Origin of the sequence: Solirubrobacter soli DSM 22325 (genome assembly GCF_000423665.1) — a bacterium.
Lineage (GTDB): Bacteria > Actinomycetota > Thermoleophilia > Solirubrobacterales > Solirubrobacteraceae > Solirubrobacter > Solirubrobacter soli.
Genome location: NZ_AUIK01000008.1, coordinates 284,196 through 396,743 on the forward strand (window position 1 = coordinate 284,196; position 112,548 = coordinate 396,743).

General features: G+C 72.0%; 104 protein-coding genes and 1 riboswitch (2 of these 105 running past the window's edge). Of the genes, 55 read left to right on the forward strand and 49 right to left on the reverse strand.

Translation table 11 applies throughout. The features are described from left to right. Positions 1–377, forward strand: partial view of a transposase gene (locus G569_RS45830; protein WP_084284269.1) — the 3' portion only. Its footprint begins 193 nt before the window's first position; 377 of the gene's 570 nt are visible here — the last part of the coding sequence; its start codon lies off the left edge, out of view; it ends in the stop codon at positions 375–377. A 46-nt stretch (positions 378–423) separates the two neighbouring features. On the opposite strand, the gene G569_RS45835 is transcribed toward G569_RS45830, so the two are convergent. Further along, complete coding sequence (locus tag G569_RS45835; protein WP_053225906.1) at positions 424–1,905, reverse strand: leucyl aminopeptidase family protein; 1,482 nt, start codon at positions 1,903–1,905, stop codon at positions 424–426. Between the two features lie 24 nt (positions 1,906–1,929). On the opposite strand from G569_RS45835, the gene G569_RS0105535 reads away from it, so the two are divergent. Genes G569_RS0105535 through G569_RS0105550 form a run of 4 tightly spaced genes read left to right on the forward strand, consistent with a single transcriptional unit; the run spans position 1,930 to position 6,116 of the window. Next, positions 1,930–3,102 carry an acetyl-CoA C-acetyltransferase gene (locus tag G569_RS0105535; protein WP_028062683.1) on the forward strand — a complete coding sequence of 391 codons (1,173 nt, stop codon included), beginning with the start codon at positions 1,930–1,932 and terminating at the stop codon, positions 3,100–3,102. A 6-nt stretch (positions 3,103–3,108) separates the two neighbouring features. After that, positions 3,109–3,915, forward strand: coding sequence for an HAD family hydrolase (locus tag G569_RS0105540; protein WP_028062684.1), 807 nt, complete (start codon positions 3,109–3,111; stop codon positions 3,913–3,915). Further along, a complete protein-coding gene (locus G569_RS0105545; RefSeq protein WP_028062685.1) occupies positions 3,912–5,036 on the forward strand; it encodes an acyl-CoA dehydrogenase family protein in 1,125 nt (374 codons plus the stop codon). The genes G569_RS0105540 and G569_RS0105545 overlap by 4 nt, the downstream gene beginning before the upstream one ends. Positions 5,037–5,096: 60 nt before the next feature. Continuing rightward, positions 5,097–6,116 (forward strand): Ig-like domain-containing protein, encoded by a 1,020-nt coding sequence (locus G569_RS0105550; protein WP_028062686.1) that lies wholly within the window; start codon positions 5,097–5,099, stop codon positions 6,114–6,116. On the opposite strand, the gene G569_RS0105555 is transcribed toward G569_RS0105550, so the two are convergent. Then, a complete protein-coding gene (locus G569_RS0105555; RefSeq protein WP_028062687.1) occupies positions 6,106–6,588 on the reverse strand; it encodes a hypothetical protein in 483 nt (160 codons plus the stop codon). The two genes, G569_RS0105550 and G569_RS0105555, sit on opposite strands and share 11 nt — an antisense overlap. Between G569_RS0105555 and G569_RS45840 the strand changes: the two genes are divergently transcribed. Continuing rightward, on the forward strand, positions 6,587–8,290 hold the full coding sequence (locus G569_RS45840; protein WP_157591839.1) for a sensor histidine kinase: 1,704 nt from the start codon (positions 6,587–6,589) through the stop codon (positions 8,288–8,290). The genes G569_RS0105555 and G569_RS45840 overlap by 2 nt on opposite strands. Here the strand turns inward: G569_RS45840 and G569_RS0105565 are convergent. From G569_RS0105565 to G569_RS57340, 3 genes are all read right to left on the reverse strand, one after another. After that, positions 8,259–8,921 carry a response regulator gene (locus G569_RS0105565; protein ID WP_028062688.1) on the reverse strand — a complete coding sequence of 221 codons (663 nt, stop codon included), beginning with the start codon at positions 8,919–8,921 and terminating at the stop codon, positions 8,259–8,261. The genes G569_RS45840 and G569_RS0105565 overlap by 32 nt on opposite strands. Positions 8,922–8,959: 38 nt before the next feature. After that, positions 8,960–9,307 carry a response regulator gene (locus G569_RS0105570; RefSeq protein ID WP_028062689.1) on the reverse strand — a complete coding sequence of 116 codons (348 nt, stop codon included), beginning with the start codon at positions 9,305–9,307 and terminating at the stop codon, positions 8,960–8,962. A gap of 188 nt (positions 9,308–9,495) precedes the next feature. Continuing rightward, positions 9,496–11,301, reverse strand: a complete 1,806-nt coding sequence (locus G569_RS57340; protein ID WP_053225908.1) for a methyl-accepting chemotaxis protein — start codon at positions 11,299–11,301, stop codon at positions 9,496–9,498. Between the two features lie 102 nt (positions 11,302–11,403). On the opposite strand from G569_RS57340, the gene G569_RS62255 reads away from it, so the two are divergent. Together G569_RS62255 and G569_RS62260 are read left to right on the forward strand one after the other, a co-directional pair. Further along, positions 11,404–12,801, forward strand: a complete 1,398-nt coding sequence (locus G569_RS62255) for a hypothetical protein (RefSeq protein ID WP_157591840.1) — start codon at positions 11,404–11,406, stop codon at positions 12,799–12,801. Beyond that, entirely contained in the window at positions 12,798–14,186 is a 1,389-nt protein-coding gene (locus G569_RS62260) for a pyridoxal phosphate-dependent decarboxylase family protein (protein ID WP_169542077.1), read from the forward strand. Before G569_RS62255 ends, G569_RS62260 begins: the two co-directional genes overlap by 4 nt. Here G569_RS62260 and G569_RS0105590 read toward each other — a convergent pair. Both G569_RS0105590 and meaB read right to left on the reverse strand, forming a co-directional pair. After that, complete coding sequence (locus G569_RS0105590; RefSeq protein ID WP_157591841.1) at positions 14,170–15,585, reverse strand: Ig-like domain-containing protein; 1,416 nt, start codon at positions 15,583–15,585, stop codon at positions 14,170–14,172. The genes G569_RS62260 and G569_RS0105590 overlap by 17 nt on opposite strands. A gap of 53 nt (positions 15,586–15,638) precedes the next feature. Then, on the reverse strand, positions 15,639–16,613 hold the full coding sequence (gene meaB, locus G569_RS0105595; RefSeq protein WP_028062692.1) for a methylmalonyl Co-A mutase-associated GTPase MeaB: 975 nt from the start codon (positions 16,611–16,613) through the stop codon (positions 15,639–15,641). Positions 16,614–16,667: 54 nt separating this feature from the next. Between meaB and G569_RS0105600 the strand changes: the two genes are divergently transcribed. Continuing rightward, a complete protein-coding gene (locus G569_RS0105600; RefSeq protein ID WP_245602416.1) occupies positions 16,668–17,309 on the forward strand; it encodes an acyltransferase in 642 nt (213 codons plus the stop codon). Position 17,310: 1 nt separating this feature from the next. Here the strand turns inward: G569_RS0105600 and G569_RS65885 are convergent, their stop codons facing one another. The 5 genes from G569_RS65885 to G569_RS45860 all read right to left on the reverse strand — a co-directional run bounded on the left by G569_RS65885 (position 17,311) and on the right by G569_RS45860 (position 22,313). After that, positions 17,311–17,877 carry a transglycosylase family protein gene (locus G569_RS65885; RefSeq protein ID WP_028062694.1) on the reverse strand — a complete coding sequence of 189 codons (567 nt, stop codon included), beginning with the start codon at positions 17,875–17,877 and terminating at the stop codon, positions 17,311–17,313. A gap of 84 nt (positions 17,878–17,961) precedes the next feature. After that, a riboswitch (cyclic di-AMP (ydaO/yuaA leader) is annotated at positions 17,962–18,123 on the reverse strand. A 57-nt stretch (positions 18,124–18,180) separates the two neighbouring features. Beyond that, positions 18,181–19,449 carry a 1,4-alpha-glucan branching protein domain-containing protein gene (locus G569_RS0105610; RefSeq protein ID WP_028062695.1) on the reverse strand — a complete coding sequence of 423 codons (1,269 nt, stop codon included), beginning with the start codon at positions 19,447–19,449 and terminating at the stop codon, positions 18,181–18,183. Beyond that, entirely contained in the window at positions 19,446–20,207 is a 762-nt protein-coding gene (locus G569_RS0105615; RefSeq protein ID WP_028062696.1) for a class I SAM-dependent methyltransferase, read from the reverse strand. The genes G569_RS0105610 and G569_RS0105615 overlap by 4 nt, the downstream gene beginning before the upstream one ends. Continuing rightward, entirely contained in the window at positions 20,204–21,004 is an 801-nt protein-coding gene (locus tag G569_RS0105620) for a DNA glycosylase family protein (protein WP_053225910.1), read from the reverse strand. The genes G569_RS0105615 and G569_RS0105620 overlap by 4 nt, the downstream gene beginning before the upstream one ends. After that, on the reverse strand, positions 20,997–22,313 hold the full coding sequence (locus G569_RS45860) for a cryptochrome/photolyase family protein (RefSeq protein ID WP_053225911.1): 1,317 nt from the start codon (positions 22,311–22,313) through the stop codon (positions 20,997–20,999). Before G569_RS45860 ends, G569_RS0105620 begins: the two co-directional genes overlap by 8 nt. 37 nt (positions 22,314–22,350) lie before the next feature. Between G569_RS45860 and G569_RS0105630 the strand changes: the two genes are divergently transcribed. Continuing rightward, positions 22,351–22,974: an LON peptidase substrate-binding domain-containing protein gene (locus G569_RS0105630; RefSeq protein ID WP_028062698.1), complete on the forward strand. Its 624-nt coding sequence runs from the start codon at positions 22,351–22,353 to the stop codon at positions 22,972–22,974. Here G569_RS0105630 and G569_RS45865 read toward each other — a convergent pair. Then, positions 22,964–23,497 carry an ankyrin repeat domain-containing protein gene (locus G569_RS45865; protein ID WP_053225912.1) on the reverse strand — a complete coding sequence of 178 codons (534 nt, stop codon included), beginning with the start codon at positions 23,495–23,497 and terminating at the stop codon, positions 22,964–22,966. The two genes, G569_RS0105630 and G569_RS45865, sit on opposite strands and share 11 nt — an antisense overlap. 15 nt (positions 23,498–23,512) lie before the next feature. Between G569_RS45865 and G569_RS0105645 the strand changes: the two genes are divergently transcribed. Then, positions 23,513–23,950 (forward strand): MarR family winged helix-turn-helix transcriptional regulator, encoded by a 438-nt coding sequence (locus tag G569_RS0105645; protein ID WP_028062890.1) that lies wholly within the window; start codon positions 23,513–23,515, stop codon positions 23,948–23,950. Here the strand turns inward: G569_RS0105645 and G569_RS0105650 are convergent. From G569_RS0105650 to G569_RS0105665, 4 genes are read right to left on the reverse strand one after another with little or no spacing between them, the layout of a single operon-like run. Then, the gene (locus tag G569_RS0105650; protein WP_028062700.1) at positions 23,922–24,686 is read right to left on the reverse strand and encodes a hypothetical protein; all 765 of its coding nucleotides are present in this window, start codon (positions 24,684–24,686) and stop codon (positions 23,922–23,924) included. The two genes, G569_RS0105645 and G569_RS0105650, sit on opposite strands and share 29 nt — an antisense overlap. A gap of 58 nt (positions 24,687–24,744) precedes the next feature. Then, positions 24,745–25,143, reverse strand: coding sequence for a hypothetical protein (locus G569_RS0105655; protein ID WP_028062701.1), 399 nt, complete (start codon positions 25,141–25,143; stop codon positions 24,745–24,747). Further along, entirely contained in the window at positions 25,140–25,493 is a 354-nt protein-coding gene (locus G569_RS0105660; protein WP_157591842.1) for a hypothetical protein, read from the reverse strand. Before G569_RS0105660 ends, G569_RS0105655 begins: the two co-directional genes overlap by 4 nt. A gap of 13 nt (positions 25,494–25,506) precedes the next feature. Next, complete coding sequence (locus G569_RS0105665) at positions 25,507–27,030, reverse strand: Na+/H+ antiporter (protein ID WP_053225913.1); 1,524 nt, start codon at positions 27,028–27,030, stop codon at positions 25,507–25,509. Between the two features lie 20 nt (positions 27,031–27,050). Between G569_RS0105665 and G569_RS60865 the strand changes: the two genes are divergently transcribed. Together G569_RS60865 and G569_RS0105675 are read left to right on the forward strand one after the other, a co-directional pair. Beyond that, positions 27,051–27,278 carry a sulfurtransferase TusA family protein gene (locus G569_RS60865; protein ID WP_084284281.1) on the forward strand — a complete coding sequence of 76 codons (228 nt, stop codon included), beginning with the start codon at positions 27,051–27,053 and terminating at the stop codon, positions 27,276–27,278. Positions 27,279–27,302: 24 nt separating this feature from the next. Continuing rightward, entirely contained in the window at positions 27,303–27,731 is a 429-nt protein-coding gene (locus tag G569_RS0105675) for a hypothetical protein (RefSeq protein ID WP_028062704.1), read from the forward strand. Positions 27,732–27,870: 139 nt separating this feature from the next. Here the strand turns inward: G569_RS0105675 and G569_RS0105680 are convergent, their stop codons facing one another. Beyond that, positions 27,871–32,367: a calcium-binding protein gene (locus tag G569_RS0105680; protein ID WP_028062705.1), complete on the reverse strand. Its 4,497-nt coding sequence runs from the start codon at positions 32,365–32,367 to the stop codon at positions 27,871–27,873. Between the two features lie 99 nt (positions 32,368–32,466). Here G569_RS0105680 and G569_RS0105685 point away from each other — a divergent pair, with 99 nt between their 5' ends. After that, on the forward strand, positions 32,467–34,035 hold the full coding sequence (locus G569_RS0105685; RefSeq protein ID WP_028062706.1) for an acyl-CoA carboxylase subunit beta: 1,569 nt from the start codon (positions 32,467–32,469) through the stop codon (positions 34,033–34,035). On the opposite strand, the gene G569_RS0105690 is transcribed toward G569_RS0105685, so the two are convergent. Continuing rightward, positions 34,032–35,324, reverse strand: coding sequence for a hypothetical protein (locus G569_RS0105690; RefSeq protein WP_028062707.1), 1,293 nt, complete (start codon positions 35,322–35,324; stop codon positions 34,032–34,034). The genes G569_RS0105685 and G569_RS0105690 overlap by 4 nt on opposite strands. Positions 35,325–35,405: 81 nt before the next feature. Here G569_RS0105690 and G569_RS0105695 point away from each other — a divergent pair, with 81 nt between their 5' ends. From G569_RS0105695 to G569_RS45880, 5 genes are all read left to right on the forward strand, one after another. Continuing rightward, positions 35,406–36,401 (forward strand): LacI family DNA-binding transcriptional regulator, encoded by a 996-nt coding sequence (locus G569_RS0105695; protein ID WP_028062708.1) that lies wholly within the window; start codon positions 35,406–35,408, stop codon positions 36,399–36,401. Between the two features lie 72 nt (positions 36,402–36,473). After that, complete coding sequence (locus tag G569_RS0105700) at positions 36,474–36,944, forward strand: hypothetical protein (RefSeq protein WP_028062709.1); 471 nt, start codon at positions 36,474–36,476, stop codon at positions 36,942–36,944. Continuing rightward, on the forward strand, positions 36,944–38,260 hold the full coding sequence (locus G569_RS57350; protein WP_053225914.1) for a hypothetical protein: 1,317 nt from the start codon (positions 36,944–36,946) through the stop codon (positions 38,258–38,260). Before G569_RS0105700 ends, G569_RS57350 begins: the two co-directional genes overlap by 1 nt. Before the next feature lie 5 nt (positions 38,261–38,265). Continuing rightward, positions 38,266–40,053, forward strand: coding sequence for a pentapeptide repeat-containing protein (locus G569_RS45875; RefSeq protein WP_037494807.1), 1,788 nt, complete (start codon positions 38,266–38,268; stop codon positions 40,051–40,053). 45 nt (positions 40,054–40,098) lie between these two features. Further along, on the forward strand, positions 40,099–41,700 hold the full coding sequence (locus tag G569_RS45880) for an alkaline phosphatase D family protein (RefSeq protein ID WP_053225915.1): 1,602 nt from the start codon (positions 40,099–40,101) through the stop codon (positions 41,698–41,700). On the opposite strand, the gene G569_RS0105720 is transcribed toward G569_RS45880, so the two are convergent. Continuing rightward, positions 41,693–43,297, reverse strand: a complete 1,605-nt coding sequence (locus tag G569_RS0105720; protein WP_028062710.1) for a Vgb family protein — start codon at positions 43,295–43,297, stop codon at positions 41,693–41,695. The genes G569_RS45880 and G569_RS0105720 overlap by 8 nt on opposite strands. Positions 43,298–43,335: 38 nt before the next feature. On the opposite strand from G569_RS0105720, the gene G569_RS0105725 reads away from it, so the two are divergent. Then, entirely contained in the window at positions 43,336–43,539 is a 204-nt protein-coding gene (locus G569_RS0105725; RefSeq protein ID WP_028062711.1) for a hypothetical protein, read from the forward strand. Positions 43,540–43,683: 144 nt separating this feature from the next. On the opposite strand, the gene G569_RS0105730 is transcribed toward G569_RS0105725, so the two are convergent. Further along, positions 43,684–44,262, reverse strand: coding sequence for a histidine phosphatase family protein (locus G569_RS0105730; RefSeq protein WP_028062712.1), 579 nt, complete (start codon positions 44,260–44,262; stop codon positions 43,684–43,686). Between the two features lie 23 nt (positions 44,263–44,285). Here G569_RS0105730 and G569_RS0105735 point away from each other — a divergent pair, with 23 nt between their 5' ends. The 4 genes from G569_RS0105735 (at position 44,286) to G569_RS57355 (ending at position 51,070) form a co-directional block, all read left to right on the forward strand. Further along, positions 44,286–46,028 carry an acetyl/propionyl/methylcrotonyl-CoA carboxylase subunit alpha gene (locus G569_RS0105735; protein WP_245602422.1) on the forward strand — a complete coding sequence of 581 codons (1,743 nt, stop codon included), beginning with the start codon at positions 44,286–44,288 and terminating at the stop codon, positions 46,026–46,028. After that, positions 46,025–47,338, forward strand: a complete 1,314-nt coding sequence (locus G569_RS0105740) for a M20/M25/M40 family metallo-hydrolase (RefSeq protein ID WP_028062714.1) — start codon at positions 46,025–46,027, stop codon at positions 47,336–47,338. Before G569_RS0105735 ends, G569_RS0105740 begins: the two co-directional genes overlap by 4 nt. A 66-nt stretch (positions 47,339–47,404) precedes the next feature. After that, positions 47,405–50,398 (forward strand): AAA family ATPase, encoded by a 2,994-nt coding sequence (locus G569_RS45885; RefSeq protein WP_053225916.1) that lies wholly within the window; start codon positions 47,405–47,407, stop codon positions 50,396–50,398. 156 nt (positions 50,399–50,554) lie between these two features. Further along, positions 50,555–51,070: an RNA polymerase sigma factor gene (locus G569_RS57355; protein ID WP_028062715.1), complete on the forward strand. Its 516-nt coding sequence runs from the start codon at positions 50,555–50,557 to the stop codon at positions 51,068–51,070. 13 nt (positions 51,071–51,083) lie between these two features. Here the strand turns inward: G569_RS57355 and G569_RS0105755 are convergent, their stop codons facing one another. Genes G569_RS0105755 through pdxR form a run of 5 tightly spaced genes read right to left on the reverse strand, consistent with a single transcriptional unit; the run spans position 51,084 to position 57,967 of the window. After that, positions 51,084–52,229 (reverse strand): MFS transporter, encoded by a 1,146-nt coding sequence (locus G569_RS0105755; RefSeq protein WP_169542078.1) that lies wholly within the window; start codon positions 52,227–52,229, stop codon positions 51,084–51,086. Between the two features lie 31 nt (positions 52,230–52,260). Further along, positions 52,261–52,482, reverse strand: coding sequence for a hypothetical protein (locus G569_RS0105760; RefSeq protein ID WP_028062717.1), 222 nt, complete (start codon positions 52,480–52,482; stop codon positions 52,261–52,263). A gap of 7 nt (positions 52,483–52,489) precedes the next feature. Next, positions 52,490–53,485, reverse strand: a complete 996-nt coding sequence (locus tag G569_RS0105765) for a LacI family DNA-binding transcriptional regulator (protein WP_053225917.1) — start codon at positions 53,483–53,485, stop codon at positions 52,490–52,492. Between the two features lie 11 nt (positions 53,486–53,496). Continuing rightward, the gene (locus G569_RS0105770; protein WP_028062718.1) at positions 53,497–56,463 is read right to left on the reverse strand and encodes a helix-turn-helix transcriptional regulator; all 2,967 of its coding nucleotides are present in this window, start codon (positions 56,461–56,463) and stop codon (positions 53,497–53,499) included. A gap of 43 nt (positions 56,464–56,506) precedes the next feature. Beyond that, complete coding sequence (gene pdxR / locus G569_RS45895; protein ID WP_037494811.1) at positions 56,507–57,967, reverse strand: MocR-like pyridoxine biosynthesis transcription factor PdxR; 1,461 nt, start codon at positions 57,965–57,967, stop codon at positions 56,507–56,509. Between the two features lie 54 nt (positions 57,968–58,021). Here pdxR and G569_RS0105780 point away from each other — a divergent pair, with 54 nt between their 5' ends. Genes G569_RS0105780 through G569_RS57360 form a run of 3 tightly spaced genes read left to right on the forward strand, consistent with a single transcriptional unit; the run spans position 58,022 to position 60,220 of the window. Then, a complete protein-coding gene (locus G569_RS0105780) occupies positions 58,022–58,987 on the forward strand; it encodes an SIS domain-containing protein (protein ID WP_028062719.1) in 966 nt (321 codons plus the stop codon). Then, positions 58,984–59,796, forward strand: coding sequence for a DMT family transporter (locus tag G569_RS0105785; RefSeq protein ID WP_028062720.1), 813 nt, complete (start codon positions 58,984–58,986; stop codon positions 59,794–59,796). The genes G569_RS0105780 and G569_RS0105785 overlap by 4 nt, the downstream gene beginning before the upstream one ends. Positions 59,797–59,851: 55 nt before the next feature. Beyond that, entirely contained in the window at positions 59,852–60,220 is a 369-nt protein-coding gene (locus G569_RS57360) for an FHA domain-containing protein (RefSeq protein ID WP_053225919.1), read from the forward strand. Here G569_RS57360 and G569_RS0105795 read toward each other — a convergent pair. After that, on the reverse strand, positions 60,207–60,977 hold the full coding sequence (locus G569_RS0105795; protein WP_028062721.1) for an MBL fold metallo-hydrolase: 771 nt from the start codon (positions 60,975–60,977) through the stop codon (positions 60,207–60,209). The genes G569_RS57360 and G569_RS0105795 overlap by 14 nt on opposite strands. A 3-nt stretch (positions 60,978–60,980) precedes the next feature. Next, entirely contained in the window at positions 60,981–61,661 is a 681-nt protein-coding gene (locus G569_RS0105800; RefSeq protein WP_028062722.1) for an HAD family hydrolase, read from the reverse strand. Between the two features lie 67 nt (positions 61,662–61,728). Here G569_RS0105800 and G569_RS0105805 point away from each other — a divergent pair, with 67 nt between their 5' ends. From G569_RS0105805 to G569_RS0105825, 5 genes are all read left to right on the forward strand, one after another. Continuing rightward, complete coding sequence (locus tag G569_RS0105805) at positions 61,729–62,172, forward strand: NfeD family protein (RefSeq protein WP_028062723.1); 444 nt, start codon at positions 61,729–61,731, stop codon at positions 62,170–62,172. A gap of 3 nt (positions 62,173–62,175) precedes the next feature. Continuing rightward, positions 62,176–63,027 (forward strand): slipin family protein, encoded by an 852-nt coding sequence (locus G569_RS0105810; protein ID WP_028062724.1) that lies wholly within the window; start codon positions 62,176–62,178, stop codon positions 63,025–63,027. A 16-nt stretch (positions 63,028–63,043) separates the two neighbouring features. Continuing rightward, entirely contained in the window at positions 63,044–64,183 is a 1,140-nt protein-coding gene (gene sucC, locus G569_RS0105815) for an ADP-forming succinate--CoA ligase subunit beta (protein ID WP_028062725.1), read from the forward strand. After that, a complete protein-coding gene (sucD, locus tag G569_RS0105820; protein ID WP_028062726.1) occupies positions 64,183–65,073 on the forward strand; it encodes a succinate--CoA ligase subunit alpha in 891 nt (296 codons plus the stop codon). The genes sucC and sucD overlap by 1 nt, the downstream gene beginning before the upstream one ends. A gap of 82 nt (positions 65,074–65,155) precedes the next feature. Further along, complete coding sequence (locus tag G569_RS0105825; protein ID WP_028062727.1) at positions 65,156–66,466, forward strand: delta-60 repeat domain-containing protein; 1,311 nt, start codon at positions 65,156–65,158, stop codon at positions 66,464–66,466. Positions 66,467–66,527: 61 nt separating this feature from the next. Here G569_RS0105825 and G569_RS0105830 read toward each other — a convergent pair whose 3' ends face one another. Continuing rightward, the gene (locus G569_RS0105830) at positions 66,528–67,826 is read right to left on the reverse strand and encodes a pyridoxal phosphate-dependent decarboxylase family protein (RefSeq protein WP_028062728.1); all 1,299 of its coding nucleotides are present in this window, start codon (positions 67,824–67,826) and stop codon (positions 66,528–66,530) included. 60 nt (positions 67,827–67,886) lie between these two features. On the opposite strand from G569_RS0105830, the gene G569_RS57365 reads away from it, so the two are divergent. From G569_RS57365 to G569_RS57370, 5 genes are read left to right on the forward strand one after another with little or no spacing between them, the layout of a single operon-like run. Then, positions 67,887–69,101 carry an RNA polymerase sigma factor gene (locus tag G569_RS57365; RefSeq protein WP_053225920.1) on the forward strand — a complete coding sequence of 405 codons (1,215 nt, stop codon included), beginning with the start codon at positions 67,887–67,889 and terminating at the stop codon, positions 69,099–69,101. Positions 69,102–69,112: 11 nt separating this feature from the next. Further along, positions 69,113–70,201, forward strand: coding sequence for an aminotransferase-like domain-containing protein (locus G569_RS0105845; RefSeq protein WP_037494813.1), 1,089 nt, complete (start codon positions 69,113–69,115; stop codon positions 70,199–70,201). 28 nt (positions 70,202–70,229) lie between these two features. Then, a complete protein-coding gene (locus G569_RS45910; RefSeq protein WP_211232915.1) occupies positions 70,230–70,850 on the forward strand; it encodes an alpha/beta hydrolase family protein in 621 nt (206 codons plus the stop codon). Then, on the forward strand, positions 70,841–72,031 hold the full coding sequence (locus G569_RS45915) for a kynureninase (RefSeq protein WP_037495071.1): 1,191 nt from the start codon (positions 70,841–70,843) through the stop codon (positions 72,029–72,031). Before G569_RS45910 ends, G569_RS45915 begins: the two co-directional genes overlap by 10 nt. A gap of 3 nt (positions 72,032–72,034) precedes the next feature. Beyond that, positions 72,035–73,540 carry a glycosyltransferase family protein gene (locus G569_RS57370; RefSeq protein ID WP_028062731.1) on the forward strand — a complete coding sequence of 502 codons (1,506 nt, stop codon included), beginning with the start codon at positions 72,035–72,037 and terminating at the stop codon, positions 73,538–73,540. Here the strand turns inward: G569_RS57370 and G569_RS0105865 are convergent. The 4 genes from G569_RS0105865 to G569_RS0105880 all read right to left on the reverse strand — a co-directional run bounded on the left by G569_RS0105865 (position 73,506) and on the right by G569_RS0105880 (position 77,663). Beyond that, a complete protein-coding gene (locus tag G569_RS0105865; protein ID WP_037494817.1) occupies positions 73,506–75,053 on the reverse strand; it encodes a hypothetical protein in 1,548 nt (515 codons plus the stop codon). The genes G569_RS57370 and G569_RS0105865 overlap by 35 nt on opposite strands. Next, complete coding sequence (locus G569_RS0105870; RefSeq protein ID WP_157591843.1) at positions 75,050–76,663, reverse strand: hypothetical protein; 1,614 nt, start codon at positions 76,661–76,663, stop codon at positions 75,050–75,052. Before G569_RS0105870 ends, G569_RS0105865 begins: the two co-directional genes overlap by 4 nt. Before the next feature lie 94 nt (positions 76,664–76,757). Continuing rightward, positions 76,758–77,222, reverse strand: coding sequence for a VOC family protein (locus G569_RS0105875; protein ID WP_028062734.1), 465 nt, complete (start codon positions 77,220–77,222; stop codon positions 76,758–76,760). A gap of 21 nt (positions 77,223–77,243) precedes the next feature. Then, on the reverse strand, positions 77,244–77,663 hold the full coding sequence (locus G569_RS0105880) for a MarR family winged helix-turn-helix transcriptional regulator (RefSeq protein ID WP_053225921.1): 420 nt from the start codon (positions 77,661–77,663) through the stop codon (positions 77,244–77,246). A gap of 88 nt (positions 77,664–77,751) precedes the next feature. Here G569_RS0105880 and G569_RS45925 point away from each other — a divergent pair, with 88 nt between their 5' ends. After that, positions 77,752–79,182, forward strand: coding sequence for an MFS transporter (locus tag G569_RS45925; RefSeq protein ID WP_037494819.1), 1,431 nt, complete (start codon positions 77,752–77,754; stop codon positions 79,180–79,182). A gap of 13 nt (positions 79,183–79,195) precedes the next feature. Further along, positions 79,196–79,966: a helix-turn-helix domain-containing protein gene (locus G569_RS0105890; protein ID WP_028062736.1), complete on the forward strand. Its 771-nt coding sequence runs from the start codon at positions 79,196–79,198 to the stop codon at positions 79,964–79,966. Here the strand turns inward: G569_RS0105890 and G569_RS0105895 are convergent. Continuing rightward, a complete protein-coding gene (locus tag G569_RS0105895; protein ID WP_028062737.1) occupies positions 79,939–81,015 on the reverse strand; it encodes a calcium:cation antiporter in 1,077 nt (358 codons plus the stop codon). The two genes, G569_RS0105890 and G569_RS0105895, sit on opposite strands and share 28 nt — an antisense overlap. Further along, positions 81,012–81,656: a haloacid dehalogenase type II gene (locus tag G569_RS0105900; protein ID WP_084284286.1), complete on the reverse strand. Its 645-nt coding sequence runs from the start codon at positions 81,654–81,656 to the stop codon at positions 81,012–81,014. Before G569_RS0105900 ends, G569_RS0105895 begins: the two co-directional genes overlap by 4 nt. 22 nt (positions 81,657–81,678) lie before the next feature. Between G569_RS0105900 and G569_RS45930 the strand changes: the two genes are divergently transcribed. Both G569_RS45930 and G569_RS0105910 read left to right on the forward strand, forming a co-directional pair. Further along, on the forward strand, positions 81,679–84,192 hold the full coding sequence (locus G569_RS45930) for a beta-glucosidase (protein ID WP_037494821.1): 2,514 nt from the start codon (positions 81,679–81,681) through the stop codon (positions 84,190–84,192). Continuing rightward, positions 84,183–85,043, forward strand: coding sequence for a LysR family transcriptional regulator (locus G569_RS0105910; RefSeq protein WP_028062739.1), 861 nt, complete (start codon positions 84,183–84,185; stop codon positions 85,041–85,043). The genes G569_RS45930 and G569_RS0105910 overlap by 10 nt, the downstream gene beginning before the upstream one ends. Here the strand turns inward: G569_RS0105910 and trxA are convergent. The 3 genes from trxA to G569_RS0105925 all read right to left on the reverse strand — a co-directional run bounded on the left by trxA (position 84,999) and on the right by G569_RS0105925 (position 87,080). Beyond that, the gene (trxA, locus tag G569_RS0105915) at positions 84,999–85,337 is read right to left on the reverse strand and encodes a thioredoxin (protein ID WP_028062740.1); all 339 of its coding nucleotides are present in this window, start codon (positions 85,335–85,337) and stop codon (positions 84,999–85,001) included. The genes G569_RS0105910 and trxA overlap by 45 nt on opposite strands. A gap of 126 nt (positions 85,338–85,463) precedes the next feature. Continuing rightward, a complete protein-coding gene (locus G569_RS0105920) occupies positions 85,464–86,171 on the reverse strand; it encodes a metal-dependent transcriptional regulator (protein WP_028062741.1) in 708 nt (235 codons plus the stop codon). An 18-nt stretch (positions 86,172–86,189) separates the two neighbouring features. Next, positions 86,190–87,080 carry a LysR family transcriptional regulator gene (locus G569_RS0105925; RefSeq protein ID WP_211232916.1) on the reverse strand — a complete coding sequence of 297 codons (891 nt, stop codon included), beginning with the start codon at positions 87,078–87,080 and terminating at the stop codon, positions 86,190–86,192. 193 nt (positions 87,081–87,273) lie between these two features. Between G569_RS0105925 and G569_RS0105935 the strand changes: the two genes are divergently transcribed. Beyond that, the gene (locus G569_RS0105935) at positions 87,274–88,218 is read left to right on the forward strand and encodes an ATP-dependent DNA ligase (RefSeq protein ID WP_028062743.1); all 945 of its coding nucleotides are present in this window, start codon (positions 87,274–87,276) and stop codon (positions 88,216–88,218) included. Between the two features lie 35 nt (positions 88,219–88,253). Here the strand turns inward: G569_RS0105935 and G569_RS45935 are convergent, their stop codons facing one another. Then, entirely contained in the window at positions 88,254–89,357 is a 1,104-nt protein-coding gene (locus G569_RS45935; RefSeq protein ID WP_084284288.1) for an NAD(P)H-dependent glycerol-3-phosphate dehydrogenase, read from the reverse strand. A gap of 32 nt (positions 89,358–89,389) precedes the next feature. Further along, a complete protein-coding gene (locus G569_RS0105945) occupies positions 89,390–90,397 on the reverse strand; it encodes a hypothetical protein (RefSeq protein WP_028062744.1) in 1,008 nt (335 codons plus the stop codon). 38 nt (positions 90,398–90,435) lie between these two features. On the opposite strand from G569_RS0105945, the gene G569_RS45940 reads away from it, so the two are divergent. Continuing rightward, a complete protein-coding gene (locus G569_RS45940) occupies positions 90,436–91,293 on the forward strand; it encodes a polysaccharide deacetylase family protein (RefSeq protein WP_053225922.1) in 858 nt (285 codons plus the stop codon). Here the strand turns inward: G569_RS45940 and G569_RS45945 are convergent. Beyond that, positions 91,265–91,702, reverse strand: coding sequence for a MarR family winged helix-turn-helix transcriptional regulator (locus G569_RS45945; protein WP_064750265.1), 438 nt, complete (start codon positions 91,700–91,702; stop codon positions 91,265–91,267). The genes G569_RS45940 and G569_RS45945 overlap by 29 nt on opposite strands. Positions 91,703–91,764: 62 nt before the next feature. Here G569_RS45945 and G569_RS45950 point away from each other — a divergent pair, with 62 nt between their 5' ends. Genes G569_RS45950 through G569_RS0105970 form a run of 3 tightly spaced genes read left to right on the forward strand, consistent with a single transcriptional unit; the run spans position 91,765 to position 94,282 of the window. Continuing rightward, positions 91,765–92,742 (forward strand): daunorubicin resistance protein DrrA family ABC transporter ATP-binding protein, encoded by a 978-nt coding sequence (locus G569_RS45950; protein WP_037494823.1) that lies wholly within the window; start codon positions 91,765–91,767, stop codon positions 92,740–92,742. After that, a complete protein-coding gene (locus tag G569_RS0105965) occupies positions 92,742–93,515 on the forward strand; it encodes an ABC transporter permease (protein ID WP_028062745.1) in 774 nt (257 codons plus the stop codon). The genes G569_RS45950 and G569_RS0105965 overlap by 1 nt, the downstream gene beginning before the upstream one ends. Beyond that, positions 93,512–94,282, forward strand: coding sequence for an ABC transporter permease (locus G569_RS0105970; protein WP_028062746.1), 771 nt, complete (start codon positions 93,512–93,514; stop codon positions 94,280–94,282). The genes G569_RS0105965 and G569_RS0105970 overlap by 4 nt, the downstream gene beginning before the upstream one ends. On the opposite strand, the gene G569_RS0105975 is transcribed toward G569_RS0105970, so the two are convergent. From G569_RS0105975 to G569_RS45955, 3 genes are all read right to left on the reverse strand, one after another. After that, positions 94,279–96,015: a hypothetical protein gene (locus G569_RS0105975; protein ID WP_157591845.1), complete on the reverse strand. Its 1,737-nt coding sequence runs from the start codon at positions 96,013–96,015 to the stop codon at positions 94,279–94,281. The genes G569_RS0105970 and G569_RS0105975 overlap by 4 nt on opposite strands. Beyond that, positions 96,012–97,532, reverse strand: coding sequence for an SGNH/GDSL hydrolase family protein (locus G569_RS0105980; RefSeq protein WP_084284292.1), 1,521 nt, complete (start codon positions 97,530–97,532; stop codon positions 96,012–96,014). The genes G569_RS0105975 and G569_RS0105980 overlap by 4 nt, the downstream gene beginning before the upstream one ends. A gap of 90 nt (positions 97,533–97,622) precedes the next feature. Next, on the reverse strand, positions 97,623–99,662 hold the full coding sequence (locus G569_RS45955; protein ID WP_053225924.1) for an MMPL family transporter: 2,040 nt from the start codon (positions 99,660–99,662) through the stop codon (positions 97,623–97,625). Positions 99,663–99,743: 81 nt separating this feature from the next. Here G569_RS45955 and G569_RS45960 point away from each other — a divergent pair, with 81 nt between their 5' ends. Further along, positions 99,744–100,346 (forward strand): TetR family transcriptional regulator, encoded by a 603-nt coding sequence (locus G569_RS45960; protein WP_053225925.1) that lies wholly within the window; start codon positions 99,744–99,746, stop codon positions 100,344–100,346. Here G569_RS45960 and G569_RS0105995 read toward each other — a convergent pair. Next, on the reverse strand, positions 100,327–101,328 hold the full coding sequence (locus G569_RS0105995; RefSeq protein WP_028062749.1) for a glycerate kinase family protein: 1,002 nt from the start codon (positions 101,326–101,328) through the stop codon (positions 100,327–100,329). The two genes, G569_RS45960 and G569_RS0105995, sit on opposite strands and share 20 nt — an antisense overlap. Before the next feature lie 29 nt (positions 101,329–101,357). On the opposite strand from G569_RS0105995, the gene G569_RS45965 reads away from it, so the two are divergent. Further along, positions 101,358–101,693, forward strand: a complete 336-nt coding sequence (locus G569_RS45965; RefSeq protein WP_211232917.1) for a winged helix-turn-helix transcriptional regulator — start codon at positions 101,358–101,360, stop codon at positions 101,691–101,693. Positions 101,694–101,780: 87 nt separating this feature from the next. On the opposite strand, the gene G569_RS62265 is transcribed toward G569_RS45965, so the two are convergent. Both G569_RS62265 and G569_RS45970 read right to left on the reverse strand, forming a co-directional pair. Further along, positions 101,781–101,957, reverse strand: coding sequence for a hypothetical protein (locus G569_RS62265; RefSeq protein ID WP_157591846.1), 177 nt, complete (start codon positions 101,955–101,957; stop codon positions 101,781–101,783). 87 nt (positions 101,958–102,044) lie between these two features. Further along, on the reverse strand, positions 102,045–102,587 hold the full coding sequence (locus G569_RS45970) for a transposase (protein ID WP_053225927.1): 543 nt from the start codon (positions 102,585–102,587) through the stop codon (positions 102,045–102,047). A 165-nt stretch (positions 102,588–102,752) separates the two neighbouring features. On the opposite strand from G569_RS45970, the gene G569_RS0106015 reads away from it, so the two are divergent. Then, positions 102,753–104,960 (forward strand): polysaccharide deacetylase family protein, encoded by a 2,208-nt coding sequence (locus G569_RS0106015; RefSeq protein WP_028062750.1) that lies wholly within the window; start codon positions 102,753–102,755, stop codon positions 104,958–104,960. Here the strand turns inward: G569_RS0106015 and G569_RS0106020 are convergent. Both G569_RS0106020 and G569_RS0106025 read right to left on the reverse strand, forming a co-directional pair. Then, positions 104,935–106,332, reverse strand: a complete 1,398-nt coding sequence (locus G569_RS0106020; RefSeq protein ID WP_169542079.1) for a sensor histidine kinase — start codon at positions 106,330–106,332, stop codon at positions 104,935–104,937. The two genes, G569_RS0106015 and G569_RS0106020, sit on opposite strands and share 26 nt — an antisense overlap. A gap of 8 nt (positions 106,333–106,340) precedes the next feature. After that, positions 106,341–107,021 (reverse strand): response regulator transcription factor, encoded by a 681-nt coding sequence (locus tag G569_RS0106025; protein ID WP_028062752.1) that lies wholly within the window; start codon positions 107,019–107,021, stop codon positions 106,341–106,343. Between the two features lie 95 nt (positions 107,022–107,116). On the opposite strand from G569_RS0106025, the gene G569_RS0106030 reads away from it, so the two are divergent. From G569_RS0106030 to G569_RS45985, 6 genes are all read left to right on the forward strand, one after another. Next, positions 107,117–108,181 carry a S1C family serine protease gene (locus G569_RS0106030; protein WP_028062753.1) on the forward strand — a complete coding sequence of 355 codons (1,065 nt, stop codon included), beginning with the start codon at positions 107,117–107,119 and terminating at the stop codon, positions 108,179–108,181. Between the two features lie 32 nt (positions 108,182–108,213). Beyond that, positions 108,214–109,242 (forward strand): AAA family ATPase, encoded by a 1,029-nt coding sequence (locus tag G569_RS45975; protein WP_245602423.1) that lies wholly within the window; start codon positions 108,214–108,216, stop codon positions 109,240–109,242. Next, the gene (locus G569_RS0106040) at positions 109,239–110,204 is read left to right on the forward strand and encodes a VWA domain-containing protein (RefSeq protein ID WP_028062754.1); all 966 of its coding nucleotides are present in this window, start codon (positions 109,239–109,241) and stop codon (positions 110,202–110,204) included. The genes G569_RS45975 and G569_RS0106040 overlap by 4 nt, the downstream gene beginning before the upstream one ends. 58 nt (positions 110,205–110,262) lie before the next feature. Beyond that, positions 110,263–111,255: a DUF58 domain-containing protein gene (locus G569_RS45980; RefSeq protein WP_157591847.1), complete on the forward strand. Its 993-nt coding sequence runs from the start codon at positions 110,263–110,265 to the stop codon at positions 111,253–111,255. A gap of 109 nt (positions 111,256–111,364) precedes the next feature. Beyond that, entirely contained in the window at positions 111,365–112,339 is a 975-nt protein-coding gene (locus G569_RS0106055; RefSeq protein WP_028062755.1) for a VWA domain-containing protein, read from the forward strand. A gap of 71 nt (positions 112,340–112,410) precedes the next feature. Next, a protein-coding gene (locus G569_RS45985; protein ID WP_064750267.1) for an alkaline phosphatase family protein crosses the window boundary here: on the forward strand, positions 112,411–112,548 show its start. It continues 1,716 nt past the right edge of the window; only the first 138 of its 1,854 coding nucleotides appear in the window; the start codon lies at positions 112,411–112,413; its stop codon lies off the right edge, out of view.

Sequence of the window (112,548 nt, forward strand, 5' to 3'; positions counted from 1 at the left end):
ACATGCACTTGCTAATCGAGACGCCAAAGCCGAACCTAGGACAAGGCATGCAGCGCCTGCACGGCCCCTACGCGCGTAAGTTCAACCTCCGCCACGCGGGTTCTGGGCACGTGTACGGCGCTCGGTTCAAGTCGAAGCTGATCCACAGCGACATGCAGTTCTGGGCGACCGCGAACTACATCGCCCAGAACCCCGTCGAGGCCGGTCTCTGCCGCGCACCCGAGGCCTGGCCCTGGTCGAGCCACGCTCAAATCGTGGCCGGTCGCGCGCCGGCCTGGCTCGCGACGAATCGGCTGTTCTCGTTCTTCGACTCGTTCGGCGGCGACCCGCGCGAGCGCTACCTGGAGTACGTCGCTTCTGCGACCGCGCTTCCTTAAACCCCACCTAAAGGGTCAGGCACCTTAGGTGGGGTTTAAGAAGGCGTCAGTGGAGGTCGGGGGCCGCGGGTTCGCCCTTGGCGAGTTCGACGAGCATGCGGACGCCCCAGCCTGCGCCTCCCTTGGACGTGTAGGGCTTGCCGTTGTCGTACGCGCCGCCCGCGATGTCGACGTGGGCCCAGGGGACGTCTCCCGCGAAGCGGTGCAGGAACTCGGCTGCCGACGAGGCGCCGCCGCCGCGGTCGGTCGGGGAGTTGACGATGTCGGCGTAGCGGCCCTCGATCAGCTTCACGTAGTGCTCGTGGAGCGGCATTCGCCAGACGAGTTCGCCGGTGCGCTCGCCCGCGCGGGTGATCTCGCCCGCCCAGGCGTCGTCGTTGGCGAACAGGCCCGCGTAGGGCGAGCCGAGGGCGACGACGATCGCGCCGGTCAGGGTCGCGAGGTCGATGAGGCGCTCGGCGCCGAGGTCGATCGCGTGGGCGATGCAGTCGGCAAGGACGAGTCGGCCCTCGGCGTCGGTGTTGTTGACCTCGATCGTCACACCCGCCTTGGAGCGCACGATGTCGCCCGGCTTGACCGAGTGGCCGGACGGGAGGTTCTCGGTCGCCCCGATCACGCCCGCCACGCGCACGGGCAGGCCGAGCCGGGCGATCGCGCCGACGGCCTCCAGGACCGCCGCCCCGCCCGACATGTCGAACTTCATCTCGTGCATCTTCGCCGCCGGCTTGATCGAGATCCCGCCCGAGTCGAACGTCACCGCCTTGCCCACGAAGCCCAGCAGCGGCCCCGCCACGTCCGGCGGGTCGTAGCGGACGGTGATGAGCCGCGGCTCGGCGTGCGACCCGCGCGCCACACACGCGAACGCGCCCATCCCCGCCGCCTCGATCGCCGCGCGGTCCATCACGTCCACGCTCACACCCGACAGTTCCCCCGCCCGCGCCGCCAATGCCTCCGGCGTGAGGTCGTTCGCCGGCCGGTTCTGCAGATCCCGCGCGAAGTTGGTCGCCTCGGCCAACGACGCCGCGTACGCGGCCGCCGCGCCCACGTCATGGTGCGCGGACAGGATCAGCGAACCGATGCCGCCCGACGAGCGGCCGCCGTCGCCGTCGCCGTCACCGTCATCGCCGTCGTCGGACCCGCCGCTCTTGTACTCACGGAACGTGTACGCCGCGAGCAGCGTCCCTTCGACGAGCCCGCCCACAACGGCGTCGGAGACGTGATGCGGCACCTCCCAGCACAGGACCCGGGTGCCGACCTCGCCCGCCCGCCTCAACACGCCCGCCGCGGCCACCCGCGCCCGCTCGGGATCGAAGTCCGACCGCGCACCCAGCCCCGCGACGATGAACCGCCGCCCGCCGCCGTGCGTCACCGCGAGCTTGCGCAACCCGCGCCGAGCCTCCCCCGAGTCGACGAGCGCCTGCAGCACGCCCTCGTGGTCATGCGCGATGCCCTCGTCCTCGAAGACCCCGACGACGATCGTGTCGGCGCTCGTCGAAAGCGGAGCGTCCGTAGTGGCAATGACGTCCATCCGCCGCACAATAGACTCGCTTGCATGCCTCGAACCGTGATCCTGAGCAGCGCCCGCACGCCGATCGGCAAGCTGGGCGGGGGCCTGTCGACGCTCCCGGCCACGCACCTGGGCGGTGTAGCGATCCGCGAGGCGCTCAACCGCGCCGACGTCGATCCCGCCCAGGTCCAGCACGTCGTCATGGGCACGGTGCTGCAGGCCGGCCAGGGCCAGATCCCGAGCCGTCAGGCCCAGATCAACGCGGGCATCCCGATCGAGGTCACTTCGGAGACGATCAACAAGGTCTGCGCGTCGAGCGTCCGCGCCGTCGGGATGCTCGACCAGGCCGTGCGCGCGGGTGACGTCGAGATCGCCGTCGGCGGCGGGATGGAGTCGATGTCACAGGCGCCGTACCTGCTCCCCGGCGCCCGCCAGGGCTTCCGCATGGGCGACGTCAAGGCGCTCGACGCGATGATCGAGGACGGCCTGCGCAACGCCTTCACCGGCAAGCAGATGTTCGAAGAGGCGGACGAGATCGGCAACGAGCTCGAGATGACCCGAGCGGACCTGGACAAATGGGCGCTGCGCAGCCACGAGCGCGCGGTCGCTGCGACGGACGAGGGCCGCCTCGCGGACGAGATCGTCAGCGTCACCGTCAAAGGACGCAAGGGCGACACGATCGTCGAGGTCGACGAGGCGCCCCGCCGCGACAGCACCCTCGAGTCCCTCGCCAAGCTCCCCGGCTTGGTCAAGGGCGGGACGCACACCGCGGGCAACTCCCCCGGCGTCAACGACGGCGCCGGCGCGCTCGTCCTCGCCAGCGAGGAGTGGGCGGAGCGCAACGGCAAGGAGGCCCTCGCCACGATCGTCGCCCAGGCGGCGGTCGCCGACGAGTTCGCGTGGCTCGCCCGCACGCCCGCCAACGCGGCCAAGAAGGCGCTCGACAAAGCGGGCCTGCAGCCGGGTGACATCGACCTGTGGGAGATCAACGAGGCCTTCAGCTCGGTCGCGCTGAACTCGACCCGCATGCTCGGCATCGACGAGGAGCGCGTCAACGTCAACGGCGGCGCGGTCGCGCTCGGCCACCCGATCGGCGCGTCCGGCGCGCGCATCATCGGCTCGCTCGTGCTCGAACTGCGCCGGCGCGGCGGCGGCTACGGCTGCGTCGCGATCTGCTCCGGCGGCGGTCAGGGCGACGCGGTCATCGTCCACGTCTAGGAGCCCTTGACCGAGCGCCCGCACATCCTCCCGCCGCCTCCGGGCGGCGGGGCGATCAAGCGAGAGGGCGAGCACGGCGCCGCCTTCTTCGACCTCGACCGCACGCTGATCGCGGGCAGTTCGTCCTTCCAGTTCGGCCGCGCCGCGTACAAGGCGGGGATGCTCAGCCGCCGTGACATCGCCCGCGACGCCTACGAGAACCTCGTCTTCCGCCTCCGCGGCAGCACGGACGCGGGAACAGACGCGATCCGCGAACGCGTCGGCAAGATGCTCGAGGGCGCTCGCGTCCGCGACCTGCAGCGCCTCTCCGGCCCGGTCCTGGGCGGCGTGTTGCCCCGCCTGTACCCGCGCATGCTCGAGACCGCCTACGCCCACCAGGACGCCGGCCGCCCGATCTTCATCTGCACCGCGGCCGCACAGGAGATGGCGGAGCTGCTGGCGATCGTCCTCACCTTCGACGGCGCGGTCGGCAGCGTGGCCGAGGTCATCGACGGCGTCTACACCGGGCGCGAGGGCGGACCGTTCAACTACCGCGAGGGCAAGGCGCAGGCGATCCGCGAGCTCGCCGCCCGCGAGGACATCGACCTCGCCGCGAGTTACGCGTACAGCGACAGCGAATCCGACCTGCCGATGCTGCGGCTCGTCGGCCATCCTGTCGCCGTCAATCCGGACAAGGAACTGGCGCGCGTGGCACGCGCGGAGGGGTGGGAGATCATGCGGTTCGAGCGATTGGGACGCAAGCTGCGCGTCACGGCAGCGGCGGCCCTGTTAGGCGGCGGCGTCGCGGTGGGACGAGCGGTGGCGAAGCCATGAGTCTCTACGAGCTGACCGACGACCAGCGCGAGATCCGCGAGCTCACGCGCCGGTTCGCGGACGAGAAGATCGCTCCGTTCGCCGCCCAGTGGGATCGCGAGCACCACTTCCCCCGCGAGCTGTTCGCCGAGCTCGGCGAGCTCGGCCTGATGGGCGTGTGCGTGCCGGAGGAGCACGGCGGCGCCGGCGCGGATTGCCTCGCCTACATGCTCGTCCTCGAAGAGCTGTCGCGGGCCGACGCGGGCGTCGGCGTGACCGTCGCCGTCCACACCAGCGCGGGAACGCTCCCGATCCTCAATCACGGCTCGGCGGAGCAGATCGCCACACTCGTCCCGAAGCTCGCCGCCGGGGAGGAGCTCGCGGCGTTCGCGCTGACCGAGTCGGGCAGCGGGTCCGACGCGGGCGCGATGCGCACCCGCGTCACCGACGACCGCATCACCGGCGCCAAGCAGTGGATCACCAACGGGTCGTTCGCCGACACGTTCATCGTCTTCGCCAAGGAGGGCGACAAGCCGTCCGCGTTCCTGGTCCGCAAGGGCGCCGCGGGCTTCGCCGTCACCCGCGAGGAGGAGAAGATGGGGCTCAACTCGAGCTCCACCGCCGACCTCGCGTTCGAGGACACCCCCGCCGAGCGTCTGGGTGAGCCGGGCAACGGCATGCGGGTCGCGCTCAGGACCCTCGACGGCGGTAGGATCGGGATCGCCGCGCAGGCGGTCGGCATCGCGCAGGCCGCGTTCGAGCTCGCGACGAGCTACGCGAAGGAGCGCAACGCGTTCGGCGGCCCGATCGCCCGCTTCCAGGCGATCCAGCACAAGCTCGCCGACATGCACACCGAGATCGATGCCGCCCGCGCGCTCGTCTGGCGCGCCGCCCGCCTGAAGGAGCACGGCCGCCCGCACAGCATCGAAGGCGCGCAGGCGAAGCTGTTCGCCAGCGCCGTCGCCCGTCGCCAGACCGGTGAGGCGATCCAGATCCTCGGCGGCTACGGCTACACCAAGGAGTTCCCCGCCGAGCGCTACTACCGCGACGCGAAGGTGACCGAGATCTACGAGGGCACGAGCGAGATCCAGAAGCTCGTGATCGCTCGCGCGCTGCTGGGCGAGGCCATGCGCGCCGACTGAGTTGCGTTGCGGCGCGCGGCAGGCGTAGGGTCGGCGTAGCGTCTACGGAAGGAGCCCGTCATGGCCCATCGCGTCCGCGTCGCGTCCTGCCTGTGCCTCGTCGGGACAGTCCTGATCCTGCCCAGTCCGGCGGCGGCCGCCCCGCCGACCTGCCTCAGCGCGACCGTGCACACCGCGGTCAACACCCGAGCCGATCTCGCGGCCGCGGGCAACCCGTGCACCGACCCCGACGGCGATACCTACACCTTGACGCTGTCGAGCCCGCCCGCCCACGGCACGCTCGGCCCCGGCGGTTCCTATTACGACCCGAACCCCGACTTCCACGGCATCGACTCGTTCAGCTACACCGCCACCGACACGCACGCTGAGACCTCGCAGCCCGCGACGATCACGCTCGTCGTCAACAGCGCGCCGGTGTGCACCGACGGCTCGGTCGTGACGACGGTCGGTCACGCGGTCGTCATCCCGGACTTCCCGTGCAGCGATGTCGACGATCCCGACACGTTCGTCGTGATCGTCGACGACGGAGCCCACGGGACCGTCGACGTCGCCGACGACGGAACGGTCACCTACTTCCCCTCGCCCGGATTCGCCGGCACCGACACGTTCCCGTTCTGGGCCGAGGACGACTTCGGCGGCGTCGCCGGCAAGCGCACGATGACCGTCACCGTCAACAACCCACCGCCGGCGGCCACGCCGGTGCCGACTCCGGCTCCGCTTCCCCCGGCCGTTCCCGCGTCGACGCCGCCGCCCGACAAGACCGCCCCGACGGTCACGCTCAAGAACGCGAGCAAGAAGCAGTCCGTCGCGATCACGCTGACGACGAGCGAGAACGGGTCGGCGACGCTGACGGTGACGCTCGACAAGGCGACGGCGCGCAAGCTCAAGCTGGGGCGCACCGTCGGTACGCTCAAGGCAGCGGTCAAGCCCGGCACGTCGACGCTCAAGGTCAAGCTGTCCGCGAAGGCCGCCAAGGCGTTCAAGAAGCTCAAGGCGGTCAAGCTGACGGTGACGGCGGTCGTCCTCGACGGCGCCGGCAATCAGACGACGAAGACCGTGCAGGTGACGATCAGGAGGTAGGTGTCGCCGTCCAGGTCACGCGTTTGAGCTCGCACACGTCCAGGCGCTTGCCGCCCTTGGTCAGCACCGCGCGGGTCTTGAACGTGCCGCTCCATGACTCAGCGCCCGCCGCGTCGACGACGCGGCGGGCGGTGACAGTCGCCGTCTGGCGGCTTCGCCCACCGCCACGCAGGCGTTCGCGCAAGGTCACGGTCTCGCTCACTTCGTCCGGCGACTCGGTCTTGAACGGCGGCTCGAAGCGGAGCACGTTCGGGAAGCGGTAGCGCGGGTCCGAGCAGGGCGCGCTGTAGCTGATCCGGATGCGCGTGACCTTCCCGCTCTTGTCGGTGATCAACGAGGACATCCGCTTCTGCGAGGTCTCCCCGCGGAAGCCCTTGGCCTCGGCGACGCCGCTGAAGCCCGCAAGCAGCGCGACGGCGGTGGCGATGACGATCCGCATGCCGCGCTTGTGCCCCGTAGGCTCGGCGCTCATGCGCTGGACGGTAGCCGCCCTCTGCGTCGTCACCTTCGCCCTCGGTGTGGTGATCCTCGTGGCGGCGCCCGATATCGCGCGGCTGCCGCGTGGCGGTCGGGCGATCCCGTACCTCGGTGTGGCGCTCGCGTGGGGCTTCGTCGGGGTCGGGTCGTTCGCGTGGCTCCGGCGCCCCGACAACCGCACCGGTCTGCTGATGGCGATCGTCGGGTGCGGGTTCGCGATCTCCGGCCTGCAACTGCTCGACGAGCCGTGGCCGTGGGTGATCGGGGCGCTGTGCGACACCGCGATCATCTCCGTGCTGTTCCACCTGCTGCTGGCGTTCCCCAGCGGGCGCCTCGAGGGGCGCGCGGAGCGATGGATCGTCGCGATCGGGTACACCGCGGGCGCGCTGCAGGTCCCGCTCGTGCTGTTCAGCCAATGCGACGACGGGCCCGACTGCCCGAGCAACCCGCTGCTGATCGCGGACAACGAGTCCGTGTACGCGATCGCGAACGGGGTGCAGATCGTGCTCGCCGTGATCGCGATCTTCGGCACGATCACGCTGCTGGTCCGGCGCTGGCGCGCGGCGACGACCGCGGAGCGCAACGGGCTCGAGCCGGTGCTCGGCTGGGGCGGCGCGATCTGCGTGCTCGGGCTCGCGATGATCGTGACCCAGTCGATGCACACGGTCGGGCGGGTGACGCAGATCGTGTTCATCTCCGCTCTGACGCTGCTGCCGGCGGCGTTCCTGCTCGGCCTGGTCCGGACGCGGTTCTTCCGTACGTCGACGATCGCGCGGCTGATCGAGCAGCTGAGCGCCGGTGACCGGGACCTGGAGAGCGCGTTGGCGGAGGCGCTGCACGACCCCTCGCTCCAGGTCGTGTACTGGCTGCCGGAGCGTGGCTACGTGGACCGTCAGGGGCACCCGGTCGACGCCGCGGCGGCGCCTGGACTCACCGAGATCGAGCACGAAGGGCGGCGGGTCGGCGCGTTGCTGCACCGGACGGCGATGCCCGAACTGGCCGCGGAGGCTGCCGCGGCGGCCGGGCTCGCGCTGGAGAACGCGCGGCTGGAGGTGGAGCTTCGGGCGCGGCTCGAGGCGCTGCGGGCGTCGCGGGCGCGGCTGGTCGAGGCGGGTGACGCGGAGCGCCGGCGGCTCGGGCGCGACCTGCACGATGGCGCGCAGCAGCGGCTCGTGGCGCTGATGATCGAGCTGCAGCTGGCGCGTGAACGGCTGCCGGAGGACGGGGCGGGGGCGCTCGAGCTGGTCGAGAGCGCGTTCGGCAACGCGCAGGCGGCGGTGGAGGAGTTGCGCGATCTCGCGTCCGGCATCCATCCGGCGGTCCTGTCGCAGCGGGGGCTCGATGCGGCGCTCGAGTCGCTGGCGAGCCGTGCGCCGGTTCCCGTCGAGCTGGGTTCGCGGCTGTCCGAGCGGCTGCCGATCGCGGTCGAGACCGCGGCGTACTTCGTCGTCGCCGAGGCGCTGACGAACGTCGCCAAGTATGCGCAGGCCTCGTTTGCGGCGGTGGACGTGGAGCGGGTCGACGGGTACGCGGTCGTCTCGGTGCGCGACGACGGCGTGGGTGGGGCGGACGTGGGTGGCGGGAGCGGGCTGCGCGGGCTCCAGGACCGCGTGGGTGCGCTCGACGGAACGCTCGAGGTCTCCTCGCCGGCGGGCGAGGGGACGCTCATCCGCGCGCGGATTCCCCTCCACGGATGAACCGCAGTACGGCGAGGACGCGGCGGTGATCCTCGACGCCGGTCGCGACGCCGAGCTTGGTGAAGATGCTCGTCACGTGCTTCTCGACCGCGTGCGGGGTGACGACGAGCACTTCGGCGATGCCCTTGTTCGAGCGGCCCTCGGCCATCAGTTCGAGGACCTCGCGCTCGCGGGGGGTGAGCTCGGCGAGCGGGTCGTCGCGGCGGCGCCGGCCGAGGATGTGGGAGACGACGGTCGGGTCGAGCACGGACCCGCCGGCTGCCACCCGCTCCACCGCGTCGGCGAAGAGCGTGAAGTCGGTGACGCGGTCCTTGAGCAGGTAGCCGACGCCTGCCGCATCGTTGCCGATCAGGTCGACCGCGTAGCGCTCCTCGGCGAACTGGCTGAGCACGAGCACGCCGACGTCGGGCTGCTGCGCGCGGATCTCCATCGCCGCGCGGAGGCCGTCGTCCGTGTTCGTCGGCGGCATCTGCACGTCGACGATCGCGACGTCGGGCTTGTGGGCGCCGACCTTGCGCAGGAGGTCGGGCGCGTCGCCGGCCTCCGCGACGACCTCGAACCCCGCATCGCCGAGCAGGCGGACGATCCCCTGGCGCAGGAGTGCCTGATCCTCGCCGATGACGATGCGGATGCGGGTGCGGTCGCGATTGCCCTTGGGGTCGGCGGCGGTCACGGGGGTCCGAGCAATTCCACCAGACGCGGCGAGGCGAGCTCGGATTTCGGCACGAAGCCGCGCGCCCCGCTGGCCCGCACGTCCCCGATCGCCGACTCGTCGAGCGTCGAGACGAGCACCACGACGGTGTCGCCGTCGATCCGGGCCGCCGCGCTCACCCCGTCCCCGTCGGGCAGGTTGACGTCCATCAGCACGCAATCGGGCTTGAGCTCCGCGGCCTTGGCCAGCCCGGACGCCACATCCTCGGCCACCCCGACCACCTCATAGCCCCGCGCCTGCAACAACATCCGCGCGGTCGTGCGAAACGCGGCCGAATCGTCGACGACGAGAACCGTGCGGGCCATGCCGCCAAACATAAGCCACCACGCCGCCCCTTTTCGCGGGGGATTCCCGGAGTCTCCCAACCTAAACCCCACCTTAAGTGCCTGACCCTTTAGGTTGGGTTTAGGATGGACGAGACCCCCGCACGGCCAACCCGGGGGCCAAACGCTAGATAAAGGCCACCTTAAGTGCCAGGCACTTAAGGTGGGGTTTAGAAGCGGAAGGAGCCGACGAGGGTGTCGAGGCGGGTGGCCGTGGCGGCGAGCTCTTGGGCCGAGGCGGCGATCTCTTGGGTGGAGGCGGAGGTCTCCTCGGTCGTGGCCGTGACCTGTTCGGCGGAGGCGGAGGACTGTTCGGCCACGGCGGCGACCTCGCCCACGTCGTTCTGGATGCGGCCGGTGCCGGCGGAGATGCGTTCGACGGCGGTGGCGATGTCCTCGACGCGGGTGGTGACGTCGACGACGGCCTCCTCGATGTTCGCGAAGGCGTCGCGGGCCTGGGCGACCGTGCGGGCGCCCGCTTCGGTGCGGGAGGCGCCGCCTTCGACGACGTCGACGACGCGGGCGGTCTCCGTCTGGATCTGGCCGATCAGCTCGGCGATCGAGCCCGCGGCGGCCTGGGAGCCTTCGGCGAGCTTGCGGACCTCTTCGGCGACGACGGCGAATCCACGGCCCTGCTCGCCGGCGCGAGCGGCCTCGATCGCCGCGTTCAGAGCGAGCAGATTGGTCTGTGCCGCCAGCGCCGCGATCGTCTCGACGATCGACTCGATCTCACTCGACCGCAGAGCCAGGTCCTGGATCGCCGCACCCACCTCGCGCGAGGAGTGCTGGACGCCCGACATGGCCTCGAACGCCTCCTGCGCGGTCAGCGCACCCGCGCGGGCGACCGAGCGGGCGGCATCGGCGGCGGCAGCGGCCTCGCGGGCACGCAGCACGCTCTCGCGGGCGACCTCGGCGGCCTCCAGGGCCACATGCTGCACGGCTTCGACACTGCGCGCCTGGCGCTCGGCGCCCGTCGCGACCTCACCCACCGCGTTCGCGATCTCACCCACCGCCGCACCCGCCTCCTGCGACGTCGTGGCCATCTGGCGCGACGCGGCGGCAACGGAGTTCGACGACCCCGCGACCTCGCCGATCAGCCCGGCGAGCCGGTCCCGCATCGCGTTGTAGGAATCCACGGAGCCGTGCAGTCGGGAACGGATGCCGTTGGTCGCGCGGGCGATGTCGCCGATCTCGTCGGCGCCCGGCGACTCGATCGCGGGCGTGTCGGCGACGACGGACTGCGTGAGATCGCCGCCGGCGACCGCGTCCAGGGCCCGCTGCAGCTCAGCCGCGTCCGAGCGCTCGAGCGTGTTCAGGCGGTCCAGCACCTGCGCGGCGGAGCGGCGGATGCCACGTGAGACCAGGAAGACGATCCCGGCGGCGAGCAGGGTGGCGAGCAGCCCGGCGAGGATGCCGGCCGTGCGCGCCGCGGAGGCCGCCGACTTGGCGGCGGCGACATCCGCGTCCTGCCGCTTGACGACGTACGCCCCGATCTTCTCCTGCGCCCCCAGCGGCACCCGCACGTACTTGTCGGCCAGGAGCAGCGCGGCGTGTGCCGCAACGCTGTCGCCGCGCGCCATCGCCGGGAAGAGCTTCGTGTTGACGGCCGCGTCGTGGTGCTCGTCCGCGGACGTCGCGCCCGCCGAAAGCTTGGTCACGACCGGATCGTGCAGCGCCTCGACGGACTTGCCGGCCTTCTCGGCCGCGTCGACGCCGGCCTGCCACTCACGCTTGTAGCGCTCCTCGCCCGTGGCGACGTACAGCGCCTGCGCGGCCTGCTGCTGCCGCGTGCCGTCAGCCTGCGCAGCCGCGCCCTCGACCGCCGACTTCCACGCGATCGCGCCCTCGTACGCGCGAGAAGCCTCGGACGACTTCTGCAAGACAACGACCAACGAAGCCAGCATCACGACGAGAACACCGGTGAAGGCCAACCCGAGCTTGGCGCCGAGCCTGAGGCGGAGGGAGGGGGTGCGCATGGTGAGCGCGTCATCGGCCGGACAGCGTCGAAGGTTGAGCCGTGTGAGGTTGACCCGGATTTCCGGCAACTTCGGAGGGCGACGCCGCCATCATGGGTGGGCGTGAGGCTCGCCGGACTCTGGATCCTCCTCGTCGCCGTCTACGCCACGACGCTGAGCATCCCCGCAACAACGGGGCTGGACTACGCGGGCGCGGAGCCGCATCACCTGCTCGCCGCGGAGTCGATCGTCTCCGACCGCGACGTCAACCTGACGGACGAGTACGCCGAACGCGCTTACGCCAGCTGGTACCCACGCGACCTGCACACCGACGGCCAGGTCGTCGGCGGACGCCTGGTGGAGCCGCACGGCGTCGGCTTCGCCCTCCTGATCGCCCCCGCCTACGCGATCGGCGGCGCTCGCGCCGTCCAGGGCGAGATGCTGGTCATGCTCGCCCTCGCGTTCGTGCTCGCCGCGGCGCTGGCGAGACGCATGGTCCCCGAGCCCTACGCCACGCTCGGCGCCGGCCTCGTCGGCCTCTCCCCACCCGCCCTCGCCGCCAGCACGGTCGTCACCCCCGGCGTCCCCGCCGCGATCCTGCTCGCCGGCGCCGCGCTCTGCGCGCTCGCCGTCCGCGAGCGCCCCCGCCTCAGATACGTCTTCGGCGGCGCGCTCCTGCTCGCGTTCCTCCCCTGGTTGGGCTGGACCTTCGTCGCCCCCGGCGTCGTGGTGGCCTGGGCGCTCGTCACGTGGACCCTGAGAGAGCGCCGGAAGCTCGCCGCCATCGTCGCGGGCGAGGCGCTCGCGGCGTCGCTCGTCTTCTACGCGACGATCAACGACCGCTTCTACGGCGGCCTCACGCCCCGCTCGGCGGGAATCGCGGGCCTGCCCGAGTTCCCCGTCGGCTACGTCGAGCGACTCCCCCGCATCGCCGGCCTGTGGCTGGACCGGGACGTCGGCCTGCTGCGCTGGGCGCCGCTGTTGGCGCTCGTGTTCTTCGCCGGCTGGCTGCTGTACCGGAGCCGCCGCGACCAGCTCGCCCGCGTCGCCCCCGCCCGCCGCGAGGCGGAGGCGTGCGCCGGGCTGATGCTCGGCATCGTGGCCGCGCAGGTCGCGGTCGTCGCCCTGCTGAGCACAGGCGGTCTGAGAGGTCAGAGCTTCCCCGGCGTGCCGCTCGTCGCCGCGCTGCCCGCGATCGCCGCGCTGACCGCCTGGAGCCTGCGCCACATCCCCCGCGTGCTCGCCGCCGTGCTCGCCCTGGTCACGCTCGGGGCGAGCACCTACCTCGTGCTCGCCGAGCGCTCGGGCAGCCTCAAGGGCTGGCTCGAGGTCGACACGAAGCTCCCCTGGGGCCCGCCCGTCAACGTCTTCCCGAACTTCACGGGCAAGCCCTTCTGGCCTGCCGTACTGTGCGCCCTGATCGCCGCCGGCGCCGCGTTCCTCGCCTGGCGGGAACGCCGTGCGGCGGGAGAATGGCGTCGCGCCGCCGCCGCGTCCCGAACCTCCAAGGCCCTCCATTGACCGAGTTCGTCACCGCCGACCCCCGCACCCACCAGGCGTTCAAAGAAGCGATCGAAGCGACGGTGCAAGCGCTTACGGAAACGCTCGCCAACCCCGGCCCGCGCACCCCGCTGACGACACAAGAACTCCAGGACGCCGCCCACGCCCTCGACCCCTGCCCGCCCGACGGCCTACCACTGCCGCAGGTCCTAAGCGACCTCCGGACCATCCTGGACGGGAGCCTCCGCCTCGGCGACCCGAACACGGTCGCCCACCTGCACCCGGCGCCGCTGATCGCCGCCGTCGCGGGTGAGCTCGCGGTCGGCCTGACCAACCAGTCGATGGACGCCTTCGACGCCTCGCCCGCCGCCACGTTCGTGGAGGACCACCTGGTCGGCTGGCTCGCCCGCGAGCACGGACTGGGACCGAACGGCTCCGGCGTGATGACGATGGGCGGCACCGCCTCGAACCTGCTCGGCCTTCTGCTGGCCCGCGACAAGGCGGGCGAGAACGTCCGCCAGAGCGGCCTCCCGCCCAACGACTGGCGGATCGTCGCCTCCGAGGCCAGTCACGACAGCATCCGCCGCTCCGCGGCGCTCCTGGGCCTCGGCACCGAGGCCGTGATCGGCGTCGAGACCGACCGCACCGGCGCGATGGACATCGCCGCCTTCGACACCGCGACCCAGAACCAGCACATCATCGCGATCGTCGGCACCGCTGGCACCACCGACCTCGGCGCGATCGACCCGCTCGACCAACTCGCCGACCGGGCGCAACGGCACAACGCCTGGTTCCACGTCGACGCCGCGGTCGGCTCTGGCCTCGTCCTGAGCGAGCACCAAAGACCTCGCCTGAACGGCATCGAGCGGGCGAACAGCGTCACCGCCGACCTGCACAAGCTGTGGTGGCAGCCGTTCAGCGCCTCCGCCCTGCTCGTCCCGGACGTCGACGTCCTCAAGGCCGTCCACCACGCCAGCGTCTACCTCAACCGTCCCGAGGACGAGGCCGAGGGCCAGCTCAACCTCGTCGGCCGCAGCCTCGACACGTCACGCCGCTTCGACGCCCTCAAGGTCCTGATGGCCCTCAGAGCCACCGGCCGCACCCGCCTGGGCGAGATGATCGATCAGATCCTGGACCTCGCCCAGTACGCCGCCGACGCGATCGAGCGCCACCCGGACCTCGAGCTGCTCACCCGCCCCACGACGGTCATGGTCGCGTTCCGCCACAAGGGCGACGACGACACCAACATCCGCATCCACCGCGACCTGTTCAACCAGGGCCGCGCGGTCATCGGCCGCACCCGCGTCAAGGGCGCCGTCAGCCTCAAGCTGACGCTGCTGAACCCGCACACCACGCGGCAGGACGTCGACGCGCTCCTAGGAGAGATCGTCAGCGCGGCAACCTGACGGGCAGCCGGACGCTGCGGACGTCGCCCGCCGCGTTGCGCACCGTGCCGGTCACCCACACCGTCTTGAGCGTCCCGCGCGGCTTGGACGGCAGCCGCAGCCGCAGCCGCACCACCTGCTTGGCCTGCAGCGAGCGCATGAGCTGCGGGCCGGCGAACGACTTGCGCGTCCGCAGCTTGGCCGACAGCCGCACCGTCAGCGAGCAATCCTGATCGCAGGAGGCCAGGACCAGCGTCGTGCGCTTCCGGTCCAGCCGCGGGGTCGCCGTCGCGCTCAGGAACGGCGCCCCCTGCACGAGCACCGGCGGCCGTGTGGTCGGCGCCGGCGTCGCGGCCGGGCGTGGCACGACGAAGATCGTCACCCGGAACGTCTCGGAGTCCAGGACGCCGTTGTTGACCCGGAACGAGACCGCGTCCTGGCCCGTGTAGCCCGGCGCCGGCGTGTATCGCAGTCCGGCGACGGTCCCGTGCTCGGGCGCCTTGGAGACGACCAACGCGAGCGGCCGTGCCGCCGGGTCCGCGCACGGAGGCGCGGGAAGGTCGATCGCGGCATCAGCCTGCGTCGTCGCGTTCGCCGTCAGCGCGCTGCAGCGCGGCGGGGAGACCGACACGCAGCTGACCGTGACGTCCGGAACGCACGGCTGCCAGTCGACCGGGCCGACCCGCTCGACGCCCGCCAGCGGCGTCGCGGTCTCGCCGCCGTCGACCTGCAGCGTGCGCACCTCCGCGCCCGCCGCGAAGACCACCGCGCTCGAGTCCGCCGACCATCGCGGCGACCCCGCCGTGCCGTCGAACAGCGCGCGAACCTCACCGCGGGGCGTGACGGCCGACAGACCGCCGACCCGCGCGTACGCGACCGCGTGCTCGTCCGGCGCCCACGCGGGAATGCCGGTGACCGCGGGCGGCACGTCGAGGCCGAGCAGCGCCAGCAACCCGCCGATGACCGGCGTGAACTCCTTCGCTCCCAGCCGCCACGCGCCGTCGGTCGTGCCCGGGAGCACGTCGCCGACATCCACGATGTCGCCCCCCGTCGCGGCGGAGACGCGCAGGAGGTCCCCTCCGCGGCGGAACACGACATTGAGCCCGTCGAGCGTCCATCCGGGGTTGGCGGCATCCGTCGCCACCGTCAGGAACCGCCCGGACGCGAGCTCGAGCACCGACAGCTCGCCCGCCTTGACGAACGCGAGCCGGTTACCGCCCGGCGAGAACGCCAGCTCGGTGATCTGGCCCGCGTCGGCCACGGAGTAGGTGCGCAGCCCGCTCCCGTCGGGGTTGACCGTGACCAAGCGGCCGTCGACGACCGCGGCGAGCTGCCCGTTCGTCGTCGCCGCGGCGGCAGGGGCGCACAGCGCCGTCAACAGGATCACGGCGCAGAAAAGCGCACGGCACGCCCTCCGCATGGCCCGACTCTAGGGCCCGCCTCGCGGTTTGCAACGCGAACTGGACGAACGGTTCATCCGGGATCGGGACGCGCAGCCTCGGCCGGGTCGATCGCACCCCGGGCGAGAATGGCGCTCGCCGCGCTCGCCGGGTCCAGCCGGCGGGCGACGACCTCGTCCAACAACGCCTGCACCTCCGGATCGTCGCGCAGCGTCGCCTCCAGCGCGCGCCGCAGCCGCACGGTGGCGATGCCCAGCACCTCGTTGAGCAGGTTGCGACGCCGCCGCTCGGAGAGCGTCCCCTCGGACTCGACGAACGCGCGATGCTCGAGCAGCTTCTCCGCCAGCGTCGCGACCCCCTCGCCGCGCGTCGCCTCGGTCTTGATGATCGGCACCCGCCAGCCGTGCTGCGGCGCCAGCGACAGCACGCCCCGGATCTCGCGGACCATCGTGTCCGTCAGCGGGTGGTCGGCCTTGTTGACGACGATGATGTCCGGGATCTCCATCACGCCGGCCTTCAGCGCCTGGATCGAGTCGCCGGAGCCCGGGATCAGCACGAGCACGACCGAGTCCGCGTGGTCGATCACGTCGACCTCCGCCTGCCCCACGCCGACGGTCTCCAGGAACACGTCGTCCTTGCCCGCGGCGTCCATCAGCAGCGCGGTCTGCAGCGCCGCCTCCGCCAAGCCGCCGAGCGCGCCGCGGGTCGCCATCGAGCGGATGAACACGCCGGGGTCGAGGAAGTGCTCGGAGAGCCGGATCCGGTCGCCCAGCAGCGCGCCGCCGCGGAACGGCGACGACGGATCGATCGACAGCACCGCGACCTGCCGGTCGAGCGCCCGCTGGTGCTTGACCAGCGCGCCGATCAGCGTCGACTTGCCCGCGCCCGGAGGGCCGGTGAAGCCCACGATCGACGCCTTCCCGGTGTGCGGGTAGGCGGCCTTGACCAGCTCCCACCCATCGGGATCGTCGTCCTCCACGAGCGAGATCCCGCGGGCGAGTGCGCGCTTGTCGCCGCGCAGGAGACGTTCGGCCAAAGAGTCCGGCATCGGGGCGGCGGAGGATAGTCTCCAAGCCCGATGGCAACGGTTTCGTCCAGGTCCGTGCCACCCGTCTACGGCATGCCCGAGCCGCTGCACGGTGGCCCGCTCGCGCTCGCGCGCTTCATGCGCAGCCACGGGATGCTCAACGGCAACTACGCGCGGCTGATCGCCCGCTGGGCGTGGCTGAAGCTGCGGTTCCGCGGGCGTCTGCAGACCGACGGCCTGTGCTTCATCGCCCCGGGCGTCAAGCTCGAGATCGGCCGCGACGCCGTCCTCAAGCTCGGCCGCTGGTCCTGGCTCGGGCACGGCTGCAAGCTGCGCGTCCACGAGGGCGTCTGCGAGATCGGCGCCAAGACGGTGCTCGGCCAGGAGTGCACGATCTCGGCCTTCCAGCACGTCTCGATCGGGCGTGAGTGCGTGATCGCCGACCGCGTGATGCTGATCGACTTCGATCACGGCGTCGTGGAGGTCGAGCGGCCGATCCGCCTGCAGGGGATCTACAAGCGCGACGTGCGCGTCGGGTCCAACTGCTGGATCGGGTACGGCGCGTGCATCCTGCGCGGCGTCACCGTCGGCGACAACGCCGTGATCGGCACCAACACGGTCGTGACCAAGGACCTGCCCGCGAACGCCGTGGCCGGAGGGACCCCGGCGCGCGTCCTGCGGATGCGAGACGCGCCGGAGACCCTCCGTTGGAGCTGAGCTAAGAAGCCGGCGCCGAGGCGTCGAGCTGGGCCTGGACCTGCTGCGAGCAGGCCGGCCACGGCGCGAGGCCGCGCTGCTGGTAGAGCCCGGCGGCGTACATGTCCTGCACGTTCTCGTCGGCCTCGGCGGGATCGCCGGTGCCGCCCAGGGACTCCCAGGTCGCCTGCGAGAACTGGTACTTGCCGCGGTACTCGCCGCTCGGGGAGACGGCGGTCGGGTCGCCGCCGGACTCGCACTCGGCGATCTTCGCCAGCACGGCCGCGACGTCGTCCGGATTGACCGGCTTGGTGGACTCGAGCGAGCCGTTCTTCGGCGTGGACCCCAGCCCGAGCGCCTCGAGCGTGGCCGGGCCGGCGATGCCGTCGGCCTTGAGGCCGTGCGCCTTCTGGAAGCGCTTGATCGCGCGGCGGGTCTTCGGGCCCATGACGCCGTCGGCCTTGATGCCGAGCGCCTTCTGGATCTGCTTGGTGGTGACCTTCTTGGCCTTCGGAGCCGGCTGGCTCTCAGCCGTGGCACCACCGGAGCTGCCGCCGGCGGCGAACGCGGTCGAAGCGACGGCCAGCAAGGCCGTGATCGCGATGACCAGCGCCGCTAGGCGGCGTACGCGAGGTAACAACAGAACATCGGCTGCTTGCACGTCAGGTGGCTCCCTTGGTCTCACTGCGCCTACGGGGTTAGCTGACGGGCTCGCGCGTAGACCTGCGCTACGCCGTCGTCATGACGGCGATTCGCCCCGGGAGCCTGACCATGGCTCCATCGGTTCCCCCGTTCCCCTCCGGACAGACCAGAGGGAATTCGGCTTATGACGGGCGACAATTTACACATCGCCCGCCCCAAACATCGTCCCGGTGCGGACCGGGCTTGAATGTCAGGGCTGGACGAACGCCCAATTCGCCAGCACAGGAGCCAAATTCCGCAGTTCGTCGGAACTTTCTCCTCCAAGTGCCGAAATGAAACTCTGGTAATGCGCTTCAGCTCGCTCGCGCGGGTAGGAGCCGGCGGTCGCGCGGTCGATCAGGAAGGCCCAGTCGGAGCTCTGGAGCGCGAGCAGCTCTCTCAGCGCCCGAGCCGACGGATCGGCGCCCAGGGCCGCCAATTCCGCGCTGCGCTGGGTCCAGGCGAGCTCGCCGCGGCTCCAGGTCCGCAGGTCGCGCCCGAGCCCCCAGCTCGTCACCGGCGGGTCGTGGCGAGGCTCGGAGGCGTGACCGATCGCGACCGGCACCACGTCGGCGAGCTCGAGCACGCGTTGCAGGAAGGTGACGCCCTCGTGCCAATGGTGGCCGAAGAGCTCGGTGTCGAACGCGACGACGGCGCCGTCCGGGAGGGTCGCGACCCACTCCTCGGCGTGGGTGCGGGCGCGAGCGGCCGCGCGCGCCGGGTCGTAGGGCGTCCCGTCGTTGGCGTAGTACGCGTGTGCGCGGGCGCTGAGCCGGTGCGAGTCGCGGTACTCGCCGTGGCTCGGGTAGCCCGTCTCGTGCCAGACGCGGTCGACCCCCGCGCGGTCGATCCCCACCAGGAAGATGCCCGCCTCCGTGGCGTGGGTGCCGGCCGCGTTCCAGTCCACGCACGTCATGTGGACGCCCGCTTCCTCCAGCAGCGCGTCGAGCCACGGCGCGTGCGCGCACTCAGGCAGCCAGAAGCCGCCGTCCCACGTGCCGAAGCGGCGCCGGTGCGACTCGATCCCCGTCTCGAGCTGCAGGCGCACGCCCGCGTCGGTCGCGAGCAGCGGCAGCACCGCGTGCGTGGCGGCGCTCGTCCACGTGACGTGCGGGGCGAACGCGGCGAGCACGTCGCCGCGGCGCTCCAGCGACTCCACCGCCGACTCGTAGCGCGCGGACGAGTACGCGATCTGCGCGGCGAGCTCCGGGTGGTCGACCGCGTCGAGCCCATGGCTCGCGGGACGGATGTTCGTCAGGAACGCCAGGCAGCGCTCCAGCGCGCCCGGCGCCTCGAGCTGGTCGGCGAGGACGGGCGTGACGCTCAGCGTGACCTTGTCCGGATGGGCGTCCAGGACGTCCAGCAGCGGCAGGTAGCTGGTCGCGATCGCCTCCCACAGCCATTCCTCGCCGAACGGCCACGTCCCGAAGCCCTCCACGTAGGGCATGTGGGTGTGCAGGACGATGCTGAACCGGGTCATGCCCGAAGCACGGCGATCAGGTCGAGGCAGCGGTCGAGATCCGACCGCTTGAGCGTGAAGTCGCGGGCGCTGATCGCGGGCGTGAAGCGGTCGTAGAACGGCTTGGTGAAGCGCAGGCCCTTGTGGACGCGGTCCCAGCCGAGGTGCTCGATCGCGACCTGGTGGGCGCGCAGCTTGCGTGCGTGGAAGAGGCCGAGCAGGTCGACGTTGTCGAAGTGGCGCTCGCACAGCTCGCGGTACTCGGCCGGCTTGTACTCGCGTACGTGCCAGGGGTTGCCGGAGCGCTCGGCGCCCTTCGGCGCGAGCGTGAGCACGTTCGGCGTGGAGACGTAGGCGACGCCGCCGGGCTCGATCAGGTCCCGGATGTGGGAGAGCATCGCGTCCGGGTCCTGGATGTGCTCGATCGTCTGCAGGAAGACGACGCAGTCGACCTCTCCCTGCCAGAGCTCGATCATGTTGCGCTCGAACCGCGCCTGCTTGTACTTCGCGCGGGCGTGCTCGAAGGCCTCCGGGTTGGCATCGACGCCGACGACCGACGCCGCCGTCCGCGCCAGCACCGCGCTCCCGTACCCCTCACCGCACGCGAGGTCGACGACCTTGCGGCCGTGGACGCGCTGCGCGATCCACTCGTACACCACCAGGTGGCGGCGATACCAGTAGTTCTCTTCGGGGACGTCGGGGAGCGTGCGCTCGCCGGTCAGGTGCAGGGGCGGGACGCCGGGCGGCTGGTCGCGTTGGACGTAGAGCTGATCGGTCATGCGTTCGCCCTCATCAGTACCGAAAACCACGTCCGGAAGGGCCGCCAGGCGTCGGCGACGTCAGCGAGCGGCTGCCCGTAGCGCGCCTGCACGGCGTCCTTGAGCTTCGGCTCGTTCTCGGCCAGGACGTCGGTGGTCCCGACCGCGCGCAGGAGGATCAGGTTGGCGTAGAACGGCCCGATGCCTGACAGCTCGAGCAGTTGCGCCCGCGCGGCGTCCGGCGGCATCGCCAGCAGCGGCTCGCGATCGAGCTTGCCCTCGATCGCCGCCTGGGCGATCCCGTGCAGCCGCGGGATCTTGTTCTGAGGCAGACCTTCGAGCTCCTGCAGCTCGAGGAGCTGTCGCGGTGCCGGGAAGGTGGACCCGAGCGCGTCGCGCAGCCGGTTGCCCGTCGCGCGGCTGGTGCGGGCGGAGATGATCGAGAGCGCGGCCGCCTCGTAGGGCGAGTGGAAGAGGACGGGGCGCAGGTAGTCGCTGTCGCGCAGGACCTGCCGGGCGATCGGATCATCGACCTCGGGGTAGGCCGTGCCGTCGTGGTCGAGGCTGACGATCCGGGCCGCCTGGGCGAGCGCGCGCTCGACGTTCTCGGCCTCGACGGTCGCCGTGACGGCGTCGCCGTCCTGGCGCAGCGTGACCGTCGCGGCGCCGCTCCAGTCGTCGACCAGGAAGTGCAGGCCGACCTCGCCGTCACCGATCCGGGCCTGGCCGGGTGGCCAGCCCGCGATGAAGCGGGCCGCGGCGGCCAGCGAGAACGGTCCCTTCGGCTCGATCGTGTGGATACGCGGGACGTTAGCCACGCGCGGCCGCGTATGCCTCGAGCGTGCGGCGGCGCTCGACCGCGTGGTCGACGATCGGCTCGTCGTGGCCCGCCTCCCACGGCGTCGCGAGCTTGTCCAGCGGCACGCCCTCGAGCTCCGGGCACCAGCGGAGGACGTACTCGCCCTTGGGGTCGTGGCGCTGCTGCTGGAGCATCGGGTTGTAGAGACGGCGGCTGACGGGCGCGGGGTCGACCCCGACCGAGGAGATCCACTGCCAGTTGCCGTTGTTGTTGGCCTCGTCGCCGTCGAGCAGGTAGCGCATGAAGTGACGCTCCCCGCGGCGCCAGTCGACGTGCAGGTCCTTGACGAGGAAGCACGCGGTGATCAGGCGGGCGCGGTTGTGCATCCACCCGGTCCGCGCCAGCTCGCGCATGCCGGCGTCGACGATCGGATAGCCGGTCCGGCCTTCCCGCCAGGCGTCGAAGTGTTCGTCGGTGCCGTCCCACTCGAGGCCGTCGAGCTCCTTGCGGTGGGCGTGGTGGGCGTTGGCGGGGTGGTGGAGGAGGACGTGGGCGTAGAAGTCGCGCCACGCGAGCTGGCGGGTGTACGCGTCATGACGTCCCGCCTTCTCTTCGAGCTCGCGGGCGGAGATGCAGCCGAAGTGCAGATACGGGCTGAGGCGTGAGGTGCCGCCGGCGACGCGGTCGTGATGTTCGGCGTAGGTGTCGATGCCGTCGCGCAGCCAGGCGTGCATGCGCTTGCGGCCTTCGGTCTCGCCGCCCGGCATCGGCTCCGCGACCGTGCTCGGCAGCGTCGGAATGTCGCCGACCGTGAGGTTCGACGGTGTCGGGACGGTGCGCGGCGCGCCATGGATCTCGCGGCGGGGCAACTGTTGCCACGCGCGGTGGAAGGGCGTGAAGACCGTGTACGGCTTGGGCTTGCCGATGTCGGCGACGAAGTTGCCCGCGGTCCGGCGTGGCTCGACGGATGCTTCGCGCAGGGCCTCTTCGACGCGCTTGTCGCGGGTCATCGCGAACGGCGAGGCGTCGGAGGCGAAGTAGACCGCCCTCGCCCCGTGCTCCTTGGCGAGCCGAGGGAGCTCGCGCTCGGGCGTGCCGCGGGCGATGACGAGGTTCCCGTGGCGCTGTCGGAGGGACTCGCGCAGGTCTTCGAGCGATTCGAGCAGGAACCGCGTGCGGCTGTCGGAGGCGTGCCGGCCGTCGAGCAGGCGGTCGTCGAGCACGAAGACGGGGACGACCCGCTCGAAGGCGTCGAGGGCGGCCCTGAGCGGCGGGTGGTCATGCACGCGCAGGTCGCGGCGGAACCAGACGAGAGCGGTCGACGACATTCTCCCGTTACGGGAGCGCGCTTAGACTGGGTTCACCGTGCAGCTGGTCGAGAACTTCCCGCTGTTCCCGCTGGGCCTGGTCGCGCTCCCCAGCGAACTGGTCCCCTTGCACATCTTCGAGGAGCGCTACAAGGCGATGATCGGGCGCTGCCTCGAGGAGGGGTCGGAGTTCGGGATCGTCTGGATGGCCGACGACGGGCTGCGGCCGATCGGCTGCGCGTGCGAGATCGCCGAGATCCTCGAGCGGATGCCGGACGGGCGGATCAACCTCGTCGCGCGCGGGACGCGGGTCTTCCGGATCGAGGAGCGCCAGGATGACCTGCCGTACCCGGCAGCGACCGTGGAGTTCCTCGACGACCGTGACGACTACCCCGACGAACAGGCCGCGACGGGCGCGCACATCGCGTACGCGGACCTCGTCGAGCAGGCGACCGACCGGACGCCGGAGCCGGGCGAGATCGAGGCGATGAGCGCCTACGAGATGGCGGCCACCGTCGAGTTCGGGCTCGACGCCAAGCAGGGCCTGCTCGACCTGCGCTCGGAGACGGCGCGGATGAAGCTCGTCACGCGCCTGTGCCGCGCCGCGATCAAGCGGCTGGACTTCATCGACCGCGCGCAGGCTCGCGCGCGGTCCAACGGCAAGGTCCACTTCACCGGCTGACGGCGCCGTGGGCGCGCAGCAGCGCCTCCATCTCCGTGTCGTCATGCTGCAGGGCGGCGTCGAGCGGCGTGTATCCGCCTTGCTGCTGGACGTTGGGGTCCGCGCCCGCCTCCAGCAGCGCGCGCGCCGACTCGTGGTCGCGAACGGCGACCGCCGAGTGGATCGGCCGCACCTTGAAGGTGTTCTCGGCGTCGGCGTCCGGGTCCGCGCCGGTCGCGAGGATCGCCCGCACCGCCTCCGCCCCACCGAAGAACGCGGCCAGGTGCAGCGGCGTGAAGCCGTCACCGCCGCGGACGCTCAGGTCCGCGCCCGCGAGCTTGCCCACGTCGCCGAGCGCCGCGGCCTCCAGCGGCCCGACCGGCGCGCCCGCGGCCAGCAGCGCGTCACGCGCCTCCGGGCGCCGGTGATAGAGCGTGAGCAACAGCGCCGAGACGCCGTGCTCGTCGGTCGCCGCGACCAGCTCGGGATGCTCGCGCAGGAGCGCCGGGAAGTCGTCGGAGGTGATGGCCGCGGTCAGGTCCATCTACGATCGGTAGCAATGCTACAGGATTTCGAGCTGGCGGACCGGTTGCATTCGGCCGCGATCCACCTCCTCCGTGGCGTGCGCCGGGAGGACGCCGCGGCAGGTGTCGGACCGTCGCAGCTCTCCGCGTTGTCGGTGCTCGTGTTCGGCGGACCGCTCACCGTCGGCCGCCTGGCCGAGATCGAGCAGGTCCGCTCGCCGACGATGACACGGATCGTCACTTCACTCGAAACCGCCCATTTGGTGACACGCGAGTCACATCCCGAGGACGCGCGCGCGACGCTCATCACCGCCACCGACGCCGGGCGCGCCCTGCTCATCGAGGGCCGCCGGCGGCGGGTGGGGGTGCTCCAACAGCGGATAAGTGACTTGAGCGCGACGGAACGTGACGTGCTCGAACGCGCGCTCGACGCGCTCGAGCTCATCAGTCGAGGAACACGACGTGACGCATAGCGCTCGCCTTGTTCTCGGTGTTCATCACCACGCGGTGCCAGCCTCCCAGCTCGATCGTCGCGTGATCCGGGTGACGGACCGTGCCGCGGGCGAACAGCTCCGGATCGCGGACCATCAACCGGTAGCGGCGCTGGACCGCCGGGTCGAGCTTCGCGTACGCGGACGCGTCGATGATCTTGCCGCCGTTGACGTAGACCGAGCGGCCGCCGCGACGGAACGCCTCGCGCAGGATGTGCGGGGTGCCACCCGGGCGGGCCAGCGGCTCGTCGCGCAGGATCATCGACGGATTCGCCACCACCTTCGGCTCAGGCAGGAAGAACCACTCGCCCTGGCGCAGGAACACGGGGTTGCGGCGGTCGAAGCGGCGCTTGCGCGGCAGACGCTCGGCGCGGCGGGCGACGATCGCCGGCTGCAGCGCGGCCTTGGCCGTCTCGACGCCGGTGACACCGCGAGCGGCCTCCGGGATCGCGGCGACGAACCAATGGCGCTCGTCATGGCCGCAGAGGAACTTGCTCTTCTCACCGTCGGAGCGCACGAGCAGCAGCAGGTGGCGATCCGCGGGGTCGATCGCGACCACCTCCGCCTCGGACGCCGGCCCACCGCCGGCGAACGCGAGCTCGAACCCGGTCTCGTCGTCGACGTCGATGCGCGGCGCGCCACGCCACGGGCCGTCGGAGACCTGCAGGCGCGCGCCGATCGCGGCGAAGCGCCGCTGAAGCAGTTGTGTATCAGTCATCTAATTTCACCTCCTTGTTGGAAGTGAATGTACACAGCGCCCCAAGTGAGCGCAACTGTTAACTTCGCGTTATGCCGCAGACTCGCTCGGCGACGTCCTTGGTGTAGACGGTGAGCTCCGTAAATGACTTGGGCAGCGGGCGTGAGGTGTCGGCGAAGGCGATCGTGCCCGCGGCCATCCGCGCCGTATAAGTGAGCACGGTTCCGGGCCTGGCCGGCAACGTCAGGTTGAGCTCTGCCTGCGGAGACATGTCGCGGGCCAGCTGGCGGCCGCGCAACAACAGGTCCGCCGGCAGCGTCTTCTTGACCCCGTTGCAGGTGACGAAGCCATCCTCGGAGACCACGAGCGTCACGTTGGCGGCCTTGTCCGCGCCGGAGCGCTTGACCTCGAACAGGTCGCCCGCGGGCCCGCCGCAGCCGGCGAGAAGCAGCGGGACGAGCAGCAGCCAGCGCTTCACACGAACACCAACCGCGCGTCGCCCGCGTCGCGCAGGAACGCCGGCATCGACGTGATCTCCGGATAGGCCACGCCGGTCGCCTGCACCGCCGCCCCGCACGCCCACACCCGGCAGTTCGGGAACGACGTCACGGCGCTGCGCAGCTCGTCGAGCGTGCGCGCGAACGGCTCGCGCTCGTCGGCGACGACGAGCGTCGCCCGCGCGGCCAGGTCGGGGTCGGCGAACGCGCGCAGCGCGCCGAAGCCCAGCAGCGCGCGCACCTCCTCCCCCGCCGACGCGGCGGAGACGAGCAGCGACAGCCCGGAGTACAGGCGCTCCGGTTCTCCGGTCTCGAGGATCGCGGCGAGCACGCCCTCCATCGTGTCAGAGCCGGATCCGGGCCCGCAGCCGGCTCTCATCGAGGTCGAGCTCGTGCTCGATCTGGCGCAGCGTCTCGGCGTCGAACGCGCGCTCGGTGCGCATGCGCTTGAGCACGTCGCGCTCGGCGTCGATCATCTCGGCCATCAGCCGCCCGGACTGGGCGACGTCCATCCGCCCGTGCTCGTCGTGGTCGCCTTCGACGCGCGCCTCCAGACGCTCCACCCGGGACCCGTAGCGGTCGCGCAGGCGCTCGACGACGTGCGGCGGGGCGTCGTCGGCCAGCGCGTCGAGTCGCTCGAGCGCGGCGTGGGTGATCCGCAGGCGCGCCTCGGCGTCCTGGCGCCGGTGCTCCTCGCTCTCGACGAGCCGGAGCCGCCTGACCAGCGGCGCCAGCGTGAGGCCCGGCAGCACGAGCGTGAGCACGATCACGGCGTAGGCGACGAAGATCACGAGGTCGCGGTCCGGGAAGCCCTGGTGCGTGATCGCCAGCGCCGCCGCCAGCGACACGCCGCCGCGCATCCCGCTCCAGGCGATGACGATCCGCTCGGCGCGCGTCGCCTCCGACGGGAGCAGCATCCACAGAGCCCGCGCGCCCATGACCACGGCGAAGATCGCCAGCGCGTAGCCCGTCAGCGTCGCGGCGTCGACCGTGTCGATGCGGTCGAGGATCGTCGGGACCTGCACGCCGATCAGCACGAACAGCAGGCCGTCGAGCAGGAACGCGGTCGACTCCCAGAACGCGAGCGTGCGCAGGCGGGTGCCGGGCTCGATGATGTCGAGCGAGCGGGTGCCGATGTACAGGCCCGCCGCCACGGTCGCCAGCACGCCGGACACGCCGATCTGCTCGGCGGGCACGTAGGCGACGAACGGCGTGAGCACCGACAGGGTCACGTCCAGCGACGGGTCGGTGACCAGCCGCCGCAGGTGGGCGAAGACCCAGCCGGCGGCGATCCCGATCGCGATCCCTCCGGCCGCCACGACGACGAACTTCACGCCGATGCCCGCCGCCGAGCCCGCGCTCCCGCCGACCGCCGCGATCGCGATCTTGTACGCGGTCAGAGCGGTGCCGTCGTTGACCAGCGACTCGCCCTCGAGGATCGTCTTCGTGCGGCCCTTGACCCCCAGGCGGTCGAGCACGGCCGCGGCCGAGACCGGGTCGGTCGGGCCGAGCACCGCTCCGAGCACGAACGCCGCCGCCCATGGGACGCCGAGCAGGGCGTTGGCGACCACCGCGACCGCGCAGATCGTCACCAGCACGAGCCCGACGGCCAGCAGCGTGATCGGCGCCCAGTTCGCTCTGAGCTCGTGGGCGGAGACGGCGATCGCCGCCGCGTAGAGCAGCGGCGGGAGGAAGACGAAGAACACGACGTCGGGGTCCAGCTCCGGGGACGGGAGCCCGGGCACGAGGCCGATCACGAGCCCGCCGAGCACGAGCGCGACCGGATACGGGACACCGCTGCGCAGGCCGAGCCCGGCGAGCACCGCGACGGCGAGGAGCAGGAAGACGAACAACTCGATGTCGGCCACAGGCATCATCTATCCCGCTCGTGCCGTGTTTAGTCGACGCCCGAGGACTGCGCTGCCCACTTCCGCTCGTCAGAGCGCGCTCCGCGTTGGCCGGGCTGGCGGCGTGCGACACGCTGGTGGTGCTGGCGACGGACCCCGAGGCGCCGATCGATCTCGCCGCTCTCGCGAGCGACGTCGGGCGGCCGTTCGCGTCCTCGTGCTCGGACGGCGAGTGGCGGTTCGAGCTCGGACCCGTCCAGAACCTCTGAGCGCCGCCGGACGTATTCCCCGGCATGCAGAGCGTCCTGGTCGTCGCCAATCGCACGTCCGCTTCGCCGACGCTGCTCGAAGCCATCTCGCGCCGCGCCAAGGAAGGGCCGTGCTCGTTCACCCTGCTCGTGCCGCGCTCGCCGCACGGGCTGCACCGGGTCGTCGATCCTGAGGATCACGGCCACGATGAGGCCGCCGCGGCGATCGCGCATGCGCGGCCGCTGCTGGAGGAGGCCTCCGGCGGGGAGGTCGCCGCGCTGGTCGGCTCCCACGACCCGCTCGCCGCGGTCGAGGACGCGTTGAACGCGGGCCGCTACGACGAGGTGATCATCTCCACGCTGCCGCGCCGGTTGTCCAAGTGGCTGCGGGTGGACATCGTCAGCAAGGTCGCCGGGCTCGGGCTGCCCGTGACGCATGTCGAGGCGCGGGAGCTCGTGCTGGGAGCCTATTGACGACTACCGGTGCGACCGCTGCGGCACATCCGCAGCGCCTCGCGCCACCCACGCTGCTCACGGCCCAGAGGGCCGCATCGCGAGCGCGGCCGGCCCGAGCCACTGGCGGCTGCACCACATCGGTCGGACCGACCATTCTTCAGCGAACTCTGAGCGTCGCGCCCTCGCTCGGCATGTAGAACTCGCAGCCGACGATCAGGTCGTTGTCGGCGTCGGCGCGGTAGCTGTCGAAGCCGTTGCCGCAGAAGACGCGCTCGTGCGCGCTCCAGCCGGCGAAGACGGTGTCGTCGCCGTCGCCCGAGTCGGCGAGGTTCGCGCCGCCCTGCGGGTCGAGGAGGTCGGCGCCGGCGCCGCCGTAGAGCTCGTCGTCGTTCTCGGAGCCGACCAGATGGTCGGCGCCGCGCCCGCCACGGACGATCTCGACGTCCGCGTCGACGTCGTCGTGCTCGAGCAGTTGCCAGGGATCGTCGTCGTCGATGTCGCCGTCGTCGTCGGAGTCCACGTGGGCGTAGGTGCCGTCGTCGGCCACGGTGTGGTCGAAGTCCTTGTCGACGTTGCCGTCGTCGCCGAGCGTGACCCGCACCGGCGTGGTGCGGGACGCGTAGTTGACGGTGTCCAGGCCGCCGCCGCCGCGCATCACGTCGGCGCCCGGGCCGGCGAGCAGGATGTCGTCGCCGTCGCCGCCGAGCAGGAGGTCGTCGCCGCCCTTGCCGTCGAGCCGGTCGTCACCGCCGAGACCGCAGATCACGTCGTTGCCGTCGGTGCCGACCAGCACGTCGTTCCCGGGCGTGCCGAGCACCGTGCAGGTGCTGGTGTCCAGCGGCGGCGCGACCGAGACGATCGCGCCGGAATCCGAGGAGATCCAGACGTTGTAGCCGGGCGTCTGCCCGCCCGCGGAGGCGAAGTAGTGGCCGGGCGTGTCGCTGACCTTGACCGTGACGTCGATCGCGATCGAGCCGTTGGCCTCGATCGAGAGCCCGTTGCGCCAGCGCAGGAACCCGGTGGTGCCGTCGGGATCGGCGGTCGTCGCGCCCTTCGTGCTCCCCGTGACGTACTTGAAGCCGTCAGGCAGGCTGAGGTAGACGTACTGGAGCCCGACGCTGATCGGGTTCGGGTTGGTCAGCGTCACCCGATAGCCGTTCTCGGCACCGGGAACGACCGAGTCGTCGAGCTGGGTCAGCGACGTCTCGACCGGCGGCCAGCTGCCGTACGTGCTGTAGCTCTCGACCGGCCAGTCGCCCTCCGCGGTGACGATGCAGCGCAGTTCGGCGTTGACGTCGTTCGCACCCACCACGTAGGTCGTGCCGTCGGCGCCGGGAATCGGCCTCCACGGGCTGTCGTTGCGGCGTTCCCAGCGATAGGTGTACGAGTACGGCAGCGCCTCGCTGTCGTTCCAGTCGCCCTTCTCGCAGGTCAGCGCGCGGCCGACGTTGCCCGAGCCGTCGATCGACGGCCAGTTGCGGACCGGGGTCGGCGGGAGCACCTCGACGGCGTCGCCGCGCACCGTCGTCAGCGCTTCGGCGGTGACCTCGCACCTGTACTCCGCGTCGAGGTCGGCGCGCCCGAACGGGCCGAGCCGCGCCGACGTCGCACCGGCGATCGCCACGTCGTCCTTGAGCCACTGGTAGGTCACCGCGTAGGGAGCAGCGGCGGTGTCGTCCCAGAGCCCGCGCGAGCACTCGAGCGTCCCGCGCAGCTGCGGCGCGCCGGTGACCTTCGGCGCGGAGAGCGACTGCGGCGGGTCCACGACCGTCACGTCCGACGCCGCCGCGGTCAGGCCGTCGGCCGTGACCTCGCAGACGAACTCGGCGCCGACGTCGGCCTTGCCGACCGCGAGCGTCGTGCCGGTGCCGGCCGGCGCGCCGTCGCGCAGCCAGCGGTAGGTCAGCGCGTACGTGCCGTCCCAGTCGCCGGGGGTGCAGGAGAGCGTCGTGCCGATCCGCCGGTCGCCCTCGATCTGCGGGCGGTGGACGGCGATCGGCGCGGTCGGCTCGACGGCGTCGGAGGTCGCGGCGGTCAGCCCCGCCGCGGTCGCCTCGCACGTCAGCGCCTTGCCGACGTCGGCCTTGACGACGGTGTATGTCGCGCCGGTCGCGATCGGCGCCCCGGCGCGCAGCCAGCGCTTGGTGATCGCGTAGGTGTCGTTCCAGGTGCCGTCGCCGCAGGTCAGCGTCCCACCGATCCGCGGTGTGCCGGAGATCGCGGGCGCCGTCAGGTTCGAGGGCGCGTTTGCCGTCACCGGCGCGGACACGGCCGTCGAGAGGCCTTCGGCGCGCACCTCGCACGTCAGCGCCTTCGCCACGTCGGCCGCGACGACGGTGTGGGTCGCGACGGTCTCGAGCGCGGTCCCGTCACGCGTCCAGCGGTAGCTGAGCGCGTAGTCGGTCGCGTCCCAGCGGCCCGGGTCGCAGGTGAGGACGCGCCCGAGGTGCGGATCGCCCTCGACGCTCGGCGGCGACACGTTGCGCGGCGGCTGGACGGTGATCGCCGCCGAGGTGGACGTCACGCCGGTCCCGTTGGCCTCGACGCGGCAGGTGAACTGGTGGCCGATGTCGGCCGCGGTCAGCGCGCGGTCGAAGGTGTTGCCGGCCGCGACACCGTCGCGGAACCACTGGACGACGAACGCGTACGGCGCGTCCCAGGAGCCGGTCGAGCAGCGGAGCGTCGCGCGGGCGCGCGGTTCCCCGGCGATCGCGGGCGGAGCGAGCGCGACCGGCGCGGCGACCGTGACCGCCTGGCTGAGCGCCGCAACCGCGCCCACGGAGACCTCGCAGCGCAGCGCGTGGCCGAGGTCGGGGAAGTCGAGCGAGTACTGGTTCTGGGTCGCGCCGGCGATCGGCGCGCCGTCGCGCAGCCAGCGGTAGGCATAGTTGTAGCTGCCGTTCCAGGTGCCGGGGCTGCACGAGACGGTGCTGTACAGCAGCGCGGTCCCGGTCACGGCGGGCGGCGTGCGATTCTCGGGCGTGCTGCCCGCCGGCGTCGTCACGGTGACGGTGGCCGACTGCGCGGTGGTCAGGCCCGCGGCGGTGACGCGGCAGAAGAGCGCGGTCTCGCCGGCGGCGACGGTATGCCCGGCGCCGGTGTCGAGCGCCGTGCCGTCGCCCCGGAACCAGGCGTACGTGTAGGCGTAGTCGGCGTCCCAGCCGCCGTTGCCGCACGCCAGCACCTGGCCGGCGACGGGGTCGCCGGAGATCGCCGGGGCGGAGAGCGAGCGCGGCGTGGGAACCGCAACCGGCCGTGAGTCGACGGTCGACACGCCGGATGCCACGACGCGGCAGCGCAGTTCGTGCGCGAGGTCGGCGGCGAGGACGGTCCGCGTCGCGCCGGTGCCGACGACCGCGCCGTCGCGCACCCATGAGAACGCGTAGGCGTACGTGTCGTCCCAGGTTCCCGCGGAGCACGTGAGGTCGCGCCCGAGGCGCGGGACGCCGTCCACGGCCGGCAGCGAGAGGCTCGCCGGGGCGGTCGGGACGACGGCGACGCTCGTCGCCGAGCTGCGCCCGTGGGCAGTCGCGCGGCAGGTCAGCGGCGCGCCGACGTCGGCCGCCGCGACCACGTACGTGGCGCCGCTCGCAACCTGCGTGCCGGAGCGCTGCCAGGCGTAGTCGAACGAGTAGTCCGGCCCGTCCCAGGTCCCCGGCAGGCACGTGACCGTTCGCCCGACGTGGGGATCGCCGCTCACGCGCGGCACGTTGCGGTTGACCGGGTCGGTCACGGCGACGCTCGCGCTCGCGGCCTCGGTCAGCCCGGCGGCGGTGACGCCGCAGGAGAGCGCGTGGCCCGCGTCGCCGAGCGACACCGTGTAGGTGGCCGACGTGGCGAGCGCGATCGGGTCGCCGTCGCGCAGCCAGCGGTACTCGACCGAGTACGCCGTCACGCCCTCGTCGTCCCACGTGCCGCGCGAGCAGCTGAGCACGCCGCCGATCCGCGGTGCTCCCGACACGGACGGCGGCGTCAACGCGATCGGCGCGGTCGGCACGGTGACTGGGCTGTACGACACCGATCCGCCCGCCCCGCCGACCTCGCACGCGATCTCGTGCCCGACGTCGGCGGCGGTGACCGTGTAGCGGTCGGTCTCGGCGCCGTCGATGACCTCGTCGTCGCGCAGCCAGGCGAAGCGGGTGGCGTAGGCCGGCAGGTCGCGGTCATCCCACACGCCGCGCGTACAGCGCAGCTGCCCGCCGAGCCGCGACGGCCCGGTCAGCACGGGCGCGCTGCGCGGCTCCGGGAGGCGCCCCACGACGACGTCGGACTCCTGGTAGGAGTCGAGCTGCCCGTTGAGCGCGTGCACGACGCACAGCAACTCGACATCGGCGTCGTCGCCCGTGACGACGTACGTCGCGGACTCGGCGCCGTCGATCGGATCGCCGAAGCCGCGGACCCAGAAGTACTGGTACTCGTACGGCGCGTCGGGGGTGTCGTCCCAGCGGCCGCGGTCGCAGGTCAGGGTCCCGCCGACGCGCGGATCGCCCGAGACCGACGGCGGCACGAGGTTCTCGGGCCGGTTGACGTCGGCGGAGCCCAGCGCCCCGGAAGCGGTCGGGATGACCACGAGCAGCGCCAGCAGGGCCAGCAACACGGCGAGCAGTCGCGCGTGCGCGCGGCGATCACCGGCATCCGTCCATGCGTGGCCCATCCCTGACATCCCTCCGTCGCCCTCCGTGCGCGCACCCTATGCGGGAGGCGACACTACGTTCGGACAGTCTTTCGGGCAACCGATATCGTCGTGCCGCCTATGCGCCAGAAGGCTCCCGAGACGTTCGCGGAGCGGCTGGCGCAGCTCGAGGAGCTGCGCGCCGCGGTCGTGGACCATGCCTCAGAAAAAGCGGTCGAGAAGCAGCACGCGAAGGGCAAGTACACGGCCCGCGAGCGGATCGAGAAGCTGCTGGATCCCGGCTCCTTCCAAGAGCTCGACACGTATGTCCGGCATCGGACAAGCGATTTCGACATGCAGAAGAACCGGCCCTGGGGCGACGCGGTCGTCACCGGGCACGGGACGATCGACGGGCGCCGCGTCTGCGTCTTCAGCCAGGACTTCACGGTCTTCGGCGGCTCGCTGGGCGAGGTCATGGCCGAGAAGATGTGCAAGATCATGGATCTGGCGGCCAAGATCGGCTGCCCCGTGATCGGCATCAACGACTCCGGCGGCGCCCGGATCCAGGAGGGCGTCGTCTCGCTCGGGGCCTACGGGGACGTCTTCCTGCGCAACGTCCGCAGCTCGGGCGTGATCCCGCAGATCTCACTGATCATGGGCCCGTGCGCGGGCGGGGCGGTCTACTCCCCCGCGATCACGGACTTCGTGTTCATGGTCAAGGAGACCTCGCACATGTTCATCACCGGCCCCGAGGTGATCAAGACGGTCACCGGCGAGGAGGTCGGCTTCGAGGAGCTCGGCGGGGCGATGAGCCACGCCACCAAGTCCGGCGTCGCGCACTTCGTCGCCGACGACGAGGACGCGTGCCTCGAGGACGCCCGCTACCTGTTCAGCTTCCTGCCGTCCAACAACCTCGAGACGGCGCCGCGGGTCCAGCCCACCGACGACCCGCTGCGGATGGACGAGGCGCTCGACTCAGTCGTCCCGGACGCCGCCAACAAGCCGTACGACATCCGCGACGTCGTCCGCTACGTGGTCGACGACGGCGAGTTCCTCGAGGTCCACGAGCACTACGCGCAGAACATCGTCGTCGGGTTCAGCCGCCTCAACGGCTACAGCGTCGGCGTCGTGGGCAACCAGCCGAAGGCCATGGCCGGGGTGCTCGACATCGACGCGTCCGCCAAGGCCGCCCGCTTCGTCCGCTACTGCGACGCGTTCAACATCCCGATCCTCACGCTCGTCGACGTGCCCGGCTTCCTCCCGGGCACCTCACAGGAGTGGGGCGGGATCATCCGCCACGGCGCGAAGCTGCTCTACGCCTACGCCGAGGCCACCGTGCCGAAGATCACCGTGATCACCCGCAAGGCCTACGGCGGCGCCTACGACGTCATGAGCTCCAAGCACCTGATGTCGGACTTCAACTTCGCGTGGCCGACCGCCGAGATCGCGGTGATGGGCCCCGAGGGCGCGGTCAACATCATCCACCGCCGCGACATCGCCGCGTCCCCGACGCCCGACGAGCGCCGGTCGAAGCTGATCGACGACTACAAGGCGCGTTTCGCCAACCCGTACACCGCCGCCGAGCGCGGCTACGTGGACGACGTGATCATCCCCCACGAGACGCGCCCGAAGGTGATCGCCGCGCTCGAGGCCCTGCTCACCAAACGCGAGCCCGGACCTCGGCGCAAGCACGGGAACATCCCCCTTTAGTGGTTGATCGCCGCGGTGGGGATGCCGTCACCGCCGCCGCTGGTGTTGGTGACCCAGACGGCCACCGCGTCGCCGGCGGGCGTCATGGCGACGCTCGGCCAGAGCGCGTTGCTGCCGGCCGCCGAGAGCGTCTCGGCGGCGCCGAACGCGCCGCCGGTCTGCGCGCGCGTCACGGCCTCGACGATCGGGCGCCTGCCCACGTACCGCATCCACGCGAGCACCGCCGAGTCGTCCGGCCCGCCGGCCAGCGCGACGCCCTCCGCGCCTTCGGCGACGGTCTGCGCCGCGCCGAACGCGCCGCCCGCCGCGCGGGTGAAGACCTCGAGCGTGCCGCCCGCCTCATAGGAGTTGCCCGGCTTGGCCCAGGCGACCGTCGCGGTCCCATCGGCCGAGAACGTGGCCTCGACCTGATCGCCCGAGCTGATCCCCTTGCCGCCGCTCGACAGGACCGCGGGCGCCGCCAGCGGCGAGCCCGCCGTGCCCTGGGCGACGTTCAGGCTCGAGGCGTGGCCGTTGAAGTGCGCGTCGAGCCAGGCGAGCTGCACGGCGCCGTCGGTGCCGACCGCGAGCCCGACGTCCGCATAGCCGCTCGTGCCGGGGAGCGCCTGGTCGGTGCCGAACGTCCGGTCCACCGCGGTCAGGACATGCAGCGGCGTCTCCTGCCCGGCGCTGAACTGCCAGGTCACCGCGGCCCGGCCGCCGTCACCGGCGGCGACGTTGAGGACCGGCCGGGTCGCGTACCTGCCCTGGAGGGGCGCGGGCGGCGAGACCGTCTGCGGCTTGCCGAAGGCCGCCTGACCGGGCTTGCGGACGGCGACCTGGGCCCGCCAGCCGGCCGGGTCGTGCCAGACCCACGCGGCGGCCGCGGTCCCGTCGGGCGCGACGGACAGCAGCGGCTGCGCGGAGGAGTGCGGGTCGGTGGAGATCGTGCGGGTCGCGCTGCGGGTGCCGTCGGCGGCGACGAACGTCGCCCGGATCCGCTGGAAGGGCGCATGCTTGCGCACGGTCAGGACGACCGCGTTGCCGTCGCGGTCGAGGCCGGCCGCCCACGCCTTCTCGAACGGGTCCGCGGCGGTGATCGCCGCCGGCGCGCCGAGGTTCTTGGAGAGCGCGACCGTGGGTTTCAGCCAGCCGGTGAGGACGCTGCCGCCGAACGCCCCTTGGGCGATCGGGTTGGCTTCGGTCGCGGTCGAGAGCGGGGTGGGCGCCGTCCAGGCCGCGGAAGCGGTCGCGGGCGCCAGGGCGGCGATCGCGAGGGTCGCGGCCGTGAGACGGAAAGGCTTGGACATCACATCCCAGCCTGCACGGCGCGCATGAATGTTCGGCTCCACCTAGGGTGGAGCCGACTCACACCTCTGTAGAGTCGCTTCATGAGTCGTCGCCCCACCATTCGAGATGTCGCAAGCGCTGTCGGAGTGTCGGTGACGACGGTCTCGCACGCGCTCAACGACAAGGGACGGGTGGACGCGGCTACCCGCGAACGCGTTCGCTATACCGCCGATCGCCTCGGCTACCGCCCGGACCGTACCGCGTTGCGGCTGCGCTCGGGACGCAGCGGCACTCTCGCGCTGTTGCTGCCGTCCGTCGAGCCCGGCGTCGGCGAGGACGAGCTGGGCGCGCTCGACTACTACCTGCACCTCGCCGGCGCGGCCACCCGCGCGGCGTTCGCCGCCGGTCATCCCGTCCTGCTCACGCCGCCGCTGGAGACCGCGGACGACCTGCACGACCTCGGCGTCGACGGCGGGATCGTCTGCGACCCGCTGCCCGAGGACCAGCGGGTCGAGTTCTTCGACGCGCTCGGCCTCCCGGTCGTCACGATCGAGCGCGACCCCGGCCACCCTGAGCGCCCGTGGGTGGTGCGGGCCGACAACGAGGGCAACATGCGCGCGCTGCTCGACCACCTGGCCGCCACCGGTGCCGAACGCATCGCGCTGCTGGCCGCGAGCGGCGGGTGGGGCTGGGCGGACGAGACGACCGCGGCCTACGCCGGCTGGTGCGCCGAGCACGGGCGCGAGCCGCTGATCGAGGAGGCGAGCATGCGCACCGACGAGCGCAGCGGCTACGAGGCCGCGCTGCGCCTGCTCGACCGCGCCCGCCCGGACGCGATCGTCTCGCTCGCCGAGCGCCACACGAACGGCGTCCTGCGCGCCGCCACCGAACGCGGGCTGCGCTTCCCCGACGACCTGCGCCTGGCAGCGGCCGTCGACAGCCACCAGGCACGCGACGCCGACGTCACCGCGATCGACCTGCGCCCCGGAGCCCAGGGCGAGGCCGCGATCGCGCTGCTGTTGGAACGGCTCGCGGGCGAACGCCGCGACGCGCCGCTGATCACCCCCTCCGCGCTCCGCGTACGCGGCTCCAGCTAGGGACCGGTCCCGGCCGCAAGATGGGTCTCGGGACCCTGGGAGCGCGCGCAGGAACTCCTTAGCGTTGGTCGTGTGCCCCGGCTCGCGCTCGTCGCCCTCCTCCTGCTCCTCGCCGGCTGCGGCGCCGAGGCCGTTTCGGCGCCGCCGAAGGCCAAGCCGGGCCGCGCCGCGGGCGACCACGCCGCGATCCAGGCGCGCGTCGCCGCCTACATGAAGCACATGCTCGCGGGCGAAGGCGAGCAGGCGTGCGCGCAGTTCACCCCCGAGTACCGCCGGGACATGGACACCCGCGCCGCCGACGCGGGCTACATCGACTGCGCCGCGGTGCTGGCGGGCTTCGGGACGATCGCGTCGGCCGGCGAGTCCGAGGCGTACCTGCGCGAGGCGGCGAAGCCCGAGCGCGTCATCGTCCTGCTCCAGGGCGACCGGGCACAGGCGTCGGTCATGTCGCCGCGGGGCACGCTGAGCGGGTCGCGCACCGCGCTGCGCCGGGTCGGCACGCGCTGGCTGATCGACGAGCTGGGCGTCTCGCGCACGGGCTGATGCGCCGCGATCAGCGCGGGCAGACGGCGGCCGAGCTCCTCGGCGTCCTGCTGGTGATCGCCGCGATCGTCGGGGCGGTCGTCGCCACCGGGGTCGGCGGCCGGATCGCGGGCGAGATCCACACCGCGGTCTGCCAGATCGCGGGGAAGGACTGCCACGTCGCCGCCGGCGGTGCGAAGCCCGGCGACCTCGACGGGGACGGGCTCTCCGACGCCGATGAGCGCCGGGCGGGCCTCGACCCCGCCAACGACGACAGCGACGCCGACGGCATCCCCGACGGCAAGGAGATCGAGCTCGGCACCGACCCCGCGAGCGCCGACAGCGACGGCGACGGCGTGTCCGATCGGCGCGAGGCGACCTCAGGCGGGAAGCTCGACCCGAACAGCGCCGACAGCGACGGCGACGGCCTGACCGACGGCGAAGAGCTCGCGCTCGGGACGAACCCGTCCTCGAAGGACTCCGACGGCTTCGACACGCCCGGCGACGGCCTCACCGACGCGCAGGAGATCGAGCTCGGGACCGATCCGAACAGCTTCGACTCCGACGGCGACGGCAACCCCGACGGCTACGAGGTCGAGCGCGGCGACGACCCCACCAAGGACGGGCGAAGCATCCTCAGCAAGGGCTTGGACGCGCTCGTCCTCGACGACCCCGTCAGCCTGCTCCTCCCCAGCGGCCCGCTCGCGAAGGCGCTCGGGAAGGGCTTCGAGCGCTTCGCGGTCGCCGCCAAGGGCGCGATCAAGGCGCTGCGCGAGGCCAAGACGCTCGAGGAGGCCGCCGCCGCCCGGCGCCGGCTGCTCGCGCTCTGGCGAAGCCGCGGCCGCGAGGTGCCCGACGGGACGCCGCGCCCCGCGGCCACGCCGCCGCCGTCGGTGAACCCGGAGCGCCAGGAGTTGCTCGAGCAGCTGGCCCGCAAGCTCGAGCGCAAGCGGATCGCGGAGGAATACAAGGACCGGATCGACGAGCTCCTGATCGACCCCGCCACGAACCTGCCGCGGCCGCTGGAGGCGACGGACGCCGTGATCCTCGAGTCACAGGGCAGGTTGCGAGGCCTCCGCCGCCCGGATCCGGACGTCGCCCGCGAGAACGGCGCGGACTTCGTGGAGGCCAACGGCAAGCTGTGGGACCACAAGCAGGCGATCTCCAGCGGCAAGTGGAACCAGACCAAGTTCCTCGATCGCCTCGAGAAGTACGACCTCGCGAACGGAGAGGACATCATCCTCAACGTCTCGCAGCTGTCAGCCGCCGATCTCGCGCCGTTGCAGAAGGAGATCCACGACCGCGGCTGGACGCGCCGCTTCATCCTCATACGCTGACGGGCATGGGCGTCGACTACAGCGGACAGGAGATGGTCGATGCCGACCTGACCGATGCCGACCTGCGCGACGCCCGCCTGGTCGGTACGCGGCTGCCGTACGCGGACCTGCGCGGTGCCGACCTCACCGGCGCCGACCTCACCGGCGCCGCGCTGGTGAAGGCGCAACTCGACGACGCCGTCCTGCACGGCGCGATCCTGCGCCGCGCCGACCTGCGGCGGTCGTCGTTCCACACCGCCGACCTCTCCGGCGCCGACTGCACCGGCGCCGATCTCCGCTTCACGTCGCTGTTCGACACCGACCTGAGCGGCGCGCGCCTCGACGGGGTCCGGCTGTACGGGGCCGGCCTCCACGGTGTGCGCCTGCACGGCTCGTCGCTGGACGGCCTCGTCGATCTCGAGCACGCGCATGTCCACTCGATCGACGTCGGCCCGCCCGGCGCGCCGGAGCTCCTCGAGGCTGAAGCGGCGCGCGACTGGCTCGCCGCCCACTCCACGCCGGCACCGCCGGCACCGGAACCGGACCGTCGCGACCTGCGCGGTGCGAGCTTCGCCGGCGCGGAGGCGGACCGGCAGCACTTCAACCACGCGGATCTCACGGGCGCGGACTTCTCGAATGCCTACCTGAAGAAGACCGCGTTCGACCATGCCGTGCTGCGCGGCGCGCTGCTGCGCGACGCCCATGCCGAGAGCGCCACCTTCTACGGAGCCGATCTCCGTGACGCGGACCTCCGCGGCGCCGACCTCGCCGCCGCGGCGCTGCTGCACACCGACCTGCGCGGCGCCCGGCTCGACGGCGCCTACGTCCTCAAGGCCGCGATCGAGGATGTGCAGCTCGACGGAGCGTCGTTGCAGGGCCTCGCCGGCCTTGACGACGCGCTCGTCCACTCGATCGTCGTCGACGGCCGCACGCTCGATGGAGATGCGGCTCGGGCGTGGCTTCGCGAGGCCGCGGGCGATCGGCTCCCGCGTGAGGAGCTCGAGCGCCGGATCGCCCGCCCGCTGCCGCCGGCCGCCGTCTGGATCGCCCGGCGCATCCAGCTCACCGGCGCGCGCATCCGCGCCGCCGACCTGAGCGGGCGCGACCTCTCCGAGGCCCGCCTCTCCGACGCCGACCTCCGCGAGGCCGACCTGACCGCGACCGACCTCACCCGCGCCCAGCTGCTCCGCGCCGATCTCGACGGCGCGCTGTTGGACCGGACCCGCCTGGCCGGAGCGCGGCTGCAGGGCGTCAGAGGCGCACCCCGGGTGGTCTCGATCGACACCGGGGACGAGGTGCTCACCGGCGATGCGGCGGCGGCCTGGCTCGACGAGCGCGTCCACCCGCGCGACCTGGACCACGCGAAGCTCGCGAACGCCGACCTGACCGGCGAGCGGCTCGTCGCGGCGCAGCTCACCCATGCCGACCTGCGTCGTGCGACGCTCGAACGCGCGGATCTGACCGGCGCCGACCTCAGCGCCGCGGCGCTCGACTACGCCAACCTGCGCGCGGCCGTGCTGCGGGATGCCGAGTGCGCCGGCACGTGGTTCGGGTTCGTCGACGCGTCGCATGCCGACTTCAGGCGGGCCGACCTCCGCGGTGCGAAGCTGGGGAACACCGACCTCACCCACGCGCGGCTCGACGGGGCGGGGTTCCATGCCGCCGAGCTGCGCCGGGTCCGCCTGCACGGGGCGAGCGTGCGCGGGCTCCGAGACCTCGAGTACGCCAATATCGAGTCGATCGACATCGGCCCGCCCGGCGCTCCCGAGATCCTCGAGGGCGACGCCGCCCGCGCGTGGTTAACAAGCGCGTAACCGGACCGGTGTCCCGCCGGCGCCCGCAGATGTAGGCTCGCGCGCATGCTGAACCGTCGAGCGCTGCTGCGCAATTCCGCGGCGGGTGCCGCCGTCCTGTTGTTGCCCCAGGCCACGGCCCGCGCCGCGGCCCTGCGCGACGGGAAGTTCCGCCAGGGCGTCCTCTCCGGCGATCCGACGCCCGACGGCATCACGCTGCTGACCGTCCTCGACGACGTCGAGGGCAGGGGCAGCGTCGCGCTCGAGGTCGCCACGGATTCCGCGTTCCGCAAGGTCGTGGCGCGCAAGTCGATCACGACCAGCGCGAAGGACGGCTGGTCGGTCAAGGCGCGGGTGAGCAAGCTCAAGCCGCACGAGCGCTACTACTACCGCTTCGAGACCAAGGGCTCGCACTCGCCGGTCGGCCGCTTCCAGACCGCGCTCCCCGAGGACTCCAATGAGACGGTCCGCTTCGCGTTCTTCTCCTGCGCGGACTACACGCACGGCTACTACAACGCCTACGAGCTGATGGGGCGCGAGGACATCGACTTCGTCGTCTGCCTCGGGGACTACATCTACGCCGAGAGCTACCACGCCAAGGGCAAGACCGGCGTGCGCGACGACAAGAACGGCAAGCCCAACCCCGACAACCCGGGCATCGTGCGCGAGGCCGTCACGCTCGCCGACTACCGCGGCAAGTACGCGCTGTACCGCTCCGACAAGTCGCTGCGCGACCTGCACGCGAAGTTCCCGATGGTCACCACCTGGGACGACCACGAGGTGCAGGACAACTACGCGGGCGCCGCGCCCGGCGGCGGCCTCGATCCCTCCAAGCACTACACGGCGGCCCGCAAGGCCGCGGGCTACAAGGCGTTCTTCGAGGCGATGCCCGTCATGCGCGTCGGCAAGAGCCGGATCTACCGCGCCCTGCGCTTCGGCAAGAACGTCGACCTGCTGATGCTCGATCAGCGCCAGTACCGCGACGACCAGCCCTGCGGCGACGCGACCGCCCCGCCGTGCGCCGAGCTCGACGCGCCGCGCAACTACCTCGGCCGTACGCAGATGGACTTCACCAAGCAGCGCCTGGCCGGCTCAGGCGCGGCCTGGAAGGTGATCGGCAACGAGCTGATGATGATGAACGCCGAGCTGCCGGGCGGGAACTACTACGGCTTCGACAACTGGCAGGGCTACACGGTCGAGCGTGAGGAGCTGCTGGGCCACATCAAGGCCAACGGCATCAAGGACGTCGTCTTCATCACCGGCGACATCCACACGTTCATCGCCGGCGACGTCCGCACCGCCAAGAGCCGCGGCGAGTCGGTCGCGCTCGAGTTCGTCGGCGGCTCGATCACCTCACAGTCCTTCGGCGAGACCGACCTCCCGATCGGCGGCGGCCAGGTGCTCAAGGGCAACGACGCCAACCCGAACACGGCGCCGGCGATCATCGACGCGCTGCGCGCGGTCAACCCGTGGGTCGACCAGGCCGACTTCGACCACCACGGCTACGGCCTGGTGACCGCCGACGACAAGACCTTCGACGTGACCCTCGAGCGGGTGCCGACGATCAAGAAGAAGTCGACGGCCAAGCTGCCGACCACGGGCTTCCGCTACACGGTCGCCCGCGGCCAGACGTCGATCAAGGGCGTGAACGGCCCGCCCGCTACGTAGGACAGCGCGAGGTCTTCTTCGCGCCCGGCTGCAGGCAGGACCGCGTGATCTTCGGGTCCTGCTTGCGGCCGCGGACGGTCAACAGCGCGTTCGTGCCGATCGCGCCCGGCTTGGTCACCAGGATCGTGACCTTCGTGCCCTTGGCGAGCTTGCGCTTGAGGCCGAAGCGCGAGCTCAGCGACTTCTTGCCCTTCTTGAGGTTCTTGTAGGTCTTGCTCTTGAACGGGCAGCCCTTGCCCTTGCAGGTGACCTTGGCCGTCTCGCCGCCGGCGAGGCCGGTGATCTCGACCTTGCGCAGCGCCGTCCGCGCGCCGACGAAAGCCCAGCCGAACGTGGCGCGCGCGGTCAGCACCTTGAGCGGGACGGGCGGCGTGGCGAAACTCGTGTCGGCCCCGGCGACGCTTCCCTCCTCGTTGGTGGCGCGCACGCGCACGTGGTACGTCGTTCCCGCCGCCAGCCCACTGAGGACGACCGTGACCGGCGCGCCGCCGTCGGCCGCGGGCAGCGTGACCGGCGCCGTCGTGGCGCCGTAGGTCGAGGTCGGGCCATAGTCGAAGACGACCTGGGTGGCGTTGCCGCGGGTGTCGACGGTCGCGCTGGCGCTCGCGGCGCTGGCCGCCACCGCGGTCGCGACTCCGGTGCTCGCGCGCGGCGGGCCGCTGAGGAAGCGCAGGATCCGCGTGCTCGACTGGTCGGTGAAGAACAGGTCGCCGTCGGGCCCGTTGACGATCTGCCACGGCTGGCCGCCGGTCGGGAAGAACTGCCAGTTGCCGCTCGCGTCGACGCGGGCGACGTTCGCGGAGTCCTTGCCGGTGACGTAGATGCGTCCGTCGTTGCCGGCGACGATCCCGAATGCACCGCTGAGCGTCCCGCCCGTCGGCGTGAGCTCGGTGGCGGGGGTCCCGTTGCCGAAGCCCGGCGCCAGCTTCGCGACGCGGCCCGAGCCGTAGAGCGTGATCCACAGCGTGCCGTCGCTGCTCGCGGCGATGCCGTCCGGGCTGTCCATCGTCGAGGCGACCGCTTCGACCGGGAGCGTCGCGCTGAGCGGCATCCGGCGGATGAGGTTGTTGTCGAAGTCCGGCGCGAACAGCTTGCCGCTGCTCACCGCCAGGTCGTAGACGGTGCCGCGCCCCGCGACCGGTGCCGCCAGGTCGGTGCCGTCGGCCTTGACGGACCCGATCCGCCCGCAGGCGGGCATCGAGAAGTAGATCCGGCCGTCACCGCCGTCCACGACCGCGACCGGCCCACAGGCGAGACCCGTCGGGCCGTCGTGGGCCGTCGGCGTGCCTGCGGTCGCGTCGAACCAGACCAGCTTGTTCGCGCCAGGGATCGACACCCACACGCTTCCGCCCGCGCCCGCTGTGACCGATGTCGGATTGTTCCCCACGCTGTAGCGGTTCAGCACTGTGCCGCCCGGGGTCATCCGCACGACGGAGCCGTTGAACTCCTCGGTCACCCACAGGTTCCCGTCCGGGCCGAGCGCGATCCCGTTCGTGGCCGAGAGCAGCGGCCCTCGCTCCTGGATCAGTGCGGCGCGAGCCGTGGCGGGCAACAGGGCGAGGACCGCGCCGAGCGCGATGAGAGTTCGTCCGAGCATCGTCTCGCAACGTACCGCTCGCCCGCTACGCTCGCGCCATGAATCGCCGGCCGCGCCTGGAACTGCATGGCTCGAGCGCCTCGCCTGAGGAGGCAGCGGCGGTGATGGCCGCGATCGAGCAGTTCCTGCGCGACACGGCTCCCGCACCGGCGCCGGCCTCGGAGGGTCCGAGCCCGTGGGTCAGCGCGGCGCGACTGGAGGGCGTGGAGCGCGCTCCGGCGCGCGAGCCTTGGGCGGGGTAACCGGCCGGCACGGCGGCCCCATTTGCCGGCCGACCGGTTCCCACCTTTGCGCCGCCCCCTGCAAAAGGCCCCAGGATGCGAGGGGGCGACGTTGCTGGCTCCAACGCCGCCCTCGCGCAGAACTTGCGGTCGATTCTCCGAACGTCAGTGCGCTGACAGAACCGGCGCCCAGCCGTAGGTCTCGAGCTGCGGGCGCTCGTTCGCGCGCACGATCGTGACGGTGGCGTTGCCGGGTCCGGCGACGTGCGTCGGGTCCGCACCGGTGACGTGGGAGAGCGCGGCGCGGACGACGCCGCCGTGGCAGACCACGAGCCACGTCCCGCCCTGCGCGATCAGCTCGTCGAGCGCGTTCCCGACCCGCGTTTGCAGGTCGCTCCACGACTCGCCGTCGGGGGCTCTGAGCGCGCCGCCGCGCCAAGCCGTCTCGGGCCCGGCGGGGAAGTCCGACAGCGGCCGGCCCTCCCACTCGCCCACGTTGATCTCGCGGAAGCGCGGATCGCGGCGGGCGCCGGGATAGCCGAGCAGGGCGGCGGTCTGCGCCGCTCGCTGGAGGTCGCTCGTGACGACGCGGTGGTCCTCGAAGGCCGGCAGAGCGGGCTTGAGGAGCTCCGCCTCGGCGCGTCCGGCGTCCGAGAGCGGTGGGTCGGCCTGGCCCTGGAGGCGGGCTTGGGCGTTGTGGGTCGACTGTCCGTGGCGGACGAGGAGGATTCGGGCGGATAGCATGGCGCGCCCTGATGTTTACAAGGGTGCTGGTCGCCAACCGCGGCGAGATCGCCGTCCGGGTCATTCGCGCGCTCGACGAGCTCGGGATCGAGTCCGTCGCCGTCTATTCCGAGGCCGACCGCGACGCGCAGCACGTCAAGCGCGCGAGTGAGGCCTACCTCCTGGGCCCCGGCCCGGCGAGCGAGTCGTACTTGAACGTGGACAAGATCCTCGAGGTGATCGAGCGCTCCGGCGCCGAGGCCGTACACCCCGGGTACGGCTTCTTGGCCGAGAACGCGGCGTTCGCGCGGCGCCTGGAGGAGGCGGGCGTGACGTTCATCGGTCCGCCGGCCTCGGCGATCGACGCGATGGGCTCCAAGACCAAGGCGCGCGAGCTGATGCAGGGCGCCGGGGTGCCGATCGTGCCGGGGACGACCGATCCGGTGGAGTCGGTCGAGGCCGCCGAGAAGATCGCCGAGGAGATCGGGTACCCGATCGCGGTCAAGGCCGCGGGCGGCGGCGGCGGCAAGGGCTTCCGGGTGGCGCTCGAGCCCGGGAAGCTGCGCGACGCCTTCGATGGCGCGGCGCGCGAGGGCGAGAAGTTCTTCTCCGACGCGACCGTCTACCTGGAGCGCTATCTACCGGACCCGCGCCACGTCGAGGTCCAGGTGCTGGCCGACGGGCACGGCAACGTCGTGCATCTGGGCGAGCGCGACTGCTCGATCCAGCGGCGCCATCAGAAGCTGATCGAGGAGTCGCCGGCGCCGCTGGTCGACGCCGAGTTGCGCGAGCGGATCGGCAAGATCGCTGTTGATGCCGCGCGGGCCGTGGACTACCGCGGCGCGGGGACGATCGAAGGGCTGCTGTCCCCGGAGGGCGAGTACTTCTTCTTGGAGATGAACACCCGCGTGCAGGTCGAGCACTGCGTCACGGAGGCCGTGACCGGGGTCGACATTGTGCGCGAGCAGATCCTGATCGCGGCGGGCGAGCCGCTGTCGTTCGGGCAGGACGACATCCGCTGGCACGGGCACGCGATCGAGTGCCGGATCAACGCCGAGGACGCGTCGAAGAACTTCGCGCCCGCGCCCGGCACGATCGCCGCGTATCGCGAGCCGTCCGGCCCGGGCATCCGCGTGGACTCCGGTGTGCTGGCGGGCTCGGAGATCTCGCCGCTGTATGACCCGATGGTCGCCAAGCTGATCGTCTGGGACGCCGACCGCGAGAAGGCCACGCGGCGGATGGCCCGCGCTCTGCGCGAGTTCGAGATCGATGGCGTCAAGACCCTGATCCCGTTCCATACGGCGATCATGGCCTCGCAGCAGTGGGCGAACGCCGAGACCTGCCGCGACCTGATCGAGGACAAGGACTGGCTCAAGGGCCTCGCCACGCCCGCGCCCGAAGCGGTGGAGGCCGAGGGTGAGATCGTCGCCCGCGACTACGTCGTCGAGGTCTCCGGCAGACGTTTCAGCGTCACCGTCCACGGCGAGGCGATGAACGGCACCGCGCCCGTTGCGCCGGCCGCGAAGAAGGCCGCGCCCAAGCGCGAGCGCAAGTCCTCCGGTGGCGGTGGCGGCGGCGACACGCTCGCCTCGCCGATGCAGGGAAATGTGTTCAAGGTGTTGGTGAAGCAGGGCGCGGAGGTCGAGGAGGGCGCGCTCGTGTGCATCATCGAGGCCATGAAGATGGAGAACGAGATCACCGCCCACAAGGCGGGGACGATCGCCGAGCTGCCGATCTCCGAGGGCGACGCCGTCACCGCCGGCGACACCCTGGCGGTCATCAAATGACCAAGCTGTTCGATGAAGTCGTCTCCTGGCTGACGATCCCGTCCGTCTCCGCGGGCGAGCGCGACGAGCCGGCCCTGCGGGCGGCGGCCGAGTGGGCCGCCTGGCGCGTGCGGGACGCGGGCGGGACGTGCGAGCTGGTCGAGACCAAGGGCGGGGCGCCGCATGTCGTCGGCGAGCTGCGCGCTTCGTCGCGCGAGGACGCTCCGACGATCCTGATCTACGGGCACTACGACGTGCAGGACCCGGGCGCGCCGGAGGATTGGACGTCGCCCGCGTTCGAGCCGACGGTCCGCGACGGCCGGCTGTACGCCCGCGGCGCCACCGACGACAAGGGGAACTTCCTCCCGCTCCTGCACGTCGCGTGCGAGCTGGCCCGCGCGGGTGAGCTGCCCGTGCACGTGCGGGTGCTGATCGAAGGCGCGGAGGAGACCGGGTCCGACGACGTCGGCGAGTGGGTGCGCGCGGACGCGCGCGGCGCCGACGCGGTGATCGTCTTCGACAGCGGGATGGTCGACGCCGACACGCCCGCGCTGACGCTCGCGACGCGCGGGATGGTGTTCGCGCACGTCGAGATCCGCACCGGCACGCAGCCGGCGCACTCCGGCATGTACGGCGGCGCGGCGCTGAACGCGTTCCACGCGCTGCACACGGTGCTGGCCGCCGTGCTCCCGCGGCCGGACGGACGTCTGCCCGAGCCGCTGCGGGCCGGGATCATCCCGCCGTCGGCGGCCGAGCTCGAGAGCTGGAAGTCGCTCCCGGACGGCGCCGCGGAGCTGGCCCAGGTGGGGGCGATCCCGTCGGACGCACGCGCGGTCGAGGAGTTCTACATCCGCACCACGGCCGAGCCGTCGCTGGACATCCACCGGATCATGGGCGGGCAGGCGCGGACGATCGTCGTGCCGGTGGCGAGCGCCGACCTGTCCGTGCGGATCGTCGGCGGACAGCGCTCCGAGGAGATCTCCGCGAACCTCGAACAGCTGCTGCGGGACGCGCTCCCCGAGGGCGCCGAGCTGAGCTTCATCGCCGACCGCGCCGAGGCCTCCGCCTTCGACCCGGAGACGCCGGCGCTGCAGGCCGCCCGCCGGGCGCTGGCACGGTCGACCGGCACCGAGCCCGCGCTGGTCCGGACCGGTGGGACGCTGCCGATCCTCGCCGCGTTCGCCGAGCGCGGCATCCCGGCGATCGTGTCCGGGTTCTCGCTCCCCGACGACGCGCTGCACGCGCCGAACGAGTCCTACCGGCTCGTCGCGCTCGAGCAGGGCGCCGCGGCGGCGCGGGCGCTCTACGAGGAGCTCGCCTCGCTCCGCTGATGACGAGCCTGGCACCCGGCTGCGAGGACCCACCCGCGAGTTTCAGGCATCTCGGGTGCGGCCGCGATGGCTGAGACGCTCGAGCAGCTGCTCGACGTGCTGCGGGCGCTGCCGAAGGCGGAGCGCCGAGCCGCTGCCATGCTCGACGACGCGCGCTTCGAGCGCGCGGTCGTGCTGCTCGACCGGGCCGCCGACGATGACGCCCTGCTGGCGCGCGCCGGCGGCAAGGACGGGGTCTACGCGGCGGTGGCGCTGGAGGCGCTGAGCCGCCGCGAGCCCTCGCAGGAGATCGCCCGCACGCTGTTCGAGCACCTGGCGCGGATGCGCGGGCAGCGCGCGGTGTTCCTGCTGCGCGCGCTCGACCGCCACTCCGGCCCGGAGTTCCTGACGCTGGTCTTCTCGCGCGTCGGCGAGCCGTGGCGCGGGGCGGCGCTGGAGACGCTGCGGGAGATCGCCGCGCGCCGCGGTGACGAGTCGGTCGCCGTCGCCGCCGTCCCGGACGACAAGGTGCAGGCGGCGCTCGAGCTCGCCCAGGCCCTGGACGACAACGCCGTCACCACGGTCCTGCGGCGGCGCGCCAGGCAGGAGGACATCGTCGTCGCGCTGCGGGCCATTGGGCGAGTGCGCCGCTCGAGCGAGGCGGAGACCGCGGGGGAGGAGGTCCTGCGCGACGAGCCCCTCGAAACCGAGATCGCCGCGTTGGTCGCCGCGATCCGCGGCGAGAAGCCGATCCTCGTCGTCGGCGAGCGCGGCAGCGGGCGGCTCTCCCGGCTACGCGCGGCAGCGGGCGTGCTCGCCGCCGAGCAGTGGATGACCTTCGAGGCGGGCGCCGCGGAGGTCAACGCGGGGATGACCTACGTGGGTGAGCTCGAGGGGCGCATGCGCCACATCGTGCAGACCCTCAAGGACGAGAGCGCGCTCTGGATCGTCCCCCAGTTCGAGACGCTGCTCTACGCCGGCACCTACCGCTCCAACCCGCGCGGAGCGCTCGACCTGTTGCTGGCCGGGCTCGCGGACGGCGGCGTGCATGTCGCCGGCATCCTCGACCCGGGCGCGTATGAGCGGCTGTGCCGCGCGCGGCCCGAGGTGCGCGACGCGTTCGACGTCGTGCGCGTGGCGCCGATGGACGAGCCGCGCACGCTCGCTCTCGCGGCGCACCTTTCGCCGGGAACCGACCTGACGTTGCTGCGCGAGGCGCTCGCGCTCGCCCGGCACTTCCTCGGCGACGCGGCGCTGCCGGGCGCCTTGCTGGCGCTGCTGGAGACCGCGCGGCGGCGCGGCACGGACCCGCTGGCGCTGAGCGACGTGCTGGCGACGATCACCGAGCGCTCCGGCCTTCCCGCCTCGCTGCTGGACGAGCGCGAGCGGCTGGACGTGGACAAGCTGCGCGCGTTCTTCTCCTCGAAGGTGATCGGGCAGCCCGAGGCCGTCGAGTGCATGATCGAGCGGGTCGCGCTGATCAAGGCGGGGCTCACCGACCCGACCCGCCCGCAGGCCGTGCTGCTGTTCGTCGGCCCGACCGGGACGGGCAAGACCGAGATCGCCAAGGCGCTGGCCGAGTACCTGTTCGGCTCGGGCGACCGGATGATCCGGCTCGACATGAGCGAGTACCAGAACCCGGGCTCCGCGCGGCGGATGCTCGGGGACGGCGAGCTCGACGACGCGTCGCTGGTCGCGCGCATCCGCCGCCAGCCGTTCAGCGTCGTGCTGCTGGACGAGTTCGAGAAGGCCGAGCCCGGCGTCTTCGACCTCTTCCTGCAGGTGTTCGACGACGGCCGTCTGAGCGACCCGCGCGGCGAGGCCGCGGACTTCCGCCACGCCGTGATCATCATGACCTCGAACCTGGGCGCGAAGGTCGTCACGGGCGGCCTCGGGTTCTCGCCGGTCACGGGCTTCGCCGAGGCGAGCGTCGCGGCGGCGGTCGGGCGCGCGTTCCGGCCGGAGTTCCTGAACCGGATCGATCGCACCGTCGTCTTCCGCCCACTGTCGCGACCCGTCATGCGCGAGATCCTGGCGAGCGAGCTCGAGGCGGTGCTCGCGCGGCGCGGGTTGCGGGGGCGCCAGTGGGCGGTCGAGTTCGACGACTCGGCGCTCGAGTTCCTGTTGGCCGAGGGGTTCACGCCGGACCTCGGCGCGCGGCCTTTGAAGCGGGCGGTCGAGCGGCACTTCCTCACGCCGCTGGCGCTGGCGATCGCCGGCCACGACTACCCGGGCGGCGACCAGTTCCTGTTCGTGCGGGCGGGGGGCGCCGGTCTGAAGGTCACCTTCGTCGACCCCGACCCGCCGGTCGCGGCGGCCGGCACCACCGCCGAGCCGGCCACGTTGCGCTCGCTCGCGCGCGAGGGCAAGGGCTCGCTGGAGCTGCTCGAGACCGGGTTCGCGGAGGTGTCCGAGCGCGTCGAGGACGTCGGCTGGCAGGACGCGAAGGCGGCGCTGCTGGACCGGATGACCGAGCCCGGCTTCTGGGACGACGACGGCCGCGTCGCGGTGCTGGCGGGGATCGAGCTGCGCGACCGGATCGAGTCGGGGCTGCGCAGCGCCCGGTCGTTGATGAACCGGATCCGCAACGCCCGGCGCCCGCCGGCCGAGCTCGTCCGCCGCGCCGCGCAGCGGGTCATCCTGCTCGACGAGGCGCTCGGCGCGCTCGAGGCGGGCGAGCCGGCGGACGCGACCCTGCGCGTGGAGGGCGACCCGGAGTTCGCGCCCCGGATCGTGGCCATGTACAGCGCCTGGGCACGCGAGCGCGGCATGCGCCTGGAGGGCGAGGACCTCCCGCCGGCCAACCGCCGCTACCGCTGGCACGCCACCGTGACCGGCTTCGGCGCCCTGCGCACGCTGCGCCCCGAGTCCGGCCTGCACGTGCTCGAGATCCCCGACGGCCGCGGCGGCTTCGACCGCCGCCGCGTGCGCGTCACGGTCTCGCCCGACGGCGCCGCCGGCAACCAGATCGTCCGCCGCTACCGCGAGCACCCCACGCCGCTCGTGCGCGACTCCGTCCGCAACTGGCGCACCGGCCGCCTCGACGCCGTCCTCGCCGGAGCCTTCGACCTCATCGAATAAACCCCACCTAAAGGGTCTGACCCCTTAGGTGGGCTTTAGGTTCGGGAAGCCGTACCCGGACGGGGTGCGGGAGGCCGCACCGTACAAACATCCGGGATCGGGATCAGGGGTCGTTCCCGACGCGAAAGCAGTGGTGCCGGCGGGACGCTCTGCACCATGCCCACCACCGAGACGGAACTCGTCCGCGCCGCCGCCGCCCGTTGCCCCGACGCGATGGCGGCGCTCTACCGGGCCCACTTCGGACCGCTCCAGCGGCGGGCGCTGGCGATCACCGGCTGCCCGCAGGATGCCGCCGACGCGGCGCAGGACGCGCTGCTGGCGACGTTCGAGCGGCTGCCGGACCTCGACCCCGAGGCGCTGCACTTCGGCGCCTACGCGACGATGGCGGCACGCAACCAGGCGCTCAAGCGCCGGCGGGTGGTCGCCGAGCCGGTCGAGGAGCCCGTCGAGGACGACGTCCTCGCCCACCTCGAGCGCGAGGAGCTGCGCCGCCGCGTCCGCGACGCGATCCGCGAGCTGCCCGAGCGGCAGCGCCGCGTGATCTTCCGCGCCGACTTCGAGCAGCTCCCCCGCGACGAGATCGCCCGCGAGTTCGGCCTCAACGAGAACGCGATCGGCCAGCTCCTGTTCCGCGCCCGCCGCAACCTCGAGTCGAACCTAAAGACAACTTAAGGGGTCTGACCCTTTAGGTGGGGTTTAGGTTGCGCGCGCGGGTGACGAGGGTCAGACACGTGGCGGCCAGCGCGAGCGCGACCGGCACGACGGCGAGGGCGGCGCTCAAGGACGTCGCGTCGGCGAGTGCGCCGACGGTCAGGGGTGCGAGCAGAACCGCGAACGACGTCATGAAGACCGCGCGGCCGCTGGCGAGGAGCGCGCGTTCGGGTGCGAGCGACACCGTGACCGTGAGGCCCAGGGGGAACAGGTTCCCGATCCCCACGCCGAGCAGCGCGAGGCCCAGCAGCGACTGGAGCGGCGTCGCCGCGGGCCAGAGGATCGCGAAGCCGACGGCGGTGATCACGAGCGCGATCGCGAGCAGGCGGTGCGGGCTGTGCCGGCGGGCGAGCGCGCTGCCGACGGTGCGACCGACCACGACGCCGCCGAAGTAGCCGATCATGAGCGACACCGACAGGTCGGCGGACACGTCCGCGGCGTCCTCGACGAAGCTGGCGCCCCAGGCGGCGATGCACCACTCGACCGCGGTGGTGCAGAAGAGCATCGTGGCCGCGACCCAGAACGCGACCGGCAGGCGCCCGCCGGCGACGTGGGTCGCGGGTGGAGTGGCGATCGCGACGTCGCGGTTCGACCACCAGGCGGCGAGCGGAACGAGCAGCGACGCGAGCAACGCCACACGCCACCCCGCGCCGGTCGCGGCCGCCAGCGACAGCGCGCCGATCAGCACCACGTAGGCGATGCTCGCGGCCACGTTGGCCTCGGTCAACGCGACCGCGCGCCGCTCACCGTGGTGGTCGGAGAGCAGCGCCTGGATCGTGACCAGCAGCAGCCCGCCCGCGATGCCCATGACCAGGCAGGACCCGATCGTCGCCACCGGCCCGCGCCCCGCGGCCAGCCCGACGGCACCCGCCGCCATCACGCCCGCCGACGCCCAGAACAGCGCCCGCCGCCCGATCGCCCGCTCGACCGGACCGGACACCAACCCGGCGACGACCGCACCCGCCGCGAACGCGGCGACGTGCAGCCCGCCGGCCGTGTGGCTCAGCCCGAACTCGTCCCGGAGGTGGGTGACGATGAGCCCTGGCGCGGCCTGGAGATAGGCGAACCAGGCGAGGAGCCCGTAGGCGACCCAGGTGAGCCGATCGCGGGAAAACTCCATCGGCATGGTATATCGATAAACCACATGCGGTTCAACCTCGCTTGAAGCGGCCTAAGGACGCGTCGGCGTCCAGGGCATATTCCGGCACGGAGACGCAACGGCCGTCGTCGAAGCGCACGCGCCAGCGCCGCTGGATCCACCCCGCCGCACCCACGACCGTCCCACGCGCGCCGGCCGCGACCCCCTCGGGGAGCGGCTGGGTCGTGACCACGCGGGAGCCGACGTCGATGTCGGCCGATGCCGGAGTGCCCATGTCTGCCTTAACGCTCCGGAACGGAAAAGCCTTCGGTCGTCTCCCTTACCACGAGCTCCCAGGGCTGCGGCTCGACGACGCCGGTCGCCGCGCTCGCGACGAGCTGCGCGCATCGCCGCCCCTGCGCGCGCAGCGACTGGCGGACCGTCGTGAGCCCGGCGCGCTCGCCCTCGCGGGTGTCGTCCCACCCGACCACGGACAGGTCCGCCGGGACGGAGAGTCCACGCGCGGCCGCCGCCCGCAGCGCACCGATCGCCAGCTCGTCGCTCATGCACAGCAGCCCCGTGGGCGGGTCGGGACCGTCGAGCAGGACGCCCGCCGCGACCTCGCCGTGCGCGCGGTCGTTGAGCTCCACTTCGCGCCCCGCGCTGACGCCGTAGCCGTCGAGCCGCTCACGGGTGACGCGGTGCAGCGGCTTCTCGGCCCGCAGCGGGCGGTCGGCGCGATCGGCGAGTGAGAACGGCAGGCTCAGCACCGCCAGCCGCACGTGCCCGAGCGCGCGCAGATGGTCGGCGGCGGCCGCCGCGGCCGCGCGTTCGTCGATCGCCACGAAGGGGTGGCCGTCGAGTTGCGGCCCGCTCTGCACCACCACCGGGATGCGCCGGCGCAGGGCCGCCTCGACGAGCGGGTGACCGTCGGGCAGCGAATAGAGCAGGAACGCGTCGACCGCGGCGTCGCGCACCAGGTCGGCGTCGCCCTCACCGCCTGTCGCGGGGACGAGATGCAACGGGATGCCGGCGCCGGCGAGCCCGCGCAACCACTCGACGGACGCCGGGTCCTCGAACGCGTAGGACAGGGCCTCGCCCAGCACGACGCCGAGCACGCCCGTCTTCCCGCGCCGCAGCGAGCGGGCGAGCGCGTTCGGGCCCGCGTAGCCGAGCTCGTCGGCCTTGGCCAGGATCCGCTCGCGCAACTCGGGCGAGAGCTTCTCCGGCCGGTTGTACGCATTGGACACGGTCATCGCCGAGACGCCGAGCGCCTCCGCGACCGTGGCCAGCGTCACCCGCCCGGGCGTCAGACCACCTCGGCGGTCTCGCGGTCCAGCGCCTGCGCGAGCTGCTTGCGCGAGCGCACTCCGAGCTTCATGAACGCCCGGCCGAGGTGCGTCTCGACCGTCTTCTCGGTCACGAACAACGCCTGCGCGATCTCGCGGTTGGTCTGCCCCGCCGCGGCCATCTCGGTGACCCGCAGCTCGCTCGGCGTGAGGCCGTCGCGCCCCGCGGTCGCGGTCCGCCGGGGGCGGGCGCCGGTGGCGAGGAGCTCCCGGTGCGCTCGCTCGACCAGCGGCGTGGCCCCGCAGACCGCGGCGCCTTCCTGCCCGTCGCGCAGCAGCCCGCGCGCCTCGTCGCGCTGCCCCGCGCGCACCAGCGCCGCGCCGAGGTCGACCCGCGCTCGTGCGAGCTCCAGCGCGCCCTGGGAGGCTTTGAGCGACGTCACGGCTTCGCGCAGCAGCTCGATCCGCCGCGCGCCCGACTCGGCCAGCCCCGCCGCCCGCAGCGCGACGCCGATCGCCCGCGGAGCGCCGATCGACCGCGCCAGCAGCAGCTCCTCCGCCGCCAGGCCGCGCGCCTGCTCGAGCCGCCCGAGCCGCAGACAGACCTCCGCCGCGGAGGAGCGCCAGGCGATGATCTGCGGCGTTCCGACGCCCCACTCCAGCTCGCGCGCCCCGCACGCCAGCAACTCGGCCAGGCCGCCCTCGCGGTCGCCGAGGTCCGCCCGCAACCACCCGCGGGCGTGCATCGCCTGGCTGTAGGGGAGGTCCTCCGACGGCTGCGTGGCGAAGAAGTCGTCGGCCAGGGCGAGCAGGTCGGGGCCGGCCGTGCCGCGGTCCAGCGAGGCGAAGACGACGGAGTTCAGCGCGCAGGCGAGGTAGCCCTGCGCGCCGTGGACGTCGTTGCGCAGGTCGAGCGCCGCGGTGGCGTCGGCGAGGGCGCCGGAGAGCGATCCGAGACGGTACAGGAGCAGCGAACGCAGGCTCGAGATCGCCGCGAAGCCGACGCTCGAGCCGCGCCTGCGCGTCTCGTCGAGCGCCCGCGAGTACTGCTGCTGGGCGTCGTCGTAGGCCTCGCTGAACATCAGCGCGGTCACGGCGTTGAGGAAGGTGTGGCCGCCGGCCGCGAGGTCCATTGGCAGCTGGTCGTCCGCGAGCGCGCGGCGGGCGAGCTCCGCGGAGCGCTCGGCGGGGCGCGCGGCGATGATCGTCTCGAAGGCCGACGCCGCCAGGTGCACGCGATCCAGCGCCGTGCGCGCGACGTCCGGGATCGTGATCGCCGCGATCTCGGCCTTCAGGAGCGGGCGCGCGGCGAGCGAGATGTACGCCGATGCGGTCAGTTCGACCTGCAGCTGCTCGGCCAGCGCCGGGTCCGCGTCGCCGAGGTCGGCCAGCGCGGTGCGCAGCACGTCGAGCGCGACCGGCGACTCCCCGCCGAACTTCAGGCAGCGGGCCAGCCCGAGCGCCATCCGCCCGCGCTCGCGCGGGTCCTTGGCGAGCCGCATGGCGGTGCGGAAGTGCTCGACGGCGCGGGGGGCGCCGGCCGACGCCTCCGCCCAGGCCAGCTCGGCGGTGACGGTCGCGACGTCGGCGGGCGGCTCGCCCGGCGCGTGCTCGGCGCCCCCCGGCGCGACATCGTCCGGCGCGTCCTCGGCGCCCCCCGCCGCGACGTCGGCGGGCGGCTCGCCCGGCGCGTGTTCGGCGCCCCCCGGCGCGACATCGCGGGGCGGCTCCGCCAAGGCGCGTTCGAGGTGCGCCGCGGCAGCCGCCGGGTCGCCGAGCGAGAGCGCGCGCGCCGCGGCCGCCCGCAGCGCCGCAACCACCCACTCGTCCCCGCGCGGCGCGGTCAAGGCGAGCTGCGACGCCACCTCCTCGGGCGCCGCCCCGCGCGCGTGCAGGAGCCGAGCGGCGCGGCCGTGGCCTTCGCTGCGCGCCCGCACCGGCAGGTCGTGGTAGATCGCCGAGAGCACGATCGGGTGCACGAACGCCAGCACGTCGCCGTCGCGGGTCAGCACGTCGCCTCGGGTCAGCGCCTCCAGCGCCTCCTCGGCCGTCGGCTCGTCGAAGCCGGCCAGCTCGGCGGCGAGGGCTGCGTTCGCCCCCTCGCCGAGCAGCGCGACCGCCCGCGCCATCGCGGGCGCGGTCGGGGGAAGTCGGTGCAGGCGCTGCAGCACGACGGTGGAGATCGCCTCCGGGCCGAGCTCGCGGACCGTCGCCGCCTCGGCGTCGGTCGCCCGCAGCTGCTTGTCGAGCACCTCGTGCAGCAGCTCGCGGACGAGGAACGGGTTGCCGCCCGTGGTCTCGTGGCAGGCGGCGCAGAACTTCGCGCCCGCGCCGGGATCGACGGCCGAGCGCACCCACTGGCCGACCGCCGCTCCGGTCAGCGCGGGCGGCCGGAGCAGCCGCGTGCCGGGGTCGGTGACCAGCCCGCGCAGGACCTCGGAATCCTGCTCCGGGCGCGGGCGGGTGCCGAGGACGAGCGCGACCGGGAGGTCCTCGATGCGGCGGGCGAGGAAGCCGAGGAAGCTGAGGCTCGGCTCGTCCGCCCACTGCGCGTCGTCGACGCACACGAGCAGCGGGTCGTCCGCGGCGAGGTTCGCGCACAGCCAGTAGAGGCCGTGCAGGCGCGCGTAGGAGGACTCGTCCTGGCCGCCGCCGGCGTCCTCGAACATCGAGCGGGTGAGGCCGGCGGCGCCGGACATCCAGCGGTCGCGCTCGGCGGGCTGAGCCGTGAACAGCGCGGGTTCGAACAGCTGCCGCACGACGCCGAACGTGAAGGAGCGTTCGAGCTCCGACGCGCGGGCGTGCAGGACGCGCATCCCGGCGTCGCGCCCCGTGCTGCGCGCGGCGGCCAGCAGGCGGGTCTTGCCGATCCCGCCCGGCCCTTCGACCGCGACGACCTGACCCTGCCCGGCGCGGGCACGGCCGAGCGCGGCGTCGAGCGCCGACAGCTCCTCCTCGCGCTCGAGCAGATCGAGAGTCCCGTGCACGACCGGCCTCATCCTACGGTCACCCGAACCCCGAGGGGTACGGCTAGCCCACCAGGGATTCGAGCGCCGCGACGAACGCGTCGATCGACGCGAGCGGCAGCCGGCCGTAGCCGATCACGAGCGCGGGATCGTCGTCGCGCGGGCGGAGTCGATATCCGGCCAGGCCGCGGATCCGGATGCGCCGTTCGCCCAGCTGTTGCACCACCGCGGCCTCGTCGGTTCCGGGCGGGAGGCGTAGGAGGAGGTGCAGGCCGGCGGCGACGCCGGTGACGCGGCACCTCGGCAGCCGTTCCTCCAGCGCGGCGACCAGCGCGTCGCGACGCTCCCGGTACTCGCGGCGGGTGCGGCGCAGGTGACGGTCGACCTCGCCGGTGACGAGCATGCGGGCGTACGCGCGGGCGTCGATCGCGGGGCCGCCGGAGTCGACCGACCAGCGCTCGCGGGCGATCTCCTCCGCGAGCGCCGGCGGGGCGACGAGCCAGCCGAGCCGCAGCGCCGGCGCGAGCGTCTTCGACGTCGTGCCCAGGTAGACGACGCGGTCGGGCGCGAGCCGCTGCAGCGTTCCCACCGGCGCGCGGTCGTAGCGGTACTCGGAGTCGTAGTCGTCCTCGATCACGATCCCGCCCCAGGCCAGCAACTCCCGCCGCCGCTCGGGAGCGAGCACGGCGCCGGTGGGGAACTGGTGGGCGGGCGTGACCAGCACCGCGTCCGCGTCGAGCCCGTCGAGCCGGATGCCGTGCTCGTCCACCGGCAGCCCGACCACCTCGAGCCCGGCGGACCGGATCGTCGCCCACGAGTCGTCGAGCGACGGATCCTCGACCGCGACCCGGCTCGCCCCGCGCGCCTTCAACGCGCGACACGTCAGCCACAGCCCCTGCGTGTACCCGCCGGTCACCACCAGATGCTCCGGCGCCGCGACGACCCCACGCACCCGCACCAGGTACGCCGCCAACTCGGCCCGCAACTCGTCGTCCCCGCGCGGGTCCCCGTAGTCCAGCGCGGAGTCGGGCATCTCCGCCACCACCCGCCGCAGCGCCGCCGCCCACACCCGCCGAGGGAACGCCGACAGATCAGGCGCGGTCGCGGTCAAATCTAAAGCAGGCCTGGGCCTCTTTATATTCGGCGGCGTCGTGGGTGATGGCGGGCCGCCGTTCTCGGCGCTCGAATCTAAAGACGGCCTGCTCCCCTTTAGGTTGGAGGTGCACGCGGGGAGGGGGCCGCCGTGGGGGCCGACGCCGGCGGCTGGGACGGCGCGGACGATCGGGGCGGCGCCGCGGCGGAGTTCGATCCAGCCTTCGGCGGCGATCTGGGCGTAGGCCTCGGAGACGACGCCGCGGGAGACGTGGAGGGCCTCGGCGAGGGTGCGAGAGGCGGGCAATCGCGTGCCGGGGGGCGCTCCGCCGCCGGTGATCGCGTCGCAGATCGCGTCCTCGAGTTGGGCGCGCAAGGGCGCGGCCGCGGTGCGGTCGAGTGGGGCGAACAGCTCCAAAGTGGCTCGGTTCATCGGCCTCGAAGTGGCTCTGTTGGACGGTCCACACAGACGGTACCGTCATCCGCCATGAGCGACATGCCCGAGCTGCGCCCTGGCCCCCCGTGGGCGATGGAGGAGATGATCCTGTCCGAGCCGGGGCTCGTCGCCCCGATCCTCACCTCACCGGAGGCCGACCTCGCTGCCGCGATGCTGCGCGAGACCGACACGGTCGTCGTCACCGGTTGCGGCACGAGCGAGCACGCCGCGATGGCCGGCGCCGCGCTGCTCAACGCACGCGCCCGCGACGCCTTCGAGGCGAGCCTGGACCCGCAGGCCGACGGCGTGCTGATCGCGGTCAGCCACGAGGCCGGAACCGCCGCGACCCTCGCCGCGATGAACGCGACCGACGCGCGCACGATCCTGATCACGGCCAAGCCGGACGAACCGACCGGCGCGGACCTCACCATCGCCACGCCGCTGGTCGACACGAGCTGGTGCCACACCGTCGGCTACGTCTCCCCGCTGCTGGCCTTCACCGCGATCTCCGGCGCCGCCGACGAGACGACCTGCCGCACCGTCATCGAGGGCACGCTGGCACGACGCGACCGCTTCAAGCAAGCCGCGCAGACCCTCGTCGGCTGCGAGCGCCTGATCGTCACCGGCTCGGGCGTCGACGAGATCACCGCCCGCGAGCTCGCGCTCAAGATCGAGGAGGGCCTGCACAAGCCGGTCACGCCGCTCGGCATGGAGAAGGTCCTGCACGGCCACCTCCCGGCAGCGGACGAGACCACCGGCATCGTCGTCATCCGCATCGACCCGACGAACGCGCCGCAGAGGGACAAGCGGGCGAACGACGTCAAGGCCGCGGTCAAGGAGCTGCACATGCCGACGGTGACGATCGACGACCTCCCGCAAGGCCACTCGCTCCTCGCCGGCGCGATCGCGCTGCAACTGTTGACGTATGAGCTCGTGCTCGCCGCCGGTACCAACCCCGACCTGATCCGCCGCGAGCAGCCCGCCTACAAGGCCGCCGCCGCGGCCGCCAACACGTGATCGGCGCGGCCCTCATCGCCTCGCTGCTGTGGGGGACCGCGGACTTCCTCGGCGGCCAGGCCAGCCGCAGGCATCCCGCCGCCATGGTCGCCTTCATCGGCCAGGCGGTGGGGTTCGTCGCGCTCGCGCTGATCCTGGTCTTCCACGGCGTCGACGCCAAGGCCATCGCGCCCGGGATCGTCACCGGCCTCTTGGGCGCGGTCGCCGTGCTGGCGTTCTACAAGGCACTCGCGGTCGGGACGATGAGCATCATCGCGCCGATCGTCGCCACCAGCGCGGTCGTGCCCGTCCTCTACGGCGTCTTCGACGGCGAGCGACCCGGCGCGCTCCAGTGGCTCGGGATCGTCGCCGCGCTGGTCGGCGTGATCCTGGCCTCGAGCGAGCCGGGCGGCGGGAAGGCGATCGACCAGAAGCTCGCGCTCAAGCTCGCGGTCGTGGCCGCGATCGGCATCGGGTTCTCGCTCGTCTCCCTGGACCGGGCGGCCGAGCACGACGCGCTGACCGGCGTCGCCGCCGCCCGCGCGGTCGCCGCGCCGATCCTGTTCGGCGTCGTGCTGTACCAGCGCGCCAAGGCCCCGGTGAGCGCATGGCCGAGCTTCGCCCTCGTCGGCCTGCTCGACACCGCCGCCAACAGCGCGTTCGCGATCGCCACCACGAGCGGCCTGCTGAGCCTCGTGGCCGTGCTCGGCGGCCTGTTCCCGGTGGTCACGGTCGCGCTCGCGTACGTGCTGCTGCACGAGCGCCTGATCGGGATCCAGCGCGCGGGCGTGATCCTCGCGCTCGCCGGCATCCCGCTGATCTCTTCCTAGGGAACTCTAAGTATCCGCGCAGCCGTGGCTCAGGCTCCGGAGCGATCTTGGAGCCATGAGACTCAGCCCACGGACCACACGTCACTCGGTCGACGGCGGAGCCCCCGCCGCCGGCCGCTACCTCACCGCGGACGACACGCTGCTGCCCGTCATGGGCACGGTGACCCGCCTCGGGCGCAGCCTGAGCGCGGACATCGAGATCGACGAACCCTCGGTCTCACGCCGACACGCCCTGATCGTCCGCCAGGACGGCCAGACGTACCTGCTCGACGACGGCAGCCGCAACGGCACGTGGCACAACGGCGTCCGCGTCGACCGCGCCGTCCTGCAGGACGGCGACACCATCGACCTCGGGACCGCGCGCCTGAGCTACGTCGAGGTGGCCGAGACGGCCACCGAGGACCTGCAGCTCATCGCCGCGTGAGGTTCTTGGCGTGGATCGCCCGCTGGGCCTTGGACCGGCGGGCGATCGGCAGCGCGGGGTCCTCCCCCGCCGCCAGCGCCTCCAGGTAGGCCCGGTCCTCGCGCAGGATCGCCAGCGCCTGCGCGCCGTCGATCGGCCCGCCATGGCCGGGAACCACATGAGCGGCCTCGGAGACCAGCGGCTCCAGCCGGTTCAACGTCGCGATGTAGGCCGCGATCGAGCCACCGTCCGAGATCATCGGGATCTCGACCGGCGAGAGGTAGTCACCGGCGACCAGCACGCCCGCCCACGCTGCCCAGAACGCGGTCCCGTCCGCGGTGTGCCCGTCCGCCGGATGCAGCTCCAAGGTCTCCGAGCCGATGTCGACGAAGCCCGGCACGTCGAGCTTCTGCGCGCCCGGCAGTGAGAGCGGCTTCGGCCGCTGCACGTAGAACTCGTCGTCGAACTCGCGCAGCTCGCGCTGCGCCGCACCCGGCTCGTTGACCAGCCGGCCGGCCGTGTTCTCGCCCGCGCCCAGCGGAGCGCCCGGGAACGCGTAGCCGCCCAGCAGGTGATCCCAGTCGGCGTGGGTGGCGAGCACGCCGACAACCGTGAACCCGGCCTGCTCGGCGATCGCCGGCAGGATCTCGAGCTCGTCCGGGAAGATCGGCGAGTCGATGCAGAAGGCCTCGTTGCCGTTGCGCACCAGCACGCACCCCGTCGCGTAGGCGCGCGAGGTGACGGCGATGACGTCCGCGTGGAGGCCGACCGCGCGCAATGCCTAAGCGACGCCGAGCAGCTTCGCCGCTTCAAGGAGTGTCTTGACCTCGGCGGTCGGCTTCTTCTGCGACGCGTCGAGGGTCTCCTTGTTGCGGTTGACCCAGATCACGGGGATCTTGGCCTTGATGCACGGTTCGACGTCGTAGTAGTAGCTCGACGCCACGTGCACCCACCCCTTCTTGGAGCCGATGCGACGCTCGGCCTCCTTGAAGTGCGCCGGGTCCGGCTTGTAGGAGCGCACCTGCTGGGCCGTGACGACCAGGTCGAAGTCGGTCTTGAACCAGCGACGCGTCTCGCCCAACAGCTTGTCGTCGATGTTCGAGACCAGGCCGAGCTCGAACTTCTTGCGGAAGCGCTCGAGCTGCGTGTTGGTCTCCTTGAACGCGGGCCAGCGACCGACCGAGTTCGGGAGAAAGCCGGAACGGGAGGGCTCGAGCGGCCAGCCGAGCTGGCGCGAGATCTGGACGGCGGTGCGGCGAAGGACCTCGGCGTACAGCTCGTATGAGCCGCCCTTGATCTCCTGCTGGGTCTCGAGGAAGAGCGGGACGAGCTCCTCCTTCGACAAGGTGTAGCCGTCCTTCTCGGCTTCCTTGGAGAAGGCTTCGTACGCGCCGGTCTCCCAGTCGATCAGGGTGCCGTAGACGTCGAAGGTGACGTAGGTGACTTCTTTAGGGAGCGGCATTGCGGCCGTGCATGATGACATTTCCGCGCGCGCATACCTGGAGTAGCCTTAAACACAGGACAAATCCATGTTCGCGCTCGGCCTACTGCTGGTACTTCTGGGCGCCATCCTCGTGGCGCTGGAAGCCCACGTGTCGAGCCACGGTGTCCTCGGCTCCGGCGCCATCGCCGCACTCGCCGTCGGCATCGCCCTGTTGCTCACCGCCGGCGGCAGCACCGTCCTGGTCGCGGTCTTCGGCGGGCTGACCGTCGCGCTCACGGGTGGGGCGTGGGTGTCGGTGGTCGCGCGCAAGGCGCTCGGGACCCGGCGCCTGCGGGAGCGCAACTCGCTCGTCGGGCGCATGGGCGTCGCCCGCAGCGCGGACAGCGTGTTCGTGGACGGCGCGCTCTGGCACGCCCGTCAGTGGGACCTCGAGGGGGAGGCCCCGTTCGCCCCCGGCGATCACGTCGTGGTCGAGCACGTCAACGGGCTGACGCTGACCGTCCGCCCGGCCGAAGAATGGGAGGTGTGAACCATGGTCGAGGCACTCCTCGTCGTGGTCATCGTGATCCTGGCGGCGATCGTGGCGCTGGCCGCGTCGTCGGTCCGGGTGCTGCGCGAGTACGAGCGCGCGGTGGTGTTCCGGCTCGGCCGGATGGTCGACACGAAAGGGCCCGGGCTCGTGCTGCTGGTCCCCGCGATCGATCGGATGGTCCGGGTCTCCTTGCGGACCGTCACGCTGAACGTCCCGCCGCAGGACGTCATCACCCGCGACAACGTCACCGCCCGCGTCGACGCCGTCGTCTACTTCCGCGTGATCGACCCCAACGCGGCCGTCGTCCAGGTCGAGAGCTTCCTCAAGGCGACGACGCAGATCGCCCAGACGACCCTGCGCAGCGTGCTCGGCAAGGCCGACCTCGACACGCTGCTCTCCGAGCGCGAGGAGCTCAACGAGGAGCTCCAGAAGATCATCGACGAGCAGACCGAGCCGTGGGGCATCAAGGTCTCGACGGTCGAGATCAAGGACGTCGGCATCCCGGCGGCCATGCAGCACGCGATGGCCCGCCAGGCCCAGGCCGAGCGCGAACGGCGCGCGAAGGTGATCAACGCCGAGGGCGAGTTCCAGGCCGCGGCGCGGCTGTCGGAGGCCGCGGACGTGATCTCCCAGAACCCGACCACGCTCCAGCTGCGCTACCTGCAGACGCTGTCGGAGATCGGCGTCAACCAGAACTCGACGATCGTGTTCCCGCTCGACATCGTCAAGCCGATCATGGACGCCGTCAGGGCGACGCCGGAGGCACCCGCGCAAGCGGAGCTGCCGCGCGGCAACGGGACGACCCCGCTGATCAACGGACCGGTCGCATCGCGGGGCGAGGCGCAGCGATAAAGTCGCTCGCCTCGCAATGGATCTACTCGAATATCAGGGCAAGCAACTCTTCGCCCGGCATGGGGTGCCAGTGCCCAGCGGCGCCCCGGCAACCACCGTCGAGGAGGCCGTCGCGGCGGCCGACGAGATCGGGTACCCCTGCGTCGTCAAGGCGCAGGTGCAGGTCGGCGGCCGAGGTAAGGCCGGCGGCATCAAGGTCGCGCAGAACCGGCAGGAAGCCGAGGAGCACGCGAACGCGATCCTCGGCATGGACATCAAGGGCCACACGGTCCACGAGGTCTGGATCGAGGCGGCGTCGGACATCGCGTCCGAGTACTACGCGTCGATCGTGTTCGACCGTTCCGCGAAGCGCCCCCTGATCATGCTCTCCACGCAGGGCGGCATGGACATCGAGGAGGTGGCCGACACCAACCCGGACGCGATCGCGCGGCTGCACGTCGACCCGCTGCTCGGCTTCCAGGACTTCCACGCCCGCCGGCTCGCCTTCGAGGCGGGCGTCGACGCCGACATCGTCCGGCCGCTCGGCTCCCTGCTGGCGAAGCTCTATGACGCGTTCGTCGCCGAAGAGGCGATGCTCGTCGAGGTCAACCCGCTGATCGTCACGCCCGACCGCAAGGTCGCCGCGCTCGACGCGAAGGTGACGCTCGACGACAACTCGCTCTTCCGCCACCCGGACAACGCCGCGCTGCGCAACACCGCGGCCGAGGACGCGCAGGAGCAGATGGCCCGCGAGCGCGGCCTGACGTTCGTCAAGCTCGACGGCAACGTCGGCATCCTCGGCAACGGCGCCGGGCTCGTGATGTCGACGCTGGACGTCGTCGCCCAGGCGGGCGGCAAGCCGGCGAACTTCCTCGACGCGGGCGGCGGCTCGCGCGCGGAGGCGATCACGCAGGCGGTCGAGGTGATCCTCTCCAACGAGAACGTCACCGCGGTGCTCTTCAACATCTTCGGCGGCATCACGCGCTGCGACGAGGTGGCCAAGGGCCTGATCGAGGCGTTCAACCAGATCAACCCGACCGTGCCGTTCGTCGTCCGCCTGGACGGCACCAACGACGTCGAGGGGCGCAAGCTGCTCGCCGACGCGAACCTTCCGAATGTCCATACGGAGTCGACGATGCTCGGCGCCGCGAAGAAGGTCGTGGAGCTGGCCGGCTGATGGCGATCCTGGTTACCAATGAAACGAAGCTCTGCGTCTCCGGCATCACCGGCCGTGAGGGCACCTTCCACGCGATGAACAACCGCCGCTACGGCACGAACGTGGTGAGCGGCGTGACGCCCGGCAAGGGCGGCCAGGACGTCGAGGGCGTCCCGGTGTTCAACACGTTCCACTCGGCGGTCGCCGAGACGGGCGCGAACACGGCGATGATCTTCGTCCCGCCGCGCTTCGCCGCGGACTCGATCCTCGAGGCCGAGGACGCGGGGATCTCGCTGATCATCTGCATCACCGAGGGCATCCCCGCGCACGACGAGCTGCGGGTCTACAACCACCTCGCGCAGAACGACAACGTGCGCCTGGTCGGCCCGAACTGCCCGGGCATCCTCTCGCCGGGCAAGGCCAACGTCGGCATCATCCCCGCCTCGTTCTTCAGCGAGGGCAACGTGGGCGTCGTGTCGCGCTCCGGCACGCTGACCTACCAGATCGGCAACGAGCTGGCCCAGCGCGGGTTCGGCAACTCGAGCATCGTCGGCATCGGCGGCGACCCGGTCCCGGGCTCGTCGTTCATCGACATCATCGCCGAGTTCGAGGCCGACCCGGAGACCGAGCTGATCGTGATGGCGGGCGAGATCGGCGGGTCGGCCGAGGAGGAAGCGGCCGAGTTCATCGCCGAGAACGTGTCCAAGCCGGTCGTCGCCTACATCGCGGGCTTCACCGCACCGCCCGGTAAGACGATGGGCCACGCGGGCGCGATCGTCTCCGGCAGCGCCGGCACGGCCAAGGCCAAGCAGGAGGCCTTGGAGGCCAAGGGCGTGCGCGTCGGGCGCACCCCGACCGAGGTCGCCGAGATCGCGGCCGAGATCGCCGGCTCTTTGAACCGCACGGCGTGAATGGACGCGGGAGCGTGCCCCTGGCATGCTCCCGCCCTTCCATGCCGCACCGATCGCCCCTGTCGCGGGTTGGAGGAGTCCGATGACCCGCATCCTCAGCGCCCTGGCCCTCCTCCTGCTCGTCCCCTCCGTCGCCTCGGCACGGGCGGGCGACCCGGATCGCAGCTTCGGGCGCCAGGGGACGGTCACGCTGAAGGCCACGGCCGCCGACGCGGTGGGCGGCGCGGTCAAGGTCATCTCCGGCAACCGCATCCTCGCGGGCGGCGCCGCCGCCGGGCAATTCGTCGTCGTGCGGCTGCGACCGACCGGCACGCTGGACTCGCGCTTCGGCACCGGCGGCCAGGTCGTCCCGGCGCTGCCGGGCACGACGCTCGACGGCGTGCGGGCGCTCGCGGTCTTCCGCGACGGCCGGATCGTCGCCGCCGGCACGTTGCGCGGCGCCGACGGCACGACCCGCATGGTCGCCTTCCGGCTGTTGCCCACGGGGGAGATCGACCCGAGCTTCGGGGGCGGCTTCGGCTACGTGCTGGCCGGGCCGTCGGGCTCCGAGCTCGGCGCGATGGTGATGGACGCCAACGGCAACATCACGCTCGGCGGCTCGCGCGCCGGAAACGTCCCGATCATGGTGCGGCTGCTGGCCGACGGCAGCCCGGACCTGACGTTCGGCGCCAACGCGACCGTCGACGGCGCCGTGCTCGGCATCGGCGGGCGCGTCACGGGCCTGCTGGTCAAGGCCGACGGCACGACCACGTTCACGGTCGGCGGCTCCGCGACGCAGTCGTTCCCCGCGGCCTTCAGCGTCCTGCGCGTCACGGCGACCGGCGTCCCGGATCCGACCTGGGGCGGCGGCGACGGCATCGTCTACGTCCAGCTCGGCCCCGGCACCGCGCCCGGGATCGGCGCGAGCGCGGTCCGCCAGGGCCCGAAGGGCACCACGCTCGTCGCCGGCACCGACCTGACCGCGTCCGGCACGCCGCGCGGCGCGGTCATCCGACTGCTCGCCGACGGCAACCTCGACACCCGCTTCGGCGGCCACGGCGTCGCCCGCGTCGCCCGTGCGGGCCGCGAGATCCGGATCAAGGCGATGGTCCGCGACAGCGCCGGGCGGATCCTCCTGGCCGGCTCCGGCCAGCCGCCCGAGGGCCTGGTGATGCGCCTGCGCGCCAGCGGACGCCGCGACTCCACCTTCGGCAACAACGGCATCACGTACCCGCTGCTCGGCCGGCCGCCGGGCGGCGACCCGATCTACACGACGCTCGACGCGATCGACGCCAACGGCCCGCGGGCGATCATCGCCGGCTCGGCCGCCGGCCCGGGCCAGCTGCTCCGCGGCGGCGCGGCCGGCACGATCTACACCGGCCGCTTCGCGCTCACCGTGTCGAAATTGAGGTAGGCGCACCCGCCCGGGGCCACGACGCATTCCGGCGGGCCCCGCCCGCCGCTGGTCTGGCCGGCTATGCGCCGCGGCCCCGCGCGAGCACGCTGACTCGATCGTGGAGCCAGGGCACGAACGGTTCGTGCTCGGGCTTCATCAGCACGGAGCGCAGGATGCGCACGCCGTCGGCGTCCATCTCGACGTCGGGGTGCAGTGACGCGAAGGTCTCGCCGTCGATCCGCAGTGTCGAGAGGAAGACCGGGTCCGGCGCGGTCATTCCCTCGTTGAGGATCCGCTCGGACTCGGCGTCGATCTCCGAGGCGCGGGGGCGGTTCGGGAAGTAGGAGACGATGTCGAGCTGCGGCTCGACGTGCAGGCGCAGCTCGCTCGAGACCCGCAGCAGGTCGGCCCAGGAGCGGGCGGCGCGGACGCCGGCGCGCAGGACCGGGGCGAGGTCGAGCGAGCGCAGGGTGAGCCACAGCGCGGCGGCCGCCGCGCCGGCGCGCGAGCACTCGAGCGAGATCTCGCCCAGGTGCAGGTCGCCGCTCGTGAAGTACGTGTACGGGGAGTCATGCTTGTACAGACGTCCGACGCCGGGGTCGCGGAACAGGACGGCGCCGCAACCGTAGGGCTGCAGGCCGTGCTTGTGCGGGTCCACGACGACGCTGTCGGCGTCCGCGATCGCGCGGAAGGACTGCACCGGGACGAGCTCGTCGAGCAGCGTGAAGAACCCGCCGTACGCGGCGTCGACGTGCACGCGCACGCCGTGGCGCTCGCGCCACGTGACGGCCTCCTCGACCGCGTCGACGGTGCCGAGCCCCGTCGTGCCCGCGGTCACCACGACGGTGCCGACGCGACCGCTCGCCGCCGCCGCTTCGAGGTCGTCGGTGGCGATCCCCTCCACGCCGAGCACGGCGCACATGCGCGAGTGGGTGTAGTGGGCGTCGGTGGCGAACGCGATCGCCTTGCCGGGGTGCAGCTCGCGCGCGACCCACAGGGCCTCGAGGTTCGCGATCGTGCCCGAGCTCGTCAGGTGGCCGAGCGCATCCTCCGGGAACCCGAACATGCGCCCGAGGTCGCCCATGACCTCGACCTCGAGCTCACTCGTCGCCGGCCCGCCGTCGAGCGCGTGGTTGTTCGCGTTGACGTGCATCGCGGCCGTGTAGGCCGCGATCGCCACCGGGTGCGGCGGCTTGAGCATCTGCCCCGCGTACCGCGGGTGGTGGAACGGATACGACCGCGCCATGCGCGTGCTGAACTCGGCGAACGCCGCCTCGAAGCGCTCCGGGTCCGGCGCGAGCGCCGGGTGGGAGGGCGCGGGGCCGGCGGCGGAGCGCCAGTCCGCGACGGCGTCGAGAGCGCGCGCGATGTAGTCCATGGGCAGGTTGTAACCAAAGTGCGTCACGGCCGCGCGCCACGGCCCGTTTACCCTCGCACCATGGCGCCCGCGACCCTCAGACTCCGCTCCGACGAGCGCCTCGTCGCCCTCTTCCGCGCCGGACGCGAGGACGCGTTCGACGTCCTCCACGAGCGCCATCACCGGCGCCTGCACGCGACCGCGGCCCGCGCGCTGCGGGGCTCGGGGGTCGACGCCGAAGGCGTGGTGCAGGAGGCGTTCCTGCGCGCCCACCGGCAGCTGCGCGACGACCGCCGCCCGATCGAGCTCAAGCCGTGGCTGCACCGGGTGGTGCGCAACCTCTGCATCGACGAGCTGCGGCGCGAGCGCCCGACGTCCGAGCTCGTCGAGTCCGACCGCGCGGGCGAGGACGTCTACAGCACGCTCAGCCGCCGGCACGAGCTGCGCCGCTTGATCGAGGACCTCGCCGACCTGCCGGAACAGCAGCGCGCGGCGCTGCTGATGCGCGAGCTGGACGGGATGTCGCACGAGGAGGTCGCGAGCGCGCTGGACGTCTCCCCCGCCGCGTCGCGCCAGTTGGTCAAGCGCGCTCGCAGCGGCCTGGCCGCCGCGGCCGAGGCGCGCGACGCCGAGTGCGCGGACATCCGCGAGCTGCTCCTCACCGCCCACGACGAGCGCCGCCGCCCGAGCGAGCACGCGATGCGCCACGTGCGCGGATGCGCCGCCTGCCGCGAGTTCCGCGACGGGCTGAAGGCGACGCGGGCGAAGCTGCGTGTCCTGGTCCCGCCGATCGGGATGGGGCCGCTGGCGGGACTGTTGAGCGGGGTGACCGGGGGCGGAGGGGTCGCGGCCAAGGTCGCCGCCGGCGCGGCGACGGTCGTCGTCGCCGCCGGCGGCGTCGCCGTCTGGCAGGCGGGCGAGCACCATGTGGTGCGAGGTTCGAGTCCGGGCGTGGAGGCCGGTGGCAAGCAGCTGATCGGCAAGCCGATCCGCCCGGGGACGAAGCTGCCGGCGAACGTCGCGATCGCGAGCCTGACCGTCCAGCTCGCGGACGGCGAACGTCATCAGGCGACGGTCACGTGCCCGGTGGGCATGATCGCCTCGGGCCTCGCCGAGCCGCGCACGCAGGACGGCAAGTCCGCCCTCCGGCAGCTGCGCATGTACCAGTACTCCGACCGCGACATGGATCTCCTCCAGGAGAAGTCCGGCCGCCGCACGCCCGTGATCCGGTACCGCGCGAAGACCCCCGCGCCCGGGACGGTGATCAGCGTGGGGACGTTGTGCAAGAGAAGCTAGGCTCAAGCGCCATGGCCACGATCTCCTTCGCCCGTGGGGCGCCCTCTCTCGACATCGTCGACGTCGAAGGCCTCAAGAAGGCCGCGCAGCTCGCGTTCGAGAAGGATCCGGCGGGGACGACGGCCTACGGCACGTCCGTCGGGTACGTGCCGTTGCGCAAGTGGATCGCGTCCAAGCATGGGGTCGAGCCCGAGCAGGTGCTCGTCACCAACGGGTCGATGCAGGCCGACGCGTTCCTGTTCGAGCTGCTCGTGCAGGCGGGCGACGCGGTGGTCGTCGAGTCCCCGACGTACGACCGCACGCTGCTGAACCTGCGCAACCGCGGTGCCGACATCCACATGGTCGACCTCGAGACCGACGGCATCTCGACCGACGCGCTCGAGACCACGCTCAAGACGGTCTCGCCGAAGCTCGCGCACATCATCCCGAACTTCCAGAACCCGGCCGGCTACACGCTGTCCGCGGCCAAGCGCACGCGCCTGCTGGAGCTCGCGGAGGAGCACGACTTCACGATCTTCGAGGACGACCCGTACGTCGACATCCGCTTCGAGGGCGAGACGATCGAGTCGATGTTCTCGCAGGACAAGGCCGGCAAGGTCGTCTACGCGAGCTCGTTCTCCAAGACGGTCTGCCCGGGCATCCGCGTCGGTTACCTGGTCGGCCCGCAGGCGGTCATCAAGCAGATCCAGACGATCGCCACGAACACCTACATCTCGCCGAACATGGTCGCTCAGGCGATCGTGTACCAGTTCGCCTCCACGGGCGGGATGGACGGCGCGATCGCGACGGTCAAGACGGCGCTGCGCGCCCGCCGCGACGCGGTCGTCAACGCGCTCCAGCGCGAGCTGCCCGAGGCGAAGTTCGCCGCGCCGTCCGGCGGCTACTTCATGTGGGTGGAGCTGCCCGAGGCGGTCGACGTGGCCGAGCTCGAGAAGGCGGCCGCGGAACGCGACGTGCTGTTCGTGAAGGGGACCGACTTCCTTCTGGAGGGCGGCCAGAACACCCTTCGCCTGGCGTATTCCGGCGTGACCCCCGAGCAGATCGACGAAGGGATCACGAAGCTGGCCGACGCCGTGCGAAGCCTTGGCGTCGCGGCATAACTACGGTTCCGACCCCTCGCAGTACGGCGTGCTGTACGGCGAGGGGCCGGTGGCCGTGCTCATCCACGGCGGCTTCTGGAAGGCCGAGTACGGGCTGGAGCTGATGGATGCGCTGGCCGCCGATCTGACGTCGCGCGGGTGGGCGGCGTGGAACATCGAGTACCGGCGGCTCGGCAACGGCGGCGGCGTGCCGGCCACGCTGGACGACGTGAGCGCCGCGATCGACCACCTCGCGGAGCTGCCAGGGGTCGACCTCAGCCGGGTGGTGACGATCGGCCACAGCGCCGGCGGGCACCTCGCGGCGTGGGCCGCGACGCGCGATCATCACCGCGTGGCCGTCACCGGCGTCGTCTCGCAGGCGGGGGTGCTCGATCTGGAGCGGGCGAGCGAACTGCGCCTGTCCAACGGCGTCGTCGAGCGGTTCCTGAAGGGCCATCCGACCGACATCGCCTCGCCGATCGAGCGGCTCCCGCTCGGCGTTCCCGCCCTGTTGACGCACGGCGGCAAGGACGACATCGTCCCGGTCGAGATCTCCGAGCGCTTCGCGCGGGCGAGCGGCGCGTCGCTGATCGTCGAGCCCGAGGAGGACCACTTCGGCCACCTCGATCCCGCCAACCCGCTGTGGAAGGCGGTGACCGCGTGGCTCTGACGCGCGAAGAGGCGGCGCAACTGGACGCTCGCGATGCGTTGGCTGGCTTCCGCGACCGCTTCGTGATCGCCGACGAGCACCGGATCTACCTCGACGGCAACTCGCTCGGGCGCCTGCCGAAGGGCACGCGCGACCGGCTGCACCGGGTGATCGACCAGTGGGGCGACGAGCTCGTCTCCGGCTGGCCGGACTGGATCGAGTGGCCCACCCGCACCGGCGACGCGCTGGCCGAGGTGCTCGGCGCGGACCCCGGCACGGTGCTCGTCACCGACTCGACCACGGTCAACCTCTACAAGCTCGTCAACGCCCTGCTCGACGCCGACCCGTCGCTGCGCACCGTCGCCACCGACGTCGGCAACTTCCCCACGGATCGCTACGTGCTCGAGGGCATCGCGCGCGCCCGGGGAGTGGAACTCGAGCTGTTCGAGAAGGACGAGGTTCCCGAGGGCGCGCTCGTCGTGCTCTCGCACGTCGACTACCGCACCGGCGAGCTCGCCGACATGGAGGCGATCGACAAGCGCGCGACGGTCGTCTGGGACCTCAGCCACTCCGCGGGAGCCGTGCCGGTGCGGTGCAAGGCGCGCGGCATCCGCTTCGCGGTGGGCTGCACCTACAAGTACCTGAACGCCGGCCCGGGCGCGCTCGGCTACGTGTACATCGCCGACCCGGATGCTCTGCGAACGCCGATCCAAGGCTGGTTCGGGCAGGACGACCAGTTCGCGATGGAACGCCCCTACGCGCCCGCCGACGGCATCACCCGCTTCATGGCCGGCACGCCGCCGATCCTGGTGCTGGCCGCGGTCGACGAGGGCGTGCGGATCACCGCCGAGGCGGGCATCGACGCGCTGCGCGAGAAGTCGATCGCGCAGACGGAGCTGATGATCGCGCTGCACGACGAGTGGCTGGAGCCGCTCGGCTTCACCCTGGGCTCGCCGCGTGAGGCCGCGCGGCGTGGCTCGCACGTGTCGTTGAACCACCCGGAGGCGTGGCCGATCTGCCGCGCGCTGATCGAGCGCGCCGATGTCATCCCCGACTTCCGCGGCCCGGACAGCGTGCGGTTGGGCATCGCCCCGCTCTACACGCGCTTCGTCGACATCTGGGACGCGATGGACCGCCTGCGCGACCTGGTGGAGCGCGGCGTCCAGCGCGAGGTCGACCAGACCCGCGCCCGCGTCACGTAGGGAATGCGGCTCGCCGCCGCGGGCCTCGTCGGGCTCGCCCTGTGGGTCGTGGTGCGGGGGCACGACGCGTACGACATGGCGTATGCGCTCCTGTGGGGGGACGAGCTCTGGCACGGGCACGCGCCGTCGTTGCGCGGGGCGTTCGCGCCGACGCCGCACCCGCTGGCGAACCTGCTCGGGCTGGTGGTCGCGCCGCTCGGGCGACCCGCGAGCGCGGACGCGTTCCGGCTGGTGATCGCGGTGTCGTTCGGGGCGGTCGGCGTGGCCGCGTTCGACGTCGGGCGACGGCTGTTCGACAGCGTCGCCGCCGGGGTGCTGGCGGCGGTGCTGCTGCTCACGCGCCCCGCGCTCGTCGCGGGCGCGTTGCGGGGGTCGATCGACATTCCCGCGCTCGCGCTGACGCTGTTCGCGCTCGACGCGCTGCTCCGCCGGCGGTTCACCGCCGCGCTGGTGCTGCTGGGCGTCGCCGGGCTGCTGCGGCCGGAGGCGTGGCTGCTGTCCGTCGCCGTCGCGGCGTGGTGCGTGTGGCGCGAGGGCGGACGGGTGAAGGTCGTCGCGCTCGCGCTCGCCGCCCCGCTCCTCTGGTGCGCCGCGGACCTGGTGGTCACCGGCGACCCGCTGTTCTCACTGACCGGCACCCGCTCGCTGACCGAGGAGCTCGGGCGCGCCAGCGGCGCGTCGAACGCCCCGCTGCTGGTCCCGCAACTGCTCGAGAGCGTGATCGGGCTGCCGCTGATGCTCGCCGGAGCGGTCGCGTTGCTCGCGTTGTCCGACCGGCCGTCGCCGCGCTTCAAGGTGACGCTCGCCGTGCTGCTGGTCGCCCTGGCGACGTTCGTGGCGATCGGCGCCGCGGGCCTCCCGCTGCTCGCCCGCTACCTGCTGCCCGCCGCCGCGCTGCTGGCGATCCTCGGTGCCGGGGTGGCGGCGAGCTCGCCGCGCGCCGCCGCGCCGCCGCCCGCCGCCGCGCCGCCGCCCGCCGCCGCGCCGCCGCCCGCCGCCGCGCAGCCGCCCGCCGCCGCGCAGCCGCCCGCCGCCGCGCAGCCGCCCGCCGCCGCGCAGCCGCCCGCCGCCGCGCAGCGGCGGGCCGCCGCGCCGCCCCAGGCCGCGCTGTTGCGCGTCGTCGCGGTCGCGTGCATCCTCGCGGCCGTCCCGGCGACCGTCACCGGACTGCGTGACACCGTCACCGACTCGCGCGATCGCCGCGCCGCGCAGGCCGACCTGCGCGCGCTCGACCTCAGCCACGCCTGCGAGCCGCTCAGCGCGGTCACCTACCGCCAGGTGCCGCTGATCGCGTACGCGAAGGACCGTGCTCCCGCCGGCATCCTCCCGACGCCGGAGGGCGCCGCGATCGTCCTGCCGCGCAGCGCCCGCGCCGTCGAGAGCCTGCAGAGCGCGAGCGACGAGGCGCCGCTGTTGCTGCGCCCGCCGCCCGGCTATCGGATCGGCGCCCAGTCGCGCGACTGGGCGCTCGCCACTACCTGCGAACCGGAGGCGCCGGCGGCACGCTGACCGTGAAGCGCGCGGTCTTCAGGTACCGATTGCGCTTCGGCGGCGTGACGACCACCGTCAGCGACTTCACCGTGCCGAGCACGCTGTGCGGGACGGTGAACGTCGTCTTGACCGCACACGACCGCGTCAGCTTGACCGACTTGCGCTGGAGCACCGTCTTGCCGTTGCGGATCTCGGCCGTCACCGACCCGCGGCACGCCTTCGCCCGCTTTGAGGCCTTGACCTTCAGGCTTCGGTTGAACGGCATATGCAGCGGGCTGTTCGCGAACGGCTTCGCCACCGGCGCGGGTATCGGAACGGCACGCGGCGGCGTCCCGATCGTCAGGACCGAGCCGCCCGGGGTCGCCGTCGGCTGCGGGCCGGCCGTGCCCGGCGCGTAGATGTAGCCGTAGGTGTACGGCTCGTCGCCCTTGAAGCCGCCGTCGCCGTCGGTGTCGGCCCAGACGTCGATGCGCTGCTCGCCGCCGCGTCCAGGGACCGTCAGCACGGCCTTGCCGTCGGCGCCGATGGTCGCCGTCCCACCCCCGCCGCCGGCCGACCAGATCAGCTGCTTGCCGGCGAACCCGCGCTCGTCATAGACCAGGGCGTCGATGATGGTCGGCGCGTTTGCCGTGGGCACGGTGCGGGCCTTCAACTGGACCTCGCGCGACCGCGCCAGCGTGACCGTCACGGTGAAGTCGGCGGTCTCATCCGGTGCCAGCGTCTGCACGTCCCAGGCCATCGCGATCTCCGACTCGTGCGACGGGTAGCCGTCGTCGTGCTCGATGCTGTCGAGCGGTGGGGCGGTGGCGATGGACGCATCGACGCGGTGCTGGGTGCCACCGGCGGTCCAACTCGACGCGGGCGGCGTCGCGCCGCTCAACGTGATCGCGCCGCCGAGCATCGGGTTGCGGACGGTGACGCTCAGCGGCGTGACCGTGTGCCCGAACGAGGGCTTGCCCCAGTACCCGAAGCCGGTGGTCGCGACCAGCGGCCGGACGCGCTGGTCGACCGTCGTCCGGTTCGTTATCGACCAGGTGAGCGTGTACGCGCTCGCGCCCGCCGCGACCTTGGCCGTCTGCACGACGTCGAGGTACTTCGTGTCGCCCGAGACGGCCGAGAAGTGCGCCGCGCCGGTCGCCGGGTTGCCCGGCACGACCGGGTCGAGCGTCGCCGGCTCGAACCACTCGGAGTCTCCGTAGGGGTCGTACCACGAGAAGTGCTTGCCGGCGTCCGGGAGCGCGACGTGCAGCGACGTGTCCGAGTCGCCGAGCGTCAGCGCGTCATGCCCGGAGAAGAACCCGTAGGTGATGTTCGCCTCGTGCTGGCAGACGCGGATCACGTCGCCGTTGATCGCGCGGGCGTACTCCGTCGAGGTCATGCACTTCTCAGGCACATAGCCGAGGAAGCTCGCGTAGCCCTCGACCCCGCGCAGCACCCGCGCGAACCCGTTGCCGCCCAGCGCCGCGAGCAGCCCGCCGGCGATCAGCAGCATGGCGAGGGAGCGCCCGGCCAGACGCGCGGCCCGGTTCATTCGCAACCCACCGGCTTGCGCGCGCCCGGCGGCAGGCAGCGCGTGGTCACCTGCGGCTGGCGCTTGCCGCTGCGCATCTTGAAGATCTTGACCGCGGCGATCGCCCCCGGGCGGCTCACGGTCACCGTGATCGTGGTCCCGGCTCTCATCCGCTTCTTGCCGACGAGCGGCTTGAGGCTGACGGTCCCGCGCGCGTTGCGCTTCGTGTAGGTCTTGCGCGCGCAGCCCTTCGGGCAGGACGCGGTGACCGTCGAACCGGCCGGGACCTCCTTGACCGCGAACGTCGTGAACCGGCTCTTGTCGAGGAAGAACCCGAGGGTGACCACGACGCGCTCGAGCTTCTGCGGCGCCGGAGGTGCGGACGGCGGCGTCGGCACGACCGTCTGCGCGGGCACGACGACCGTCGGGGCCGGAACCGGAGCGCCCGGCGGGACCCACACGTACGCGTTGCGGTAGGGCTCGTTCGAGTCCCAGAAGCCGCTGTCGTTGATGTCCGCGTAGGCCACGACCCGCTGCAGGCCGGGCTGGCTCGGCACCGCGAACGACGTCTTGCCGTTGCTGTCGATCGCCGCGCTGCCCTTCGCGCCGTTGCGCCCGAACGACTCCCAGCGCAGCGACCGCCCGTTCAGCGACCGGTCCTCCCAGATCGTGGCGTTCAGCGTCGTCGGGCCGGCCATGCTGGGCGCGGCTCCGCCCAGCGCGAGCTCGACCTCGCGCGGCCGCTGCAGCCCGACCGACACGCTGTAGCGCGCGGTGGCGTTGGCCGCGAGAGTGACGATCGGCCACGCCAGCGCCATCTCGGCGTCATGCGACGCGGTCGTCGCGTCCGCGTGCAGCGCGTTGTCGAGCGCCGGCGCCGCCGGCGTGGTGGCCGCGTGGCGGCGCGTCCAACTGCCCGCCGTGAACCCGCTCACCGCGGGCGATCCGTCGCCGGTGTACTCGCTCAGCGTGATCGAGCCGCCGATCGACGGATTGCGGGCGGTGATCCGGCGCGGGGCGGTCGCCGTCGCCCAGTCGGGCGCCCCCGACCCGTAGGACGTGGAGGCGACGAGCGGGCGGATGCGCTGCTGGACGCCGCTTGTGTTGGTCACCGTCCACGTCTGCGTGTAGCCGGCGGACCCGACGAGCGGTCGGGTCGTCTGCGTCACGTCGAGGTACTTCGTCGACCCCTCGATCCCCGAGTAGCGCATGACGCCGCCGTCGGCGAACAACGGACGGCTGAACGACAACCAGCTGCCCGTGGCGTTGCTGCCTTCGTTGATCCAGCCGAAGTGGCGCTTGGCATCGGGCATCGCGACGTAGAACGTCGTGTCCGAGTCGCCGATCGGATACCACGGGTGCCCGGCGTAGAACGCGTAGACGAACCCGGCATCGTGCTGGCAGACGCGAACCGGGTCGCCGTTGAGCGCCCGCGCGTAGCTGGTCGAGGTCCCGCACTGCTGCGGTACGTAACCGAAGTCCACGTAGCCGCCGGCGGCGCGCAGGATCCGGGCGACACCTTCGCCCCCGAACGTGCTCAGAAGCGCGCCGGCGATCAATGCCAGCGCGAGCGCCCTCGCGGCGCTGCGCGCACCGCGATGCCCCGTCCGTACGGCTCCATCCTCAGCCATGCCCCAAACCCTCTCTCGGTACTGACCGGCGCGACCGGCGCACTATGTCGAAGGGAGGGGCAGCGATCAAGTGATCCTGATCAGAAGGCTGGGTCTACTTCGAGCCGGCCATCGCCTCCTCGGTGCGTCGCTGCATCTCCTCCTCCGACATGTCCTCGGTGTGCGTGGCGAGCATCCAGCGGTGGCCGAAGGGGTCGCGCAGCGAGCCCGCCCGGTCGCCGTGGAACTGGTCCGCGGGGCGGTTGACCTCTGTAGCGCCCGCGGCGATCGCCTTGTCGTAGAGGGCGTCGACGTCCTCGGTGTAGATCAGGATCGAGGCCGAGAGCGGCTCGCCCGCCACCGGCGCGGCGAGGCCGAACTGCTCGAAGGGATCGCTGACCGAGAACAGCGAGTCGCCGATCCGCAACTCGGAGTGCATCAGCTTGCCGCCCATCACGAGCTTGCGGACGACCTCGGCGCCGAACGCCTGCGCGTAGAAGTCGAGCGCCTCGAGGCCGCGGTCGACGGTGAGGTTGGGGGTGAGGGAGTGGTAGCCCTCGGGAATCGGCTTGGCGGTCATACCGACCACCGTATTTTGGCTCTACGGCGCCGTATTGTAAGAACGCGACAAGCTCTGGACGACGACCTCGGCGCTGGTGGCGTCGAGTTCGTCGACGAGCCGGCGGCCGAGCGCGTCGGCCTCTTCGAGCGCCACGCGCCCCGCGTCGGTGAGCGTGACCACGTAGCGGCGGCGATCGGTCTCCGACCGCTTGCGTTCGACCAGACCGCGCTCCTCCAGCTTGTCCAGCACCGGCACGACCTGCGCCGGCAGCAGCCCGCACAGACCGGCCAGCTCGAGCTGCGACGGCGGGTCGTCCGAGCTCAACACCGCCAGGAGCATGTACTGCCGCCCGCTCAGTCCCATACCGGCGAGTGCGTCCTCGGCGCGATCGACGATCTGGTTGCCGATCTTGACCAGCAGCAGGGCCGGACGGTCGGTGATGCCGCGAGGAAAGCTCACAAGGTCCGAGGATAGACACGAAAAATCATTCATGCCTTGAATCATTCACGATCGGGGCGTATGGTGCCACCCCATGACCGTTCAAGCGATGAATGATTCACGAGCCAGGAGCAAGTGGCTCGCTCTGGCGGTGCTCGCCGTCGCGCAGTTCATGGTCGTCCTCGACGTCACGATCGTGAACGTCGCCCTGCCCGCGATCCAGACCGATCTCGGGTTCTCCGCCGACAGCCTCCAGTGGGTCGTCAACGGCTACACCCTCGCCTTCGGCGGCCTGCTGCTGCTCGGCGGCCGCGCGAGCGACCTCCTCGGCCGCCGCAGGCTCTTCGTGATCGGCCTGGCGCTCTTCGGCGCCGCCTCGCTCGCCGGCGGCTTCGCCCCGAACTCAGAGACGCTGATCGCGGTCCGCGCGATCCAGGGCATCGGCGCCGCGCTGCTCTCCCCCGCCGCGCTGGCGCTGCTGCAGGTCGCCTTCCCCGCGGGCCGCGAGCGCAACATCGCGCTCGGCATCTGGGGCGCGCTCGCCGGCATCGGCGGCACGCTCGGCGTCGTCGCCGGCGGCATCCTCGTCGACGGGGCGGGCTGGGAATGGATCTTCTTCGTCAACGTCCCCGTCGCGATCGGCGGCATCATCGCCGCACCGCGCTTCCTGGCCGAGAGCCGCGGCAAGGCCGGCAGCTTCGACTTCACCGGCGCGATCCTGGCCACCGGCGGCCTGCTCGCGCTCGTCTACGGCGTCATCCGCACCGACGCCTCCGGCTGGGGCTCCGCCGAGGTGCTCGGCCTGTTCGGCGCGGCGCTGATCCTGCTCGGCGCGTTCGTCTACGCCGAGTCGCGCGCCAGCGACCCGCTGGTCCCGCTGCGGCTCTTCCGCATCCGCGGGCTCGGCGTCTCCACGATCGCGCTCGCTCTGAACGGCGGCGCCTTCCTCGGCATGTTCTTCATGAGCGCCCTCTACCTCCAGCAGGTCCACGGCGACACCGCGCTCCAAGCCGGCCTGCACTTCGTCCCGATGGGGTTCGCCGCGATCGCGTCCGCGGTCGTCGGCGCCCAGCTCGTGACGCGACTGGGGACGCGCGCGGCGTACATCGGCGGCTCGGCGATCGGCGTGGTTGGGCTGCTGTTGCTCAGCCGCGCCGGCGTCGACGCCTCCTTCACGGCCGACATCCTCCCCGGCCTGGTGATCTTCGGCCTCGGCCTGCCGCTGGTCGGCGTCGCCAACCAGATCGCCGCCGTCGCCGAGGTCCCGCACGAGGACGCGGGCGCCGCCTCGGGCATCGTCACCACCGCGTTCCAGGTGGGCGGGGCGATCGGGCTCGCGCTCGTCTCCACCGCCGCCACGACCCGCGTGGGTGACGCGCTCGCGTCCGGCGCGACCCAGCCGCAGGCGCTCGCCGACGGCTTCGAGCGCGGGATCATGGTCGCCGCCGGCATCGCCGTGCTCAACCTGCTCGTCGGCGCGGTCCGCGCGCCGCGCATCAAGCCTGACGCGGCGATGGTCGCCGAGGCGACCGCCGGGTAGATTCCGAAGGGCCGTGGGAGGGCCCGATCTAGACAGCCGCCGCGGCATCCTGCACCCGGATGCCGCGGCGCGGCACTTTCGCCTCACGCGCTACGCGCCGTCCGCCGACCTCGCCCACCTCGTCGACCGCCACTGGGTGGTGGCGTGGAGCCTCGAGGAGCCGTACACGCAGGAAGTGGTCTCGCACCCCAGCTTCCACATGGTCTTTGAACCGGACGCGGACCTCATCTACGGCGTGGTGACCAAGCGCTTCCGGCGGCAGCTACGACGGTCGGGGATCGCGGTGGCGACGAAGTTCCGGCCCGGCGGCTTCCACCCGTTCCACCCGGTGCCCGCCCACACGCTCACCGATCGGACGATCCCGGTCTCCGCGGTGTTCAGGCCGATCCGCGTCGAGGGCGACGAGCGCGAACGGCTCGCGGAGATGGAGGCCGCGATGCGCGACGCGGACCCGCCCGACGACCCGCGCGTGGCGGAGATCGCCGAGCTCTACGCGGCGATGCTGCGGGGCCCGATGAGCGTCGAGGAGCTCTGCTCGCATGCCGGGTACTCGAAGCGCACGCTGCAGCGGCTGTTCCGCGAGTACGTGGGCGTGACGCCGAAGTGGGTGCTGCAGCGGGTGCGTCTGCACGAGGCCGCCGAGCGGATGGAGGACGGCGAGCGCGACTGGCCGCGACTGGCCGTCGAGCTCGGCTACTTCGACCAGGCGCACTTCATCAAGGCGTTCAAGGCCGCGATCGGCCGCTCGCCCGCCGACTACGGGCTGAACACGAGCACGATGTAGACGAAGAAGACCAGCAGGTGCACCGCGCCTTCGAGGACGGTGGTTCTCGGCCCGGAGAACGTCACGATGCTCAGCAGCAGCGTCAGGACGACGAGCACGATCCCCGTCGGGTCGAGGCCGAGGATCACCGTCTCGCCCGTGATCAGGCCGATCGTCAGCACCGCCGGCAGCGTCAGGCCGAGGGTGGAGAGACACGCCCCGAGGCACAAGTTGACCGTGCGCTGCAGCTGATTGCGCGAGGCGGCCTTGAGCGCGCTGATGCCCTCGGGGGTGAAGACGATCATCGCGATCAGCACGCCGGTCAGCGCGCCCGGGGCGCCGATCGCCTTGATCTCGGCGTCGACGACCTTGTCCAGCGACTTGGACAGCAGCACGATCGGCAGGGCGCCCGCGACCAGCAGCGCGACCCACTTGCCGATCTCGCGGGGCGTCGGGTCGGGGACGTCGTGCTCCTCGATCGGCCCGTGCACGAACAGGTCGCGGTGGCGCCCGGTCTGGATCAGGATGAAGATCACGTACAGCGCGATCGTCGCCCCCGCGAACAGGATCGCCTGGGTCGTGGAGAGCGTCTGCGCGTCGGTCGAGGTCGTGACGCTCGGCAGGATCAGCGCGATCGTGACCAGCGGGATGATCACGCTCAGGTACGCGCTCGCGCCCTCCAGCGAGTAGTCCTGCGTGTGGTGCTTGAGCCCGCCGATCACGAGCGAGAGCCCGATCACGCCGTTGAGCACGATCATCATCACCGCGAACATCGTGTCCCGGCCGATCGTCGGCGCCCCGCCGCCGAGCATCACGGTGCTGATCAGCATCACCTCGATGGCGACGATGCTGAACGTCAGGATCAGCGTCCCGTACGGCTCGCCGAGCATCTCCGCGAGGTGGTCGGCGGCGACGATCACGCCGAACGCGCACCACAGGATCACGCCCAGCAGGACGATCGCGAGGAACGTCGTCAGCGGGATGTTGTCCAGGTTGGACTTCGAGAGGATCGAGTCGCCGGCGAAGAAGAAGACGACGACGGCAGTCCAGCCCGCGATGAGGTGCTTCATCGCGCCGCCAGCTCGACGAAGTCATAGGCGACGACGTCGGCCTCGAACGGCGGGCCGGCGTCCTCGCCGAAGCGCTCCACGAATGCGGTGTGCATGCCGACCGCGGCCGCTGCGCTCAGGTCGTCGCGGTGCGCGGCGACCATGCAGGCCTCGTCCGTCTCGAGCCCGAGCGCCCACACGCTCTCGCGGTAGACCCGCGGGTCGGGCTTGTACGCGCGGGCGATCTCGGCGCCCAGGATCGCGTCCCAGGGCAGCTTCGCGAACTTCGCGAGGTTGACGGACTGGGCGATGTGGCCGTTCGAGCAGGGCGCGATGATGTGGGTCTCCTTGAGCTTGGTGAGGCCGTCGACGACGTCCGGCCACGGGTCGAGACGGTGCCAGCCCTTGACGAGCTCGTCGCGATCTTCCTCCCCGAGCGCGACTCCTGCCTCGCGGAGGACCTTGTCGAGCCCGATCCGGTGCAGCACGTCGAGGTTCACCCACGGCCGCTGACCGCTGCGCACGGTCTCCAGCTGCGGCTGATACTCGGCGCGCCAGGCGTCGGCCAGCCGCGGCGGCACGCCGAAGCGCTCGAGCTCGCGCATGATCGACGTGCGCCAGTCGACGCACGTCCCGAACACGTCGAACAGCAAGGCACGCATCCCGCATCCATACTGACGATTCATGCAGGAACTGACGTTGGAGCAGAAGGTCCGCCTGCTCACGGGCGCGGACTTCTGGTCACTGCACGACGAGCCGGCGATCGGTCTGCGTTCAATCGTCGTGTCGGATGGGCCGGCGGGTGTGCGGGGCCGGGTATGGGACGAACGGGAGCCGTCGGCGAACGTGCCGTCGCCGACGGCGCTGGCCGCGACGTGGGACGCGGCGCGCGTCGAACGGATGGGACGGTTGCTGGCGTTCGAGGCCCGCCGCAAGGGCGTCGACGTGCTGTTGGCGCCGACGGTGAACCTCCACCGGTCGCCGCTGGGCGGGCGCGTGTTCGAGTGCTTCTCGGAGGACCCGTACCTGACGGGGGCGATCGGCGCCGCCTACGTGCGCGGGCTGCAGGAGGAGGGCGTCGGGGCGACGGTCAAGCACTTCGTCGCCAACGACTCCGAGACCGAGCGGTTCACCTTGGACGCGCGGGTGAGCGAGCGAGCGCTGCGGGAGCTCTACCTGCTGCCGTTCGAGCTGATCGCGGCGGAGACCCCGTGGGCGGTGATGGCTGCCTACAACCGCGTCAACGGCGTGACGATGACCGAGTCCCCGTTGCTGCAGTCGGTGCTGCACGACGAGTGGGGCTGGGACGGGCTGGTCATGTCGGATTGGATGGCCACGCGCGGGACCGCCGGCGCCGGCAACGCGGCGATGGATCTGGCGATGCCGGGCCCGAGCGCCGTGTGGGGCGACGCGCTGGTCGCCGCCGTGCGGGCGGGCGAGGTGAGCGAGGCCGCGGTCGACGCGAAGATGCAGCGGCTGCTGCGGCTGGCGCAGCGAGTCGGCGCCCTGGGCGCGGGCGACGAGGACGGCGGCGCGGGCCGCGCGGCCGGCGCGGCCGGCGCGGGCGCGGCCGGCGTGGGCGCGGCCGGCGCGGGCGCGGCCGGCGCGGGCGCGAGCGGCGCGGGCGCGAGCGGCGCGGGCGCGAGCGGCGCGGGCGCGGCCGGCGCGGGCGCGAGCGGCGCCGCCGGCCCGGGCGCGCCCGGCGCCACCGTCGCGGCCGGCGCCGCCGCCCCGCGCGACGCGACGCCGTGGTCCGACGAGGACGTCGCGGCCGAGCTGCGCTCCACCGCCGCCGCGAGCTTCGTGCTCGCGCGCAACCACGGGTCGCTGCTGCCGCTCGAGGCCGGCTCGCTGCGCACGGTCGCGGTGATCGGGCCGAACGCGGCGATGGCGCGCACGCTCGGCGGCGGCAGCGCGACCGTCTTCCCGCGCTACACGGTCTCGCCGGTCGAGGGCATCCGCGCCGCGGTGCGCGGCGAGATCACCCACGCGCCCGGGGTGCGCACGACGACGCGGCTGCCGATCGCCGACATCACCAGTGCCGACGTGCGCTACCTCGACGCCGACGGCACCGTCATCCTCGCGGAGAACCGCGAGATCGGCGAGCTGACCTGGCTCGGGACGCTCGACCCGCGGGTCGAGGCGATCGAGCTGCGCACCACGCTGCGCGCGGAGCGCGCGGGCGAGCACCTCGTCGGCCCGTCCGGCGCTGGGCACTACCAGCTGAGCCTGCGCGGGGAGCTCGTCTTCGACGGCGAGCTCAGCCTGCCCGAGGGCGCTGACGTCGCCGAAGCGCTGTTCGCCCCACCGCAGCACGGCGTGCCGGTGACGCTGGCGGCGGGCGAGACGCTGGACGTCGTCCTGCGCAGGATCGGGGTGGCGCCGCTGACCACGCTCGCGCTCGCGTTCCAGCCGCCGTTCGACGACGAGGACGCCGAACTCGAACGCGCCGTCGCGCTGGCACGCGACGCCGACGTCGCGATCGTCGTGGTCGGCACGACCGCCGAGGTCGAGTCCGAGGGCTTCGACCGCACGTCGCTCGCGCTGCCCGGCCGCCAGGACGAGCTCGTGCGCCGGGTCAACGCCGCCCAGCCGCGCACGATCGTGGTCGTCAACGCGGGCGCGCCCGTGCTGATGCCATGGCTCGACGAGGTTCCCGGCGTGCTGCTCTGCTGGTTCCCGGGGCAGGAGGCGGGGAACGCGCTGGCGGACGTCATCTTCGGCGCCGCCGAGCCCGGCGGGCGCCTGCCGACCACGTGGCCCGCGTCAGACGACGGCCTGCCGTCGGTCACGCCGGTCGCCGGCGTCGTCGAGTACACGGAGGAGCTGGCGATCGGCTATCGCGGACCGGTGACGCCGCTGTTGCCCTTCGGCCACGGCCTCGGCTACACGACGTGGGAGTACCTGGCGATGGACGGGGCGACGGTGCGGCTGTGCAACACGGGCACCCGCCGCGGCCGCGAGGTCATCCAGGTCTATGCCTCGCGCCCGGACAGCTCCGTCGAGCGGCCGCCGCGCTGGCTCGTCGGATTCGAGGTGATCGAGGCCGACGCCGGCGAGGAGATCGTCCTCGACATCCCGCTCTCCCCGCGCGCCTTCCAACACTGGGACGGCGGCTGGCAGACCGAGCCGGGCGAGTTCGTGTTGGAAGCGGGCCGCTCCGTCGCCGACCTGCGGGTCTCCAGCACGTGGAGCTGAGGCAGCTCGAATACTTCGCCGCGGTCGCGCGCCACAAGCACTTCACGCGTGCGGCCGAGGCGCTCTACGTCACCCAACCCGCACTCTCGCAGCAGATCCGCCGGCTCGAGGCCGAGCTCGGGCTGACGCTGCTGCGGCGCACGTCGAAGGGCGTCGAGCTGACCGCCGCGGGCGAGGACCTCCTGCGGCACGCGGAGGTGGTGCTGGCCGAGGTCGCGCGGGCGCGCGCCGACATGGACCGCCACACCGGGGTCACCCGCGGCGTCGTCCGGGTCGCGGCGACCGCGGCCGACGCGCCGCGGCTGCCCGAGGCGCTCGCCGACTTCCACGGCGCCCACCCGGGCATCCAGATCGGCCTCAGGCAAGGCTCCGCCGCGGAGATCGTCGCGCTGGTCGCGGCCGGGACGGTCGACGTCGCCGTGCTCGCGCTCTGCGACGAGCCCGCGGGCGTCACGATCACGCCGTTGGCCGACGAGCCGCTGCGGGTCGCGGTGGCGCTCGACGACGAGCTGGCGGGGAAGACCGTCACGCTGGACGCGCTGAGAGGCCGCGCGTTCATCCTGGCCGAGCCCGGGACCGCGCTGCGCGAGGTCGTGATGGCCGCGGCGCAGAACGCCGGGTTCAGCCCGCTCCCGCTGTTCGAGGTCGGCGACCCGCTGACCGTCCGCTACCTCGTCAAGGCCGGCCTCGGCGTGAGCCTCGTGCCGGCGAGCTGGCTGGAGCGGCCCGGACCGGTGGTCGGCGCGGCGGACCTCGACGATCCCCCGCGCCACCGGCTGTCACTGCTCACGCCGGCCGCGGGGACCTCACCGGCCGGCCGGCTGCTCCACGAGCGCCTGCTCGAGCTCTGACTCGAGGCGCTTGCGCGGGCGCGAGCCCACCAGCTGCTGGATCGGCGCGCCGTTGTGGAAGAGGATGAACGTCGGCATCCCCATGACGCCCCACTGCGACGCGAGCTCCTGCTCGTTGTCGACGTCGACGCTGACGATCTTGATGTCGTCGCGGTCGGCGGCCATCTGGTCGAGGATCGGGTTCATCGCGCGGCACGGCGGGCACCACGCGGCGGTGAAGTCCACGAGGACGGGCTTGGAGGACTCGAGGACCTCCGCGGTGAAGTTGCTCTGGGTGACGGCATGCAAAGACATGCCGTTCACTGTGCAACGACCAGCGACGCGATCCAAGTCGCGTCGCTTATGACGCCGATTAGGGCGATCCTTGCCAGCGGACTTCGTCCGCTGCTTCGGTCGCTCGCAGATCGCTTCGCGGATCTCTTAACGGCCGTAGCGCTCTTTGCCGAGCACGAGCTGCTCGGGGAGCGCGATACGCGGCGGCGGTGACGGGTCGGCGAGCACGGACACGGTCTCGGCCACGCTGCGGGTGAGCGTCGCGGACTCGCCGTTGAAGTCGACGGTGATGTGCTCGTCGTCGACGTCTGAGACCACGCCCTCGCGGCCGGGCTCGAGGCCCTCGCGCTTGAACAGGTGCAGCAGATCCTCGGCCTCGTTCTCGAACCGCAGGACGATGACCTTGGCGCCTTCCTCGGTGTCGCCGAGCGGGACGCCCTCGATGCGGGTGCCGGGCTGGATCGGATGACCGTGCGGGCACGTCTTGGCGTCCCCGATGGCCTCCAGCATGCGCGCCTCGAGGTTCGGCGACATCGCGTGCTCGAGCCGCTCGGCCTCCTCGTGGACGTCGTCCCACGGGATCTTCAGCACGTCGGTGAGGAAGCGCTCGATCAGCCGGTGCCGGCGCACGACGGTCTCCGCGTGCTCGAGCCCGTCCGCGGTGAACGAGATCGACTTGTCGGCGGCGCGGGTGATGTAGCCGTCGCGTTCCAGGCGACCCACCATCTCGTGCACCGTCGGCGCGGAGAGCTGCATGGCCTTCGCGATGTTGGCCCCCGTCATCGGCAGCCCCGCTTCCTGCAACCAGAAGATGGTCTGCAGGTATTCCTCTTCGGCAACCGTCGCGTCCGCCATACGTTGATCGTATCTGGCTCAGACCAGCGCCTGAAGACGCCGCTCGGCGAGCTTCATGAACTCGCGCGTGGCCGGCGAGAGGTGGGCGTTGCGGCGCATGATGAACGCGTAGGTGGCGAACATCGGCGGGTCCAGCTCGGCTGCGTGCAGGCGGCGCGCGTAGCCGCGGGCCTGGAGCGTCGATGCCGAGCCGATCGTGTCCCCGAGCCCACGCGCCGCGAGGTCGAGCGCCGCGGTCATGTATTCGACCTCGATGTAGGGCTCGACGGTCACGCCCGCCTGTTGTGCGCGCTCGCGCAGGAGCCGGCGGATCGGGTCGACCTGGCGCCAGCGCGCGTCGGCGAGGATCAGCGGCGCCTTGGCGATCTCCTCGATCGTCACCGGCGCCTTGACCCGCTCAGGGTCCGGGCTGAGGTAGAGCTGCGCCTCGTGGGCCATGACGCGGGTCTCGAGGCCGACGTCCTCGATCGGCAGGACGACGAGTCCGGCCTCGAGCACGCCGTCACGGACCGCGTCGGCGACCTCGGCCGAGTTCTGGCCGATGACGCGGATCCTCACGCCCGGGTGCTTGGTCGCGAACTCCTGGATCAGGCCACCGGTGAGCGTGTGGTGCGCGCCCGAGAACGTGCCGAACGAGACCGTCCCGCCGCGCATGTCCGAGATCTCGCGCACCGCCTCTCGCGCGCGCTCGGCCTCCCCGAGCGTCGCCTCGGCGTGCGGGACGAGCCGGCGGCCGGCGTCGGTCAGCTCGAGCCCGCGGCCCGCGCGGATGAACAGCGGGACACCGAGCTCGGCCTCCAGCCGGCGGACCTGCTCGGACAGGCTCGGCTGGGCCATCAGCAGCTCGTTCGCGGCCGCCGAGAACGACTTGTGGCGCGCCGCGGCGAGGAAATACGTGAGCTGCTGCAAGGTCAAGGTTCTACCTATCGACGTTCAAGTCAACCAAGCCTAAAACAATGCCGCACTATGTCCGATAGTAAAGGACATGATCGTTCTCGCATTCATCATCGCCCTGGGTGTGGGGACCGCTTTCGCCGCCGAGGATCGTCCCGGCTTCAACGAGCGCTCCCCGCTCTCCTAGTGGCCTAAGGTGGGCAGCGCCATGGCGCTGCCCCTCTCACCACCACTGCTTCCCCAGCTCGCCCGTCCGGCCAAGAAGTTGCCGGTCGGAGACGGCTGGGTGTACGAGCCCAAATGGGACGGCTTCCGCGCCCTCGCATTCGTCGACGGCGCGGACGTCTACCTGCAATCGCGCAGCGGCAGGCCGCTGCGCCGCTACTTCCCTGAGCTGAGCTTCCCGGAGGGCCGTTATGTGCTCGACGGGGAGATCGTGCTCTTCGATGCCGAAGGCCGTCAGGACTTCGACGCCCTCGGCCAGCGCCTCCACCCGGCCGAGTCGCGGGTCAACATGCTCGCCGAGCAGACGCCGGCGCGGTTCATCGCGTTCGACCTGCTGGCGTTCGACGACGAATCCCTGCTCGAGGTCCCCCAGCGCGAGCGTCGCGCCCGCCTGGAGGACATGATCTCGGCACCCGTCGATCTCACGCCTTGCACCGAGGATCCCGAAGGCGCCCAGCCGTGGCTGGAAGGCGCCGAAGGCGTGATCGCCAAGCGCCAGGACGCCCCCTACAAGCCCGGCGAACGCGTCGGCATGTCCAAGATCAAGCGCGTCCGCACGATCGACGCCGTCGTCATGGGCTGGCGCCCGGGCAAGGAGGAGGGCACCGTCGGCTCCCTCATCCTCGGCCTGCACGACGAGGACGGCAACCTGCACACCGTCGGCCACACCTCCGGCTTCAAGGCCGCCGAGAAGCGCGAGCTCCCGGCCAAGCTCGCCCCCTACGAGACCGGCGAGCGCGGCATGGGCGACCCCTCCCGCTGGGCCAGCGACCGCGAGCTCGAGTGGATCGCGATGCGCCCCGAGCTCGTCGTCGAGGTCACCTTCGACCACACCTCCAACGACCGCATCCGCCACGGCACCAAGATCGTCCGCTGGCGCGACGACAAGAAGCCCTCGGAGTGTCTGATGGAGCAGCTCAAATCCTAAAGCCCACCTAAGGGGTCTGACCCTTTAGGTGGGCTTTAGGTTTTGTCGGGGCGTTGAAGTGACTCGGTGACCTGGCGGCGGCGGACGCGGTCGACCGCGCGGCGCCAGGCGTTGTCGCGGGCCGCCGGGGGCGGGACGGTGGCGCGGACGCGGGCGACCCACTCGTCGAGGGGGAGCTCGCCTGAGATCAGGCCGTGCAGGGCGGTGGTGACGGGAGCGTCGACGTGGGCGCGGCGCAGCGCGGTGGCGAGCAGCGGGACCATGTCGAGCGCCTCGACCGCCTGGCCGATCCGGGCCGGGATCTCGGAGGCCGGGACGCCCTCGCCGAGCAACTGGCCCGCGCGGCGGTTGCGGGACTGCGGCGCGAGCGCGGTGCCGACGAGGTCGCCGGTGCCGGCGAGGCCGATCATCGACTCCGGCTTGCCGCCCTGGCGCTCGGCGTAGCGCCAGACCTCGGCGAAGATATGGCCGGCGGCGGCGCCGGCGGCGTTCAGGCCCTGGCCGGCGGTCGCGCCCGCGGCCAGCGAGGCCGCGTTCTTGGCCACGCCGCTGAGCTCCACGCCCACCGGGTCGTTGGACTGCTCGCAGACGACCCCGGCGCGCATGAACACGTCCGCGATCGCGCTCGCGAGCTTGACGTTGGAGGAGGCGGCGACGAGGCCGGCGCCCTCGGTGACCATCTCGCGCGCGTGTGCGGGGCCGCCGAGGCAGGCCACGCGGTCCACGCCGAAGGCCTGGTTGAGCAGCGCGGTCGGCGCCAGGCCGTCCGGCGGGACGAGGCCCTTGGCCATCGAGATCACCGGCGTGCGGGCGGGCAGGCCGGTCGCCTGCAGGTTGCCGATCACCTGCGCGAGCCCGCGGGACGGCACGCCGAGGAAGACGTAATCGGCGCGCGTGAGCCCGGCCGACATCGGCTCCACCCGCAGCTCGCGCGGGAAGGTGACATCGGGCAGGTACGCGCGGTTCTGGCGCTCGGTCTCGAGCGCCTCCGCCTGCTCGGCGGTCCGCGTCTGCAGCGTCGTCCGAAAGCCGCCGCGGGCGAGCAGGACCGCCACGGCCGTCCCGAACGAGCCGGCGCCGAGGACGACCGCGCGGCGGCCGCCCGGCGACGGGAGATTGAGCTGTGGCCGCGGGGGCATCGCGGGAATCTACCCCGCGCACCCCGCAGGCGTTACTGGGCGGGAGCCGGCGCGTCCTGCGCGGGCGGCGCCATCGGGTCGGGGAGCGTTCCCGTGTCCTTCATCCCCGCGCGCGTGCGGATCCGCCGCTCGCCTCCCTCTTCCTCGTTCGTGAACGTCTTCGTCGCCCAGCTGAGGTTCTCGCGCCACTTCTGCAGGTAGAGCGAGGCGATCCGGGGCTTGACCGAGGCGTAGAGCTCGGAGTGGAAGGCCTCGCGCTTGGACCGGATCTGCAGCAGCACCTCGTCGGGCCCGATGTCGTACTTCTTCAGCGTCGGGTCCGCCTTGGCCTTGGCGACCAGCGCGTCCTTGGCCGCGGAGCCCTTCGACTGGCCGTCGGCGAACCAGTTCGGGTCGCCGCCCGCCATCGTCCAGCCGACGCCCGCCATGAACCCGGCGACGTAGCCGTCGGTGGCGGCGACGATCGCGTCGCCCACGCGGCGCTCCTCGGCGGCGTCCTCGAGCGTCGCCAGCGTCGCCTTGATCGTGACGTACGCGCCGAAGATCCCGGCCATCGCGGGGCCGCTGGTCGCGATGTTGCTCAGCGCGCGGCCGACCATCTGGACCGCCGCCGCGCCGCCGCTCGGGGCCGAAGCCGCGCCCTCCGCCGCGGCGGCGCGTGCCGCCGCCGACTGCGCGAGCTGCGCCTCGGCCTCGGCCGCGGAGAGCTCGCCGCGCACGACCCGCGCGCACATCTCCTCGACCTCGGCGTCGACCGCGTACTCCTGCCCGACGTCGGTCGGGATCCCGAGGTTGCCGGCGCCGACCTGAACCGGGTTGCGGGCGAGCGTCGCCATGCGGGCGACGTGCTGGTTGCCGTGCCCGGCCTGCAGTGCACTGGCGTAGCGCGCGCGGGCGCCCGCGTCCCACTGCCCGAACGACGCCGGCGGACCCATCCCGAGGCCGATCGCGGGTGTGGGCGCGATCGCGGGTGCGGCGCGCACGGCGACGACCGGCGCAGCTTGCGCCTGGGCCGGCTGGACCCCCTCATGCTCAGCCATGACTCGCGGCGATCATGCCACGGCTAGCCTCGATCTGCATGTGGTTCAAACGGATCGCGGCGCTCGGTGCCGTCCTCGCCGTGGCGGTCGCCGTCGTCGTTCTCACGCGCCATTCAGACGCGACGGAGCCGCAGGCGGTGGCGACCGCGACCCCGATCGCGACGCCGAAGAAGGCCTCCAAGCCGAAGCAGCCGAAGCCCGTGGCCGAGATCAGCGGCGCCGCGGCGCGGCGCAAAGCGATCCCGATCCTGATGTACCACGTGATCAACAGGGCGCCCGCGGGCGTCCCGAACGCGGAGCTGTGGGTCGACAAGGACGTCTTCGCGGACGAGATGCGCGCGTTGCGCAAGGCGGGCTACACCGCGGTCACGCTCGCGCAGGCGTGGTCAGGCTGGAAACAGGGCGGCCCGCTGCCCAAGAAGCCGATCATCCTCTCCTTCGACGACGGCTACCTCTCCCACTACACCAATGCCAAGCCGGCGCTGCGCAAGCTGGGCTGGCCCGGGGTCCTGTACCTGGAGATCAAGTCGATCGGGCCCGGCGGGCTGACCGAGCACCAGATCCGCTCGCTGATCAACGCGGGGTGGGAGATCGACTCGCACACGCTCACCCACCCGGACCTGACGACGCTCGACGACGCCTCGCTGCGCCGCGAGCTGGTGGACTCGCGCAAGGAGATCCGCACGCGCTTCGGCGTCAAGGCCGACTTCTTCGCCTATCCGGCGGGCCGCTACGACGACCGCGTCGAGGCGGCCACGAAGGCCGCCGGCTACAAGGCGGCGGTGACGACCGACGAGGGAGTCGCGCGCGGCAAGGACGACCCGTTCGCGCTCAAGCGCGTGCGGGTCAACGCCTCCGACACCGCGGCTACTTTGCTGGCGAAGCTACGCGGCTGAGGATCTCGAACAGGATCGCCGCGTCCTCGTCGCTGAGGCTCTGCATCGCGTCCGGCGCGGTGCTGACGCGGTCGATATAGAGCTGGCGCAGCACCTTCCCGCGCTCGGTCAGCATGAGCGTCTTCACGCGCCGGTCGGTGGGGTGCGCCTGACGCTCGGCCAGCCCGGCGTTCTCGAGCCGGTCGGCGAGCCCCGTGACGGTCGAGTTGTCGCAGTGCAGGGCCTGCGCGAGGTCGGAGAGCTTCATCGGCTCATCCGGCTGCAGGCTGCGCAGGGCGAAGGTCTGCTGCGGGGCCAGCCCGAACTCCTGCGCGACCTTGAGCATGCGCCCGCGGTGGGAGAACACGAGCTCGAGCATCAGCCGCCAGGCCTCCTGCTGCCTCGAGGCGGGCCCTACGACCTTTGCCATAAGTCAAATGTAGCACAACACGGATATTTGACATACCAAAATATCTATGTACCTTAAGCGATATGTCGCTAGCTGCCAGTGCTGGGATCGAGGTCGACGGCCTCGTCCGAGAGTTCAAGAACGGGCCGAGGGCGGTCGACGGGATCGATCTGCAGGTCGCGCCGGGGGAGATCTACGGATTTCTTGGCCCGAACGGCGCAGGCAAGTCGACGACCGTCCTCATGCTGACCACGCTCCTGCCGCCGACCGCGGGGACCGCGCGCGTGGCGGGCCACGACATCCTGCGCGAAGGGCCGGCGGTGCGGGCGGCGATCGGCGCCGCGCTGCAGGAGGCGGCGCTGGACCCGCTCCTCACCGCGCGCGATCACATGCGCCTGCAGACGTCGCTCCAGGGCCTGCCGAGGTCGCAGCGTCGTACGCGCGGCGACGAGTTGATCGAGCGAGTAGGGCTCAGCGACGCCGCCGACCGCAAGGTGGGCGGGTTCTCGGGCGGCATGAAGCGCCGCCTGGACCTCGCGCTCGCGCTCGTGCACTCCCCGCGCGTCCTGTTCCTCGACGAGCCGACCACGGGGCTCGACCCGTCGTCGCGTGCCGACCTGTGGGCCGAGGTCGCGCGGCTCGCGCGCGAGGACGGCGTGACCGTCTTCCTCACCACGCAGTACCTCGAGGAGGCCGACGTCCTGGCCGACCGCGTCGGGATCATCGACGCCGGCCACATCGTCGCCGAGGGCACGCCGGAGTCGCTGAAGGCCGAGATCGGCCGCCCGTCGGTCGAGGCCGTGCCCGCCGACCGCGCCGATCGTGACGCGGTCGCCGAGGTCCTGAGCCAGTTCGGCTCGGTCGTCCCCGCACCTCCGGGCGCGGCCGCGGTGCGCCTGCAGAGCGGCGAGGACCTCGTCGCGGTCGTCCGCGCGCTCGACGCCGCCGACCTGCGGGTCGCCGACCTCCAGCTCCACCAGCCGTCGCTGGACGACGTGTTCCTGGCCAAGACCGGCCGCAAGCTCGATGCGGAGGAGACGCCTGAGGAGGTCGCGGTCTGATGCTGTTCCAGCAGGCGGCCGAGATCGCCCGGCGCTCGATCCTGCAGACGCTGCGCCAGCCCGCGATGGTCATCCCGCCGATCCTGTTCCCGCTGATCCTGATGGGGATCAACGTCGGCGGGCTGGACCAGGCGACCAACATCCCCGGCTTCCCGCCGGTCGACAGCTACCTCGACTTCGCGATCGCGTTCCCGTTCATCCAGGGCTCGCTGTTCGCGTCGATCAACGCCGGGTCGGCGATCGCGCGCGACATCGAGACCGGCTTCCTCAATCGGTTGGCCCTGACCCCGATGCAGCGTGCCGCGCTGCTGCTCGGGAACCTCTCGGGGGTGATGGTCGTGGCGCTCGTGTCGTCGCTGATCTACCTGACCGTCGGGTTCATCGCGGGCCTGCACGTCCACGCGGGCTTCCTCGGCGTGCTCGTGCTGCTGGTGCTCGCCCTGCTGATCGCGCTCGCGTTCGCGTCGATCGGCGCGTTCGTCGGGTTGCGCACCGGCTCCGGCGAAGCGGTCCAGGGCGTGTTCCCGCTGTTCTTCGTGTTCCTGTTCCTGTCCTCGAGCTCGCTGCCGCGCAACGTCATCGAGCAGGACTGGTTCAGGACGATCGCCACCTACAACCCGATCTCCTACCTCTTCGAGGGCCTGCGCTCGCTGATCATCTTCGGCTGGCAGGGCAAGGAGCTGGCGCTCGGCTTCGGCTTCGCCGTGTGCATCGCGCTGATCGGCGTGGTCGGCTCCTCCTCGGCCCTGCGGACACGGCTGGCGCGGACATGAAGCGCTTCGTCGACGTCGCGGGCGGGGTCGCCTTCCGCGGTCTGAAGAAGATCGCCACCAACCCGCAGCTGCTGCTGCCTTCGCTGATCTTCCCGCTGTTCTTCTTCGTCGCCTTCGCGGGTGGGTTGAGCTCGGTCGGCGACGTGCCGGGCTTCGACTTCCCGTCGGGGTACACGGCGTTCCAGTTCGTGTTCGTGCTGCTCCAGGCGTCCGCGTTCGGCGGCGTCTTCACGGGGTTCGGGATCGCCTCGGACTTCGAGAACGGCTTCGCGCGGCGCATGATGCTGGCCGCGCCGAACCGGCTCGGCATCCTCGCCGGCTATGCCCTGGCCGCGCTCGTCCGGGCGGTGATCGTCGGCATCCTGCTGTTCGTCGTGGCCGCGCTCTCCGGCATGCAGATCGGCGGCGACGGGATCGACCTGTTCGGGCTGATCGTCCTCGCGCTCCTGGTCAACATGACCGCCGCGATGTGGTCCGCGGGCGTGGCGATGCGCCTGCGCACGATCCAGGCCGGCCCCGTGATGCAGATGCCGGTCTTCATCATCCTGTTCCTCGCGCCGGTCTACGTGCCGCTGGAGTTGTTGAGCGGCTGGATCCACGCGGTGGCCAAGATCAACCCGTTCACGGCGCTGGTCGAGGGCGGGCGCGACCTGATCTCGGGCCAGACGTTCGACCCGGCGGTGGTCTACGGCGTCGCGGGCGTGCTGCTGGCGTTCTTCATCGTCTGGGCCGTGACCGGCCTGCGTCGCGCCGAGGCGGCGGGCTAGCGGCGGCAGGAATATCGAGGCCTCGGCGCCTCGCCGACGTACTGCCAGCGCGGGTCGCAGAAGATCAAGGAGACCGGGTCCAGCCAATCGGCCTTCCGGGCCGGTGACTCGGGGCCTTGGGTCTCCTTGGTCATGTTGTAACGACGGTGGAACGCGGTCTCGAACCAGGTCACGTTGTGCAGCCCCCACCAGCCGGCGAAGTCCATCTCGGGATCGGCCTTGTCGAACACCTCCACGTCCAGCGGGAGCGTCGTGCTGTCGCCGGTCCGGTCACGGATCTTGTACGCGAGGTTGGCGAGGTCGAGTGTCTTGGACCCGAGGCCCTTGCACCGCAGCCAGTTCGAAGGGATGTCGACGGAGTTGTCGTGATAGTTGGCCTGCGAGCCTTGGGCGACCGCGACGAGCGGATGCGCCCCGGTCGCGGCCTCGGCGATGCGGACGTCCTTCCACGGCAGCCAGGTGCCCGCGCAGTGGGCGGAGAGCGCCAGGAACAGGGGCTCGGTATCCGAGAAGCCGATCGTCACTGCCTCCCAGTCCGCCTCGTGGCCTTGTCGCATCTGCCCGAAGACGGTGCGCGCCTGCCAGTCGTCGTAGTAGTAGAAGAGCCAGTATTGGACGATCGCGGACAGCTCGTCCTTGTACGGACCGGTGGGCGGGAACAGGCGGTCGCTCGTCGCAGGGTCTTTTGACACCGCTGCCTTGTCGACGACGCGCGCGTAGGCGAAGCCGCGCTTGCGGTCGGGCTGCGGGTCGTCCTCGCACGCCTGATCGCTGGACTCGTCGAGCGAGCAGTGGATGGTCAGCCAATAGCAGAGCTGCTTGCCGCCTGGACAGTCACGCGGCAGGTCGGACGGCGTCAACGGCGGCGGTTTGATCACCCGTCCGCGCGGGTCGTAGAGGTCCGCCTTGGCGAGGTACGCGTCGACGCGCATCGGCTTCCAGCGCTCCCCGTCGGTCAGCTCCAGCACGGGCGCGAACGCCTTCGCGAGCGCTTCAGGGTCCTGTGGCACGACGGGGCGGGCGGCCGGTGTACGGTCGGCGTCGTAGCGGGCGTCGTCGCGTTTGACCGGCGGATCGGATGCCATCCCCGCGACACCGGCGACCATCAGGAAGACCGCGGACAGCACCGCGGCGACGACGCCGAAGTGCCCGGGATGCCACTCCTCGGGAAGAGGCTCATGGTCGGTGAGCGCGACACGGATCAGCAGCCCTGCGAGCAGCCCGATCCACGCGATGTGGTCGAAGAGACGCAGGCCCGTGCTTCCACCGACGAACAGCCACAGGTAGTAGCGCGCGAAGGCGAGCGCGAAGACGACGACGAAGAGCGTCCGCCACGTGCCACGCGCGAAGCTCGGGAGGCGCAGGATCAGCGCGAGCGCCCAGAGCGCGAACCCCAACCAGACCAGGAGCCAGCTCCAGAACTCGTAGGCGTCGGCGAACTCGTTCGCGCCCGCCAGGACGACGATCACGAGCGACGCGACCAGGAAGGTCGCGACAGCCGCGAGCACCGTTCGCCCGCGCTTGGTGTCGACGAGGACCTTGACCGCTCCGACGAGTTGGCGACGCAGGTGCCACAGCAGCAGCGCGCCGAGTCCGGCGAATAGCGCGAGCACGAAGATCGCCGTCACCGGCGGCAGCGCGAAGGCCGCGATCGCGAGCACGCCGAGGATCGGGATCAACAGCGGCGCGAGCGTCCACCAGAGATCCTTCGCCGCGCGCGCGAACGAGCTCACGAGAGCGACCGCCAACGCCAGATGTAGATCGCGATCAGCGCCAGACCCACCACCGCGGCGAGCACGATCGGAAGGACGAACAGGTCCTTCGGCTCCTCGTTGTCGCCGACGCTGGATTCACGCGAGGCGACGATCTTCTTCCACACCCCACCAGGCGACTCGGCGAGCACCTCGTTGATCGAGCCGACGCCGGCATTGTGGAGGTCGACGGGAACCTGCGCCGTGCCGTCCGTGCCCGCGGCGATCGCGCCCCAGCGGCCGCGGTAGGTGCGGAAGCAGACCTTCGACCCCGGCTTGAGGTCCGTGAGCGAGATCGTCCGCTCGCCGGCGGCGACGGCCAGCGGGCGCACGAACGCGATGGTCGTGCCGGAGCACGTCGTCCCCTTCGGGAACGCCTGCGGGCTGACAGGGGGCCCGATCTCATCCGGGACGAACGGCGGCGGTGTGATCCCGGCCGGCGCCGGCTCTCCGAGCGGCGGCAGCGTTTGGTCCCGGGCCTTCCTCACCTCCTCGAGGACCGGTTTCTCGAGCAGCTCGTGGCCCAACGCGTTGGGATGGAACGTGTTGTGGCCGAGGCCCCCGAGTTTGAGCACGTCGACGCCCGTGCCTCGAGTACGGCCGAGGGCCACGAAGTTGACGGCCGTCTTCCCGAGCGGCTGCTCGCAGAAGCGTGACCCGACCAAGGCGTTCGACACGTCGATCGGTCGGACGCCCGCGACCGAGGCCGCGAGGTCGATGTCGCCGTTGAGGCGCTCGATGAACACGCTGCGGATGAAGTCGTACTCGGGCTTGGAGAGCGAGACGTCGTGGCAGTACGCCGGGCCGAGCGGGTTGGGGTAGTTGACCACGAAGACGGGCGCGCCCCTCGCCGCGACCTTCACGGCCTGGTACGTCTTCACCAGCTGCGGGAAGACGTCGCGATCGAGCCGGTTGATCCAGAACTGCGCCTTGCGACGACAGTCCTTGGCACCCGGGGTGGCGCACCCGGCGCCGATCTCGGAGAAGCCCGCGTCGTTGCCGCCGATGCTCAGGAGCACGGCGTCCGGCCGAGGTACGCCGCGGAGCTCTTCGATCTGCGGCCGGCGGCCGTAGACGTCGTCCGGACTGTTCGGCTGGTGCGGCTTGGCCGTGGAGCCGTCGGGGTTCTGGCCGGTGATGTGCCACGTGCGCGCCCCGGAGCACGCGATGAACGTCAGCGACGCGCCGAGCTCCTGTGCGACGCGGTACGGATAGGCGGTCGACGCCCGGTGGCAGGTGTTGCGACCCGGGACGTCGGTGCCTTTGAAGAACGCGTGCGCTCCCTCGCCCGCGATGTAGGAGTCACCGAGCGCGACGAGATGGAACGCCGCGCCCGGGTTCGGGTCCGGAGGCAGGGGGTCAGGGTCGCGCGTGATCGAGACGAGGGCGGCCAGGAACGCGGCCACCCCCGCAAGGACCCACCTGAGCTGCACGAGCCACGCACCGACGGCGAGCGCGACCAGCCCGCACAGCCCGCACACGATCGTCCACACGGGCACGAGCTATCCGCTCCGGTGATGGGCAGTCACCGAGCAACATTACCTGAGCGCTTCGGGTCGCTTCAAGTCGCCGATCAGGAATAGTGGAGATCAGGCGGGTGCGGCCTCACCTTCGAGCGAGATCCGGGGCAGCGCGCGGTCGAGCCAGTTCGGGAGCGCCCACGCGCGGTCGCCGAGCAGCGTCATCACGGCGGGCGCGACGATCATCCGCACGATCAGGACGTCGATCAGGATCGCGCTGGCCAGCCCGAGGCCGATCGTCTTGACGACGACGTCCGGGTCGCCGACGAAGCCGAGGAAGACCGCGGTCATGATCGCGCCGGCGGCGAGGATGATCCGGCCGACGCGGGAGAGCGCGCGGACCACGGACTGCTCCGGCGTCGCGCCCTTGAAGTACTCCTCGCGGATCCGCGACTGCAGGAAGACGTTGTAGTCCATGCTCAACCCGAACAGGATCGCGAACATGAAGAGCGGGACGAAGCTCACGATCGGGACGTCCATGCCCTGCTGGAAGACCAGGACGACCACGCCGTAAGCGGCGCCGATCGACAGCAGATTGAACGCGGCGCTGACCAGCGGGACCCAGATCGACCGGAACACCGCCATCAGCAGCACGATGCTGAGGCCGATCACGAGCGCGATGAAGATCGGCAGGCGCGCGGTGATCTTGGCCGCCATGTCGTCGAGCATCGCCACCGCGCCGCCCACGTAGACCCCGCTCGGGAGCTCGGCCCGGAGGTTCTTGACGAGGTCGCTCGTGCGCGAGTCCTGCGGGGAGGTCGTGGGGATCACGGTCAGCGTGGCCGCGTCCTTGCCGGGCGCGATCACGGGCTCTGAGACGAACGCGACGCCGGGCGTGCTCTGCGCGACCGCCCGGGTCTCCTGAAGCTTGGCCATGTTGTCCGTGGCGAGGACGAGCGGGCCGTTGAAGCCGACGCCGAAGCCCTCGGCGAGGCGGTCGTAGGCGACGCGGGTGGTGGTGCCCTTGGCGTCGTTGCCGTCGTCGGGCATGCCGAGGCGCAGGCCGAGCACGGGCGTGGCCAGGGCGAGCAGGAGGAGCGTGCCCGCGACGGCCGCGGTCTTCGGGCGCCTGGTGATGCGCGTCGCCCAGCTGCCGAACGCCTTGGACGGCGCGACCGTGGCCGGGTTCTTCGGACGCAGCCGCTTCGCGAACGCTCCCATCAGGGTCGGGAGGACGGTGACGGCGCCGACCGCGACCGAGGCGACGACGATCGCCGAGCCGACGCCCATGCGGCCGACGAACGGGATGCCGGTGGCGAGCAGGCCGGCGATCGCGACCACGACGATCGCGCCGGCGGCGACGACGCTCGTCCCCGCGGTGCTGTTGGCGACGCGGGCGCTGTGCTCGACCGTGTCACCGCCCGCGAGCTGCTCGCGGTAGCGGCCGACGATCAGCAGGGCGTAGTCGATGCCGGCGCCGAGGCCGAGCATCACGCCCAGCGTGGGGGCGAAGCTGGGGAAGTCCGTGAACGCGGCGCCGAAGCGCAGGAGCAGGATGCCGCCGGCCAGCGAGATCAGGCTGGCGAGCAGCGTCAGCAGCATCGCCGCCGCGCTGCGGAAGACGAGCGTGAGGACGATGATCGCCACCGCGAGGCCGATCAGCTCGCCGACGGGCGCCTGCAGCTGCTCGGCCTGGTCGACGATCGGGCCTCTTCTCGACACCTCGAGCCCCGCCGCCTCACCGATCTTCGAGACGTCCGCGAGCCGTTCGCCGGGCGCGCGCTGAAGATCCTGCGCCGGCCGGTCGTACTGGACGGTGATGAAGCCGATGCGCTTGTCGCGGCTGAGCTGCAGCGGCGCCACGCCGGTCACGTGCGGTTGACCCTTGACGGTCTGCGCCGTCCTGGCGATCGCGGCGTTGCCTTCGAGGCTCGCCTTGCCTGCGAACACGAGCGTGGCGGTGTCGCCGGACTGCGCCGGGAACCGCTGGGTGAGCAGGTCGAGCGCCTTCTGGGACTCCGTCCCGGGGGTGCTGAAGGAGTCGACGAACGCGCCGCCGCCGATCGCTGACGCCGCGCCGATGGCGACGAGGACCGCGGCGACGATCGCCAGGGAGCGCTTCCAGTGCCCCGCGGCCGAGGCGGCGAGGCGTCCGAGTACGTGGGCCATGTCTTTCACGGAATCACACTCTGCGCAAAATTGCAATGAGTGCATATTTGCGTTTTGTGAACTCGGGCTAGAATGCGACGCATGTCGGTCATGGGCCACCGCGAACGCAAGAAGCAGCGGACCCGCGAACAGATCGTCGACGCCGCCTTCAAGCTCTTCGCCGAGCGCGGGTACGCGGCGACGACGGTGGCGGACATCGCCGCGGCGGCGGACATCGCGCCGCGCACGTTCTTCTCCTATTTCCCGTCCAAGGAAGAGGTCGTCTTCTACGACTTCGACGGGTTGTTCGAGTCGCTGTCGGCGGCGATCCTCGGGCGCCCCGAGGACGTGTCGGCGATCGACGCCCTGCGCGACTGGGTGTCGCACGCGATGCCGGCCGAGCACGACGAGAGCCCCGAGGCCGAGCTGCGCAAGCGGATGTGCATCGACGAGCCGTCGCTCGCCGCCCACCAGCAGCACCTGCTGTCCAAGCTCGAGGACATCCTGCGCGAGGGCGTCGCCCGCGACCTCGGCGAGCCGCCGGACGGGCTGCGGCCGCGGATGGTGAGCGCCGCCGCGGTGGCGGCGATGGCGTCGTTGGACGCGTCGCCCGGCGGGAAGTCGGAGCGGATGGCGCTGCTCGACGACGCGCTGCTGTTCGTCCGCGGCGGGGTCGCCGCGCTCGTCAGGCCGCCCCAGTCCTGAGCGCCTCGCCGAGGCGCTCGCCGGCGGCTTCGAGCTCTTCGATGTTCGTCGCCTCCTGCACCATCTGCAGGTCGATCATGCGCTTGCCGAACCCGTCGAGGCGGTCGGTGCCGACGATCGCGTGCAGCGGGACGCCGGCCTGGCGGGTGCGGGTGCCGATCTCGCCCACGAGCTTTCCCTGCAGGGTCTGCTCGTCGAGCTTGCCCTCGCCGGTGACGACCGCGCGGGCGGCGCGCATGCGCTCGTCGAAGTCGAGCGCGTCCAGGACGAACGGCGCGCCGGGCTCGAGCGTCGCGCCGTACTTCGCCCACAGGCCGCCGCTCAGGCCTCCGGCGCCGCCGGTCATCGGCACGCCGCGCGGGTCCTTCGGCAGGCGCTGTGCGAGCTCGTCGAGCCGCGCCTCGAGCCGCGTGACGAGCTCCGAGTCGGCGCCCTTCTGCGGCCCGAAGACCTTCGGTGCGTCCTCGAACGGCGTGCGCACGTCGCACAGCACGACGATCTTCGCGCCCCCGATCCCGCCGGCCGCCTCGATCGCCTCGATCGCGCCCGCGCCCCCGTCGGTCGTGGCCGAGCCGCCGACAGCGACGAGGATCACGGCCGCACCCGCCTGTGCGGCGGCGGCGATCAGCTCCCCCGTGCCATACGTCGAGGCGTTCCACGCGTCCTTCTCCGGCATCAATCCGAGGCCGCTCGCCATCGCCATCTCGACGATCGCCGTGCCGCCATCCTCCACCAGGCCGAACCCGGTGTTGACCGGCGCGCCGAGCGGCCCCTTGACCGTGACCGCCCGCAGTTCCCCGCCCAGCTGCGGCAGCAGCGCGTCGAGCGTCCCCTCGCCGCCGTCGGCGACCGGACACAGATCCGGCGGCATCAGCCCTGCCCGCTCGATCCCGCGGCCGATCGCACCCGCCACCTGCGCGGCGCTGAAGGTCCCTTTGAAGGAATCCGGGGCGACGAGGACGGGGCGCTCAGGCACAGGCATGGCGCCGCATCCTTACAGGCGGTGACACAGTGTTCGCGCAGCCGACATATCCGGGCGTGGAGATCACCGGGGTTCAGGCCGCCGTGGGCGTGCTGTCGTCGAAGTGGAGCGTCGCCATCCTCGCCGAGCTCACGGGCGGCACCCGCCGCTTCAACGAGCTCCTGCGCTCGATCGACGGGATCTCCCGTCGCATGCTCGCCGCCACCCTGCGCCGACTCGAGCAGGACGGGCTGATCGTCCGCCGCGTCTACGCCGACGTCCCGGTGCGCGTCGAATACGACCTCACGCCGTCCGGCGCGGCGCTGTTCACGGCGCTGACGCCCCTCTCGGCGTGGTCGCTGCAGCACCTCCCCGCCGCGGCCTGACTTCTCCGCATCGCCACCTGCTGTCCGCGGCCGTCGCGTTGAGTGCCGGCGTGCAAGCGCCCGCTCCGCCCGCTCTCGAGGTCAGCGTCACCCCGCGAGCGCCGCCCGCCTGAAGCTCGCCATCACCCACAAGTCGGCGGACGCGCGCGAGCTCGTCATCTCCGTCCCAAAGGGCGTCGGGATCTCCAACGCCGGCATCGCCGACGGCAGCAAGGCCGGGACCGGCCTCGCCGTCACGACCACGCCCAAGGGGCTGGCGTTCACGGCCGGGGAGGAGACGCTCGACGCCGTCTTCAGCCAGGCGAGCGGGCGCTACACGGACGACGCCCCCTGCTCTCGAACCTAAAGGGGTCAGGCCCCTTTAACTAGCTCCCTGTACCGGCGCAGTGGATCGCCACCGTCGGCCCCGACCAGCGAATACAGACGGGTTCGGGCGAGATAGGCCGGCGAGTCGCCGCTGACAATCGCGGCGTGGCTGCTCCACGCCCACTCCTCTGGTTTCGCACAGAGACCGGCTTCAACCGGATTGTGTGCGATGTAGCGCAGGACATTCCAGAGGTGCGTCTGGTCCAGGACGTGCTCGTTGTGGAAGCGACGCTCGAATAGGTGCCCGACGCGGTCGTGACGACGATTGAACGCCTGCACGTATTGGCCATGGAGTCGCTGCATGCCGGCGCCGAGGTTCGGCCTCGGCGTCTCCAGCAGCAGATGCACGTGATTGCCCATGAGGCAGTAGCTCAGACACTGCCAGGACGTGTGGCGCACGACCGTCGACAACAGACGCAGGTAGCGGCGCCGGTCGAAGTCATCGCGAAACGCCGCGAGCGGGTCGACGCAGCGCGCCGTGACGTGATGGATGCCGCCTGCGAGCTCGATCCTCGGTGAACGTGGCATGACCCCTGTAGGCGGGAGGGCGTGATCTTCGCCCCACTACCTAAAGGGGTCAGGCCCCTTTAGGTTAATCCGTTAAGACCTCGAACGAACTGTCGCTTGACGGTCGATGGGTCGTTGGTGTAGTTAATTCGTAAAGGTAGATACCTTTACGAAAGAGGTCGGGTCATGAGGGTCACGCGCATCGCGCTGGCTGCTGGGCTGTTCCTGTTCGTTCCCGCGTCGACCGCGTTCGCCGCGCCTGACCTGACGGTCTCCGCGACGCACGCCGCGCCGACGTTCCTGCGCGCGACCGCGCCCAACACGACCGTCTACGCGGGCACGCTGACGCTCACGGTGCGCAACGACGGGGCGGACCCGACCGACGGCACGGCGGTCACCGTCACCGAGCGCCTCCCCACCGGGCTCGGCTCGCTGATCAACAATCCCGGGTTCGGTGCCGGGCCGACGGCCGCGTCCGGGTCCGGCTGGACGTGCACGGGGACGACGACGAGCACGTGCACCCGCTCGGACGCGCTCGCCCCGGGAGCCGCATACCCGCCGATCACGGTCAACGTCACGGTGGCCAACAACGCCGCGGCGTCGCTCGCCAACGCGCCCACGGTCAGCGGCGGCGGGGACGCCTCGCTCGCCACCGGCGCCGACACGATCGCGGTCGCCCCCGATGCCTGCCCGAACGGGTTCGCCGCCGGCCAGAACGTGACGTTCGGCCCGCCGACGCCCGTGATCGACTCCGGCGTGACCAACCCCGAGCGCACCGACGGCTGCTCGCTGCTGGACGTCATCTGGAACGCCGCGCCGGGCACCCACGCCGCGTTCGTCGCCCACGTGGACGAGGCGACCGCCGCGTTCGGGCTCTCCGACGCCCAGCGCGCCGCGATCCACAACGCCGCCCAGACCTCGCTGATCGGTACCGCCGACGACCACCAGATCGACAACGCCTGCACCGCCGGCCGGATCGCGCTGACGTTCGACGACGGCCCGTCGCTCTATCGCCCGCACACGATGCAGCACATGCGCGACAAGTACGCGCCCGCGGTGCTGTTCGACACGGCCGTGCGCTCGGAGGCCAACGTCGGCATCGCCCGCTTCGAGCGCGAGGAGGGCCACGTCGTCCTCAGCCACACGTACGACCACCCGCATCTGAACGCCCTCTCGCCCGCGCTCCAGCAGGCCGAGATGAACAAGGCCGAGGAGACGTTCAACCGGCTCGGCATCCCGATCACGTTCCGCGCGATGCGCCCGCCGTTCTTCGAGGCCAACGCGGCCACGACCGCCAACCTCGCATCGATGGGTTACACGTCCAACACGGCCCGGATCGAGACCACCGACTACGACCCGGCGAACACGCTGGCGATGACCCGCGACGCGATCGTCAACCAGCTGCGGGCGGGCGCGATCATCCTGCTGCACGACGGGCCGATCGACACGCCCGCGGGCCTGAACTCCAGCGACGCGTCGGCGCAGATCATCGACGCCGCTCGCGCGCGCGGGTTCTGCATGGGCACGCTGGACCGCAAGGGCAACGTCGTCGCCACGCGTTACATCCCGCGCGCGACGCCGATCCCGCCGATCGCGAACCCGGTGCCGTACGTCCCGCTCGCCTACCCGGGAACGCCGCCGTCGCCGTGGACGCTCGTCCCGCAGCCGCTGAAGATCACGGCCGCGCACAGCCCGCTCAACCGCGGCGGCACCGGCACGATCACGCTGACGGCCTCCAACGTCTCCGACGACCCGACGGACGGCAGCACGATCACGCTGAGCGACCGCGTCCCGGCCGGCCTGAGCGTGACGAGCATCGGCGGCACCGGCTGGACCTGCACGGGCACGACGACCCGCAACTGCACGCGCACCGACATCCTCGCGCCGCACAGCTCGTTCCCGCCCGTGACCATCAACGTCAGCGTCAGCGCGACCGCCAACCTCGTGCTGACCAACGCGCCGAGCGTGACCGGCCACGGCGGGAACGTGTGGGTGGACTCGGTCAGCGACGCGATCAGCGTCGGGGTGCCGGCGGCCGGTGACGTGGGCGCGACGGTGGGCGCGACGCTCGCGCTCACGCTCGGCCCGGCGGCGAGCTTCGGGCCGTTCACGCCTGGCGTGGCGAAGGACTACACGACCTCGACGACCGCGACCGTGGTGAGCACCGCGGGCGACGCCGCGCTGACGTACTCCGACCCCGGCCACCTGACCAACGGCGCCTTCTCGCTGCCCTCGGCGCTCGAGGTCACGCTCTCCAAGGCGACCTGGACCGCACCCGCGTCCAACGAGGTGGTCACGGTCGGCTTCAGGCAACACGTCGACGCCACCGACGCGCTGCGCACCGGCGCCTACTCCAAGACGCTGACGTTCACGCTGTCAACGACGAATCCATAGGCGCCGGCGCGGTCGCCGGCAGCTCGAGCACGAACTCCGCGCCGCCGCCGGGCAGGTTGGCGGCGCGGACCTTGCCGCCGTGCTGCTCGGCGACCTGGCGAACGATCGCCAGGCCGAGGCCGGAGCCGGGCCGCCCGCGGGAGGAGGCGCCGCGGTAGAAGCGGTCAAAGAGGTGCGGGAGGTCCTCGGGATCGACGCCGGTGCCGTGGTCGCGCACGCGGACGCCGTCCACGTCGACCTGCACCTCGACGACGCCGCCGTCCGGCGAGTGCTTGGCCGCGTTGTCGAGCAGGTTGTTGACGGCGCGGGCGAGGCGTTCGCGCGTCCCCTCGACCACGGTCGGCCGCAGGTCGGCCTCGAAGTCGATCCGCGGGGCGTACCGCCGCGCGCGGGTGAGGGACTCGGCGACGAGGTGGTCGAGCCGCACGTCCTCGCTCTCGCGCCGCGGCTCGTCGCCGCGGGCGAGCTCGATCAGGTCCGCGACGAGCATCCCCAGCTCGGTGGTCTGCTCCTCGACATCCTCGAGCAGCCGGGCGCGCTCGTCGGGCGGAAGCGCCTCCGCCTCGGCCAGCACCTCGATGTTGGTCCGCAGGCTGGTGATCGGCGTGCGCAGCTCGTGCGAGGCGTCGGCCACGAGCTGGCGCTGGGCGGCGATCGAGCGCTCGAGGGTGTCGAGCATCGCGTTGAAGTGCTCGGCCAGCTCGCCGACCTCGTCCTGGGTCTCGACCTCGATCCGCCGCCCGAGGTCCTCGGTGGCGGCGATGTGGCGGGCGGCCTCTGAGACGTGGGCGATCGGCGCGACGACGTTGCGCGAGACGAGCCGGCCGAGGACGACGGCGAGCGCGACGCCGCCGAGGATGACCAGCAGCAGGATCAGCCGGAGCTGGTCGAGCACCGAGTCGGCGGCCTCGAGCGAGCGGCCGTACTGGAGCGCGCCGAGCGGGCGATCGGCCACGGCGAACCCGGGCGGGGCGGGCGTGGTCAGCACGCGCACGTGCGTGCCGTTCACGTAGCCGGTGGAGAACGATTCCGGGCCGACGCCGGCGGCGACGTCGCGCGCTTTGTCGTCGATCGGCAGCTCACCCCGCTCCGGGCCGATCTGACCGATCGCGTCACCACTCGTGTCCAGCAGCTGCACGAACGGGGTCGGCCCGCCGCGGCGCGCGGGCAGGGCGGGGATGCTCGGCGGGCCGCCGCGGCGGCCGCGTGGGGGCCCGAGCCCGCCACCGAACGTGATCTGCTCCTGGAGCGCCTGGTCGACCTCGGACATCAACTGGTCGCGGACCGCGATGTAACAGACGGCCGCCGCCAGCGCGACCGCGACGGCCACGGCGATCGCGACCGCGATCGTCATCCGCCGTCGCAGGGGCAACGAGCGCATCATTCTTTGAGCACGTAGCCCACGCCGCGGACGGTGTGCAGGAGGCGTGGCTCGCCGCCCTCCTCCGTCTTGCGGCGCAGATAGCCCATGTAGACGCCGAGCGAGTTCGAGCTCGACCCGAAGTCGTAGCCCCAGACCCGCTCGAAGATCTGCGAGCGGGTCAGCACCTGCTTCGGGTGCTCGAGGAACAGGGCGAGCAGCTGGAACTCGGTCCGGCTGAGCTCGAGCTTGCGCGGGCCGCGGAACGCCTCCCAGGCGCCGCGGTCGAGCGTGAGGTCCCCGAAGCGCAGGACGCTCCCGTCCTCGGACTCGGCCGGCTCGGCCCGGCGCAGCAGCGCGCGCAGGCGCGCCTTGAGCTCCTTGAGCGCGAACGGCTTGACCAAGTAGTCGTCCGCGCCGGCGTCGAGGCCGGCGACGCGGTCGTCGACCGCGTCGCGGGCGGTGAGCATCAGGACCGGGGTGCGATCGCCGGCGTCCCGGAGGCGGCGGCAGACCTGCAGGCCGTCGATCCCGGGCATGGCGACGTCCAGCACGACCGCGTCATGGCGCGAGTCGGCCAGGGAGTCCAATGCCTCACGACCATCGGCCGCCAGCGTGATCTCATACCCGTCCAGACGCAGCGCGCGATCCAGCGCGGCCCGCACAGCGGGCTCGTCGTCAACGATCAGCACACGCGTCATTCGGCTCCCTCAGCATCGGAAGAGAGGGTAAGAATCACAGAAGAGGCAGCGTTCTTTAAGCAGTCATCAATCTCCCGCGCTCTCATGCGAGGGCTATGCGCTCTCTGGTCATGTTCTTCGGCGGCGCCGTTGCGATGGCGCTCGTTGTCGGTGCGCTCGCCCTCGCGGGCGTGATCGACGACGACGCCGCACCGATCGCCTCGTCCCCGCCGCCCCCGTCCCCCACGACGACGGCTCCCTCGTCGCCGAGCAGGCCGAAGGGCGCCGGCGAGTCGATCTCGGACATCTACAAGCGCGTGTCCGCGGGCGTCGTGTTCATCCAGGCCGGTCAGAGCGCGACCGGCTCGGGCTTCGTCTACGACGACCAGGGCCACATCGTCACCAACGACCACGTCGTCGAGGAGGCCAACACCTTCGCCGTGCGCATCGGCGTCGACACCAAGCCGATCGTCGCCAAGCTGGTCGGCAAGGACCCATCGTCGGACCTCGCGGTATTGAAGGTCGACCCGGGGCAGGTCAAGAGCGGGCTCAAGCCGCTCGAGCTCGGCGACTCCGCGGCGCTGGAGCCCGGCGACCAGACGATCGCGATCGGCTCCCCGTTCGGCCTGGAGGGGACCGTCACCAGCGGCATCGTCTCCTCCCTGGGCCGCACGATCACGGCGCCCAACAACTTCCCGATCGCCGACGCGATCCAGACCGACGCGGCGATCAACCCCGGCAACTCGGGCGGCCCGCTGCTCGACGGCAACGGCCGCGTGATCGGCGTCAACTCGCAGATCAAGTCCGGCAGCGGCTCGAACTCGGGCGTCGGCTTCGCCGTCCCGGTCTCGACCGTGAAGTTCGTCGTCCCGCAGATCGAGAACGGCGGCAAGGTCGTGCGCGCCTACCTCGGCGTGCGCAACGGCGACACGCAGGATCTCTCCGGCGCGGTCGTCGGCAGCGTCGTCCCGGGCGGGCCGGCCGACAAGGCCGGGCTCCAGGGCGGCGACAAGATCACGGACATCGACGGGCGCAAGGTCACCAAATCGGACGACGTGTCCGCAGCGGTCGCGGCACGCAAGCCCGGCGAGAAGGCGAAAGTCACCGTCGAGCGGGGAGGCGGGCGGCGTACCCTGACCGTTGACCTCGGCACTCGGCCAGACACACCGGCGGGCGGATGACCTACGGAATAAATGACCCCAGGAGACCAGACGTGACCCCAGAGGACCGGCGGCTGCACGCCTTGGACCGGGTCGAGGAGCCGACACCGTCCCGCGCGGCCCACGACGACCTCGAGAACGCGCTCTTCGAGATCAAGCGCGTCATCGTCGGCCAGGAGGCCATGCTCGAGCGCGTCCTGGTCGCGCTGCTCGCCGGCGGCCACGTGCTGCTCGAGGGCGTGCCCGGCCTGGCCAAGACGCTGACGGTCAAGACCGTCGCGGACGTGCTCGGCGGGTCGTTCAAGCGGCTCCAGTTCACGCCGGACCTGGTGCCCGCGGACCTCGTCGGCACGCGGATCTTCCGGCCGGACACGGGCGGGTTCGACACCGAGCTCGGCCCGGTCTTCTGCAACTTCCTGCTGGCGGACGAGATCAACCGCGCGCCCGCGAAGGTCCAGAGCGCGCTGCTGGAGGTCATGCAGGAGCGCCAGGTGACGATCGGCCACGACACCCACCGCGTCCCTTCGCCGTTCCTCGTGCTCGCCACTCAGAACCCGATCGAGTCCGAGGGCACGTACCCGCTGCCCGAGGCCCAGGTCGACCGCTTCATGTTCAAGCTCGTCGTCGACTACCCGTCGCATCGCGACGAGGTCGCGGTCGTCGAGCGGTCGCTGGACGGCGGCGCGCGGGCGCGCGAGGTGCTCTCGCCCGAGCACCTGACCGCGCACCAGAAGGCGGCCGCGACCGTCTACGTCGACCGGCGGGTGATGGAGTACGCCGTCGCGCTGACGACGGCGACCCGCGACCCCGGCGAGAACAACTGGGTCGAGTTCGGCGCCTCGCCGCGCGGCTCGATCAACCTGATCCACGCGGGGCGCGCGTTGGCGCTGCTGCGCGGGCGCGACTACATGCTTCCCGTCGACGTGCGCGACCTCGCGCGCGACGTCCTGCGCCACCGCATCGTGCTCACGTACGAGGCGTTGGCCGCGGGCGTCGACACCGACCGCGTGCTCGACGACGTCCTGGAGCGCGTGCCGATGCCGCGCATCGAGCTCGCGCAGGAGCGTCCGTACGGAGCATGACGTTCCAAGCACCGCTGCTGCTGGGACTGCTGGCGGTCGTCCCGCTGGTGGCGGTCGTCTACGCCCTGCAACAGCGACGGGCGAAGAAGTTCGCGGTCCGGTACACGAACGTCGACCTGCTGATCGCGGTCGCCGGGCGTTCCTGGACGCGCCACGTCCCGGCGATCCTGGCGCTGCTCGCGCTGGCCGCGTTGCTGATCGCGCTGGCGCGGCCGCAGCGGACGGTCGCGGCCGAGCGGCGCGAGGCGACGGTGATGCTCGTCTTCGACACGTCGGGCTCGATGCTCGCGACCGACGTCGCGCCCTCACGGCTGGCCGCGGCCCAGGCGGCGGGCAACGCGTTCGTCGAGTCGGTGCCGGACGAGTTCCGGATCGGCGTCGTCGGCTTCGGCTCGGCGGCCCAGCAGCTGACTGAGCCGACCACCGACCACGCGCGCGTGAAGACGACGATCGGCTCTTTGCAGGTCGCGGGCGCGACGGCGATGGGCGATGCTCTGAAGCTCGCGATCAATTCCGCGCGGGTGCCGATCCCGGACGGGCTCGGGGGCGAGCGGCGGCTGCCGGCGGCGATCGTGCTGCTCAGCGACGGCGCCTCGACGCGGGGCGAGGACCCGATCGACGTCGTCCAGCAGACGAAGAAGTACAAGATCCCCGTGTACACGGTGGCCCTGGGCTCGCAGAACGGAACGCTGACGCACACCGACCCGAACACGGGCGCGGTCAACACCGAGCGCGTCCCGCCGGACCTCTTGACGCTGCAGGACATCGCGCGCGACACCGGCGGGCAGTTCTTCGCCACCGCCGACGCGCAGCGGCTGGCCGCCGTCTATCGGAACCTCGGCACGCGGTTGACCAAGACCAAGGAGAAGCAGCAGGTGACGTCCGCGTTCGCGGGCGGCGCGATCGTGCTGCTGCTCGCGGGCGCCGGCTTCGGGCTGGCGCGCGGCGGGAGGCTCCCGTGAGTGAGCCTGGCCGGCGGCTGCCGCGGCACCAAGTTTCAGGCATCCCGGGGGTGGCGCGGTGAGCGCACGTCCCCGCCTCGTTCCGCCCGCGCCGGAGCGGTCGGCGGACAAGCCCGGTCCGGGTCCTGTTCCGCCCCAGGTCCTGCGGGCGCTGGACCTGGCGGTGATGAAGCGGATCGAGTCGCTGGTGCCGGGCGAGCATCTGACGCCACAGGTGGGGTCAGGGACCGAGCTGGCGATGATCCGGCCGTACCACCCGGGCGACGACGTCCGCCACATCGACTGGATGGCCACGGCGCGGCTGCAGGAGCCGCACGTGCGCGTCCACGTGGGTGAGCGGGCGCTGACGACGTGGCTGGTGTTGGACGTGAGCGCCTCGATGGCGTTCGGGACGGCGGACCGGCGCAAGACCGATGTCGCCGAGGGCGTCGCGCTGGCCGTCGGCCACGTGGCGACGCGGCGCGGGAACCGGCTCGGCGTCCTGGCCTTCGGCGGCGAGGAGCCGCGAATCCTGCGGCCGCGCCAGGGCCGGCTCGGGCTGCTCGCGCTCCTGGCCGAGTTGCGCCGTGAGCCCTCGGAAGGCGCCGGCGCGACCTCGCTCGGCTCCGCGCTGGGCAGCGCCGCTTCGCTCGGCCGCCAGCGCGGCCTCGTCGTGATCGTGAGCGACTTCCGCGGCGAGCGCGACTGGGAAGGCCCGCTGACCGCCCTGCGCGCGCGCCACGGCGTGATGGCGGTCGAGATCGTCGACCCGCGCGAGCAGCAGCTCGTCAACGCGGGCGACCTCTGGCTGGTCGACCCGGAGACGGGCCGCCAGGTCCACGTCGACACCCGCAAGCGCCGCATCCGCGACCGCTTCGCCGCCGCCGCGGCGGCCGAGCGCGAGGAGGTGCGCAGCGCCCTGCGCCGCGCGGGCGCCGACCACGTCGAGCTCTCGACGGGCGGCGACTGGCTGCGGATCTTCGCCTCGCACCTGCGCCGCGGCGAGGCCGCGCTGCGCGCCGGCGCCCCCGCCCGCGCGGCGATCCGCAACCGGATGAGGGCCGCGACATGACGCCGCGCCTCGCCACGCCCGCCCGCGCCGCGCACCCGCCGCGCCGCGCCACGCCCGCCCCCGCCGCGCACCCGCCGCGCCGCGCCACGCCCGCCCTCGGAGGCCGCCCGTGAGCTTCGCCGAGCCCATCCTCCTCGCGGGCTTCATCCTCGTCCCGCTCGCGATCCTGGCGTACGGGTCATTGCAGCGACGGCGACGGCGCGACTCGGCCGCCTGGGCCAACCCGGCGCTCGTGCCCGGGCTGACCACCGCGCGGCCCGGCTGGCGACGGCATCTCCCGCCGTTCCTGCTGCTGCTCGCGCTGTGCGCGCTGATCTTCGCCCTCGCCCGGCCGCAACGGACCGTCGCGGCGCCCCAGAAGGCGGCGAACATCGTGATGGTCACCGACATCAGCGGCTCGATGAACGCGACGGACGTGCAGCCGAACCGGCTCGACGCCGCGGTCGCGGCGGCGAAGGCGCTGACGGAGAAGGTGCCGTCCACGTTCCGGCTCGGGCTGATCACCTTCTCGGACTTCGCCGAGCAGCGGGTCGCGCCCACGACCGACCGGGCGCAGATCAAGGGCGCGCTCGACCAGCTCGTGGCCGAGGGCGGGACCGCGATGGGCGACGGGCTCGAGCGCGGGCTCTTCGCCGCGCGCACGCCGGTCCCCAACGCCGACGGCAGCGGCGTGCGGCGCCTGCCGAGCGTGATCGTGCTCCTCTCCGACGGGAAGAACACGTCCGGCACGCGCGAGCCGACCGACGTCGCCCGCGAGGCGGGCCGCGCGCGCATCCCGATCTACGCGATCGCTCTCGGCACGCCCGGCGGGCAGGTCGAGCTGCGCGACTCGTTCGGCTTCCTCCAGCGCGTCCAGGTCCCCCCGGACACCGAGACGCTCAAGGAGGTCGCGCGGCTGTCGGGCGGCAAGTCCTACACCGCGACCGAGACCGACAAGGTCAAGGAGATCTACGCGAACCTCGGCACCCGCCTCTCGTCCAAGAGCGAGAAGCGCGAGGTGACGGCGGTGTTCGCGGGTGGCGCGATCGCGCTGCTCGTCGCGGCGGGAAGCCTCTCGCTGCTCTGGTTCGGCCGCCTCATCTGAGTTGACACCGCGCCCCTCGGGGTGGTTGGTTTAGCTCAGCAGCTCCGGGTCGCAAGGGGAGGGGAAGGCCGATGCTCCGTTCCGCCGTCGTACGCCGCTCGATGTTGGGCGGCGCCGTGGTCCTCGTCGCGGCGGCGTGCGTGTTCGCCGTCGCCGACGCCGACACCGCGGCGGGCCCGCCCGCGCGGACGCCGATCGACCACATCGTC

Excerpts from the sequence above, each read along its gene's own strand:
- G569_RS45835 (WP_053225906.1), bottom strand. The coding sequence starts at position 1,905 with ATGGACGTCATTGCCACTACGGACGCTCCGCTTTCGACGAGCGCCGAC.
- G569_RS0105535 (WP_028062683.1), top strand. The coding sequence starts at position 1,930 with ATGCCTCGAACCGTGATCCTGAGCAGCGCCCGCACGCCGATCGGCAAG.
- G569_RS0105545 (WP_028062685.1), top strand. The coding sequence starts at position 3,912 with ATGAGTCTCTACGAGCTGACCGACGACCAGCGCGAGATCCGCGAGCTC.
- G569_RS0105550 (WP_028062686.1), top strand. The coding sequence starts at position 5,097 with ATGGCCCATCGCGTCCGCGTCGCGTCCTGCCTGTGCCTCGTCGGGACA.
- G569_RS45840 (WP_157591839.1), top strand. The coding sequence starts at position 6,587 with ATGCGCTGGACGGTAGCCGCCCTCTGCGTCGTCACCTTCGCCCTCGGT.
- G569_RS0105555 (WP_028062687.1), bottom strand. The coding sequence starts at position 6,588 with ATGAGCGCCGAGCCTACGGGGCACAAGCGCGGCATGCGGATCGTCATC.
- G569_RS0105570 (WP_028062689.1), bottom strand. The coding sequence starts at position 9,307 with ATGGCCCGCACGGTTCTCGTCGTCGACGATTCGGCCGCGTTTCGCACG.
- G569_RS57340 (WP_053225908.1), bottom strand. The coding sequence starts at position 11,301 with ATGCGCACCCCCTCCCTCCGCCTCAGGCTCGGCGCCAAGCTCGGGTTG.
- G569_RS0105590 (WP_157591841.1), bottom strand. The coding sequence starts at position 15,585 with ATGCGGAGGGCGTGCCGTGCGCTTTTCTGCGCCGTGATCCTGTTGACG.
- meaB (WP_028062692.1), bottom strand. The coding sequence starts at position 16,613 with ATGCCGGACTCTTTGGCCGAACGTCTCCTGCGCGGCGACAAGCGCGCA.
- G569_RS0105610 (WP_028062695.1), bottom strand. The coding sequence starts at position 19,449 with ATGACCCGGTTCAGCATCGTCCTGCACACCCACATGCCCTACGTGGAG.
- G569_RS0105615 (WP_028062696.1), bottom strand. The coding sequence starts at position 20,207 with ATGACCGATCAGCTCTACGTCCAACGCGACCAGCCGCCCGGCGTCCCG.
- G569_RS45860 (WP_053225911.1), bottom strand. The coding sequence starts at position 22,313 with ATGTCGTCGACCGCTCTCGTCTGGTTCCGCCGCGACCTGCGCGTGCAT.
- G569_RS45865 (WP_053225912.1), bottom strand. The coding sequence starts at position 23,497 with ATGGACCTGACCGCGGCCATCACCTCCGACGACTTCCCGGCGCTCCTG.
- G569_RS0105645 (WP_028062890.1), top strand. The coding sequence starts at position 23,513 with ATGCTACAGGATTTCGAGCTGGCGGACCGGTTGCATTCGGCCGCGATC.
- G569_RS0105650 (WP_028062700.1), bottom strand. The coding sequence starts at position 24,686 with ATGACTGATACACAACTGCTTCAGCGGCGCTTCGCCGCGATCGGCGCG.
- G569_RS0105675 (WP_028062704.1), top strand. The coding sequence starts at position 27,303 with ATGCAGAGCGTCCTGGTCGTCGCCAATCGCACGTCCGCTTCGCCGACG.
- G569_RS0105680 (WP_028062705.1), bottom strand. The coding sequence starts at position 32,367 with ATGGGCCACGCATGGACGGATGCCGGTGATCGCCGCGCGCACGCGCGA.
- G569_RS0105685 (WP_028062706.1), top strand. The coding sequence starts at position 32,467 with ATGCGCCAGAAGGCTCCCGAGACGTTCGCGGAGCGGCTGGCGCAGCTC.
- G569_RS0105690 (WP_028062707.1), bottom strand. The coding sequence starts at position 35,324 with ATGTCCAAGCCTTTCCGTCTCACGGCCGCGACCCTCGCGATCGCCGCC.
- G569_RS0105695 (WP_028062708.1), top strand. The coding sequence starts at position 35,406 with ATGAGTCGTCGCCCCACCATTCGAGATGTCGCAAGCGCTGTCGGAGTG.
- G569_RS57350 (WP_053225914.1), top strand. The coding sequence starts at position 36,944 with ATGCGCCGCGATCAGCGCGGGCAGACGGCGGCCGAGCTCCTCGGCGTC.
- G569_RS45875 (WP_037494807.1), top strand. The coding sequence starts at position 38,266 with ATGGGCGTCGACTACAGCGGACAGGAGATGGTCGATGCCGACCTGACC.
- G569_RS45880 (WP_053225915.1), top strand. The coding sequence starts at position 40,099 with ATGCTGAACCGTCGAGCGCTGCTGCGCAATTCCGCGGCGGGTGCCGCC.
- G569_RS0105720 (WP_028062710.1), bottom strand. The coding sequence starts at position 43,297 with ATGCTCGGACGAACTCTCATCGCGCTCGGCGCGGTCCTCGCCCTGTTG.
- G569_RS0105725 (WP_028062711.1), top strand. The coding sequence starts at position 43,336 with ATGAATCGCCGGCCGCGCCTGGAACTGCATGGCTCGAGCGCCTCGCCT.
- G569_RS0105730 (WP_028062712.1), bottom strand. The coding sequence starts at position 44,262 with ATGCTATCCGCCCGAATCCTCCTCGTCCGCCACGGACAGTCGACCCAC.
- G569_RS0105740 (WP_028062714.1), top strand. The coding sequence starts at position 46,025 with ATGACCAAGCTGTTCGATGAAGTCGTCTCCTGGCTGACGATCCCGTCC.
- G569_RS45885 (WP_053225916.1), top strand. The coding sequence starts at position 47,405 with ATGGCTGAGACGCTCGAGCAGCTGCTCGACGTGCTGCGGGCGCTGCCG.
- G569_RS57355 (WP_028062715.1), top strand. The coding sequence starts at position 50,555 with ATGCCCACCACCGAGACGGAACTCGTCCGCGCCGCCGCCGCCCGTTGC.
- G569_RS0105755 (WP_169542078.1), bottom strand. The coding sequence starts at position 52,229 with ATGGAGTTTTCCCGCGATCGGCTCACCTGGGTCGCCTACGGGCTCCTC.
- G569_RS0105760 (WP_028062717.1), bottom strand. The coding sequence starts at position 52,482 with ATGGGCACTCCGGCATCGGCCGACATCGACGTCGGCTCCCGCGTGGTC.
- pdxR (WP_037494811.1), bottom strand. The coding sequence starts at position 57,967 with ATGAACCGAGCCACTTTGGAGCTGTTCGCCCCACTCGACCGCACCGCG.
- G569_RS0105780 (WP_028062719.1), top strand. The coding sequence starts at position 58,022 with ATGAGCGACATGCCCGAGCTGCGCCCTGGCCCCCCGTGGGCGATGGAG.
- G569_RS57360 (WP_053225919.1), top strand. The coding sequence starts at position 59,852 with ATGAGACTCAGCCCACGGACCACACGTCACTCGGTCGACGGCGGAGCC.
- G569_RS0105800 (WP_028062722.1), bottom strand. The coding sequence starts at position 61,661 with ATGCCGCTCCCTAAAGAAGTCACCTACGTCACCTTCGACGTCTACGGC.
- G569_RS0105805 (WP_028062723.1), top strand. The coding sequence starts at position 61,729 with ATGTTCGCGCTCGGCCTACTGCTGGTACTTCTGGGCGCCATCCTCGTG.
- G569_RS0105810 (WP_028062724.1), top strand. The coding sequence starts at position 62,176 with ATGGTCGAGGCACTCCTCGTCGTGGTCATCGTGATCCTGGCGGCGATC.
- sucC (WP_028062725.1), top strand. The coding sequence starts at position 63,044 with ATGGATCTACTCGAATATCAGGGCAAGCAACTCTTCGCCCGGCATGGG.
- sucD (WP_028062726.1), top strand. The coding sequence starts at position 64,183 with ATGGCGATCCTGGTTACCAATGAAACGAAGCTCTGCGTCTCCGGCATC.
- G569_RS0105825 (WP_028062727.1), top strand. The coding sequence starts at position 65,156 with ATGACCCGCATCCTCAGCGCCCTGGCCCTCCTCCTGCTCGTCCCCTCC.
- G569_RS0105830 (WP_028062728.1), bottom strand. The coding sequence starts at position 67,826 with ATGGACTACATCGCGCGCGCTCTCGACGCCGTCGCGGACTGGCGCTCC.
- G569_RS57365 (WP_053225920.1), top strand. The coding sequence starts at position 67,887 with ATGGCGCCCGCGACCCTCAGACTCCGCTCCGACGAGCGCCTCGTCGCC.
- G569_RS0105845 (WP_037494813.1), top strand. The coding sequence starts at position 69,113 with ATGGCCACGATCTCCTTCGCCCGTGGGGCGCCCTCTCTCGACATCGTC.
- G569_RS57370 (WP_028062731.1), top strand. The coding sequence starts at position 72,035 with ATGCGGCTCGCCGCCGCGGGCCTCGTCGGGCTCGCCCTGTGGGTCGTG.
- G569_RS0105865 (WP_037494817.1), bottom strand. The coding sequence starts at position 75,053 with ATGAACCGGGCCGCGCGTCTGGCCGGGCGCTCCCTCGCCATGCTGCTG.
- G569_RS0105870 (WP_157591843.1), bottom strand. The coding sequence starts at position 76,663 with ATGGCTGAGGATGGAGCCGTACGGACGGGGCATCGCGGTGCGCGCAGC.
- G569_RS0105875 (WP_028062734.1), bottom strand. The coding sequence starts at position 77,222 with ATGACCGCCAAGCCGATTCCCGAGGGCTACCACTCCCTCACCCCCAAC.
- G569_RS45925 (WP_037494819.1), top strand. The coding sequence starts at position 77,752 with ATGAATGATTCACGAGCCAGGAGCAAGTGGCTCGCTCTGGCGGTGCTC.
- G569_RS0105895 (WP_028062737.1), bottom strand. The coding sequence starts at position 81,015 with ATGAAGCACCTCATCGCGGGCTGGACTGCCGTCGTCGTCTTCTTCTTC.
- G569_RS0105900 (WP_084284286.1), bottom strand. The coding sequence starts at position 81,656 with ATGCGTGCCTTGCTGTTCGACGTGTTCGGGACGTGCGTCGACTGGCGC.
- G569_RS45930 (WP_037494821.1), top strand. The coding sequence starts at position 81,679 with ATGCAGGAACTGACGTTGGAGCAGAAGGTCCGCCTGCTCACGGGCGCG.
- trxA (WP_028062740.1), bottom strand. The coding sequence starts at position 85,337 with ATGTCTTTGCATGCCGTCACCCAGAGCAACTTCACCGCGGAGGTCCTC.
- G569_RS0105920 (WP_028062741.1), bottom strand. The coding sequence starts at position 86,171 with ATGGCGGACGCGACGGTTGCCGAAGAGGAATACCTGCAGACCATCTTC.
- G569_RS0105935 (WP_028062743.1), top strand. The coding sequence starts at position 87,274 with ATGGCGCTGCCCCTCTCACCACCACTGCTTCCCCAGCTCGCCCGTCCG.
- G569_RS45935 (WP_084284288.1), bottom strand. The coding sequence starts at position 89,357 with ATGCCCCCGCGGCCACAGCTCAATCTCCCGTCGCCGGGCGGCCGCCGC.
- G569_RS0105945 (WP_028062744.1), bottom strand. The coding sequence starts at position 90,397 with ATGGCTGAGCATGAGGGGGTCCAGCCGGCCCAGGCGCAAGCTGCGCCG.
- G569_RS45940 (WP_053225922.1), top strand. The coding sequence starts at position 90,436 with ATGTGGTTCAAACGGATCGCGGCGCTCGGTGCCGTCCTCGCCGTGGCG.
- G569_RS45945 (WP_064750265.1), bottom strand. The coding sequence starts at position 91,702 with ATGGCAAAGGTCGTAGGGCCCGCCTCGAGGCAGCAGGAGGCCTGGCGG.
- G569_RS45950 (WP_037494823.1), top strand. The coding sequence starts at position 91,765 with ATGTCGCTAGCTGCCAGTGCTGGGATCGAGGTCGACGGCCTCGTCCGA.
- G569_RS0105965 (WP_028062745.1), top strand. The coding sequence starts at position 92,742 with ATGCTGTTCCAGCAGGCGGCCGAGATCGCCCGGCGCTCGATCCTGCAG.
- G569_RS0105970 (WP_028062746.1), top strand. The coding sequence starts at position 93,512 with ATGAAGCGCTTCGTCGACGTCGCGGGCGGGGTCGCCTTCCGCGGTCTG.
- G569_RS45955 (WP_053225924.1), bottom strand. The coding sequence starts at position 99,662 with ATGGCCCACGTACTCGGACGCCTCGCCGCCTCGGCCGCGGGGCACTGG.
- G569_RS45960 (WP_053225925.1), top strand. The coding sequence starts at position 99,744 with ATGTCGGTCATGGGCCACCGCGAACGCAAGAAGCAGCGGACCCGCGAA.
- G569_RS0105995 (WP_028062749.1), bottom strand. The coding sequence starts at position 101,328 with ATGCCTGTGCCTGAGCGCCCCGTCCTCGTCGCCCCGGATTCCTTCAAA.
- G569_RS45970 (WP_053225927.1), bottom strand. The coding sequence starts at position 102,587 with ATGCCACGTTCACCGAGGATCGAGCTCGCAGGCGGCATCCATCACGTC.
- G569_RS0106015 (WP_028062750.1), top strand. The coding sequence starts at position 102,753 with ATGAGGGTCACGCGCATCGCGCTGGCTGCTGGGCTGTTCCTGTTCGTT.
- G569_RS0106025 (WP_028062752.1), bottom strand. The coding sequence starts at position 107,021 with ATGACGCGTGTGCTGATCGTTGACGACGAGCCCGCTGTGCGGGCCGCG.
- G569_RS0106030 (WP_028062753.1), top strand. The coding sequence starts at position 107,117 with ATGCGCTCTCTGGTCATGTTCTTCGGCGGCGCCGTTGCGATGGCGCTC.
- G569_RS0106040 (WP_028062754.1), top strand. The coding sequence starts at position 109,239 with ATGACGTTCCAAGCACCGCTGCTGCTGGGACTGCTGGCGGTCGTCCCG.